Source organism: Brucella sp. RRSP16 (genome assembly GCF_052246815.1).
Lineage (GTDB): Bacteria > Pseudomonadota > Alphaproteobacteria > Rhizobiales > Rhizobiaceae > Brucella > Brucella intermedia.
This window is the reverse complement of the sequence record NZ_JBQQAM010000003.1, coordinates 172,627-287,969: the sequence shown is the minus strand read 5'-3', so window position 1 is coordinate 287,969 and position 115,343 is coordinate 172,627. Positions and strand designations below refer to the sequence as shown.

The window sequence follows — 115,343 nt, the reverse complement described above, 5'->3', positions numbered from 1 at the left end:
GATAAAGCGTATCCCGCCCATCCTTGTGAATATACATCGCTCGTGCGCCAAGCGGGTTCTTGATCCCCGGAGGCATTCCGCCATTGGCGATGCTGTAAGGCTCCAGGGCGGGTTGACGCGCGACCATCTCGTCCGGCGGCGTCCAGCGCGGCCATTGGCGCTTGTAAGCGATCTTTGCGCGTCCCGCCCAGGCAAAACCATCGCGCCCGACCCCAATACCATAGCGCATGGCCCGGCCATTACCGAGAACATGGTAGAGATACTTGTTCGGCGTATCGACGATAACAGTGCCTTTCACTTCATCGGTTGGATAATCAACCTCCTGCCGCCAGAATTTGGGATCGACCTTGCTCGTATCGACGGCCGGGATCGGAAATTGTTCGTCAGGCAACGCCTGGTACATCAGCGGTACCGGTCGCGACGGCGCAGGTTGAGGCAGTTTTTTAACCGGTTGAGACGGCTCTGGCACCGTCGAGACACAGCCCGACAATGCAACGGCGCTGGCGCCTATGAGAAAGCCGCGACGGCTGAAAGCAGCCTTCGCAAAGCCATTTGTAAGGTCGTCCTGGGATTTTTTACGCGGCATCCTGAATCTCTAGCAATGACAGATGCGCGAGAAAAAGATGCTCAAGCTTAAGTCAGCCTTAAGGCTGCACAAACCCGGCACAAAGCGAAAAATACAGCGAGCGACTGTTGCTAAAATAGCGATCCCTGATTGCCGGATTCGGGAGATTGAACTTTCTTTGTTTGAACAGGCTTTGCAGGCTCGCTACCGCCCCCCTCATCCGCAATGACAGCCACGTCACCATCGCGAAACCGTATCGACAAGGGGTCACCCGCCGATACGGTTGCAACCTGCTTTACCGGTTTCCCTTCTGCGTCGAAGACAACTGCAAAACCACGCTCCAGCACGCTTTCGTAAGAAAGCGTACGCATGAGGCGCTCCAGTTCCTGCCCGCGCCGTTTGGCTCTTTCGATGAGAAGTCGCACCGCCTGGTCACGACGGCGGTCCAGTTGTTCCATCGAATTGGTTGCGAGTTTCGTGCGCCGCAGTATCGGCTCCGCCGATAGACGATTTGCCCGATGTGTAAAGGTCGTTCGGCGCTCCCGCAGGAATGTCTCAAGGGCTCGAGGCAATCTTTGCCCGAGAACGGAAATACCGCGTTCCAGTTCCGTAAACCGACGTTGCAGAAGGCGCGGCGATAGCTGTCGCACATGCCCTTCAAAGTATACCCGCTTCTTCTGCGTATTGACGAAAAGAGCACGGGTGAGACGCGAAGCTGCTTCATCGAACCGCCGACGCGGCAAAGCCAGCAACTGGTCAGCCGATGGGAGGGCGCGCGCCGCCGAACGGTGGCTTTGCCGTTTCAGATCGATAAAACGGGAAATGGCCGAAGAAAGCCGTGCGGATTGCCCCGCCAGCGCCGCCAACAGGTCGGCCTTTACCGGCACGGCCATTTCCGCCGCACCTGTCGGCGTGGGGGCGCGAATGTCGGCTGCGAGATCGATCAAGGTCCAATCGGTTTCGTGGCCGACAGCCGAAATCACGGGTATGTGCGATGCGGCAACGGCACGAACGACGATTTCGTCGTTAAACCCCCACAGGTCTTCAAGACTGCCGCCACCACGCGCCACGATGAGCACATCGGGCCGCGGAATTGGCCCGCCTTCCGGCAAAGTATTGAAACCATGTACTGCGGCGGCCACTTCCGGGCCGCTTGTTTCGCCCTGCACACGCACGGGCCAGACGATGACGTGCAGCGGATAACGGTCTGCAATCCGGTGAATAATGTCGCGAATGACTGCCCCGGTTGGAGAAGTAACCACCCCGATCACACGAGGCATGAAAGGGAGGAGTTGCTTGACGGCGGGATCGAAAAGACCTTCCGAAGCCAGCCGCCGCTTGCGTTCCTCCAAAAGCGCCATCAGGGCGCGGCGCCGGCGGGTTCCATCTGTTCGATGACGATCTGATACTTTGAAGAACCCGGATAGGTCGTGAGCTTGCCCGTGGCGATGACCTCCATTCCTTCTTCAGGACGGAAGCGCAGCCGGCTCATCGAGCCGCGCCAGATCACGGCCTCAAGACGCGACCGATCATCTTTCAACGCGAAATAGGCATGGCCCGACGAATGCGGACCACGATAGCCGGAAATTTCGCCGCGCACGCGCACATGCCCGAACACATCCTCGACCGTGCGCTTCAACGCGCCGGAAATCTCGGACACGCTATACTCAGCGACATTGGACGATGCGCCGGTAAAACTCGAATCGGAACCCATGCTCATCCCATCATAGGCAACCAGGTGGCATGGCTGGTCAAGAAGCCATGCGGCGATTTACTGCTTCGTCACCAGCCTGGAAGCAATTCGTTGGCTCGCACCCTCCTCGTGCGGACCGCAGGAAACGGCGATATTTCAGCCGAAGCCATCGTGCCCGGTTGCGGTGACGATATATTGTCTAGACTTTCAATGATGTGCTGCGCAAGTGCATCTACGACAGCGTTTTGTTTTGTATGGCCGCGCATGATGCCGATGCCGAATTCCGGCAGCATTCCAAACCCGTCAGCTTCGCCGAGAACACGCATACCCGGACGAAGCGCGCACTCCGGAAGCACCGAAACCGCAAGCCCGGAAAGAACCGCCGCCGCCAGCACTGTCGCAGACCAGCTCGTGATTATGATGCGATAATCACGCCGGGCCGCTTCCAGCACATCGATAGCGGCATGACGCCAGATACAAGTTGGACGCCCGACAGCCAGCGGCAATACGGCTTCTTCGTGCACCGCGTGGTTGGCGGACGTAACCCAAAGCAAGGGTTCCGTGCGAACCACCTCGGACCGGCGTTTGTCATCGCACTGGGTGACAAGGGCAATATCCAGCGTTCCACGACGGATCATTTCGTCCAGATTGACGGTGGGTTCGCACACAACTGACAATTCGACGCGCGGGTTCGATCGTGCAAACCGCGCCATGATTTCCGGCAGAAAGCGATCGGCATAATCGTCCGGTGTGCCGATGCGAACATGGCCCTCCAGTTGAGTATCGTCGAAGGCCGCGATGGTTTCACCATTGAGCTGCATCATGCGGCGTGCATAGAGCAATAGCCGCTCCCCCTCTTCGGTAAGACGATTGGTCCGTCCGTCGCGTTCGAACAAAGGTTTACCGATGCGCTCTTCCAGACGGCGCATCTGCATCGAAACAGCCGATTGCGTCTTGAAAACAGCGTCCGCGGCACGCGTAAAACTGCCCATGTCCGCGATGGCTATGAAGGTCTGCAACTGATCGAGATCCAGAGGCGTGCTCATTAGCGTGATCCATCACTATTATTGAAGAATGACATTAAAAACATTCGTTGGAACAATCAATTCGATTGTTGGATAAAGCCGCCATCGTAAAGGAAAAGGAGCCGCGCAAGCGAATGACCCTGACGATAAGGATAACCTAGCCCCGCTAAATCAAAGGAGAGCGGACATGACAGCGACAAGCAAGATAACGACCACGCATTTACCGGCAACGAGCGCCTCGACCTCCACGCTCACGCAAATGGTGAAAGCCGTATTCACGTCGATCATGCGTCGCTGGGCGTTTTCCAATGGTCGACGGCAATTGCTGAACCTGAGCGACTTTGACGATCACATGCTGCGCGATATCGGGCTGCGCCGTGAGGATATCTACACGGCAGTGCATTATCGGGGCATCGAGGACCCCACCCAGGTTTTAAGCGAACTTGCAGACGCACGTCTGCGGATCAAGGCAACACGCCGGATATGCTGAACCGGTAGACTCTACATCTGGCAGGCGCCACCTTCACATGCCGGCCCCTCCCGGCCAGCCTGCCCATTGCCCGGCCGCTCCTCCGCTGGCCGGGCTTTTTTATGTGGCTGCTTGGGAAGGACACTTCTCTGCAAGTCATTTCGCAACGGTCCGAACACTCGAAATAAGCAATCGCTGGATAACTGAAATCGCTTTGATTTTTTTCAAAGAAAAGTGTTGCGTTCGGTGTTTGAGTTCGCTAGATGGGGGCCGTCGCGAACGAGTACACGCTTCTGTCGCGCTTGCGGGCCTCCAAGTTGAAGGCGTATGCAAATCCCTGCTGGGGGATAGTTTAAGGGTAGAACAGCGGACTCTGACTCCGTTAGTCTTGGTTCGAATCCAGGTCCCCCAGCCATTTGCTTTCCTTACATAATTTCGAAGCAAATCTGGAACAACCAAGGCCGTTTTGCCCTAGCCATCACGGGGCCAGTAACGGCCACAGCGGTCGAACGGCACTTGTTTTGTTTCCATCACCGACTTTCATCAGTTCCCGATCATACTCCATGAGCGTTGCAGCCCCCCGCCCACACCTGTGGATTAAACAGACAGATATTGGCGGCTCGTTGGGTATTTCGTGTTGATATTTGAATCGTCCGCAGCTACCTAACCTAGAGTTGTCGGGGGCATAATGGACGGATCAAACTTCGCCTCGGCGTTGCCTATTGTGATGGCAGCGGCCGACGAGCGCTATTTTCGTAAACATGCGGTTGGATTTGCAAAATCTGCGTTAGCGGCGGGCCATAACGTGCACCTAATCGTGTCACCCACGCCTGGCCCTGGACTTTCGCAGCGGGCCGGACAACTGGAAAGGGAACTCGTCCACCCTTTTCTTTCTAGGTTCAGCGGTGCGGAACGAGCTCGCATGTCTGTCGAAGTGATCGCGGACTCGCGCGCTATGGTAGAAATGACGGACCGTGAGTCCGTTGTGCTCTATCAGTCGCTACGTTTCTTCCGTCTCCCTTCATTGCTGCGATATTACTACCGCCCGATTGTTGTTCTCGACATAGATAGTCTCGTCATGCAACCGATCCCGGCCAGAGAGGATGCAGAAGTCGGCCTCTATCTCCGGCTTGGCAATCAAAATGGTCGGACGCCGTTTGAACGCGAAGGGATGCAGGTTCTAGGGGCGATGGTTTACGCCGACCCCAAGGGGATCGGCTTCTTTGAAGCCGTTGGGGATTATCTAGATAACCATTTGCGTGTCTACTATATCGACCAGCATGCCCTGTATCACACATTCCTAGAGAAAAAGGATGTGAGGGTCTTTGATATCGCGAAAACCGGTTATCTCGACTGGACGTTCCAACCGGGCGCGAAGGTGTGGACGGCGAAAGGCAAGAAGAAACGGCGGAACCTGACATATGTTCGTGAGAGATTACGGTTGGAAGGACGCAACCCGTTCGCTTCTGCCTTGATCCTGGCTGGCTATGCTTTCGGTATCATACGGACCTGATCAAAAGCCCTCGGGTGGCTTTAGGCTGGGTTTGTTATTCATTGAGTTAGATTGAAAAATCTTCCACTCGCACCGCGCTCTGGACGGTGAATAGCGACAGCACGGCGTCGGGCCCTCCGCGTGGCAGACTCAGCGCAGTTCGGCAAGTAACCACCATATCAGGAGTTGCTTTACGGCTTCACAACGGAACCCATACCCGTGGACCATCGAAAAATTTATGTTCCACTCTTGAACTTGGCCAAACCGTACACATTTGAAGAAATGCAGCGCCGGGCCCCTCTGGTCATGGCTACCGCTATGGCGATGTCGGGGCTGCTCCACTTGTTCAAATGGAGATGGTCCGGCGATGGATTCGCTTATGGTAGCCCTATCGGGCGATTTTCTTGGTACACCTGTATATTTTTGGGCGGCATTCATCGTTGTCGTCGTGGGCTTGCTTGTCTTCGACCTCGGCATTCTCCATCGTGACGAACACGAGATCGAAGCCAAGGAAAGCCTCCTGCTTTATGGCTTCTACGTTCTGATCGCACTGGCCTTCGGTGGCTGGGTGTGGTGGCAGCGCGGAGCGGAAGCCGGTCTGGAGTTTTATACCGGTTACTTGATCGAGCAGAGCCTCGCGATGGACAATATGTTTGTCATCGCCACGATCTTCGGCTTTCTCGGCATTCCGCGGCTTTATCAGCACCGCGTTTTGTTCTGGGGTATTCTCGGCGTCATCGCCTTCAGAGCAATCCTGATCGGGCTGGGCGCAGCCCTTGTGCACGAGTTCAACTGGATTCTTTTCCTCTTCGGCGCGTTCCTTGTTTTCACCGGCTTCAAGATGTTCGGTCACAAGGACGAGACGCCCGACATCGAACAGAACGCCGTTTTCAAATTTCTGCGCCGTCGGTTCAACATCACCAGCGAGTTGCATGGCCGCAATTTTACGGTCAAGCAACCGCATCCGAAGACCGGCAAGATGGTCACCTGGCTGACACCACTGGCAGTTGCTCTGATCATGGTGGAAACAGTCGACCTCATCTTCGCGGTCGACTCTGTCCCGGCTGTCTTCGCCGTTACCCAGGACACGTTCATTGTCTACACCTCGAACATCTTTGCCGTTCTGGGTTTGCGTGCGCTTTACTTCGCACTCGCCGCTGCGATGAACCGGTTCCGCTATCTGCAGGTCTCGCTTGCAATCATTCTGGTGCTTATCGGCATCAAGATTTTCCTCGTGCCGCTCGGCGTTCACATCAACACGCTGCTGTCACTTGTCGCGACGCTGGCCATCCTCGCAAGCGGAGTACTGTATTCGCTTTATAAAACCCGCAACGAACCGGACGTGAGCGTTGAGGACCTCGCCAAGCAGCACCATACCGAAAACTGATCGAAAGCAGTTTTTGACCACGGAGAGGCCGGCGCTAATCGCCGGCCTTTCTGTCGATAAAGTCCGGCCGCCATACTATCTGAGCATATGAGAATTTATGGGTAGCACCTGCGGGATTGTCCCGATATGAGTGCGCCATGACACGCAAAGGCCAAGGCTATCTATTCACACTTCTCGCGGTTACCATTTTCGCGACGCAGGATGGTATCTCGAAGTACCTTGGTACGCATTATTCGCCCATCCTGATAACGATGATCCGCTATTGGGTTTTTGCAGCTTTCGTTCTTCTGCTTGCCATTCGCTCCGGCGGCATCGCCAAAGCTGCCGCGACGAACCGCCCGTTCCTGCAGCTTTTTCGCGGTATTCTGCTTGCCGCCGAAATCGTGACCTTCATCTTCGCGCTCAGCCGTGCAGGCATGGCAACGGCGCAATCGATCTTTCAGGGCGCACCGCTGCTGGTGACCATGCTTTCCGTACCATTTTTGGGTGAAAAGGTGGGATGGAGGCGCTGGACGGCGATTATCGTTGGACTGATCGGTGTCCTGCTGATCATAAATCCCGTTAATGCCAAGTTCGACGCGTCCCTGCTTCTGCCTGTTGCAGCGATGGTCATGTTCGCCGTCTATGCTGTTGCGACGCGCGCCGTCAGCAAAAGCGACGACGCCATGACCAGCTTCTTCTATACCGGGATGGCTGGTGCTGCGGCCCTTACATTCGTAGGCAGCTTCTATCTGATGCCTATTGCACGGAGCGACTGGTTCTGGATGGCGGCTCTTTGCGCCTGCGGCATCGCGAGTCACTACTTCCTGATCCGTGCCTATGACATTCTGGAGGCTGGGGAAGTGCAGCCCCTCACCTACCTTCAACTTGTTATCGGCGCATGTATCGCAGTTACGGTATTCCATGAACAGCTGACATGGAACATTGTCGCCGGTGCACTCATCGTCGTAGGCGCCGGACTGTTTTCTGTCTTCCGGGAACGTCAGCTCGGTAAAAGCAAACCGCCCGCTCTCGGATAGCCAAAAAACATGCCGTTTTGAGTTCATAACATTACAGCATTCATTTTCTGCGGCTTCCGGTCGTTGGCTGATAACTTGACAAATAAAACATGATAAATTAATTCATATTTCGACCTCTTCTGGTCGCGTAGACTTCCAGCCGGCGCTTGACCTACGAGAGCGCCGGTCTTTTTATGTCTTTTGGACCGCACCAGCATGGTTGAGTGGATAAGTCATGACGCAGCCAGTCACATCGCATAGCAACTCCATAAAGACGGACTGCGTGATAGCGGGCGGTGGGCCAGCCGGCTTGATGTTAGGTCTTCTGCTTGCCCGTTCAGGCGTGAGCGTGACGGTTCTCGAGAAGCACCCGGATTTTCTGCGGGATTTCCGTGGCGACACAATTCATCCATCCACTCTTCAAATCATGCATGAGCTTGGCTTGCTGGACGGCCTGCTTACGTTACCCCATACCAAGGCGTACCGCTTACATGCGGAGATCGGCGGCCAGGACATAACGATAGCGGATTTTTCCAGGATTCCAGCACGGTGCAGATTCATCGCCTTCATGCCGCAATGGGAGTTTCTGAATTATATTGCACGCGAAGCTGCGAAATATCCCAACTTCAAACTCATAATGCCGGCCAACGTAGTGGATCTGATTGAGCGGGACGGAAACGTCACCGGTCTAGTTGCGGCAACGCCCGATGAAACCATCAATATCAGCGCTAAACTCGTGGTGGGTGCCGACGGCAGAAACTCCGTGGTGCGCGCAAAAGCCGGTATGGAGATCGAGAGCTTTGGTTCGCCAAGCCAGATACTCTGGATGAAACTGTCTCACCTTCCCGATGACCCGCCATATACGATGGGTCATGGCGGTCCCAGACAGGGGTTCGTCATGATCGATCGCGGCGACTACTGGCAATGCGGTTATGTGCTGCGCAAGCAGACTTTCGCCGAGGTAAAACAGAAAGGGCTCGATGCATTCAGGGAAGCGGTAGCGAAAGTATCCCCATTGCCCGCTGACCGGATGGACGAAATACATACATGGGACGACGTCCATCTGTTGAGTGTGCGCATCGATCGACTGAAGAAGTGGTGGAAACCGGGACTTTTATGCATCGGCGATGCCGCCCATGCCATGTCGCCTATCGGTGGTTTTGGAGTCAATCTCGCCATTCAGGACGCTGTTGCGGCCGCAAATATTCTGGCTGAGCCGCTCAAAGGTAACGACGCCTTGTCCCGCCATCTTGCAGCCGTCGAGGCGCGACGCCGCTTTCCCACAAAGGCGACGCAAAAGCTGCAACTCATGATGCGCAGCGATCGCCGCAAACGCGAAACGGAGAAAGGGAGACCGGATGGTCCGCCCGCTTTCATGCGGCATCTCGCCCGCTGGCCAATCCTTGCGCATCTCGCTGGCAGACTGATCGGCGTCGGCTTCCGCCCGGAGCACGTGCGCAGCAACTAAGGGGAGACTTCAGTCTATATCGTCAAGTTCGTCGTGTATCCCGGCAACGATCTCCAGCCGCTGTTGCGCCGATTTCCCTGCAAGCGAAGCATAGGTCAAAGCGAGAAGCCGGATGGCACTGCTGACAGCCGTATAGGATGCCCCCAATGCGAAACTGTCGACATGGCATGGAAGGACGACGCGGGCATATCGCTGCGCCTCTGAAACCGATCCACGATCCGTAATGGTCACGATATTCAGCCGGCTCGTAGCGGCATATCCCAGAATTTGCTTTAACAGAGCCCGATGCGGTGGCAGCGTGATCAGCAACAGCACATCTTTCGGGCCGGTCATGGCCAGATCTTCAGCCCATGAACCCTGATTGATGCCAAGGATCATCACGCTGTGCCGCAGCCTGGAAAACAGGAGCCGCGCATAGCGTGCGAACCCTTCCTCATCGCCCATTCCTATCACCCAGACACGCGGCGCGGCCGCGATCAATTCCGCAGCCTCGCGCATCTTGTCGGAACGCAGCGCCTCGAAGGTTCGCGTGATATTGGCGATCTCCAGATCAAGATGCGCGCTAATGGTACGCACCAGCGGCACTTCTTCATCAATTGTGGCCGAATATTCGTAGGGCTCGGTGCGATTGCGCTCCTCGCGCGCCTGGAGTTTTACTTCGTTGAAATCGGCATAGCCCAGATGTTGAAAGAAACGGGCCGTCGTTGCCTTGGATACACCGGCCATCTCCGCGATTTCAGTGGCGGAGTGAATCAGAATATCGTCCTCGCGCTCAAGTACTAGCTGCGCGATTTTCTGCTCGCCTGCCGTGAGCTTTGCGTAGCGCTCCTGTATGCGCAGTACCAGACGTGAAGCCATGTGCGTTTATTCCGAATCTCTAATGCACTAAAAAAGCTTATCATTGCCTCTTGCAATACTGAAACATTTGTTTCATTGATAGTGAAACGTTGAAATTCATGGAATCTCCATGGCGTATTCCCGCAATACCCGGCAGCGCATCTGGGAGCGACTGAAAGATGTCGCACGTCCTGATGCACGCTTCCACCTCAAATTTTCGGAATTCATTCCGGACTTTGAGGGTGTCGAGGCAGCTACCAATCGTTTGCTGGCGCTGGAAGGGTTTGCAAGGGCCAATCTGGTTTTTGTCACGCCGGATAATTCCATGATTGAGTTGCGCCGTCGCCTGATCATGTCGGGTACACCATTCATCATGCCGACTTACGGCATGCAGCGCGGCTTTCTCCTACTGCAACCGGGATCCGTTCCCCCGGGGTTGGAGAAAGCCGCAGCCTGGCTTGACGGGATGGAACATTTCGGTCGACCGGTCAGCCTCGAAGACCTGACCCATATCGGTCGTTTTGATGTCGTGGCGACTGGCGCATCCGCTGTTTCCATTGATGGAGTCCGCTTTGGCAAAGGCCATGCGTTCTTCGATCTGGAATGGGGCATGTTCACCGACCTGGGGCTTGCCGACGAGCAATCCCTCATTGTCGCAGCCGTCCACGACGTGCAGATCGTGGAAGAGCGCCTCAACGTTTCCGAAAGCGATATTGCTCTCGATTTCATTGCCACACCGAGCCGTCTGATTGAAATAACGCGCAATCGTCGCCGACCGCGCGGCGTCCGCTGGCACGAGGTTTCGGCAGAGGAAATACAATCGATTCCACCATTGCGTGAACTCGCCCGCATGCGCGGCATTGCGTGAAAATTCAGCACCAAAAGGAAGTTTCGATGAATATTGCCTTGGATCGTCGCCGTTTTCTCGGACTTATGGGAGCTGCTGCCACCCTGCCTGCGATGAGCCGTTTTGCCGCTGCCAATACGCCGTTCAACTTTCAAGCGTCCTGGATCAATGACGCGGAATTCTGCGGCTATTTTGTTGCGGCCGACAAGGGTTTTTATCGGGAAGAAGGCCTTGATCTCAATTACATTTCCGGCGGTCCGGATGTCATCCCCGAAAGCGCGATCATTGCGGGCAAGGCTGACCTGACACTCACCACTCCGGACACGACGATCAAGGCCATCGTCGAACAGGGCGCACCTTTCAAGATCGTCGGCGCCCAATATCAGAAGAATCCCATCGGCATTGTTTCGCTCGCCAAGAACCCGATCAGGGAACCAAAGCATCTCATCGGCAAGACCCTTGCAGTACCGCCGGTCAACGTCATCTCGGTCGAGGCAATGCTGAAGATTTCGGGGATCGATCCGTCCCAGGTCAACATCGTCCCTTACGCGTATGACCCAACGCCGCTCATCAAGGGTGAAATCGACGCGTCGCTTGATTTTACGACCAATGTTCCCTTCACCATCAAGCAGGCCGGTGAAGAGGCTGTATCCTTCCTGCTTTATGACTTCGGCTTCACCATCTTCAACGATACGGTGGTCGTTACGGAAGAAACGCTCAAGACGAAGCGGAAGGAAATTGTTGCTTTCCTTCGCGCAAGCCGCAAGGGCTGGGATGAAAACCTCAAGGACCCGGCAGCCTACCCGCCCAAGTTTATCGACAGCTGGTTTAAGGGTACGGGCCGGTCAGTGGAAAATGAAGTCTACTTCAACACTGCCCAGAAGCCGCTGATCGAGTCCCCCCATGGCATATTCTCCATGAGCGAGGAAGCCATCGAAAAAACGATCGCGGCGCTCGGTACGATCGGCATCGCCGCCAAGCGCGATCATTTCGACACCACGCTGCTTGAAGAGATTTGATGCCAGAAATGTCCGGGATCAAACTTGAAAACGTGACACGCTCCTTTTCAGGGCGTGGCACGAATGTAATTGCATTATCCGATGTCTCCCTTGAATGCCCGGCCGGTCGTTCACAGCACTCATCGGGCCATCGGGCTGCGGCAAGTCGACCATGTTGCGGCTGGCACTCGGTCTTGACCGGCCCGACAGCGGCGCGATTTCGGTTATGGATAAAAGCCCCGTCGAGGCCGCAAAAGCCGGACTTACGGGCGTGGCCTTTCAAGACGCGGCGCTCATGCCCTGGCGCAACGTCGAAGACAATATCGCTCTGCCGCTCGATGTCCTCGGTCTTTCGCGTTCTGCGAAGTCTGACAGAATTGCCGAGCTTATCGCTCTTGTCGGTCTCAAGGGCTTCGAAAAGGCGCTTCCGGGCGAGCTTTCCGGTGGCATGCGCCAGCGCGTCGCAATTGCCCGCTCACTGGTTACCGATCCGCGCGTTCTGTTTCTCGACGAGCCTTTCGGCGCACTCGACCAGATATTGCGCCGCCAGATGAATATTGAGCTTCAACGCATATGGCTGGAAAGCAAGGCGACCACCCTGCTTGTTACCCACGGCATAGACGAGGCGGTTTTCCTCGCCGACCGGATCGTGGTGATGCACAGTCGCCCCGGACGCATCGCGCAGATCATCGATATTCCATTGGAACGCCCACGCAGCCCTGAGGTTTTCAGCACATCGCAGTTCCACGCGCTGGAGGATGCCGTCGCGGAGGCCCTGCATGGCTGACGTGAAGCCGCCCACCCATCCCTCGACCTTGCGCAACTGGATTATCCTTCTTGCGATATGGGAGATATGCGGCCGCTTCTCACTGATCGCAGATGGCGCCCTTCCGGCACCGTCGGCTATACTGGCTCGTCTCTGGATAGATCGGGCCGACTATCCCGCCCATATACTGGCAACACTTGAAGGCGCAGGCGCTGGATTTATCATCGGCAATCTCATTGCCGTTGCGGCAGGCATCCTGTTCGCGCTGTTTCCTGCTGCTGCAAAGCTCGGACGTGGCGTCAATATCGCGATTTTCGCACTGCCTCCGATCGCCATATCGCCCATTCTGGTGCTGACTTTTTCAGGCATGACACCGCGTATTACGCTGGCAGCGCTTGGTTGTTATTTCATCACCATGGCCGCCACCGTAACAGGCATCAGCCAGACGGACCGCCGCATGGTCGATATCGTTCGTGCATATGGCGGCAGCCGCTGGAAAGTGCTGCGCCTGGCGCAATTGCGATCTGCACTTCCGTCGATTCTCGCGGGTCTGCGCATTGCAGCTCCGAATGCGGTTCTGGGCTCCATCCTCGCGGAATTCGGCGGCGGAGGTCGCTTCGGTCTTGGTGCCTATCTGATCGGTTCTCTCGGGAGAGCCGAACCGACCCGGTTATGGGGCATCGGCCTGTGCGCTACCCTGCTCGCGGGGCTGGCCTATGCGCTATTCTCCGTTGTTGCGAAGGTACTGACGGGCAGCACCAAGGCAATCACAGTCCCGGCCAGCGCTCCAGATGTTGTCCAACACCGCTCTCGCGGGCTGAACTATATTCTCACTGTCTGTTCAGTCGCGCTTCCGTTCCTTTTGTGGTGGCTGTTGCTTGTCGTCATGGGAACGCCAGCCATGATCGCGAAAACACCTGCCGGACTGTTCGATTATCTGTTCCTCGCTCCGTCCGCGACCGCCGCCCAGACCAAATTGCTGACAGCGCTTTCGCAGACTTTGCCGCTCACATTTCTCGGCATGGCCGCCGGCATCCTGTTTGCCTTTGCACTCGCCATCGCGTCCGTCGCCAAACCAGCCATCGTGCGCGGCTTCATGCCTGTCGCCCTCATTACCCAGACGATGCCTTTGGTTGCACTGACGCCTCTCCTCGTTCTGTTGCTGGGGCGCGGGCCATCCGTCATCCTCTGGATCACCATTTCGGTCACATTCTTTCCCGCCTTCGTCACCATGGCGCAGGGCATGGCGCTGGTTCCCCGGGCTGCGCTGGATGTACCCCGCGCATACGGCGCGAATGTCTGGAAACAGATACGCCTGGTGTCGGCGCCAGCCTCCCTGCCCTATCTCTTCGCGGCCATCCGCCTTGCCGTGCCGCGCGCTCTGCTCGGGGTCATGATCGCCGAATGGCTGGCCACCGGAACAGGCCTTGGAAACCTGCTCAACCAATCGCGCGGATATCTCGACTACGGCATGATCTGGGCCGTCGCCGTGGTCTCCGTCATGCTGTCCGTCTTTTTCTACCAGATCGTAGCCCTCTGCGAGCGCCGTGTGCTCGCCCGCCGGGGTATGAGCCCGGCAGACTAAAATGCAAGGAGTCCCCATGGAAATCACCGATCACAAAGCTTCCGTTCGCGAACGTGTGTGGAACGAGTTGCGCAAGGTCGCTGTTCCGGATAGCCGTTTCCATTTCGACTTTGGCGAATTCATCGCGGATTTTGAAGGCGGCGAGGAGGCAGTCGCCCGCCTGACCAGCCATCGCTATTATCAGAATGCCGATTTCATCTTCATCACGCCCGACAATTGTCTCGACCGCCTTCGCCTTCAGGCCCTCAAGGACGGCAAGACCGTTCTGATAACCACTTATTCCATCAGGCGCGGCTTCTGGGTTCTCGATCCGAAACTGATTTCGCCGGATCATTACCTCTATGCTTCAACGCTTGACGGCATGGAGCGTGTCGGGCAGCCGGTAACGCTGAAAGACATCTCGGCCCTGCCGGTCATCGACTACATGGTCACGGGCACCGGGGCCATCAATCTGGAAGGGGTCCGTTTCGGCAAGGGGCATGGTTTCTTCGATGCCGAATGGGGTATGCTCTACCGTCTGGGCCGCATCACCGCCGCTACGCCGGCAGCCGCTGTCGTGCATGATTGTCAGGTTCTGTCCGAAAAGCTGACGCCCGATGTTTACGACACGGTTGCGGACGTGATTTTTACGCCCACCCGTACCATAGAGGTTAAAGACCCGCATAAGCCGACCTGCGGGATCATCTGGGACCGCCTCGATCCTGTCATGTTCGAGACGATCCCTCCGCTTCAGGAACTCAAGGCGATGGGACTATAGACAACGTCCCACTGAAAACTCAAAAAAGCCGGATGCGTTTATCGCTTCCGGCTTTTTCCTTACATGCCGATCACGAGCTTCAGCGCAATTGACCACATCGTAAGTGCAATCACGCCTTCCAGAATACGCCAGGAAGATGGACGGGCGAAAATCGGGCGCAACCAGCGGGCACCGAAACCGAGCGAAAAGAAGAACACGAAAGACGCAGTGATCGCACCTGCGGCAAACGATGTTTCCAAACCCGGAAACTGCGTGGAGATCGTTCCGAGAAGAACGACCGTATCCAGATAAACATGCGGATTGAGCCATGTCAGCGCCAGACAGGTTGCCAGCGTCCTGGTCAGGCTTACGGACGCCCCGTTCGCCGTCGCCAGTACGGCAGAGGATGTGAAGGCCGAATGGAGGCTTCGGGCACCATACCAGATCAGAAAAGCCGCTCCGCCGTATCGCATGATGGGGTCGAGCGCCGGCATGATGGCAGCGATCTTCTGGAAGCTCGTCACGCCAATGAGAATCAATATGGCATCCGATATGGCGCAAACGAGACTGACCGCAAACACATGCTCGTCCCGCAATCCCTGCCGCAACACGAAGGCGTTTTGCGCGCCAATAGCAACAATCAGGCTGAGGCCCATGGTAAGGCCGGTTACGTAGACGGAAGGATTCATGAGTGGTCGCCATTTGGGAGTAAGTTAGCCCTTGGATAGCGGACGGAAGCTCATTAGAATAGTTAAATATGATAAACTCAGTTTAGGACACCTAATGATCGACTATTCTGCTCTGAGAGCAGTGGCAATGGTGGTGCAGACAGGCAGCTTTGAAAAAGCCGCACGTGCTTTGAGTGTCACGCCGTCTGCGATCTCCCAGCGCGTCAAACATCTGGAAGAGCGGCTGGGCGCGGTCCTGATTGAGCGGGGAACGCCCTGCACCGCCACTGAAAAGGGTGATTGGCTATGCCGTCACATTGAACAGGTCGGCATGCTCGAACGAGAGCTTCTTGCGGAATTGCCAGGACTGTCCGGCAGCGAGAATAGTGCTCAGCGCGTTACGCTTCATATAGCCACCAACGCCGATAGTCTTGGCACCTGGTTTCTGAAAGCGATTTCGCATTTCAGCACCGCATCGGATTATCTCTTCAACATTGCCGTCGATGATCAGGATCACACCGCCGAATGGCTGCAAAGGGGGCGCGTCGTCGCCGCTGTCACTTCCCTGTCCAAACCGGTGCAGGGCTGCCGTCTCACCCCGCTTGGTACTCTTCGCTATCGCGCCACAGCATCGCCGGATTTCATCGCCCGGTATTTTCCCGACGGAGTAACCCGCGATGCGATTGCCAAGGCTCCCGCGCTGACCTTCAATCAGAAGGACAGATTGCAGGATCGCTGGGTCCGTTCTGTTCTCGGAACCGATATGACTTGCCCGACGCATTGGCTTCCCTCAACGCAGGCCTTCGTCGATGCAAGCCTGTCAGGCATGGGATGGGGGATGAACCCGGTGCAATTGGTTGGCGAGCATCTGAAAGCCGGGCGGCTGGTTGAGCTGATCCCCGATACGGCTCTGGATATTCCCTTGTTCTGGCAAGTGAACCGCCTGGCGGCCGACAGACTTGCAGGATTGACGCAGACCGTCCTCACGACAGCGCGCCGGGAACTTGCGCCCTTTCCTCAAAAATGACTGCCATCCAACCGGGCGTGCCGTCCTAAAGCGAGAAAGCAGGCAAGGCTTTTCCTTACCCTTCGGTCAATCACCATCTGTTTTCTTGAACGTGAACAGCGATTGAGCGATGCATGAAGAATGAAGCTCCTGTTCCTCATCGCGGCGCTGATCGCCCTTGTTTTCCTCGGCTGCTATTTGCAGATGTTCTTTGCCGTGCCGTGAAGGCGCGAACATCCGGCGCGCTCCCGGCTGGCTTGCCGAAGAGCTGACTATCGCCCAAGCGAACAACAAGAAAAAGGCAGGATCAATGATCCTGCCCCGTTTGCGCGACACCTGCTGCTTCTTCACAGACCCTGACATGCTCTGCCAGTGCCTCGAGCTGCAAGAAAGCGCTTATGCTACAGATATCCCGCTTCTGAAACTTTGGAAGCTCCTGAAGCTCCTTCAATCTGGTGAGAAGTGCACCGCGGTTCATGGTTTTCCCTCCATCTTTCTGGCTATCCGCAAGTTCGGTGTTCGTCAGGCTGCCCGCACCTTCGCTTTCGTCTTCAGTGGAAGCTCGATATCGACTTCCAGCGTCGACATCTGATCGCCCCGATCCATTTTCACGCTGACCTTGTCACGATCGATCTGGATATGCTTGGCGATGACGGCAAGGATTTCCTCCCGCAATACCGCCACAAGATCGGAATGTTCGTGTGATGCCCTTTCATGGGCGAGCAGAACCTGCAACCGTTCGCGCGCTTGTGGCGCGGAAGCAGGTTTGCTGAAGAAACGAAACAGGCTCATGCCGCTCTCCTTCCGAAAAGTTTACCCAGAAGGCCGCGCTTTTCGGATGGAACAGTCATCGGCACTTCTTCACCGGCAAGGCGGCGGGCTGCGTCGAGATAAGCCAATGCAGGCGCACTGCGCTGATCGGCAAGCGTCACGGGGGAACCAATATTGGAGGCCCGCAGAACGTCCTGGCTTTCCGGAATGATGCCCAGAAGCGGGATGGACAGGATTTCCAGAACGTCTTCAACCTTCAGCATGTCGCCGCGTTCAGCGCGTACCGGGTCGTAACGGGTCAGGAGAAGATGTTTTTCCACACGTTCGCCACGCTCGGCCTTGAGCGTCTTGGCGTCCAGCAGGCCGATAATGCGATCGGAATCACGCACCGACGATACTTCGGGATTTGTGACGACCACCGCCATGTCTGCATGGCGCATTGCCAGCGTGGCACCGCGTTCAATTCCGGCAGGGCTATCGCAAATGATCCAGTCGAACTCCTTCTTGAGGTCTTCCATGACGCGGTCGACGCCCTCGATGGTCAGATTATCCTTGTCGCGCGTCTGCGAGGCCGGCAGCAGATAGAGCGTCTCAAGACGCTTGTCGCGGATCAAGGCCTGCGGAAGCTTTGCATCGCCCTGAATGACATTGACCAGATCGAACACGACGCGGCGTTCCGCTCCCATGACGAGGTCGAGGTTGCGCAGGCCGACATCGAAATCGATAACGACGGTCTTCTCGCCGCGTTGCGCCAGCGCGGCGCCGATTGCGGCGGTAGATGTCGTTTTGCCAACGCCACCTTTACCGGAAGTTACAACAATCACTTTTGCCATATTTGTCTCCTGTATCTCCCGCGCGCCTCCAGAGCATCCGTTACCCGGGATATGAGATGCTCTGCTTTCCTTTTGCGGCACTCAAACGTGCCTGAAATCAGTTCGGGACCTGCGCTCCCACAAGGCGTTTCGCCTGTTGGAAACGTGCTAGCCCAGCGTTTCGGCCATCATATAGTCGCCGTCGAGCCACAGCTGGACAGCCTGTCCGCGCAATCTGCTTTCCATGTCTTCCGCCGTCTTGTAGAGGCCGTCGATAGCGACTAGCTCGGCTTCCATCTTGCGGCAGAAAATGCGCGCATCGGCGTTTCCTGCTGTTCCCGCCATCGCGCGGCCGCGCAATGCGCCATAGACGTGGATCGATCCGCCAGCCACCACTTCCGCTCCGGATGCAACAGAACCGACAATCGTCACATCGCCATCTGGAAAATAGATCGACTGACCGGACCGGACCGGCTCGGTGACGACCATGGAAGGTACAGCCTTGACCAGTTGCACCGATGCTGGCGCAGCCGGTGCGCGTTCTTTCGGTTTCGATTCCGCGATCTCCGGATCGAAATCGGCTGCAGGCTGTCCGCCCCGCATCGCCGGCGGCATGCCGGGACCGAGGAGCGAAGGCCGTGCATTTTCGAAACCAGTGATCCAGACGCCGCGGCTAACCAGATCCTCAAGCAATTGCACCAGTTGCGGGCGCTCGATCGTTACATTTTCAAGATCGAGAACGATCGGACGATTGAGAAAGAACCCAACCGAACGCGCTGCAAGATCGTCCAGCTTGTCGAGCCAGCCGTCGAGCGGCAATTCAGGCGAAAGGACCAGCGCCAGAAAGGACCTTCCTTTCAGGCGGATTGGACGAGACTGTGTTAGCACTTGATTCATCTTGGTTAAAAAACGGTTTATCCGGTCTATATGCGCAATGGTTAACAGATGGTTAATTTCCGGGGCTTGAACGGTTCCTTGAGTTGGAGAATCCGTTCCTTTCCGACGATCAGAGAATAACTATCCGCAGGGAATCCGCATCAGGCACAGAACGCAACATCATGCCCGCTCGAACAGCCAGAGGCGTCTCAAGAACGAAAGCGACTCAGCCTTCTCCTGATTGTAAACGGATAATTGGGGCGATAATTGACGTTTCTTCGACCGTCCACAGAAGACAATGCAGAAAAATATAAACTTAAATTTCAATCAAAAGTGACGCTACGTAATGTATTATAAATTTATAATATGTTTTATTTAGCCAAATAAACAGAGAAACTTCTACACGGACTAAATTGTTGAAACTTCATCCGTCAGTTTTCGAAGTATATTTTAGTTATTTCACACCACAAAAAGTAAAGAGGGTGTTCCTCTCTCAGCAGACCAACTTCAGAATTTCGGAAGCAATACGCAACATACAGCACGTGCGTCCGTTTTTCCGAGCGATGGAATGCGTGCGGAAACGAGCATGAGCCGCCGGAAAAACGCAGACTTTCGGACGCGGTTTGTCTCGTCCGCATAGGTCACTTCAGCTGGGAACAACTTATTCCAGATGCGCTGGAATATACAGCTATGAGAAGGTTCCCGCTCAAAGGAACCGCCTCGCGTTTGGGCGGGGGGCTTAGGGGCGCGAGGCGGGCGAGCTCTCAGGAGTGCACGCACCATGAAAATGGAACGTTAGCTGCGATTCTGGAACTAACAATACATTCCAGCCTGAAAAATTACGTGACTAAGATACAGAAAAGCCCGCAAAGCTCGGGAGGAGGTGAGCGTTGCGGGCTTGATCAGTAAGCGCGATTGGGAGGAGGAGTATCGCGCTCGGCCCCGGCTTTTGGGAGGAGGAGCAAGCCAGGACGGATATTCAATAATCCCTTCGCCCCGCCCACTCAATCAACAAGCTTGCATTGCTGATATGCACTTTCCACACCCCAAACAAAAACCGCCCCGCGGCGACTGAACGCGCTGAGGCGGCGTATCTCCCTCGAAAGCCCCCCAATCGAAGAGAGATGGTGGAACTTAATCACAGCTTTGAAAAAAATAAATAGGCAATTTGCACCATTGTTAGAAAAGCGGTGAACAATATCGCCCGGAAGTTGAGGCCACTTGCCTTTCCGAACAATTCCCCGCCACCCGGCCATCCATGCACATCAACAAGATTCGCACAAAACGCACTGCAATGTCGTTGTGACTGCTTTCCAACCGCTCATTTTGAGTCCCGACCGATTTACTAACCGTACATAATTTTCAGTATTTTCTGAAAATCATGTAGTTATATTAAGGGGTTGCTTTCTCCATAAGCGGAGTTATTGTTCCTCTCACTTGGAGGAGGGAGTACCGCCCCAGCGCGCTAGACCGCTGCGGGGCGGTTTCTTTTTAGCTACCCAAAAATGCATATCTGCATTGCAAGCTTGCCCCTTGTAACCGTCACGCCGTATTCCTATTTTGGGCTTGTTCGGTTTTACTCCTCCTCCCAAAAACCGAACCCAAAGCGCGATACTCCTCCTCCCAATCGCGCTTTATAGATTCGCCCACTGCACACTCCTCCTCCCAGTGCAGTGGGCGTTCTCATTTCTGGAAGTCTTCTCCCCTTTTGAAATCGAGTCGAATCAAACGGCCTTCGGCTGTTTCTGTAGTTTTAAGGGTTTGCAGCTAATTTTTGCGCATGACGCATGGGGGTGGGGTTTCATGTTCTTCGGCAAGAGCTTCAAAATTGCACGAGCGCCATTGCTGAGCGCGCCGATGTTCTGGCTGGCTTTTACGCTCATACTGCTGGTCGTTCTCTTGTCATTCCGGCTCAATGTCCCTATCGGCCCCATGTACTGGGACAGCTACATCTATTTCGATGCGGCCCAGCGCATAAGGACAGGCCAGGTTCCCAATGTGGACTTCTCCACACCGGTCGGACCGCTTGGCTATTATCTTTTTGCATGGGGACAATCCCTGTTTCCGAAAGCGCAGCCGCTATTGCTCGTTCAGTGGTCCATATTGATCGTCGCAGCGCCGCTGATGATCGGAATGCTGGCTGAGTTTCCCCCTCGGAATCGAACAACCGGATTTCTTATCCTTGTCCCATTTCTGGTATTCGCGGTCTTTCCCGCCAATACACAGAGCTTTTATCCGTATCCCGGCCTGGACGGTTTCGGTATTTATAACCGCCACACGTCGCTTCTGCTTTACGTGCTCATGTGCGGGCTGATGTTCGTGCGGGATAGTGCGAAACTTGCGCTCTTTTGCGCAGCGACGATGTTCGCCCTGCTCCTGATGAAAATAACCGGTTTTCTAGCAGGCGGGCTGTTCGGACTCACAGCACTTCTGGCGGGTAGAATTTCGATCCGCCATGTCCTTCTCGCCGCGGCCGTTGCTTCTGCGGCGCTGTCCGTTCTTGAGCTGCATAACGGAATTATCGCCGCATATGTTCGCGACATCGCTACATTGGTGGCGCTGAATGAAGGGGCTCTGCTTCCGCGGTTCCTGACCGTCATATCGTTGAAGCTCGATGTCATTCTACCAGCTTCAATCCTTGTTCTGTTGCTTTTCTGGAACGAGCAGCGCCAGTCCGGTGCTCAGGCCTCCTGCGAACGACCCCGCTTCTTCGACCGGAGCTCCGTGTGGCTCGCTGTCGGGCTGCTCGGCGGCGTCTTCCTTGAAACCCAGAACACCGGCAGCCAGGAGTTTATTTTTCTTTGGCCCGTTCTGATCATGATCTTTCAGCGAGTGCAGCTTCGCAGTCAGAACTTCAAGATCGCTTTCCTGACACTGGCCGCCTTCTGTTCCATTCCGACTTTCACCAAGGTTGCGCACACGACCCTGCGGGCCGTCGCTGTAGCGCCAACTTATGTCCAGCCGTCTTTGCCGGAGTTGAAGAATCTGGGTCAGGTGCTGACACGGCCCGATTTCCTGCAGCGGGCAGAGCTTTTCCAATCCCATTATCCGCAGAACAACGCGGCGTATGAAGCACTGGCCAAACAGGGACAACTACCCAGTTGGCAGCTTTACTCGGAAATCGACTTCCAGGTTTTCTGGCTCCTGTCTGCAAACCAGATGGTGACGGACCTGAAATCCTTCGAAGCCCGCACCAACATTCGCCTGCAAAGCATCATGACGCTTGATTTCGTCAACCCGTTCGCCTGGATTTTGGACCGCGATGCTACGCGGCATATCCAGATCGGAGCCGATCCGTTCCGCACGGTCCCGGTTCTGTCCGAAGAAACGAAAGCCGCCGTGGAAGCAACCGACGGCGTATTGCGCCCGAAATGTCCGACAACGACCAATCGCCTTGCCCTGCAGAAAATATACCTCGATGCGGTACAGGACCGCACCGTTATCGCTTTGAATCCCTGTTGGGATTTGCTGCTTCGCCCCGGTCTTCTCCCGTAATCGGCCCCTACTTGATCTGAGCCTTGATGAAATCCCGCACAATCCGGACGATCCCGCGCGAAAGGACCTCATCCAGCGCCTGGATGAACGCATCCACATGCTCGCGCCCGCAGATCAGTGGCGGCTCAAGACGAATGACATTTCGATTGTATTCGGTAAAGGCGACCAGAACCCCATGATCGCGCAGCAGATGGCTGCCGATGAAGCCGGGGAGCGAGCCTTTCAGCTTCTCATCCAGCATCCCCAGAACCGGCCGCAACACAGCAGGCATGGTCTGGGAAAAATCATGGAACTCCAGTCCCACCATCATCCCCTGCCCGCGCACATCTTTCACAAGAGCTGGATAACGGCTCTGCAACTCGCGCAGCCTCTCTAGAAGATAATTCCCGACATCGGCAGCGTTATCGATCAGGTGTTCATCGTAGAGAACATTCAAGGCTTCAATTGACGTGATGCAGGCTTCGCCAATCCCGCCGAAGGTCGCCATTGCATGGATCATCGCAGTCTTCGGCGTGCCATAGGCTTTCATATAGATGTCACGGCGGGCGATCATCGCGGCCATAGCCGTCTTTCCCCCGCCCAGCGATTTCGCCAGCGCGGTGACGTCCGGTATGACGCCATAATGCTCGAAAGCATAGAATTTCCCGGTCCTGCCCAATCCGCACTGCACTTCATCGGCAACCCAGATCACACCATACTGGTCACAAAGGCGACGCAGCTTCTGCCAGAACTCTGCGTCCGCCTGAATGATACCGCCGCCGCCCTGCACCGTCTCCAGCACGATCACCCCGATTTCCGGGTCCGAACGAAACGCGTTTTCAACGACAGCAATGTCACCGAAGGAAACCCGAACGGTGTTGTCGACAAGCTTGAATTCGCCGCGATAAAGCCCGCCATCCGTGATGGACAGAACGCCCTTGGTCTTCCCGTGAAATGAGTTTTCCGCATAGACGATTTTCGGCTTTTCCGGACCGGCAGCGCGCTCGGCAACCTTGATCGCCGCTTCCATCGCCTCGGAACCGGAGGACCCCAGAAACACCATGTCCAGATCGCCCGGCGAGCACGCCGCAATGTCATAAGCAAGGGCAGTTGCATATTGCGACATGAAGGCGATCGCGATCTCGTGGCGCATCTCTTCCTGGAATTGGCGACGTGCTTCGAGAATACGCGGATGGTTGTGACCAAAAGCAAGTGACCCGAAACCGCCGAAGAAATCGAGAATCGGGCGCCCGTCCTGATCGTAATAATACATGCCTTCTGCTCGTTCGATCTTCACCTTGTGAAAGCCGAGCAGTTTCATGAAATGGAGCTGTCCCGGATTAAGGTGGGTTGTGAACAGCTCGGTCATGCGTGGCAGATCGAGCGCCTTCGCCTCGCTTACGGTCAGCAGTTTCGGCTTTGGCGTTGCGTTGGTCCTGGTCATTTCTGCCCCTATGCCGTTTCAGAAGCCTGTACACCCGAGGATGCCGCGCCGATTTTCCTGCGATATTCGCTATAGGCTGCGATCAACATGTCCTCGTCCCGATATTGCGGCACCCAGCCAAGCTCGCGCTCGCCCTTTGAAACATCCAGAACACACATTTCATCGGCGATCAGATATTGCTCCGGGTCCATGATCGGCATGTTCATCCAGTCGAGCAGATCCAGTGTCAGCTTTACCGCCCAGGCGGGCGTCGGCAACAGCATGGATTTCGATCCTGCATGACGGATGAGATCACCGAGCAGTTTGCGGACGGGAGGCGGGTTGAGTGATCCGAGATTGTAGGCCTCGTTGGGGATACCCGCATTGAAAGCGGCGCGTGCCGCCTCCGCACAATCGAACACCGAAACGAACTGGTACGGGTTTCTGCCCGAGCCGATCATCGGCACCGGCAGATTTTTATCTATCAGCTTGAACAGCTTTTGCAGAATGCCGAGACGGCCGGGACCGATGATAAGGCGAGGACGAAACAGGGATATATGCATTCCACGTTCGCGCCATTCAGCGGCGAGTTCTTCGGTTCTCAACTTGGAAAGCCCATACTCGCCGAGCGGCTTGCACGGATGGTCTTCCTTCTGCGGCCAGACATAAGTGTGGCCATACACCATGTCGGTGGTGAAGTGGATCAGCTTGCTCGCACCGGCAGCATCCATCGCCTTGATGATGTTCTCCGTCCCGTAATAATTGACGGGAAAGAAGAAATCATGCCGCTTCGCGCGAACCTGTATCGGCGAGAGCATCTTGGCCGAGAGATTGTAAACCACGTCGTCAGCGCGGATGCCCAGTCTGCGGATTGCTGCCGGGTCGGTTACATCGGTCGCGACAAAAGCGGCGTCAGCATAATGCGGCAGATCGCTTTTCACGATATCTGCGACAATGACCTCATGACCATCGGCGAGCAGTTTGGGCGCGAGATACCGACCGACAAATCCATCTCCACCGAAAATTACGTGTCTCATCATACCGCCCCTTCAGCCTTGCGTCTGCCGGCTCACACCCGTATCCTCCTGCGGTTCGGGCGATTTGCCGCTTTGCGCGATCAGCACCGTCCCGATGCAGATGAATGCGATACCCGCGATCTTGTATGCGCCTAGTTCCTCCTTGAACAAAAGCCAGGCGAACAGCGCGACCGCCACATATGCAAGACTGAGGAATGGATAGGCGAAGGAAAGGTCCACCTTCGACAGCACGTAAAGATGCGACGCCATCGAGATCACAAAAGTCAACAGACCCGCAAAGACCCAAGGGTTGAACACGATCTGGAATATGCGCTGGATCATTGTTTCAGCGGAAAAACTGATCGGGCCGAGCGACAGCATGCCATATTTCAATATCAACTGCGCGGCAGCGTTGGTCATGACTGTGAACAGGATGAAGGGAATATATTTCATCACGTTTCCTAAACTGCCGCACCCAGCGTCAATGCCGTGCGGCGCCAGAAATTGGAATTGAACGCCTTGTCGCGAAAAACCTCGAAGTCGCGCCAGCCTGGAAAGCTTGCAGCGAAAACCTCCGCGCTCATCCGCTGGTCCTTGTACGGATTGACCCGGCCCACGACGCCCACGACCATCTGGTCCAGACGATCCAACAATTCCAGCGTCTTGCCGCCCCGATTGGGGAAATCCATTGTCAGCGTATATCCAGGCATCGGAAAGGACATGAGACCGGGAGACTTCACCGACCCGAAACGTTTGAGCACCGTCAGGAACGAGACCTGCCCGGCGGCGCGGCTTGCTTCCAGCATTGCGGGAATGACCTTTCGCGCCGCATCGAACGGAACGACGCTTTGATGCTGATAAAGCCCCCTTGGGCCATAGAGCCGGTTCCAGTTTCTGATGCTGTCGAGCGGATAGAAAAAATTTCGATATGGCACCCTGTGTGCGGTTCCGATCCGTCCCTTGCGCCGAAAATAGGCCGCGTTGAACAATGACAGGCTTGTCCTGTTCAGTGCGGAGAACGGCAGTTCAAAAGGCACGCCAAACCGCCCCACTCTCGATGGCTGCGGGCCGCCTGCCTCCCCGACATGATTGCCGACCATCAGCAGGCCCCGCCCATCGGAAAGCTGATCGACCCAGGCAACGGCATATTCATTCTCCCGGTCCGCAACCTCTGCCATATCGAAATATGCATCGAGGCTACCGAATGGCAGGACCTTTTCCTCAATATCGAGGCCGCCGGCCCGCATGAGCCGGATCGTTGCACGCAGTATCACTCCGGTCAGCCCCATTCCGCCGATCGTGGCCCGGAACAGGTCGATGTTTTCGGCGTCGGAGCATTTGTAACGAACACCGTCAGAGCGAAGCAGATCCAGCCCTTCGATGTGACACCCGAAAGTTCCCCGCAGATGGTGGTTCTTGCCATGCACGTCATTGGCGATGGCCCCGCCCAATGTGACGAACTGGGTGCCGGGCGTGACGGGCAGGAAATAACCCTGCGGCGCGACATGCGCGATGATATCGCTCAGAAGCGTGCCGCTTTCAGCCGACAGCAATCCCGTATCGGGATCGAATTGCAGTATCCTCCTTCGGGCCCGCATGGGCGCGAGGAAGCCCGCATCGTTGTGACAGCTGTCACCATAGGAACGACCATTTCCAAACGGCAGCAGGCTCGCCCCTTCGGGCAAGGCACCGGCGAAATCGGCCTCCAGCAGATCCAGCGGTAGAAAGCGCCGCTGCCGCCGGTCAACACGCCCGAAACTGTCGAAAGACTGTTCCATCAGCGCAGCCCAGCCACAAGTAGCAGTGCAGCACCAAACGCGATGACGACCTGACTGCGCCAGTCCTTGGCCATGAAGAGAACCGGATCGTCATCCATGTCCCCCCGGTGCGCCAATATCCATATGCGGACGTTCATGTAGAGCACCATCGGGCCGAGCGGCCATATCAGCCAGGGATAGGTGTAGAGCGTCTTGACCGCATCGCTGTTGATATAAAGGGCCAGAACCAGTGCCGCGGTAAATGCGGCGGCGACCCCGCACTGACCGACGATATCACGGTCTTCAGGGCGGTAGCCTCGCCCGGCAATCTTGTCCTTCTCCGTCGCCATCGCGCCCTGTAATTCCACATAGCGCTTCGCCAATGCCAGCGAGAGGAAGAAAAACATGGCAAAAGCCATCAGCCAGAAAGACGGCGGAACATGGGAGGCAGCCGACCCACCCAAAAGACGCAAGCTGTAAAGCCCCGCGAGACAAATCACGTCGCCCAGCAACATGCGCTTCAGGGCAAATGTATAGGCGGTGGTGAAAACCAGATAGGTGACGATCGCAAGCGTGAAAGCGGATGGCAGGAAGAAACAGACGAAGGCCGTCAACAGCAGCAGCAGAGCCGCGACACCGAGGCCGACAGGAATGGATATCTGGCCGCTCGCGAAGGGCCGCTGATTTTTTCGCACGTGTCTCCGGTCAACCGGAAGGTCGATAATGTCATTGACGATATAGATTGCAGATGCCGTCGCGGAAAAAGCGACGAATGCCAGACAAACCGCAATGAACACGTCGGGCTTCACTATATCATGAGCCAGAGCAGCAGGAACAAAGACCAGCAGGTTCTTCAGCCATTGATGGACACGCAGCATCCGGGCGTATGTTCGAATGGTCGGCTTTTCGGCATGGAAAATCTGGCAGTCCGTTCGTTTCTGGAACTGCGCCGCCGCACGATCAGGCGCGACCAGGATCACCTGTCGGGCCGCATCGAAAACCGGCAGATCGTCGCGATCACTTCCGGCATAATCGAACCTGTGACGCCCATAGCGCTCCACCAGCAGATCGGCCTTGCTTGCTGCTGAGAGATTCTTCGCTGCAGTTGTCGAATAGACAGCGCTAAAAATACCCAGCTCCGTCGCCACAGCCCGGGCTATCGGTTCAATGGCTGTGGTGATCAGGACCAATATTCGGCCCGATGCATGTTCTCGACGCAGAAAATCCAGAAATTCGGCTCGATAAGGAAGCCGCGAGATATCGAGGGCTACGCGGTCCGCCACCTGTTGCTTGAGATATGCCTTGCCGGAGAACAGCCAGACCGGCAACATGAAGACGAAAAGAATGTTCTTCTTCAGAAGAAGAAAAATTCCCTCCCACAGCAGATCGGTCGAAACCAGAGTTCCATCCAGATCGACTGCAAGCGGCACATCCTTGTTGTTCTGCCCCCGCGTGTCCATTTTTAGCCCTTTACCGCCCAAGCCTCTCTTGTAACGGGACCGCGACAGAAGCCAAATAAAAAATGAACTTTTTCGATGCAGATTGCGCTAAACTCGCCTTTTGAGCGTGGAGCGCCGCGCACCCCGGAAGGGCGCACCACGCTCCCGCTGCAAACTCGCCCAAGGCCTCGTCAGAAACTCCAGTCCTCATCCTCGGTCGCCACCGCCTTGCCAATGACATAGGACGAGCCGGAACCGGAGAAAAAGTCGTGGTTCTCGTCCGCATTGGGCGAAAGCGCGGACAGGATCGCCGGATTGACCTTGCACGCATCAGCCGGGAACAGCGCCTCATAGCCGAGGTTCATCAGGGCCTTGTTGGCGTTGTAATGCAGGAATTTCTTGACATCTTCTGTCAGTCCCACGCCGTCATAGAGCGCTTCCGTGTAGCGAACTTCATTATCGTAAAGTTCAAGAAGAAGCTCGAAGGCAAAATCCTTGATTTCCTGCTTCTGTTCTTCGTTCAAACGTTCCAGCCCGCGCTGGAATTTGTAACCGATATAATAGCCATGCACCGCCTCATCGCGGATGATAAGCCGGATGAGGTCGGCCGTGTTGGTCAGTTTTGCGCGGCTCGACCAGTACATCGGCAGATAGAAGCCCGAATAGAACAGAAAACTTTCCAGAAAGACGCTGGCAATCTTCTTTTTCAGCGGGTCGTCTGCCCTATACTGATCGAGAATGAGGACGGACTTGCGCTGCAAAAACTCGTTTTCCTCGGACCAGCGATAAGCATCATCGACATCCGGCGTCAGGCATAGTGTGGAGAAGATCGACGAATAGGACCGCGCATGAACCGCTTCCATGAAGGAGATGTTGGATAGCACCGCTTCTTCATGCGGTGTCACAGCATCATCCATCAGCTTCACTGTACCGACTGCATTCTGGATCGTATCGAGAAGCGTCAGCCCGGTGAAGACGCGGATCGTCAGCTGCTTTTCCTGCGGCTTCAGCGTTTCCCATGACTGGATGTCATTGGAAAGCGGCACTTTTTCCGGGAGCCAGAAATTTCCGGTCAGACGGTTCCAGACCTCAAGGTCTTTTTCATCCTCAATCCGGTTCCAGTTGATCGCGCGCACTGCGGCGGGCTTCGGGGTCTTGGTTTTCACTTGGATATTCATTCGTCGTCACCAGGATCAAAGGGCGCAGGAAACACAGCCCTGCACTTCCGTGCCGGAAAGCGCCATCTGGCGCAGGCGGATGTAGTAGATGGTCTTGATGCCCTTCTTCCATGCGTAAATCTGCGCACGGTTGATGTCGCGGGTGGTTGCGGTATCACGGAAGAAGAGCGTCAAAGACAGGCCCTGATCGACGTGCTGCGTCGCCGCCGCATAGGTATCGATGATCTTCTCCGGCCCGATCTCATAGGCATCCTGATAATAATCGAGATTGCCGTTGGTCATGAAGGCTGCCGGATAATAGACGCGACCGATCTTGCCTTCTTTTCGGATTTCAATCTTCGATACGATCGGATGGATCGATGAGGTCGAATGGTTGATGTAGGAGATCGAGCCTGTCGGCGGCACAGCCTGAAGGTTCTGGTTATAAAGTCCGCCCTCCATCACCGCTTTCTTCAGGTCACGCCAGTCATCCTGTGTAGGGATGGCAATGCCCGCCTTGTCAAAGATTTCGCGCACCCTTTCCGTCGCCGGTTCCCAAAGCTCCTCGGTATATTTGTCGAAATATTCACCCGATGCATATTTGGATTTTTCAAACCCTTTGAACGACTTGCCCGCCTCAACTGCGATCAGGTTCGATGCGCGGATCGCGTGATATGTCACGGTATAGAAATAGATATTGGTGAAATCGACGCCTTCCTCCGAGCCGTAATAAATCCGCTCGCGGGCGAGATAACCGTGCAGGTTCATCTGGCCGAGGCCGATGGCATGGCTTTCATCATTGCCGCGGGCGACCGACGGCACGGAACCGATATGGCTCATATCGGAAACGGCAGTCAGGGCTCGGATGGAAGTCTCGATGGTCTTGCCGAAATCGGACGAGTCCATTGCTGCTGCAATGTTGAGCGAACCGAGATTACACGAAATATCCTTGCCGAGGTAATCATAGGACAGGTCTTCGCGGAAAACGCTCGCCTCGCTCACCTGAAGGATTTCCGAGCATAGATTGCTCATGGTGATACGCCCGTCGATCGGGTTGGCGCGGTTCACCGTGTCCTCGAACATGATATAGGGATAGCCGGATTCGAACTGGATTTCCGCCAGCACCTGAAAGAACTCGCGGGCATTGATCTTCTTCTTGGCAATGCGTGCATCATCGACCATTTCACGGTATTTTTCGCTGACCGAAATCTCAGTCAGCGGCATGCCGTAAACCCGCTCAACATCATAAGGCGAGAAGAGGTACATATCCTCGTTGTTCTTCGCCAGTTCGAAGGTGATGTCGGGAATGACGACGCCAAGCGACAGTGTTTTGATGCGGATTTTCTCGTCGGCATTTTCGCGCTTCGTATCGAGAAACCGCATGATGTCCGGGTGATGCGCATGCAGATAGACCGCGCCCGCGCCCTGCCGCGCGCCAAGCTGGTTGGCGTAGGAAAAGGAATCTTCGAGAAGCTTCATCACCGGAATGATGCCGGATGACTGGTTCTGGATCTGCTTGATGGGTGCGCCCGCCTCGCGAATATTGGTCAGGCTCAAGGCCACTCCCCCGCCCCGCTTCGACAGTTGCAGCGCCGAATTGATCGAGCGGCCGATGGACTCCATATTGTCCTCGACCCGCAGCAGAAAACAGGAAACCAGTTCGCCGCGCTGCTTCTTGCCCGCATTGAGAAAAGTCGGCGTCGCAGGCTGGTAGCGGCCCGAGATAATCTCCTCCATCAGATCGCGTGCGAGTTGCTCATTGCCGCGCGCCAGCGCCAGCGCCACCATGCAGACGCGGTCTTCATAACGCTCCAGATATCGCTTCCCGTCGAATGTTTTCAGCGTGTAGCTGGTGTAATATTTGAACGCGCCGAGAAATGTCGGGAAGCGAAATTTCTTCGCATAGGCTTCGTCGAAAAGATCGCGCACAAAGTTGAAGGAATACTGATCCAACACTTCCTGCTCATAATAGCCTTCGCTTACCAGATAATCGAGCTTTTCCCGAAGGTTATGGAAAAAGACCGTGTTCTGGTTCACGTGCTGGAGGAAATATTGCCGCGCCGCCTGCCGGTCGCGGTCAAGCTGGATTTTTCCCTCGTCGTCATAAAGATTCAGCATTGCATTGAGCGCATGATAATCCAGCCCGTCGGTGGATTTTGACGGTTTGCTGCTGGAGCCCGCCATTTGCGGTGCATCCTGCACTACTGGCCGTGCTTCTCGCTCCCGTATCAGGGTTGTGTCTGCCGTGTCCAAAATCGTTCCATCCCGTTTTTGACATTGCCAATGTCCTCGTCGGTTCCCAGAAGCTCGAAGCGGTACAGGTAGGGAACCTGACATTTGGCGGAGATAATGTTGCCAGCGATACAGAAAGCCTCGCCGAAATTGCTGTTTCCCGCGGCGATCACGCCGCGGATGAAAGAGCGATTGCTCTCGTCATTGAGAAAGCGGATCACAGGCTTGGGGACAGCGCCCTTGGAGCCGCCGCCGCCATATGTGGGCGTGACGAGCACAAAGGGCTCGCGCACCTGCAATCCGCCCGAACCGTCCATTGGAATGCGGCTCTTTCGCATTCCAAGCCGTTCAACGAACCGGTGCGTATTTTCCGACCGGCTGGAGAAATAGACGATCAGGCTCATGTGACCTCAGCCCTCAGGCTAGAGAGCTGATCATATCGGGCCGGAAGCCCGCCCAATGGGATGCGCCTGCCACAACCACCGGCACCTGGCGGTAGCCCATGCCCTTCACAAGATCGAAGGCGTCCGCATCGGCAGAAATATCGATGACTTCATATTCGATGCCCTGGCGATCCAGGGCGCGCGTGGTGGCGGTGCACTGGACGCAGGCGGGCTTGCTGTAAACGGTGACGTTCATTTTTTTCTCGCTGGTTAGAGCGCATCCCGAAAAGTGGGAACCCGTTTCGGATGAGATGCGCGACAAGACAAACAGACAGAGCATTTCCAACGGTTCATGAAAAAAGAGGGAATGCCCTGGAAAGACGCAAAAAGCCGTTCGCGCATCGCAAAATGCGCGTTGAAAGGCACATGACAGGGGAAAGGCCAGCCGCACCAACAAGCAGCCTGACCGCACAAACTATCCCTGGAAGGGAGGACCGGAACTGAAACTGAATAGACTGAACATGGACTTCACCCCGAAGCTAAATCCCAGCAAAAGTGCAAAGCGGTTTTGCCGGGGAATGCGTAAAAACAAAGCGGGAAGTTCGAGGCAGCAACCGGCAAGGCAAAGCTTGCCATACAAGATTGCGCGCCAACCGGACACCCCGCCCGTGGACGTACTCGTTCAAGGCAGGTCTCCTGGCTCACGGATCAACATTCTGCCCGCCTTCCCAGCCTGAGCCAGTGACGTGATGGACAGAACTCTCCGCTTACAGTTGCGGGGGCAGCTCCGGCATTGTCGCATCCATCATGGATGAAACGCACCGGATTCCCGTCTTAGCTTTCGATCCGACGAATCGAAAGAACCTAGAACACTATATATAGTAGTCGAAGTTAAAAACTCGTCAACAGATAGTTGGCGGCAAGGCATGAAAATTAGCGGCATCGTTCGAGCGCGCCCATCAATAGTGGGCATTGTCGCTGCCTATTTAGCGGGCGTGATCGGTTTCGGCCTGAATTCCGACTTGATAGCCCTGAGCGCCATGCGGTCCACCAGAGCGGGAGCTATAAGCTTCAACCAGCGCCCCAACCGCATCTGCCGGGTCATCAACACTTCGCGTTTGCGCGCCTGAACGCCTGCCAACATCAGCCGCACGGCTTCCTCGACCGGCATCATGTCATCCTCGCGCACGCCGCTCGTTCCAAGAGCGGCACCGCTTGCGCCATAGCCTACTTTGCGAATGTCGGTTTTGACGACACCCGGATAGACGATTGTCACGGAAATGCCGCTGGGGGTCAGTTCCGCGCGAAGCGCCTCGCAGAAGCCTGAGAGGGCGAACTTCGTTCCGCTATAGGCGGTACGCCCTGGCACGCCGATCAATCCGGCCACGGATGAGACAGCAACGATCCGCCCCCTGCTGGCAGCGAGATATGGAAGTGCGGCATGGATAGGCCAGACGCTGCCCCAATAGTTCAACTCCATCAGGTCATGCATCCAATCGAGATCATCCGGCTTGATTTCGGCGAAATTGGCATGGGCCGACATGCCCGCATTCACGATCAGCGTATCGATGCGGCCATATGCGGAAACCGCCTTGTCGATCAAGGCGATGCAGGCAGCGCGATCCTTAACGTCGGTGGGTATCACAAGGGCCGAGCTGCCCAGTTGCCGCAATTCGGCGGCAAGCCTCTCCAGCTTGTCCACATTGCGCGCAGCAAGCACCAGAGCAGCAGTGGCGCGGTCGCGCTGGGCGATCTGCCGCGCGGTTTCAGCGCCTATACCATCTGATGCTCCCGTTATGAGCGTCACGTCCATGCCAGGCCCTCCCCTGCCTATCGATCCGACGACAGGCAAGGTACAGGCAGGGCAATCAGTGCGTCCAGTGGTTTAGACCTTGCGCGATAGAATTGCAGCGAGAGCGAGACCGCCGATCAGCGATATGTGCTCCAGCGCCACCGTCATATCCCGGAAAGCTTCTTCTCCTTCCTTTGCCCAGAACGGGTGCGCAACGGGAATGGTCAGGATCGTAAAGACGGCAAGAGCACCACAAGCCAGCCAGGTTCCGCGATTGAAGATGATCATCAGCGATCCGCCAATCTGCAAAAGCAGGGTTGCGCTGTTGAACAGCCAGCCCGGATGAAGACCAAAGCTTTCCATTTCCGCAGCATTGGCGCCGAAGTCGAAGAGCTTGGCCAGCCCACTCGACCAGAAAACGAAGGTAAGGACCACCCGCGCCAGCAAAAGGCTGGCACGGGAATCGAGGATGTTGGCGATGAAACGCGGCATTGATCAGCCCTTTCCGCCCGTGATACGGATAACCTTGAATGCGACTGCCACGGCAATTGCTGGCGCGAGCGCGAATATCACCGACAGCCAGAGCGAGGCATTTGCCGCGCCCTCCACACCTCCCGGCACGGCAATACCGGCGAAATTGGCAACCATCCCCGCGCATGCCGTCCCGAAGGCTATGGCGAAGAGCTGTACGGTCGTCATTCCACCCGCTGCGAGATCCTGCTCGGTCGAGGGAGCGCTCTGATAGACGCGGGTAACGAGGCTGGGCCAGGCAAGGCCGATCCCGAAACCGATCAGGATGAGCCCAAGGCAGACGGGCGCGAGCAGCGACCAGTTGCCGTTGCCATGGATCGGGAGAAATATGGCGAGCAGGACAAGACCGGCAAGCGCGAGAACAGGTCCGGCAACGACAAGCCTGTCGCCACCTTTCTCCTGCCATCTGGAACTGAGGAAGGATGCCACCGTCCAGCCGATTGCCATAAGTGCCGCCAGATATCCCGCCCAGAGAGGAGACTGGCCATGCAGGTGCTGCAGCAGATAAGGCACGTATATTTCGGGCTGCATGCTGAGCATCAGAAGCGCGATCGTAAGGTAAAGAGCCCCGAGGGGCGTCGACAGGCTGAACGAGCGGCGCGGCAGGAGGCGTGCCTTGGCGTCGCGGTCCACGACTGCGATGATGGCGATCATGAATATCGCAGCCCCCAGACCAACGATCTTCCATAGCGTTTCCTGTGACAGGCTCCCCGCCGAAACCGCAAGAACAGCGCCGGTGAGGAGGATGAGTTGAAGAACCGGAATGGAAACGCGCTCGTTTCTATCCCAGCTCGAGCGCGGCAAAGTCGCGAATGCCACCACAGCGAAAAGACCCGATACCGGCAACAAGGACCAGAAAGCAGCACGCCATGCGCCATATTCGGCAAAGATGCCGCCAATCGCCGGGCCGATCAGCGTCGCCACGCCGAACATAGCGGAAATAAGACCGATGGCTCGGCCCCACAGGCGCTCCGGCAATACGACACGGGTGAGACCATAGGCGAGCGCATAAAGAAATCCGCCGCCGAGGCCTTGCACGCTTCGCCCCGCCAGCATGACCGGCATGTTGATGGCCAGAGATGAGATCAGTGTGCCGGCTGCGAAGAGCAGGGTCGCTACGACATAGGCGCCTCTTGGACCGGCACTTTTCAGCAGCCGCGCGGTGAGTGCAGCCCCCAGAATGGAGGCAACGACGAACAAGGTCGTCGCCCAGGCATAGAAATCCATGCCGCCAATGTCCTGCACCACGCTCGGCATGACTGTAGTCGCGATATACATATTGACCGCATGGAGAGTGACACCTCCGGCCAAAGCCAGGGCATAGAGGCCATTTTTACCGCTTAGAAGCTCCCCCCAGCCAGCAGGCGCATGTCCCGCAATCCCCGCTGGTGTTGTTTCTTCGATCGAACTTTGCACTGTCGGCCTCCGTGAACTGAATTGTTGCCGACAGGTTTATAGAACCTCAACTTTGGTTGAGGTCAATAGGCTATTTCCACTGGAAACGAAGGCATTTGACTGGTGCAAAATGTGGCGTCGAACACAGCAAGATCGCCGCCGCGAATGAGCGCAGCAGCGTCGGAAAGGTTCGTCCCAGATGCATGGAGGTCAGATGAGATTGCCCGGCTTGACCATCAATCTTCGGGGACCAGCGCCTTGCTGACCGAGGATGTCGTCCGGATTTCGCAACGGGCATTCGGACAGCGAGAGACAACCGCAGCCGATGCAACTCGTTATCTGGTCACGAAGCTGCATCAGACTGTCGATGCGTTCCTGAAGCATGTCTTTCCAGGCTTCCGAAAAACGTCTCCAGTCCTCTGCCGTCGGTACGTGGTCGTGGGGAAGGTCTTCCAGCGCTTCACGAATGATCGCAAGCGGAATGCCCGCGCGTTGCGCGATCTTGATAATGGCAATGCGGCGCAGCACAGCACGGTGATAGCGGCGCTGGTTGCCCTCTGTGCGCCAGCCCTCGATGAGCCCCTTGGTTTCATAGAAATGGACCGTAGATACCGCCACCCCGGCGCGCGGGAAACGTCACCAACCGTCAGGCTTTTCTTGGGACCTGAATGTTCCATATCGTCAAACTCGATCATGCCGAATGTGTAGGCCGCAGCCCCGCACAATTGCAAGACGCGTCATAAATCCGCGTCATGTCTCAACGCGCGATAATTGCGGCGTGCCCATAACAACGGGCGCGAATGCAGCGGCAGATCGGTATTCGTTACCAGCCCGGCAAAAAGCGTGTGATCCGCCATTGGAACGCTGCCCGCCAGTTCGCAGTCAATGGCGGCCGAAGCCCCGAAAAGACGCGGCCTGGCAGACGGCCATTCGCCCCACACACCAATGAGAAATCTCTGCGCGTGGGGAACCTTGCCCGCGAAGGCATCGCCGATCATCTCCTGGCCTTCCGCGAGCATGGCGAGCGAGAAGCCGCCATCAGAGAGGATCGCCGTTGCGAGCGCGCTGTCGCTTTTCACCGAAACCAAAACCATGGGCGGCTCGGCGGAAAGTGACAACACCGCTGTCACCGTGCGACCGTGGGCTTCACCGGCATCGCATGCGGTCACCACGGACACTGTTGCGGCCATCCGCGACATCGCATCCGCGAACTCTCGCTTCGAAACGGCGCCGATTGCGTCGCGGTCTATATGCAGCACGTTTCTGTTCATCATGTCAGGCAACCTTCGGCTTCTGTCCCTGTTGGCGCCGGTCGGAAAACGCCCCGCAGCGCTTCCGACCGGCCATGGCCTCACGTCGGGATGTCCGTTCGGCCATATCGGTGCCAAACAGCTATTCGGAATGCTGTTTCAGATAGGCGATCATGTTTTCGAGGTCTTTCTCTCTGGTCAGTCCGGCAAAAGCCATCCAGGTGCCCTTCACCACGGCCTGCGGCTTCCTGAGAAAAGCCTTCAACTCCTCGTCGTTCCAGACCACCCCCTCGGCAGCCGCCTTGCGCATCGCATCCGAATAGGGATAGCCCGGATAGGAGGCGGCCTTGCGGCCCACCACGCCTTTCAGTGATGGGCCGCGTTTGCTTTCGTCGGCATCCGCCGTGTGGCAGACGGAGCATCGCTTGAAGAGTTTTTCCCCGGCCGCAGCATCTGCCCCTTCACCAGAGGCAGCTGTCGAAACAAGAAGGACAGTGGAAAAAGCAAGGGGAACAAGAAGAAGCGACAAGCGCATGGACGATACTCCAGATGATCGGCCATGCTTCTCTAGTTCCTCAACCTTGGTTGAGGTCAAGAGCAAATCTCGTCTGCTTCCTCATTTTTTAGACACCGCTCGTGGAAAAATTCGCGGCAGCGCTCAACACAGCCCGTATCGACGCGGTTGCGATATCGTCGTCGATCCCGACGCCGAAAACTTTCCTTCCATTATGCGTACGGCATTCGATATAAGCCGCAGCCTTCGCGTAAGTGCCTTTTTTCAATGAATGTTCGTGATAGTCGACGATTTCCAGATCGATATCGCAACCGGCCTGCAATGCCGCGACCGCACTTGATATCAAACCATTGCCGCGCCCGGTTATGGCGATTTCCTGCCCGCGATGCCGAATGCGCCCGGCGAAGACGCGCGCCTCTCCGCTCCGTGCGGGCCTGCTTTCCTTGTAGTTCAGCAGCTCGAAATCGGCATTCTCTTCCAGATGATAGACATCGCGGAACAGCGACCAGATCATTTCGGCGGTGGTTTCCTTGCCGGTATCATCGGCGTATGCCTGCACGCGACGGCTGAAATCGATTTGCAGCGGGCGCGGCAGTTTCAGCCCCCGGTCCTGCTCCAGAACCCATGCCACGCCGCCCTTGCCCGACTGGCTGTTTACGCGGATGACGGCTTCATAGCTTTCACCGATATCCTTCGGATCAATGGGCAGATAGGGCATTTCCCATATGCCGTCATTGCGGCTTTGATGCGCGGCAAAACCCTTGCGGATCGCATCCTGATGCGAGCCGGAAAAAGCTGTATGGACCAGCTCGCCAGCATAGGGGTGGCGCGGATGAACCGGCAAGTCATTGCAATGTTCGACCGTTCGTACGACGGAGCGCATCTCCGGGAAATAAAGCTTCGGGTCGATGCCCTGCGTATAGAAATTGAGCGCCAGCGTAACGAGATCGACATTGCCGGTGCGCTCGCCATTGCCGAACAGGCAACCCTCGACACGATCAGCGCCTGCCAGCAAGGCCTGTTCCGTGGCGGCCACCGCCGTTCCCCGGTCATTGTGCGGATGCACGCTTATAATGACGCTGTCACGGCGCGACAGATTGCGGCAGAACCATTCGATCTGGTCTGCATAGACATTCGGCATTGCCACCTCGACCGTAGCAGGCAGGTTGAGGATCGCCTTGTTTTCTGGCGTTGGCTGCCAGACATCCAGAACACGTTCGCAGATTCCCAGCGCGAAATCAGGCTCGGTAAAACAGAAGGTTTCCGGCGAATATTCGAAAGTCCAGCGTGTCTCTGGTTGTTTCCGGCTTTCTTCCAGCATGGTGGTTACCCCACTGACCGCCAGATCGATGATCTCGTCCTTTTCCATTTTAAACACCACGCGACGAAACAGCGGCGCGGTTGCATTATAAAGATGAACGATGGCCTGACGTGCACCGCGCAGGGATTCGAAAGTGCGTGCGATAAGGTCAGCGCGCGACTGGGTGAGCACCTGAATGGTCACATCGTCAGGTATCAGTTCCTCTTCGATCAGCCGACGAACAAAGTTGAACTCCGTCTGCGAAGCGGAAGGAAACGCAACCTCGATTTCCTTGAAACCGATTTCCAGAAGCATGCGATAGAAACGCATCTTCTTTTCGCCGTCCATCGGGTCGGCGAGCGCCTGATTGCCGTCGCGCAGGTCCGTCGAGACCCAGCGCGGCGGCTGCGTCAGCCGCCGGTTCGGCCACTGGCGATCCGGCAATTCGATCGGAGATATGAAAGGACGATATTTGCTATCCGGGTTTTGCATCATGACAATAGTTCCTTCGGCTCCAAGAGCAGCGGCTTCGACAATTTGGAAATGGGATTGACGGCAGATTACGACCGCCGGGATGCCATCAAGCCCAACGGTCGCCGGTAAGTCGAAGGAGAAAAAGCGAAAAAGCCAGGCGTGCGCAGCCAGCCGGAGCGTTCAACTCCGTTGAAACAAATGTCTTGTGGCTGGCGCAAGCGGACACTGCGGGGCTTTCTTAAAAATGGCTTCTCCACTCCATCATATGTCAATGGATATTGGCATTCCTGCGCTTTAAGGCCATTATTGAGCGCAAAAGGGTCAATCCATGTCACTGAATTATCCACCACCCCTTGCACTCGCCATATCCGCCATCGCGCAGGACGATGCATCCTTTGCAGGGCCGCCGCACCGTCACCGCGATGCGCAATTGATCTATGCGCGGTCCGGCGTGGTAACCGTTGCAACCGAAAACGGGAGCTGGGTCGTTCCTCCCAATCGCGCCGTGTGGGTGCCGCCGATGGTGGAGCACGCAACCCGCAGCCACGGACCTGTTCAGTTTCGTACGATCTTTATCCATCCGGATGCCGCCCGACCCCTCCCCTCATCCTGCGGCGTGGTGGAAGTTTCTTCCTTGCTGCGCGAACTGATCCTGCGTCTTGTGGAATTGCAGGACCGGCCAGCTACACCCTTCGCTCAACGCGTCGGCGAATTGCTGTTGGAGGAACTCACTTTTCTGCCCGCCGAACCCCTCAGTCTGTCCATGCCATCGGATCAGCGGCTCCGCACCCTTTGCCAGACGCTGCAAGCGGAGCCGGATACGGAGTTATCGCTCGATGCTGCCGCCTCGCGGACTGGCATGAGCAGGCGCAGTTTCATGCGTCATTTCGAGCGTGAAACCGGCATGACCTACGGTCGCTGGCGCCAGCAGGCCCGCTTGCTAGCTGCATTGCCTGCGCTTGCCGCAGGCGTGCCGGTCGTGACGGTGGCGCTTGATTGCGGATACCAAAGCGCAAGCGCTTTCGCCGCAACGTTCAAGCGCAGCCTCGGACGAAGCCCCGCAAGTTATTTCGAGTGAAATATTCACAGAACGGCCTGATGGTACTCGCCAAGAACGAGAACATTTTCAATCGTTTTTTGCTCCGGCGTCATTCACCCATGAGCTTTCCGGCATGGATTTCAGCGTCTTGGGCGAAGGGAGAAATTGACAGTCCGGCTTCTTATCCTGTATCGATCATTCAGTTTTGAACATTGTTCAGTATATTGAACAAACGAAGAGTTTCTCCCAAGGCTTTTCTTTCAGAACTGCCGGTGCATCGGCTGCATCGGAGAATTACCGGACGCTTCCTTCCCAAGACAGGAGCGTTTCCGGGATAGCCCAGCGTTGTGCGCCGGTGAGGAAATGAGAGACCTCGGCGCTGGTGAAAGTGAAAAGGGTGGAATGATGACAACAGAGATCAAGCCATTTTCGTTCGATACCGTCGGCTCGATGCTCGTCGAATGGAGCGCTGCGAAGCGCCTCGGCGAAATCCTCGGCGAACGGTTTTCGGAACGCAGGATTCTGATCGTGACGGACAAGGGCCTGCACAAGGCCGGCGTCCTCAACCATGCGCTTGCCTCGCTCGAAAAGGCGGGATTCGGTATCAGCGTGTTCGACGACGTGGTAGCCGATCCGCCGGAATCCGTATTGTTTGCCTGCGTCGAGCAGGCAAAGGCTGCCGGTTGCGATATCGTGCTTGGTCTGGGCGGCGGTTCCTCCATGGATATCGCCAAGCTCGCCGCCGTGCTGATTGTTTCCGAACAGGAACTTTCCGAGCTTTACGGTATCGGCAAGGTACAGGGCGGACGTCTGCCGCTGATCCAGATTCCGACCACCGCCGGAACGGGCTCGGAGGTCACGAACATCACCATTCTGACGACGGGCGAAACCACGAAGATGGGCGTCGTCGCCCGCCAGCTTTACGCTGATTTCGTAATCCTCGATGCAGAACTGACCTGCGGTCTTCCCGCGCTTCATACGGCTGCGACCGGCATTGATGCCATGGTTCATGCGATCGAAGCCTATACGAGCCGGATCAAGAAGAACCCGCTCTCGGATGCGTTCGCCCGCGAGGCGCTGAAGCTTCTTTCAGCGAACCTGATTGCGGCCTGCGAAGATGGCAATGATCGTCATGCCCGCGAGGCTATGCTGCTCGGCGCCAACTATGCCGGTCAGGCCTTTTCCAACTCGCCTGTCGGCGCTGTTCACGCGCTGGCTTACCCGCTCGGCGGCCACTACCATGTGCCGCACGGCCTTTCCAATGCGCTGATGCTGGGGCCTGTCCTGCGCTACAATATGGCAGGCGCAGCCGCGCTTTACGCCGAACTTGCCGATCTGCTGCTGGAGAAATCCGAAGGCACGACCGAAGAGCGTTCAGCGGCTTTCGTCATCTATATGGAAGAGCTGATGAACAAGTCGGGTGCGCCGCGCCGCCTGCGTGATGTCGGCGTGACGGAAGACAGCCTCGAAACGCTGGCACGCGATGCGATGCTGCAGACACGGCTTCTGGGCAACAACCCGGTCGATGTGACCGAGGCCGACGCCCTGGCGCTTTACCGCGAAGCTTTCTGAGCGCGAGCATTTCCAGCAAAAATGCGAAGCGCTTTTTTCTGGAAATGCGACACAGCAAATCTTTAGTGCGGTTCCGACAGCTCTGCTTTAACCGGAACCGCTCTGCCACAACGACCTGAAGGTTGAGGACCGCAGAAGCGTGCTGATAGCCGCTTCCGCGCAGCCTTTTCTATGTCCCGGAGAATAAATTGAGCACTGAACGCATCGACGGTCAGGAGCAGCCCTATTGGCCTGCCGGACCGTTCAAAATTCGCTTGCCTTTTGTCCATTACAAATTCGAGTGGCCTGACTATTGCCAGGGGCTTCTCATGTGCGCCGTCGACCTGTCGGCGATCCCGCTCATGGCGGAGCTTCTTGGAATGCCCTTCGAAGTCGCGCTTGCCGTGGTGGTGCTGAACGGGCTTTTCTATCTCACCCACCATCTGCTCGGCGACCCGGTCGTTCCCGGCTGGATCACGCCTGCCGTCCCCCTCATCATGGCCTATTGCTCGACCTTTCCTGAAGGCCCGGAACGCATACACGCGCTTGTCTCCTTCCAGATGATGCTAGGGCTCTTATCCATCTTCATCGGCGCGACCGGCATCGCAAATCGGGTGATCGCCGCGATCCCGCAAGCGATCAAATCAGGCATCATCATCGGCGCCGGTTTTTCGGCTGTCATTTCGGTATTCAAGATCGGCGGAAATTTCGACACGTTTCCGTTCACGATCTCGATTGCCATCGGCCTTTGCTTTTACCTGATGTTCTCGCCGCAGTTTAACCGCCTTTCTCGCAATGGCGGCTTTTTCGGCCTTATCGGAAAGCTCGGCGTATTGCCTTGCATCCTGCTTGCCGTGGTGATTGCCCCGCTCTTCGGGGAGGCCAAGTGGCCGGAATTCCAGTGGACGATCTCGTCTCCGGATTTCGCGACACTGTGGCGCGAATATACGATCTTCGGCCTCGGCATGCCGCCGCTTTCCATGTTCCTCACGGCTCTGCCAACGGTGCTTGCGACCTATATTGTCCTGTTCGGCGATGTTCTGAAAACCAAGTCGATCATCGGGGAAGCCCAGCAGCACCGTCCTGACGAGAAGATCGACTACAATCCAAACCGCGCGCACCTCGTTTTCGGCATGCGCAATACGGGAATGTCGATCCTCGGCCCCGATGTGACCATGTGCGGCCCGGTATGGGCGGCAATGCAGGTGGTTATCTGCGAGCGCTTTTCTAAGGGCAAGAAGTCGATGCACTCGATCTTCGGCGGCGCGGGTTCGTTCCGCTGGGGCACCAATACCGGCCTGTTCCTGATGCCGATCGTGACACTGGTCCAGCCGATCCTCGGCGTGGCGCTGACGCTCACTCTGCTGATCCAGGGCTATGTCTCGGTGCGTATCGGTGTCATGGAAGCCCGCTCGCAGCGCGACCTCGGCATCGCAGGCATTACAGGCGCGGTACTGGCAACGCGCGGTGCCGGATGGGCTTTCGCCACCGGAGTCATTCTCTGCCTGCTGATCTATGGCCGCGAATTCTTCCGTGGCGAAGTGGACCAAACCTTCGTGAAGGACCAGCAGTACTGATGCATAAACCCTCCCGCATCTTGCGGGAGGGTTTCATTTTCTGGAGATGTTAACCGGCAACAACCTCCGGCAACGGCCTGTCCACGATCATCGCATGATCGAGCACACGTTGCAGATTGGCCGCATGGCGGAAACCCGGTTCCAGTTGCGCCCCGTCGGCCACCGCGCGGGCAAACCGCTGATAATTCGTCTCCACCGTTCCGGCATCGATGTCCCGCCATACCGGCGTTTCGATATCCTCGCCGATGGAACCACGCAGGCTCGAGCCAGTCGGTGTGTGAAGAATTTCCAGCGCGCCCTTGTCTCCGTGGATACGCAACCGCAACTCATTGAGGTGACCTGTAGCCCAGCGGCTGGCGTGAATGACACCCAGCGCGCCATTGGCATATTCGGCCATCATGACGAAGCTGTCATTGGCATCCAGCACATATTCGCCGATATGGTTGTTGTCCGCCTTCTCGAAAGTCTTGAGACGCGCCGAAGCCCGCTCCACATCGCTGCCGATCGCATAGGTCGCGAAGTCGAGAATATGAATGCCGACATCGCCTAGAACGCCGTTGGAACCGTGCCGGGTTGAAAGCCGCCAGAGCCACTTGCTCTCGGTTTTCCAGTCCCCCCAGGCCTTGGAGACCAGCCAGCTTTGCAGATAGGACGCCTCGAAGTGGCGCACCTGTCCGATCTCGCCCGCCAGCACCATTTCGCGCGCCTTCTGCAGCGGCGCTACATTGCGATAGGTGAGGTTGACCATGTTGACGACGCCCGCCTGCTCGGCGGCGTCGGCCATTTCGGCGGCTTTCTCGTAGCTTTCGGCCAGCGGCTTTTCGCAGAAGACATGCTTGCCTGCCCCGACCAGCGCAAGCGTGGTCGGGTGGTGAATGGCGTCCGGCGTCACATTGGCAACCGCGTCGAAGCGGTTCCATTCCAGCGCATCCTCAAGCCGCGTGAAGCGGTTGTGAATGCCATGGTTTTCCGAAAACGCATCGACACGCACCGCCGAAACATCGCAAGCCGCGACAACCTCCACACCATTGATGGCCTTGAAGGCTTCGACATGGTTCTTCGCCATGCCGCCCGTTCCAAGAATAAGAAGACGCATGATGCACCTCAGCGATAGCCGGCTTCGCCCGGCTTGTGCAATTTCGGACCACGCTCCACGATCGGCTCCGGCGCCTGATCCACCGGGACATTCGGCGCGGTATGGATGCCCGCCCATGCCGGTTGCGGATTATAGGCCCATTTCACCGAATTGCGCAGGACTGTCCGCACATTCGCATCGTGATAGGTAGGATAGGTCTCGTGACCGGGACGGAAATAGAACACATTGCCTGCACCGCGCCGCCAGGTCATCCCCGACCGGAAGACTTCACCGCCGGCGAACCAAGAGATGAAAACCGTTTCGAGCGGTTCCGGCACGGAGAACTGCTCCCCGTACATTTCCTCGTTCTCCAGCACGAAATTCTCGTCCAGCCCCTGCGTGATCGGATGGCCGCGATTGACTACCCAGAGCCGCTCGCGCTCCCCCGCCTCGCGCCATTTCAGCGCGCAGGGCGTTCCCATCAGCCGCTTGAATATCTTGGAGAAATGCCCTGAATGGAGCACGATCAGCCCCATGCCTTCAAAGACGCGCCTTGCCACGCGCTCCACAACCTCGTCGCTGACGCCGCCATGGTCCTTGTGTCCCCACCAGACCAGTACATCCGTTCCCGCAAGACGCTCTTCGGTCAGGCCATGCTCCGGCTCCTGCAAGGTGGCGGTCGTCGCTTCGATGGCACTGTCCTCATTCAGTGCCTTCGCGATCGTATTGTGCATGCCGTCCGGATAAACCGAACGCACGGTTTCATTGATCTGCTCGTGAATGTTTTCACCCCAGACGATTGTACGAATAGGCACGAATATTCTCCTTGCTGCGGGCATCACGGCCCATTTGTCTCATGTGTCGTTGAGCTTGGGAGGTCGGCGTCAGACGGCGCGGCCCTTTTCATCGAAGCGATGAATATTGTCCCCCATGGGGAAACCGAGAGCGTCTCGCCTGATCTACGCGCTGCCACGCCGCTTTCGCGGACCACCAGCGGCTCCTCCAGGCCGAGATCGATATAGACATAGGTATCGGAACCGAGGATTTCGCTGTGAATCACCCGACCGGTCCAGTGGCCTCCCTCGGCAACGATGGCGAGGTGTTCGGGGCGCAGACCCACCGTATGCGCGCCGAAAGGCTCACTATAGCTGCCGGTCAGGAAGTTCATCTTCGGCGATCCGATGAACCCGGCGACGAAAAGCGAATTCGGCTTTTCGTAAAGCTCAAGCGGCGTTCCGATCTGCTCCACGCGTCCATCGCGCAGCACGCAGATGCGGTCGGCCAGGGTCATCGCCTCCACCTGATCGTGTGTCACATAGATCATGGTGGTGTCTTCCATGCTCTCGTGGAGCTTAGCGATCTCAAGCCTTGTAGCCACACGTAGTGCCGCATCGAGGTTGGACAAGGGTTCGTCGAACAGGAAAACCTTCGGGTCGCGCACAATGGCGCGGCCAATCGCGACACGCTGGCGCTGCCCGCCCGAAAGCTGACGCGGCAGGCGCTCCAGATAAGGTATGAGTTGCAGCATCTCCGCGGCTGCATGAATGCGGGCCTTGCATTCCTGCTTGTCCTTGCCCGCAAGCTGCATTCCGAAGGCCATGTTCTCATAGACCGTCATATGCGGATAAAGCGCATAGGACTGGAACACCATGGCGATACCGCGCTTCGACGGCGCGAAGCTGTTGACCACCGTTCCGTCGATGGAAAGACTGCCCGACGAGATTTCCTCCAGCCCGGCAATGAGGCGCAGCAGTGTGGACTTGCCGCAGCCGGAAGGGCCGACGAAAACCATGAACTCGCCGGGCCGGATATCCATGTCCACGCCCCGGATGACCTCGAAATTGCCGAAAGATTTGCGCACATCGCGCAATTGAAGCTCTGCCATGGTTGTACCTAACCCTTTACGCCGCCTGCCGTCAGACCGGACACGATCCGCCGCTGGAAGATGAGCACGAGGATGACGAGGGGAACCGTCACGATGACGGAAGCCGCCATGATGTTTCCCCATGGGATTTCAAATTGACTGCCGCCGGACAGAAGCGCGATGGCCACCGGCACGGTGCGCTGGCTGCCCGAGGAGGTGAAGGTGAGCGCAAACAGGAACTCGTTCCACGCCGAGATGAAGGCGAGCAGCCCGGTCGTCACCAGCGCGGGCCACATGAGCGGCATGAAAACCCGCGTGATGATGACCCATGGGGAGGCGCCGTCCACGATGGCGGCTTCTTCGATCTCGACCGGCAGGTCGCGCATGAAGGTGGTGAGAACCCAGACCGTGAACGGCAGCGTGAAGATCATGTAGGAGAAGATCAGCGCCAGCGGCGTGTTGAAGATGCCGAGGAAGCGGATCAGCTCGAACAGCCCTGCCAGAACGGCGATCTGCGGGAACATGGACACCGAAAGAATGGTAAGAAGCAGGAGCCCGCGCCCGCGAAAACTCACACGCGCCAGTGCATAGGCCGCTGTCACCGCCAGCAGCAGCGAGATTGCCACCACCACGGTCGCCACCATAAGCGAGTTGCCGAGGCTGCGCAGAAAGCTGCCCTGGGTCAGCACGCTGGCATAGTTTTCAATCGAGAAACCGGTCGGCCAGTAGTCGACCTGAAACAGCGCCGTTCCGGATTTCACACTGGTGATGATCGCGTAGTAGAACGGGAACACTGCGATCAGGATGATGAGTGCCACCAGCAGATAAAAGCCGAGGGTTTTTATATAATGCATCCTGCTAGTCCCCCCTGCCGACATTGACGCGCCCGAAGAACATGTAGAGCACGGTGATGGTCGCGATGATGAGGAACAACATCGTCGATGCCGCCGCACCATAGGCGAACTTGTCGAAATCGAAGAGATTTTCGCGCGCGAAGACCGACATGGTTTTCGTCTGCGCATTGTTGGGCGTCAGCACATAGATGAGATCGAATATGCGCAGGGCATCCAGCATCCGGAAGATGATGGCCACCATCAGCGCCGGACGGATCAGCGGCAGCGTCACCCGCCAGAACACCTTCAGCGGGTGCACGCCATCTATCCTGGCTGCCTCGTAGATATCCGTTGGCACCATCTGTAAACCGGCCAGAATGAGCAGTGCCATGAAGGGCGTCGTCTTCCAGACATCGACGATCAGAACCGCAATCATCGCCGTGTCCGGATTTGCGGTCCATGCGATCTTCTGGCTTATAAGCCCAAGATTGAGCAGAATATGATTGAGAATGCCGAACTGGTCGTTGAGCATCCAGTGCCAGATCTTGGCCGAAACGATGGTCGGGATGGCCCAGGGGATCAGGATGGCGGCGCGCACAAGCCCGCGCCCCCGGAAATTCGCGTTGAGCACCAGTGCCACGATCAATCCGAAGACAGTTTCCAGACTGACCGACAGAACGGTGAACCGGATCGTATTCCAGACCGCGCCCCACCAGGCGGGGTCAGCCAGCAGACCACGATAGACGGTGCGCCCGCTCTTCAGCGTCACCCATGACAGATAATTGTTGAAGCCGACGAATTCCGCCGTGCCAAGGCTCGTCAGGGATGCATTGGTGAAACTGAAATAGACAGTCCGAAGCAGCGGCCAGCCTGCCACCAGCGCCAGCACCGCCAGCGTGGGCGCAAGAAACAGCCAGGCTGACCGGATACGCTGCGCGCGCAGATCGGAATGAACCCGGCTGTTCGTGGCCGAATTCCCCGAAATATCGAGAGAAGTCTCCGTCATGATCCCACTCTTGGTCGTGCTCAGGGAGATTGGAGCGTTCGGACTGCCCTAAAGGGGCTTGGGAGGCCGCCCGAACGCGGCTTGATGGGGCTACCAGCCGGAGCCTTCCAGCTCGGTCAGCTCGACCTCAAGCATTTCGAGATTCTCCGCGGCCGTGCCGTTGCCCGAAAGCGTCTTGTGCACCGCCGTCCAGAATTTCGATGAGACTTCATTGTATTTTACTTTTGTCGCAGCAGACGGGCGCGGCACGGCATTCTGGAAAATCGGCTTCCAGTGGGCCATGAAAGGCTGGGCTGCAATGACATCCTTGTCATCATAAAGCGCTTCGATGGTCGGCAGGCGCGAAATTTCTATCGCCTGCACCTTCTGCACTTCCGGCGAGGCCAGATATTTGACCAGCGCGATGGCTGCGTCCTGCTTGGTGGAATATTTTGAAACGGCAAGGTTCCAGCCGCCCAGCGTCGAGGAAGGTGCATCGCCCTCCGCCCCGGCAGGCAATGGCGCCACGTCGAACTTGCCCTTCACGCCGCTATCGGCACTGTTGCCGAGCGCATAGGCATAAGGCCAGTTGCGCATGAACACGGCATTGCCGGTCTGCCAGACACCGCGCGATTCCTCTTCCTGATAGGCAAGTGCGCCCTGCGGCGAAATGGAGCCGATCCAGCCCTTGGCGCGATCGATGGCTGAAACCGCCTTTTCATTGTTGATGGAAATGGTGCCATCGGCTTCGACAATCTGACCGCCGCCCGACGACTTGACCCACTCGAGCGCGTTGCAGGTCAGTCCTTCATAGGCATTGCCCTGAAATACAAAGCCCCAGAGGTCGGACTTTCCTTCCGCTCGCTCCTTGTCCATGATTTCCTTGGCGGTGGCCGTCATTTCGTCCCAGGTCTTTGGAACCTGTTTGTTGTATTTTTCGAGCAGATCCTTGCGATAGAAAAGCGCTGGCGCGTCGGTATAGAATGGCAGCGCAACCAGCTTGCCGTTCACCGTCTGCGAGGCGATGATGGAAGGAAAGTGAGCGCCCGTCACGTCCTTGGTCGCCTCTGTCAGATCGAGAAACTGGTCCGACAGTTGCGGCGCCCAGACCACGTCGGTCTGGTAAACGTCGATATCAGCGTTACCGGCGGCCAGCCAAAGGCGATACTGGCTGAACTGCTCGCTGCTCGACGGCGGCATCGAGACGATATTGACCTTGTTGCCGGTATCTTTCTCGAACTTGACGATCTGCTCCTGCAGAAACTTGATGTTGTTGCCCGTCGAATTGGCGGCGATGGAAATCTCCACCGCATGGGCGCTCACCGTCGCCAGACCAAACGCCACGCCCGCTGCGAGCACACCTTGAAAAACCTTCATAGTTCCCTCCTCCCATCCATTCTGTAAGCGGTTTGATAAAATCGAAAACGGTTTGGATGACGAAAAGGTTGCAGAGGACCGCATTTCTGTCAAGCAGCAGAATCCCGAGCGGACCCTATTTACGCATTTCCGAACGTATGAGTACCATAATTCAAGGGGTTATGGATTCATTTCGTTGTTGATCAGCATTTGGGGCTCGGTTTCGTTGCAGCATGCAAGAGTAAGAATTCAAACAAACTTGAAATCGGTTTGGTTTTCGTGCACCCTATATCTTGCAGCGTATCAAAGAACTCAGCCGACCAATTGTTAATCGCAGGGAAGCGGCTATAATCCGCCGCCTTGCCTGCCTGTATAATTCGAAAGCCAAATGAAGCTCCGTGAATTCGCCAAACATCTGGGCCTTTCGGCCACGACCGTCAGCCGGGCGTTGAGCGGCTATCCCGAAGTGGCGGAAAGCACGCGCAAGCGGGTGATGGACGAGGCTGTGCGCCTTGGTTACCGCCCCAACGTCAACGCGGTCAGGCTGGTGACCGGTCGCGCCGGTGCAATCGGTGTCGTGATGGGACGCAACAGCGAGTTTCATTTCGCCGAGTTCATGCGCGGCATGGCGGAACGGCTTTGCCAGGACGAAGTCGATATTCTTGTCAGCCCGATTGCCAACAACGGAACCGATGACGAAGTGCAACTGTGCAGGCGGCTCGCCACCAGTCATCGCGTCGATGCTATCATCGTGACCTCTCCAAAGCCAAACGACGAGCGCATCCGCATGCTGCATGAATTGGGCATGCCTTTTCTCGTGCACGGGCGTTCCGAAACCGGCATTCCGCACGCCTGGCTCGACATCGACAATGAAGGGGCGGTCTATCGCTCGACTGCCCATCTGCTCGATCTCGGCCATCGGCGCATCGCCATGATCAATGGCCGCTACGGCTTCACCTTCTCGCTCCACCGTGACGAAGGCTACCGCAAAGCCCTCGAAAGCAGAGGCATCGCTTTCGATCCCGATCTCGTCCAGCACGGCGATTTCACCGATGAAATCGGCTATCGCCTCGCCCGCAAGCTGTTGGAGCGCGAGCCACGCCCAACGGCATTCGTTGCCGGCTCCATGATGACCGCGCTTGGCATATACCGGGCGGCGCGCTCCTTCGGCCTGACCATCGGCAAGGATATTTCCGTCATCGCCCACGATGACGTCATCTCGTTTCTGAGCGCCGACAATATGGTCCCCTCGCTGACCGCGACACGCTCGTCCATGCGTGCAGCCGGCAAACGTTGCGCCGACCTCCTGATGGACATACTCGACGGACGCGCCGCATCCGATATCCATGAATTATGGCCGGTCGAGCTCATCCTGCGGGAATCCGCCACCCGCGTGCCGGAATGGGCCTGAAAATATCGAATAGCTGACATGATTTGCCAGTTTCACGCTGCCGGTGTAGATTTGCCGTGCAACGCGGAATTGGCTCGGCGCTTGAAGAAGCGCATTCCGAAGCCAAACCGCGTTGCATGTGGTTTAAATCGGAGTACAAATTGCGCAGTGAACAATCTATTCTTCAAATATCAATAGCGGTTACTATTCTGGTTGCTGGTTTCGGCGTCGTCTTCGGCCTGTTATCCGGCTCATTTTCTATAGTGTTCGACGGCGTTTACATGCTTGCCGACGCGGCCATGAGCGGACTTGCCCTTCTCGTCTCGCGTCTCATCGCACTCTCGGCCCTGCCGGAACAACCACGCGGAAAACTGCGCGATCGCTTCACGATGGGTTTCTGGCATCTGGAACCAATGGTGCTTGGCCTCAACGGCATGATGCTGACCGGCGTCGCAATCTACGCCCTCATAAACGCTGTCGGCAGCCTGATGGATGGCGGACGCGACCTCGAATTCAGCTATGCGATCTTCTATGCTGTCGTCGCGCTGATCGCCTGCCTCGGCATGGCCTTGCTGGAAACACGCGCAAACCGGACCCTGAAATCGGATTTCGTCGCGCTCGACGCCAAAGCCTGGATCATGTCGGGCGGCATTACGGCAGCGCTTTTGATCGCCTTTTCGGTCGGCTATGCCATCGAAGGAACAGAACTCGGCTGGCTGACGCCCTATATCGATCCCGCAGTTCTGGCGGTCGTCTGTCTTGTCATCATTCCGATGCCGATCGGGACGATCAGACAGGCATTGGCTGACATATTCCTCGTGACGCCTCTGGACCTCAAAAAGCACGTCGATGGAATTGCGGAACAGTTCGTCAGGCAGCACGGCTTTCTCTCATACCGCGCTTATGTCGCCAAGGTCGGCCGCGGCAAGCAGATCGAACTCTATTTCATCGTTCCGCCCAATCTTCCGCCGCGCAAACTCGAGGAATGGGATGCATTGCGTGATGAAATCGGCGATGCGCTAGGCGGCGAAGGGCCGGACCGGTGGCTGACCATCGCTTTCACCACCGATGTGGAATGGGCAGACTGACCGGGAACCTTATTCGTTCGTCAGCGACAATTGTCGGCGCAGCCGCATCGTGCGGCTGTCGCCCGGCTGGCGAGGCAACCGGCTAAAGGCATTCAGGTAATTGGTCTTGGTGCGCATGATATGCGCTTCCAGTATTTCCCTCAGTTCTCCGGGCTTGTCGGCCTCGGCGAGTTCGATAATGACGGCGTGGTCAGCAAAGGAGCGGGCGGGCTCGCCTTCGACCCCGATTGCCAGATGTGTCCGCAAGGCTGCGACACGTCCCAGAATGCTGTCATAGGCGCGCGCGAGATAACGATTGCCGCAGACCCGGAAGAACGCCAGATGGAACTCGGTGTCACAGCGCCCATAGGCGCGCAGATCGTCCTCGTCTATGGCCGCACGCATGAGATCGTACTGCTTCTTCAATTGTGAAACGAGTTTCTTGCGATTGCAGACCAGGGCCAGACGCATGGCCTGATCTTCGAGGCCGACGCGAAAATCACACAGTTCGGCGATGTCTTCCTGCGTGGGTGTGAAAACATAGGTGCCGGACTTGGGAACGATGTGGACCAGTTCCTGCATCTGCAAAATGTTGAGCGCCTCGCGCACCGGCGTGCGGCTGACATCGAAAGCCGCAGCGAGCATGTCTTCGGAAAGGTTTTCACCGAATAGAAACTCCGCATCGACGATCGCACCGCGAATCCGTTCCGCGATGCTGCTTGCCAGCGACTTCTTGCTCTTGCCTCGAATCTCTCTCATGTCCGAATCTTACAGACGCCTTCTTGCGACGTATAGAGCGGTTGAAACCGCACTCGAATTACACTCGTGACGATAACGGGCCTGATCGAAGAACAGGCCCGTCACCCGGATCAGTCCCGTTTGGCTTTCAGGCTCATGCAGAGGAAGAAGCCGATTATCGGGAATATGGACAGGGCCAGCAGCGACAGCGAAAAGCTGTCGGTCGTGGATTTGACCCAGCCGACGAGATAAGGCCCGGTGAAGCCTCCAAGCTGCGCGAAGCCATTGATGGCGGCAAGCCCGCCTGCGGCAGCCGCGCCCGACAGGAACTGGGTCGGCAGCGTCCAGAACACGCCCAGATAGGACCAGAGGAAGAAGGCGCAGACCGACAGAAGCACGAGGCTCAGGACCGGCGATGGAGACAGCGCGCTGGTGGCAAGGAACACGCCGCCGAACAGACCCGCAATCGCCGTGTGTATCTTGCGCTCACCGGTACGGTCCGAACTGCGCGAGATCACCACAAGCCCGATGGCTGCGAACACGAACGGAATGGCCGAAATAAGCCCCGTCTGGGCTGCGCTGTAATCGCCAAGGCTCTTGACGATCTGCGGCAGCCACATGATGACGCCATAAACAGCAATGCCGTTGAACATATAGACGAGCGTCAGAAGCCATACGCGATAGTCGCTGAAAACTTCCTTCAGCGAATGACGTGTATCGGGCTGCTTGCCCTGATTTTCCCTGGCAAGTTCAGCCATCAGCCAGGCGCGTTCGTCCGGGTTCAGCCAGTGCTTGTCCTTTTCCGGACTATCGACCAGATAGAAGAACGTCACGACGCCGAGGATCACGGCGGGAAGCCCTTCAAGGATGAACATTGCCTGCCAGCCATGCAGGCCGAAAAGCCCCTCGCCGGCATCCATCAGCCAGCCGGAGAATGGCGCGCCGACGACGATGGAAAGCACGGTTGCCGTCATGAACAGCGCCGTTGCACGGCCGCGTTCCTTGGCCGGGAACCAATAGGTGAGATAAAGCAGAACGCCCGGCGCGAAGCCGGCTTCCGCAACGCCCAGCAGGAAGCGCAGGATGTAGAACGAAACCGGCCCCTGCACGAAAGCCATGGCGCAGGACACGAGCCCCCACGTGACCATGATGCGCGCTATCCAGACGCGCGAGCCGAGCTTGTGGAGCATCATGTTGCTCGGCACTTCGAACAGCATGTAGCCGATGAAGAAGATGCCCGCGCCGACGCCGAACATATAGGGTGTCAGGCCGATATCGTTGTTCATGTGAAGCGCGGCATAGCCGATATTCACCCGATCGAGATAGTTGACGATGAAGCAGATGAAGCAGAACAGAACGATCCGCAGATTGAGCTTGCGAATGGTGCTGTCGCGCAGGTCGGGCGTTGCGCCGACCGCGCTCACAGTGGAATTGACCACGATATCCTCCCAGATCTCCGCCCATGTCCCAGCATGAACGGCATGCAATAATCGTTGCGGAAGCTGTCACGCGGTAGTGCGCGCCTCCCGTTTGGAGCTTCGGCGGCAACCAGCCAAGACCAGTTGACAGGGTTTCCCGAACGGACAACCCCGCACGGATGTCCATCGGCGCAATTCCGGTCATTGTCGCCTCGCTCCATTGCAATGATTAGCCCGGCAACAATCACTTTACAAGTAGCATACAAAATCTTGTACCTCAGATTGACAGATTGCCGCTCACATGGCTTTTAAAGTCACCGTCGCCATATGGTCGAGTCCCAGGGATTCTCATCGGCGATCCATGAGCGCGCTGCGGCGTTCGTTTTCGAGGAGGAGATAATTCATGACCGCAAACAACGCCCCGCCAGCGTTCCCGACCGATTTCTTCGTGGACCGCGTGGTGCTCGTCACCGGCGGCGCATCCGGCATCGGAAAGGCGATTGCCGAAAAGCTCATCGCGCTCAAGGCGCGGGTCGTGCTTTGGGACGTGAACGGCGCGCGCCTTGAGGAAATGGCGGAAAGGCATGGTGAGCAGGCTCTGACAGCCCTTGTGGATGTTTCGGACAAGGCCGCAGTTGACCGCGCAGCGCAAGACATCGCCACCAGATGGGGCGGCATCGACCATCTGGTCAATAATGCAGGCATCATCGGCCAGCGCATGACCGTGAAGAATTTCGATGCGGACGAGCTGGAAAGGGTTCTGGCCGTCAACCTGAAAAGCGTGTTCTACGTTTCCAGTGCTTTCCTCAACAATCCGGGAGCCAAGCCGAACAAATCCGTGGTGGGCCTTTCTTCCATCGCCGGGCGCACCGGCGGCATGGTCGGCAATATCGCCTACGCCACGACCAAGGGCGCTATCGCGTCCTATACCTATGCGCTTGCCAAGGAACTCGCGCCGGAAATCCGCGTCAACGCTCTCGCCCCCGGCGTGATCGACACGGAAATCCAGAAAGACGTATTCGCAGATCCGGCCAGCATCGCAAAGATGGCGGACCTCATTCCGCTGAAACGGCTTGGAACCGCCGATGAAGTTGCCGACGCGGCCATCTGGCTGCTGTCGCCGGGTGCGGCCTATATTACCGGCGTCGTGCTCGATGTTTCCGGCGGACGATAGAGCGGTTCCTGTTTTAACAGGATCGCCGGAGCCACTCTCACTATTTTTTTTGTCGCATTATCCAGCGCAAAACCGTTTCTCATTTTTTGCTGGAAATGTTCTAGGAGACGACGATGACACAGGCCAGGGCCCTGAAAAACCTCATCGAAACCGGCCGCATCGTTCAGGCGCCGGGAGCGCCTGATCCGCTGACCGCCCGCCTCGTGCAGCAGGCGGGATTTCCTGCCATCTACATGACCGGGTTCGGCGCGACGGCAAGCCGTCTCGGCACGCCCGATCTTGGCCTTCTCACCCAGACCGAGATGACGACCCATGCACGGGATATGACCCGCGTGGTGGATATTCCCGTCATCGCCGATGCGGATACGGGCTATGGAGGCCCGGCCAATATCGTTCGCACGGTGGAGGAATATATCCAGTCCGGTGTGGCAGCCATTCATCTTGAAGACCAGATGGCGCCGAAGCGCTGCGGCCAGCTTGCCGGTATCCGGCTGATCCCGGCGGAAGAAAATGTGCGTCGTCTCAAATGCGCCATCGCGGCGCGGGCCGACAAGGACCTTCTCCTCATCGCCCGCACCGACGCCATGCCTGCGGCCGGAGCGGAAGAAGCCATTCGCCGCGCGAAAATGTATCAGGATACGGGTGTCGATCTTGTTTTCGTCGATGGCATCAAGACCATCGCGGAAATCGAAACCGTGGCCCGGCACGTCGAAGGACCGAAGGTCGTCAGCATTGTCGATGGCAACGAAACCGTGGCCCTGACAGCCGCCGATCTCGAACAGATGGGTTTCAACGTTGTGTTCTATGCGCTGTCCACGCTGTTTTCGGCAGTGAAGGCGGTGAGCGACACGCTGTCGGTGCTGAAACGTGACGGGACGCCGAAGGCCGCGCGGCGACATGATCACCTATCAGCAATATTGCGATATCGTTGACCTGAAAAAGTTTCAGGAACTCGATGAGGAATATGGCTGGTCATAGCGCGACGAACGAGGCAGGCGACGCCTGCCTCCTCAGGCACTCAGTTTTTTCGCCAGAATGCGGTTGGATGCCCTTTCGACCGTGATTTCATAGTGATCGCTCTGCGTAACATCCGCGATCCTGCTCGGGCGAAAAGCAACAGCATTGATGCCGCCTTGGTGGCGCAGGCTGTCGAACAAAATCCCGAACTCGCCGCCCTTGCGCATTTCCTCGCCGAACTTCTGCGACGCGGCATAATCTGCCGGGTCGTAGACGGCAGGCAGCGCTGCCTGCTCACCACATATATCGACGAACTCCTCTTCCAGTTTGGCAGTATAGACCCGGAAGGTGCGGGCGAGACCGTCCTGCTGTGTCGCAACCGCTTCGCGACGCATGTGATGCGCAACCTCGATGACGGATGTGGTAAGCCGCGCTGCCGCATACCATGCGCCTAGCTCCGGCCCGTTGAAGCGCATGCCGCCCGGCGCGACATGGAGGAAAGTCGCCATGACGATGCTTGAATTGGGCCTGCCGAACACCCACTCCTCGCGGGGAAGGCGCTGCAATCGCTCAGCCAGAAGGCGATCATTCGTCCAACCCGCCAGTTCCATCACCGCTTCCAGATCGGCAGCCGTGGCAACCGTGTCGAAGAGGCCGATCGGCGGAAAGCGCGACGGGATCAGGCGATAGCTCGGCTGCGGTACGGGACTGCGCTTCACGAAAACACCACGTCTTCATCGCGATAGGGTTTGAACGCGCGATCCAGTTCATTCGGCTCCATATAAAGCCCGCCGCGCGCCGCATCCAGAAAGCGGCGGACCGTCAGCAACCCGTCCTGAAGCCCGCTCGTCACCAGTTGCAACGGTGGATGCCCGCCGAAGACGCCAGCCTGGTTGGGTGTGTGCAGCCAGCGAATACCGGCCCTTTCATCGGGATAAAGCACCCCCAGCGCCTGATGGATGCCGAGCACTGCGGACAGGCGCATCAGCACATCAACATCGAGCGTGATATCGCGGCGCTCGCGTACCGCCTTCACCCAATTGTAATAGGTCGACCGGGAAGGCAGGCCCAGCACCATCAGCCGCTGCTGTTCGTCCAGCCCCCACAAATCGGCGATGGTCAGGAAGGTGCGGAGGCCCGGCCCGCTCAACCGCTTGCGCGAGTGAGGAGCGAAGCGGGCCGCATCGAGAATATCCGGTCCCTTGCCTATTTTGGTTTCCAGCACTGCCTTGTTTCGCGCCATGATTGCCTCCGATCGTCCAGATCAGAATATAGTCCAAATTTGGACTAATGCAACCTTACGCTGTTTTGCCCGGAACGAAAGGCTCTATTCGGCGGCGATGAGGGCGGTTTCGGCAGCGATTTCCGGCAGCGTATCGAAATGAACGGGACGCAGCGAGACATAGCCGTTGCGGATATCCAGTACGTGTGAATAGACATTCTGGCCGTTTTCCAGCAGCGGCAGCTTGTACTCATGCATGATGCTGATGACGATGGCCTGCGGGCAGCGCGTCTTCAGCGCCTCATGGAACCGCGTCTTCGCAGCCGGATCGAGCGCCCCGGTCGCTTCATCGAGGAAGATGATCGACGGCTTGTGCAGGAGAATGCGCGCCAGCACGATTTTTTGCTTCTGGCCGCCAGAGAGGATCATGTCCCACGGCGCGCCATCGGCGTCCGCATCGTTCATGCGTTCGATGAATTCGCCCAGTCCCGCCTCGTGCAGGACGGCCGCGACAGCAAGGTCGCTGAACCGGTCTTCATCGGCAGGCAGGGCGACAAGCTGTTTCAGCGTTACGGAAGGAAACTTGGCCTCCTGCGTCGCATAAAGCGAGGTCGCGTTCTGCGGATAGATGATATCGCCGGTCCCATAGGGCCAAAGGCCGTTGAGCGCCTTCATGAATGAAGTTTTGCCGGAACCGGATTCGCCGCGCATGTAAACCCAGTCGCCCGCGCGAATATTGATCACGCCGGAGCGCAGGAACGGTGCTTCACTGTCCGGCCCCTGCATAAGCGTGAGATTGCGCACGGACAGGCCGAAGCGCGGATGCTGCTGCGCGAAGGCGAAACGGTTGATGCCCGACCGGCTGTAGAATTCCGCAGGCTCCTGAACATTCTCGATGGCCTGCGCCAGACCGGTCACACGGCCCGCATTGGCGCGCAGATTGGCAATGGCAGGCATGACCTGAATGAACCATGAGCAGTCATTGATCATCGCCGCGACAAGTTCAGCGCCGGTTACATAATTACGGAAACTGACGGAGCCGCTCATATAGGGCAAAAGGCCCGGAATATAGGCAACGATGCGGTTCGAGAGAAAGCCATAGGCCTGCGAGAAGGCGAGATAGGCGGCATCGAAGCGGTTGAGCCGGTTCCAGGTGCCGTCGACATCCTTGTAGAGACGGTCGTTGACAGAGCGCTGCACTGCCTCACCGCCGGATGCAGAAATCTGGAAACTGCGGCGCAGCAGCGTCGTCCACTCACCACGATAGGAGCCTTCGGCTTTCTGGATGCCGAGATTGAGACGCTCCAGTCGCTTGCCGATCCTGATCGCGACCAGCGTGCCGAGCGGGACATAGACGACGATTGCCGCAAAGGCCAGAACGGCGCTGCCGTAGCTGCCGAGGAAATCCAGTCCCTCTACATGAGTGGACATCTCGATCAGCTTCTGGCCGATGAAGAAAGCCGACAGGAACACGCCGACAATACCCATGACGAGGCCAATGGCGCCGCCGGTCATGCCCTTGATCGATTCCTGCAGGCGCTGATCGATATTATCGGGCTGGTCCTTGCCCCTGCCCTGCTGCAAATGGAAATGCGTGTGCCTGCCGTTCAACAGCGCGGTGGAGAACTGATCGTTCAGCCATTTGCGCCATTTGCGATGCAGCGTGGTGGACAGGAAATGGCGGGAGCCGACCAGCATCACGTCCTTTGCCAGCATCAGCAGAACAAGAATGCCCGCATTGGCGGCTATCGTCATGAGAGGATGCTGCACAGGCGCAGTGTTGACATTGACGATGGAATTCATGAGCAGGCCCGAAGCCTCGGCCACCCACACGGTGGTCTTGCTCACGAAAGCCGTCATCAGAAAGATCGCGAGAGTAAGAGCCCAGGCTTCCTTCCAGCGATCGGAGACCCAGTAGGCGCGCATCAGCCCCCAGAACGACGTCATGTCGGCTACGGCAGACCTCTCCCTTGCCTGCAAGGTTAGCTGTCTGGTCTGCCGCATTTTGTCCAATCCACACCTCGTTCTGACAACAGGATGATAACGCTTTGTAACATATTGCAACAAACTGTGGTTAACGGAATGTTAATAGTCAACACAAAAGCGGAGCACCTCGTCGTGAACACGCGGGCGCGCCATAGCAACAAGCTGAAATCGTTAAGCTATCGGAAACCAAAATAATTTCGGAAAAGCGCCCATCTCGCCCCGGAAATCCGGCGTTTCCCGAGGATCACCGCTGGTGATTCGACAGACGCGCCTATTGCGCCGCGAGATAGGCCTGCAGGCGCGGCACGACATAATCAAGGAAAACGCGGACCCGTTGCGGCAGCCGGGCGCCGCCCAGAAACACCGCGTGAACTTCCTCCGTGTCGTTTTCCACAGCCTCCGAGAGAACTTCCACCAATGCGCCGGAAGCAAGGTCGTTTCGCGCGTGATAGTCGCCGATCCGGGCGAGCCCCAAACCTGCGACCGCCATGCGCCGGACCGTTTCCCCGTTATTGGCCAGCAGAGAACCATAGACCGCACGATCCACGATGCGTCCGCTTTCCTTCAGCGGCCACACGGGCGCGGCGCGGCGAAAATTGAAACCGATGCAATTGTGCTCGGCAAGGTCATCGACGGTCATGGGCGTGCCGCGGCGCTCGAGATAGGCGGGAGCCGCCACGATCTTGCGCCGGGCCGTGCCGAGCTTGCGCGCCATCATGCTGGAATTGGGCAGGGTGCCGATGCGGAAAGCCACATCGGTACGGTCGAGATAAAGGTCGACCAGTTCGTCCGACAGGGAGAGGTCGATGACGATATTCGGATAAGCAGAGAGAAATTCCGGCAATAGCGGCTCCAGCGCCAGCGTTCCCAGCGCCACCGAAGCATTGACGCGCACCGTTCCGCCGGTGCTTGCCGAACCCTGCGAAAGCTCGCGTTCGACCTCCTCGAAATCGCGCAGCAATCCCTGGCTGCGTTCGTAGTAAATCTGACCCTCGCTCGTCAGCGACAGGCGTCGGGACGAACGTTCCAGAAGCCGCACGCTGAGCCGCGCCTCGATACGGGATATGAGCTTGCTGATGGTCGAAGGGTTCATGCGCAGGAGCCGGGCAGCCTCGGAGAAACTGCCTGCTTCCACGACCCGCATAAAAACCTGCATTTCGCCGATGCGATTGTCCATCGCCCGCTCCATCTGTGAAATCGTTTCACAGATAATGTGGATTCCGAGCGGATTTTCAACCCCGCGCGATTGTCCTATCTGTGCAGCCGAGATCAGGACCTGACCGAAAGCTGACCGGTACAAGGCTCTGAAAATTCATGGCCCGAAGCATGAGCCTCCCAAGCTCGCGCAACCGGCGCGATATGCCGAAGGCCAATCGACAGGAGATGACATGAAAATCGTGAACGCACATGGCGCGGCCATACCCGCGCTCGGCTTCGGCGTTTTCCGCATGACGGATGCCGAAGTGGAAAGCGTTGTCCCGGCGGCGCTGGAAGCCGGCTTCCGCCATTTCGATACGGCGCAGATCTACCAGAACGAAGCGGCCCTCGGTCGTGCGCTGGAAAAGGCGGGCGCACGGCGCGAGGACCTGTTCCTAACCACGAAAGTCTGGGTAGACAATTACAGCCCGGAAAAATTCGGCGCGTCCGTCGACGAGAGCCTCGACAAGCTGAAGGTCGACCAGGTGGACCTCCTGCTTCTGCACTGGCCCGCCGAGAAGGTTGCTATCGCCGATCAGATCGACATGCTGAACGCGGTGCAGGCGGCAGGTCGGACACGCTTCATCGGCGTGAGCAACCAGAATGTCGCCCAGATGCGCCAATCCATCGAACGGAGTGTCGCACCCATCGTCACCAACCAGATCGAGGTGCATCCCTATCTCGACCAGAATGCCGTGGCCGATGCCGCAAAAGCCGCAGGCGTTGCCATCACCGCCTATTACGGCATGGCAGACGGCGCAGTGCCGCGCGATCCCGCCCTGCAGGCCATCGGCGCCCGATACGGCAAGACAGCCGCTCAGGTAGGCCTGCGCTGGCTGATCGAACGCGGCTTCATCGCGCTTTCCAAGACGGCCAAGCCTGAACGTGTCGCTGAAAATTTCGACATATTCGACTTTGAACTCAGCGCTGAAGACATGACGGCGATTTCCAAACTCGCCCGTCCCGATGGACGACTGGTCAGCCCTGCCGGACTGGCGCCCGTCTGGGACAATTGAAGAAATAACGGAGAATTTCAGATGAGTGCTGCAAATGCACAGGAGAGCGCAACGAGCACGGCCGGTTTCAACTGGCCGCTTCTGGCGCTTGCAATCGGTGCCTTCGGTATTGGCACCACGGAATTTGCGCCGATGGGCCTGCTGCCGGTCATTGCCGATGGCGTCGACGTTTCCATTCCGACGGCGGGCCTTCTGGTCAGCGCCTATGCCATCGGCGTTATGGTCGGAGCGCCGATCATGACGCTTGCCTTCGGGCGCTTTGGAAAGCGCACGGCGCTGATGCTGCTGATGGGCATCTTCACGGTTGGCAATATCCTTTCCGCCCTTGCGCCGGATTACTGGACGCTGCTTGCAGCGCGTCTGGTAACAAGCCTCAATCACGGCGCATTCTTCGGCCTCGGCTCCATTGTTGCAGCCAGCGTCGTGCCGCCTGAAAAGCGGGCGAGCGCCGTTGCCACCATGTTCATGGGCCTGACGATAGCCAATATCGGCGGCGTCCCGGCTGCAACCTGGATCGGCCAGCAGATCGGCTGGCGCATGTCGTTCGCCGGCACTGCCGTTCTGGGCCTGCTGGCGATCTCGGCACTCTGGCTTTCGCTGCCGCGTGGTGAAGCAGGCAAGATGCCCGACATTCGCCGCGAGCTTGGCGTGCTGATGCGCCCGACCGTGCTGATGTCGCTCGCGACCACCGTCATGGGTGCTGGCGCCATGTTCACGCTCTACACCTATGTAGCGCCTGTACTGGCCGACCGCACCGGCGCTTCGGAAGGTTTCGTGACGCTGGCGCTCATCCTCATCGGTGTGGGCTTCACGATTGGCAACGCGCTCGGCGGACGTCTTGCCGACTGGTCGCTCAATGGTGCGACGCGGATTTTCCTCGCAGCACTTGCCATCATAAGCCTGGCATTGCCGCTGCTGCTGGGCAGCCATATCGGCGCTGCAATCGGCCTGCTCGCCTGGGGTGCTGCGGCCTTCGCCATCGTTCCCCCGGTTCAGACCCGCGTGATGCAGGCCGCATCGGAAGCGCCGGGGCTGGCATCGTCGATCAACATCGGCGCGTTCAACCTCGGCAATGCGGTGGGCGCGGCCCTTGGCGGCGGCGTCATCAGCGCAGGCTATGGCTATGCGGCCATTCCGGTCGCAGGTGGCCTGCTGGCGGCAGCCGGATTGCTGTTCACACTCTCGCGCCGTCCGAAAGCGGCGCTGGCTCCATCGGCCTGCTAATCCAGCGTCCGCCGGAACCGTAACAGCGCCAGCGACGCAAACAGCACCACGAAGAACAAGAGGGCGTTCACCTCTCCGGCAATGTCGGAAAGGTGGGCGCCCTTCAGCATGACGGCGCGGACGGTACGCAGGAAGTGCGTGAGGGGAAAAATCTCCCCCAACGCCTGCGCCCAATCAGGCATCCCCCGAAACGGGAACATGAAGCCGGACAGCATCAGCGACGGCAGGAAGAAGAAGAAGGTAAGCTGCATGGCCTGCATCTGCGTGCGCGATGCTGTGGAAATCGTATAGCCGAGCAGGACGAGCGACAGGACGAAGATCAGGACACAGGTCAGCAGAAGCGCCAGCGATCCCACGAAGGGCACCCCGAACAGAAGCTTGGCTGCGGCCAGAACCACCACGACCTGAACACCGCCGACGGCCAGAAACGGCAGCACCTTGCCCAGCATGATTTCGGCAGGCGTGGCGGGCATCGCAAGCAGGTTTTCCATCGTGCCGCGCTCGGTTTCGCGGGTCAGCGCCATGGCGGTCATCATCACCATGGTCATTTGCAGGATCACACCCAGCAGGCCGGGAACGATATTGTATTGCGAAACGCCTTCCGGGTTATAGCGGCGGTGCACGACGACCTGTAGCTGCCCCCGCGCTGCATCGGCGGCTTCGGCTTGCTTGCCCTGTTCACGCAGAAGCGCCTGGCTCGCGACGGTTCCAAGCGTTGAAATCGCGCCGCTTGCCACTGACGGATCGGTCGCGTCCGCCTCGATCAGGATCTGCGGCTGCTCGCCCGCATCGACCCGCCTTGCGAAATCCGACGGGATCGTCACCACGAAGGAAACCGCGCCGCTGGCTATCAGCGCTTCCGCTTCGGCCGCACTCTGCACAACATGGTCGAAGCGATAATAGCCCGTTGTTTCCAGAGCGGAAATCATGGCCCGCGTGTAATGGTCCTGGCTTGTCACAACCAGAGCGCTCGGCAGGCTCTTCGGATCGTTGTTGATGGCAAAGCCGAAAAGCAGCAGTTGCATCAGCGGAACGACCAGCATCATGGCGAAGGTGATGCGGTCGCGCCGCATCTGGATGAATTCCTTCACCAGCATCGCGCCAAGCCGCTCGAAGGAGAACCAGCCGTTCATTGCTCACCGCTCCCGGACGCCCTGTCTTTCGACATATTGTCCTGCGCATTGGCCATGAACTGGATGAACACATCTTCAAGGCTGGTTTCGCCCGCCTCGACGCTAATGCCCTCACGGTGCCTGATCTTTTCCAGAGCCGCCTCGAGCTTCGCCCTGTCGGACCCAACGACATGCAGCGTCGCACCAAAAGGCGCAACCTGCTCGACACCTGGTTCGCCAGCCAGTTCGCGTGCCACGTCTCCAAGCCGGGGACCGTTGACGATGAAGGTCGTCAGCCCCGCCTTATCGATGACATCGCGGACCGTTCCCGTCGCCAACAGCTTGCCATAGGAAATATAGCTGATGCGGTGGCAGCGCTCGGCTTCGTCCATATAGTGGGTTGAAACAAGCACGGTCAGCCCGCCATCGGCCAGACGATGTATCTCATCCCAGAAATCGCGTCGCGCCTTCGGATCGACACCGGCGGTCGGTTCATCCAGCAGCAGAAGCTTCGGCTTGTGCATGATGCAGGCGGCCAGCGCCAGCCGTTGTTTCCAGCCGCCGGAAAGCGTGCCCGCAAGCTGGTTTCCGCGTGATGTCAGGCCCAGTTCCTCAAGTGTCCGCGCCACATGGTCCTTTACCGGCTTCAACCGGTAGAGACGCGCGACAAATTCGAGATTTTCGGCGATGGTCAGGTCTTCGTAGAAGGAAAAGCGCTGCGTCATGTAGCCGACTTCACGCTTGATCTTCAGCCCGTCCGTCCGAAGATCGAAGCCAAGCACCTGCCCCTCCCCCTCGTCGGGCGTCAGCAACCCGCACATCATGCGGATGGTTGTGGTCTTTCCAGAACCGTTTGGCCCGAGAAAGCCGACAATCTCACCTTCAGCCACCGACATGCTCACATGATCGACGACAGTAGCGTCGCCGAAACGCTTGACGAGACCTTTGACATCGATGGCGTTCGACATTGCCGCCTCCGCTTACCGGGGGGCCAGATCGACGTCCACGATCTGGCCGGGCTGGAGAGGCGACGCGGGATCGACGGGATGCGCCTCGACCAGATAAACAAGCTTCTGGCGCGTTTCGAGCGAGTAGATCACCGGCGGCGTGAATTCCGGGTCGGGCGAAACATAGCTGACGCGGGCCTGCAAACCCGGAGCGCAGCCATCGCAGCGCACCGACAGCATATCGCCAACCCGTATCGCGGAAAACCTGTCCTCCGGTATGTATACCTTCAGCTTGACCGCACCGTCGGGCAGCATGGTCAAAACCGGTGCGGACGGGCCGGCAATATCGCCCGGATTGCGAATGACGTCGGTGATCCGCCCAGCCGCCGGGGCCTCGATCGTCCGCTTGGCCAGATGCCAGCGGGCGGAATCAAGCTGCGCTTCGGCACTTTTGACGGCATTTTCCGCCGCCTTGATCGTTTCCGGACGGGCGGGCAAGCGACCCACTGCAAGATTGGCCGTCGCCTGATTGATCGACGCTTCGGCCACCTCGACCTTGGTGGCGGCATCATCGAGCTGCGCCTGCGTCATCACCCCGCGCTTCGCCAGGTCCTGCGTGCGCAACAGCGTCCGCCGGGCATCGTCGGCCTGCGCTTTGGCGGTCCTGACCGCCGCTTCGAGAACGGCGATTTCGTCGGGGCGCTTGCCGACCTGCAAATCCGCCAGTTGGGCGCGTGCCTGAGCCAGTGCCGCCTCGGCCTGCGCGACAGCGATCTTTGCGTCCGCGTCCTCCGTCTGTGCCATCGGCTTGCCCCGTTCGACACGATCACCACGCCTGACGGCCACGGACTGAACCTGCGCCACTTCCAGCGGGGCAAGCTGCACGAACTCGCCCTCGACATAGCCGACAGCCAGAGGCTGTGCGCTGCATGCGGCGAAAAGATAGGAGGTAAAAGGGAGAACACAAAGAAGGCTCATGACGACACCTCGCCGTTTTTCGCAGCGTCCTTCGCCGCAAGGATGGCCATCAGGTTCTGCCGCACAACTGCCGCCACCGCCCCGGCCTCTTCCGCACCCATCGCGGACCAACCCATGCGCCGTTTCACCGCCTCGCGGCCAATACGGAAATAGATGACCTGACCGAGCAAGGTGAAGATGAGAAGCCGCGTGTCTTCGCTTTCGGCGGGCTCGCCCGTTGCGACTTCCCAGATGGCACAGAGCCTTTTATGGGTCGGCTCGAATACGCCGGAATAGATGCGATCAAGCGCCGCCGTCGGATGCGCAAGCTCACGAAGAAGAAACTGGACGATCTCGCCGGATTCAGGCTGTGCCACGATGAACTGCGCCATGCGCTCCACCGCCAGGGCAAGCATTTGCCGCGCTTCTTCCCTGGTCCCGACGGAGGCGCCAATCACCCCATAATGACCGAGAGCCTGACCGGCCACACCCTGTATCGTCTCCACGATATAGTCCGCCGCCGCCAGACGAAGCCCTTCCTTGCCGCCGAAATGATAGGCGATGGAACCGATATTCGCCTTGGCAAGCGCAGCAATCTCCCGCGTCGATGTGGCATCGAAGCCCTTCGACCCGAAAAGCTGCAAGGCCGCATGGATAAGCGCGGCGCGCGTCTGTTCAACCGACGGCTGCGGTTGCTCCTGCCCGATATTCTTCGATCTGCTCATGTAGTAATTCAATCAATCGATTGATTAAATGTCAAGCAATGCGAACAACGAAAGCCTGTTCGGGGGCCTAAGCTTCCGTTGTTCGCGGCGGCAAGCGGCGGAATAAAATCCGCCCCCCGCCAGCCGGTGGTGGGACTAGGAGCAGTTCCGTTTCACAAGGAATCGTGGCACCGCTACGCACTTTTGCCGGAAATGCTGTCAAACGACGCCGCGTCAGCCGCGTATCCCGACATGCCGACCAACGGCAATCGGTGTCGGCATCTCCTGATGGGAATGGAACAACCGCTCAAGGGCTTCCCGAATGCCGGGCTTTGCCGCCACCGCTTTGCCCGCCTTGCTGTCGACGTGCAGCAGCATCTGTTCAGCACTGGCAATTTCCGCATCGCCACGCCGGAGGCTGTGAAAGACATGGGCGCGCTTCTCGTCGAAGGAGAGCAATTGCGTTTCGACATGCAGTTCGTCGCCTGCCTTCGCCTCGCCGCGATGCATGATATGGGTTTCGACCGTATAGTAGCTGTGACCGGATTTCAGATAGGCGTCATCTACGCCGATATGTGCCAGAAACCTGTCCGTCGCCTGCCCGAACACGTCCAGATAACGATGCTCGGTCATGTGTCCGTTATAGTCGATCCATTCGGGGATCACACGTGCATCGAGAAGCCGAAGCGGGCCGGGACCCGCATCGGGGCGGTCCGCCGCCGTTTCAAGCCGCGCGGTATAGTTGTTGAGAAGCGCGCCCGCCCCCCAGCCCTTGCCCTGCTGCTGTTGGGACAGGGCCCGGATGATCGCAACAAGGTTTTCGTCGCGAATCCGCTCCAGATCGCGAATGGAAAGCCCTTCATTCTGCGCGTCCGACTGATCGGCGATGCGGTCGATCAGGCTGTCATCAAGGTCAGGCACATCCGTCAGTTTCGTCCATGGCCATTGCAGCGCAGGACCGAATTGCGCGAGGAAGTGCCGCATGCCTGCCGGGCCGCCGGCAATGCGATAGGTCTGGAACAGCCCCATCTGCGCCCAGCGAAGCCCGAAGGAATAGCGGATGATGTCGTCAATCTGCTCCACCGTGGCGATGCCGTCGCGCACGAGCCACAGGGCCTCGCGCCACAGCGCTTCCAGAAGCCGGTCTCCGACGAAAGCGTCGATTTCCTTTTCGAGCACGACCGGCTCCATGCCGGTCTGGCGATAGAGTGCGGAAGCGCTTTCAATCGTTGCGGCAGCGGTCTTTTCGCCGGAAACGAGTTCCACCAGCGGCAGCAGGTAAACGGGGTTGTAAGGATGCGCAATCAACAGGCGCCCGGGATGCCGCAACCCGGCCTGCAACTTGCTCGGCAGGAAGCCGGACGTGGAGGATGCGATCAACGCATCGTCTGAACAGGAAGCCTCGATCTCTGCCATTACGGCAAGCTTCAGGTCGAGGCGCTCGGGCACGCTTTCCTGAATGAGCACGGCCCCTTCAACCGCCTCCGCCAGCGAAGCGGAAAAGGACAGCCGCCCCTCCTGCGGAAGGTGCACGGTTGTCAGCGCCGCCAGCGCCATGCGCGCATTGTCGAGAATATGTTCGGTCGTCGCCTTCGCATCCGGCGACGGATCGTAGACGGCAACATCGAAACCGTTGAGCAGAAAGCGCGCGGCCCAGCCGCTGCCGATGACACCACTGCCGATACAGGCGATCTTGGGAGGATGGCTGTTCATGGATATCACCAGCGCTTCGTAAGCTTGAGTTTTTCGCGGACTTCGGCAGGCGTCAGGACCCTGGTTCCCATATTGACGGCAATCGTCTTGGCCCGTTCGACCAGATCGCCATTGGACGCCAGAACGCCCTTGTCGAGCCAGATATTGTCTTCCAGTCCGACCCGGATATTGCCGCCTGCCAGCACGGCGAGCGCTGCATAGGGCAACTGATTGCGGCCAATGGAGAATGCCGAGAAAATCCAGTTGTCCGGCAGGTTGTGGAGGATCGAAACCAGCGTCGCCAGATCGTCGGGCGCGCCCACGGGATGCCCATGCACAATTGTACCAGAACCGGATCGTCAAGCAGTCCCTGCTGCTGCAGCCATTGGGCAAGCGGCAGATGGCCGGTATCGAAGATCTCGATCTCCGGGCGCACGCCGAGCCGCTGTATCTGCGCGGCCATTTCCTTGAGCATGGCGGGCGTGTTGGTCATCACATAATCGCCCTCGCCGAAATTCATCGTGCCGCAGTCGAGCGTGCAGATTTCCGGCAGGAGTTCAGCGACATGGGCGAGCCGCTCCGTCGCGCCCGCCATGTCGGTCTTGGCGGCATCCGGCGGCAATGGCGCTTCGGCGGAGCCCAGAACCAGATCGCCGCCAACGCCTGCGGTCAGGTTCAGCACGATATCGACACCGGATGCCCGGATGTGATCCACCACCTCGCGGAACAGTTCCAGCTTGCGCGACGGTTCGCCCGTCTCGGGGTCGCGAACATGGATATGCGCGACGGCGGCGCCCGCCTCGGCACTTTCGATGGCCGCGTCCGCGATCTGGCGCGGCGTGACCGGCACCTTGTTCGAGCGATGCGTGGTGGCTCCGGCGCCGGTGACGGCAGCGGTGATGAATATTTCCCGGGCAGGCTTTAAAGGCATGTTCGTTTCCCTCAATTTTCACCGAGCTTGACAGGTCCCGAAATGCCGGGATTATCATTTTACGAAATCTATTTGGCGAAGAGCGAAAAGCATGATCTTTGAACCGTCGGACGAAGAACTGACCGTTACGCTGCTGGTCCTGCCAGATTGTTCGCTGATGTCGCTGGCCGCGACGCTGGACCCGATGCGCGGCGCCAACCGCGTGACGGGACGCTCGCTCTATCGCTGGCGCGTGGTCTCGCCAGACGGCAGCGATCCGGTCACGTCGAGCGGCCTCAAGGTTTCGGCGGACGGGAAATTCGAGGCCGGCGCGCAGGACATTCTCATCATCGTCAGCGCCTTTCACGCATTGGAACATGCGACACCGAAGCTTCTCGCCATGCTGCGGCAGGCTGCCAAGCAATCGAAGCTCATCGTGGGCGTGGAAGCCGGATCATGGGTGCTGGCAAAAGCCGGATTGCTCAACGGCCGCAAGGCAACCACGCATTGGGAAGACCTGGAAGCATTTTCGCAGCGCTTTCCCGAAGTCGAAATGCAATCGGATCGCTGGGTGCGGGATGGGGCACTTCTGACGACCGGGGGGGCGGCCCCGGCCCTCGACATGATGCTGGCGCTCATTCGCGCACGCCACGGTTACTCCATCGCGCTCGATGTCGCGAGCCTCTACGTCTATGACGAGGTGAAACAGGCTTCGGATGCGCAGCCGCTGGTCTCCCTCGGTAGATTGCTCAATCGCGAGCCGCGACTGGCCGACGCCATAAAGATCATGGAAACCCACATAGACCGCCCGATCCCTGTGTCGAGCGTGGCGCGCAGGCTGGGCCTTTCGACGCGCAGTCTCGAATTGCTGTTTGCCAATGTGATCGGCCAGTCACCGGGCAACTACTATCTGTCGCTCCGGCTGAAAGCTGCCCGGCGGCTGATCCTCGACACCCGTCTTTCCATGGCCGACACAGCAGAACAGACCGGCTTTTCATCGATCAGTTCGCTGTCCCGCGCCTTCAAGCGGCATTTCGGTCAGTCGCCGAGCAAATTGAGGCAGTAAACGACTTACAGACCGAGACCCGACTTCACCGCAGCAAGCGCCGGCTTGCCGTCGGTAGTGGTCACGCCGTCGAGCCATGCGTCGAGCTGCGCCGGGTTGTCCTTGATCCATTTCGTGACGGCATCCTTGGCTTCCATGCCGTCGTTCAGGATCATGTTCATCATCGTGCTTTCCATCTCCGTGCTGAATTTCAGGTTCGACAGGAAGCGCGAGACATTGGGGCAGTCGGTTGCATACCCCTTGCGGGTCAGGGTCTCGACGGTGGCCGCGCCATCTTCCGGCCCAAACAGGTTTTCGCCATTTTGCAGATAGGTCAGCTTGTAGCGAATGTTCATCGGATGCGGCGTCCAGGCAAAGAAGACGACAGGCTCATCCTTGCGCACCGCATTTTGGACCTGCGAAAGCATGGCCTGCTCGCTCGATTCCGCCAGCTGGAAATCCTTCAGGCCGAACTTGTCCTTCTCGATCATCGACTGGATCGTGGCATTGGCGCTGCTGCCAGCCTCGATGCCATAGATCTTGCCGCCAAGCTGATCCTTGAATTTGGCTATGTCGGCGTAGTTCTTGATGCCGAGATCCTTGCCCGTGGCGGCAAGACCGATCTTCGCGCCCTGAAGGTTCACACCGGCCTGCTCGACCTTTTTGCCCTCGATATAGGGTTTGCGCGCTTCCTCCTGAAGCGGCATCCAGTTGCCGAGGAAAATATCGATCTGACCGTTTTCCAGCGACTGGAAGGTGACAGGCACGGAAAGAATAGTCGTCTGCGGCTGATACCCGGCTTTTTCCAGCAGCAGGGAGGCAAGCGCCGTCGTTGCGGTAATGTCGGTCCAGCCGACATCGGAGAATTTGGGTGACTTGCAGGCTTCGCTTTCGGCAGCCTGCGCCTGCACGCTGGCAAGGCTGGCGACGCTGGCTGCAAGCAAAAGAAGTATGCGTTTCATTATCTTCTCCCCTTTGTTTTTATTGAGAACAACATGATAGGGGAAACAGGAAATACCTCTTCGCAATATACGCAATCATCTTTGCGTTTTGCGCAGCCTTTGACCCTCAACCGTCCGGGCAGGTTTGGGAAAGCTGCGCAAAACCGGGACGAAATTTACCTGCCCGCACCATATTGCGCGTCGCTGACATGCTCCATCCAGTCCACGACCTTGCCGTCGAGCTGCTCCTGAATGGCGATATGGGTCATGGCGATGTTGGCCGATGCGCCGTGCCAGTGTTTCTCGCCGGGCTCGAACCAGACGACGTCGCCGGGCCGGATTTCCTCGATCGGCCCGCCTTCACGCTGCACGAGGCCAAGCCCGGCGGTGACGATCAGGGTCTGGCCAAGCGGATGCGTATGCCATGCCGTGCGAGCGCCGGGCTCGAAAGTCACGGTCGCCGCCGCCGCGCGCCTGGCATTGTTTGGAGAGAACAGCGGATCGATACGGACATTGCCCGTAAACCAGTCGGCTGGGCCTTTGCCGGAAGGATCGGTTCCGTTTCGTTTGATATCCATGGCGCGTTTCCTTTCGAATAAGAGAGACGCACCATAAATCAAGTCCGCGGGGAGATCAGCGCCTTTTGGCGGGGTGCGCCTGCAAAATCACGTTATGCCGTTTTTCAAGCTCGACATTGACCGCCTCGATTTCCTGCGCCTTGCGCGCATCGTCCCAGCCGAGTTCCCGCGCTACAATGCTGGCGATCGCAGCGAGATTGCTGGTCGTCAGCGCCCCGTCGATGGCAAGGGTCGTGCGCCGCAGTACGATATCCGCCAGGTGCACGACGAGTTCGTTGCGCGCGATCCATGCGATTTCCGTCGCGCTGATCGTTTCAGTTTCCGGCAACATCGTTACCGAGGCCCCGGCTTCCTCGCGGAGGATGGGCAGGGCCGTCGTGCCATAGCGCTTCAACAGGGTCTCGACCCGTGCGGCGGGCAACCGTGTTTCGGTGGCATATTTCGTCACCCAGGCCTTGCGGGCGCGATCATCGGCAGGATATTCCCTGCCGCCACCAATGGCGAGATTGCGCGTGGACACCTGCCGGGTCTTGCCGAACCGGGTCAGAACCTTGTCGGCCACTTCCTCGGCAAAGCCCCGGAACGTTGTCCATTTGCCGCCGACCAGCGCAATGATCGGGAACGGACGTTCGCTGTCCGGCTCGATCACCGGCGCGGAATGATCGCGGCTGATCAGGCCCGGTTCGGAAGCGTTGGACGCCGGAAGCGGGCGGATGCCGCTATAGGTATAGACGATCTGGCTGCGGTCGAATTTGAGCTTCGGCAGCAGCGAACGCAGGCTGTCGATGAAATAATCGGTCTCGTGATCGTCGCAACGTACATTGTCGGGATCATCGGACGGAATGTCGGTGGAACCCACCAGCGCCAGACCATGATAGTCGTAGACAAGGCAGATGCGCCCGTCATCCGCCTCGAAATAGATCATCCGCCCGTTAAGGCTCTTCACCAGTTCCGGGTGGTCGACAAGAATATGTGAACCCTTGGTACCGCCGATCATCTTGGTCGGTTTGCCGAGCGCGGCATTGACCCGGTCTATCCATGGCCCGGCCGCATTGATGACCAGCTTTGGCCTCACGGCGAATTTCGCACCGTCCGGACCCTCGAAGCCGATCACGCCGTTTTCAGCGGAAATAAGCGTCGTGAAATTGGCGGCAGCGCTTTTCGGACTGGCGCGCAGGCCGTCGCTCACAAGTTCATAGACCAGACGTTCCGGCTGGCTGACCTTCGCGTCGTGATAGATGCCGCCTGCCACGATTGCAGGCGTGATATAGGGCATTTCCTTCGTCGCCGTTTCCTTCAGCAGAAAACGGTGACGCGGCATGACGCGTTCGCGCGCGCCGAAATAGTCGTAGAGCGCGAGACCGATCTTGATCAGCACGGCGCCACGGCTGCGCGGGGCGGTCGTGGAACCGAACAGGGTGCGCAGCGCCGCCGTGATGCCCTTGGTCCATGAAAAGACGGGAATGAAGGTCGGCAGCGGCTCCACATTGTGCGGCGCGTTCTTCAGCAGCAGATTGCGCTCCAGCGTGGACTGCGCCACGAGACCGAACTCTCCGGTTTCCAGATATTTCAATCCGCCATGGATCAGCCGCGACGGAGCGGCGCTCGTGCCGGAACCGAAATCCGCCTTGTCGACGATCAGGCAGTTCACACCCTGCTCGCAAAGATCGCGAAAGAGCCCTGCCCCGTTGACGCCCGCACCGAGAATGAGCACATCCACGCCTTCGGCCTCAAGCTGTCCGATGCGGTTCTTCATCTGGGCCAGACTTACGAAATCATTCATGTCACTGTCTCTCTGGGCGAAGAACGCCCTTCATTTCAATCCGTGAGGGCTTCGATCTTCGGCCAGATCGGCCCGAGTGCCGACGCGATTTCCTTGAACAGCTGATAGCGCGTCTCATAGAGCGCGCTTCGCTCCGCATCCGGCTGATAGGTGCGACCGATGGCATCGAGATCGCGCGGGTCGCTGTAGACATCGGCAAAGACACCGGCACCCTTGCCAGCGCACAGCGCCGCACCCCATGCTGCCGCTTCATCCGTATCCGTCACCGTAACGGGCATGCCGAGCACATTGGCGAACATCTGCGCGAAAGCGGGACTGCGCGACACGCCACCCGTAAGCCGCGCGGCGGAAATCGCAAATCCGTCCTTCAGATGATCGACATGGATGCGGTGGTTGAAAGCAATGCCTTCCCACACGGCGCGCAGCATGTCGCCCCGATCCTGCCAGCCGCGCAGACCGAAAAACGCGCCGCTCGCCATCGCCCCATAGGGCGAGCCGAAAAGATAAGGGTGGAACATCGCCGTCGAAGGCTTCGCCAGTGCCGCATCGATTTCCGGGCGCAGCATGTCGTGGATTGATCGCCCTGTTTCCTCCGCCGCGCGCCGTTCCGCCGGGCAGAGCTTGTCGAGGAACCAGTCGTAATTGGCCGTCGATGCGGGCGAGATCGACATGTTGTTCCATTCGCCCGGCGCAATGCCGTTGCGGCAGAACCAGCTCCTGTCGACGCGCGGTTCGGACGACAGCGTTTCGTTGATGGAATAGGTTCCGGCAACCACGGCAACGGTTCCAATGCCAAGCCCGCCCACGCCGAGCGCGGAGGCCGTCACGTCATGAAGCCCGCCGACAACCGGGGTACCGGCAACAAGCCCTGTGCGCTTCGCGCATTCAGCCGAGACCTTGCCGACAATCTCATCGGAGCGCGACATGGGCGGCAGCGCGTCCCAAAGCGCATCGAGCCCGAACAGAGCGAGCGCTTCCTTCGAGTATTCCTGCGTGTTCACATCGGTAAAGGAGGTGGAGGCTTCGGTGCGATCCGTGCCCACGTCACCGGTGAGACAGAAGCGCAGCCAGTCCTTGCAGGCGATCACATGGGCGATGCGGTGATAGCGTTCCGGCTCGTTTTCCTTCACCCATGCCAGAATGGCCGAGGGCGCCGAGGCATGGGGCAACTGCCCGGTAACCGCGATGGCGCGGTCCGCGACAGGGCTGTTCACCCAGCGCTCCGCCACATCCACGGCGCGGCTGTCGAGCGAGAGGATACCCGCGCCAAGCGGCCGGCGATCCTTGTCGAGCATATAGATGCCGTCGCCATGCGCAGTGGTGGCGATTGCCAGAATGTCGGAGGCTGGCCGTCCGCTTTTGGCGATGGCTTCGGCAATCGCATCGGCGGTCGCATTCCAGAATTCATCCATGTCGCGTTCGACGTGGCGCGGGCGCGGGAACGATTGCGCAACGCGGCGGCGCGCAACGGCAAGGGTGGTTCCGTCAACGTCGAACAATACGGCTTTGGTGACGGTGAGGCCGCTATCGATTCCGAGCAGAGAAGGCATGTATCGTATTCCTGATAAATATGCTGAGGCTAGTCCGGCCTGCCGCCTGTCCGGGCGCGCGCAACGACGACATTGATGCCTTGCGCCTCCATGCGCTCGATATGCGCAAAAGGCGTGTTCTCATCGACGATGACGACATCGAAATCGGTCAGCGCCCCGAAATTGTGCAGGGCGCGGCGCTCGAACTTTGTATGATCGGCCAGCAGGATGCGTTTGGCGGCGCAATCCAGCATGGCGCGCTTGGTCTCCACCATTTCCGGTGACTGGTGAAAAAGAAGATCATCCGTGATCGCGGCAATCGATATGAAGGCCACATCGGCGCGAAGACGGCGAATTTCGTGGATGGTCATGCCGCCGACGAAGGCGTTGCACCAATTGTAGAGCTGGCCGCCGAGACCAAGCAGCGTCACGTCCTTCATGTCGCGCAGTTCGTTCATCAGGATGAGCGAATTGGTGATGGCGGTCAGCGGCCCCTTTTCGGCCAGGTGCGGCACCATTTGCAGGACGGTGGTGGAATCGTCGAAGAAAATCGCCTGGCCGGGTTCGACGAACTGCATTGCCGCTTCGGCGATCAGTTTCTTTTCTTCCGACTGGCGGGTGACGCGATAAAGATCGCTTGCCTCGATCAGGCTTGTCGGCGCTGCCGACACGATGCCGCGCGACTTGCGAAACAGGCCGCGGCTCACCAGTTCATCGACGTCGCGATGGGCCGTCATCAGGCTGATGCCGAACCTTTCGGTCAGGTCCTCGATCCGCATCGAGCCTTCAGCCATTACAGTTTCCGCAATCTGCTGGCGGCGGACGAGCTGACGCGCATGCCGGCTGTCATTCGGCACCTGCTCCGCCATAAGCTTGTCAATGCTTGCTTTGTTGCTCACTGCCATGCCCGTCACTTGTCCCCTTGCTTGCGCGTTCCGAAAGCTTCGGAATCGCCTGATAGGCTTCATATTGCGCGGTCTTCAGCCCCAAAATCCAGCGAGTGATTGCATGGGACTTTCTTGAGGAGAGGGACTTCTGGAAATACGCATCCCGGAAGCGGCTGGCTGCCGGGATGCGCCTTGTTCAAACATTACTGTTCGAGAACGAACGGCGAGGTGTACTTGTCGACATTGTCCTTGGTGATCAGGATGCAGTCGAAGAGCTGCTTTTCCTGATCGACGCCGGTCTTGCCGGTCTTGATGAAGTTGTCGGCCTGCTTGACGGCAGCTTCCGAGAACACGGCAACCGGCTGCAGAACGGTGTACTGCAATTCACCGGCCTTGATGGCTGCGACCGCATCCGGCGAACCGTCGAAACCGCCAACCTTGACCTGATCCAGCTTGCCGGCCTTCTTCAGAGCGGCAATCGCGCCCAGAGCCATTTCGTCGTTACCGGAGATGACGCCGATAATGTCCGGGTTGGCCTGAAGCAGGGCCTGCATCTTGTCGTGGCCCTGGGTACGGTCCCAGTTGGCGACGTCCTTGCCGGCCTTCACCAGATCGGGATACTGGGACAGAACGGTTTCATAGCCATTCGAGCGCGTTGCGGCGTTGTTGTCCGATGGCGAACCGAACAGTTCGACATACTTGCCCTTGTCGCCAACGCTTTCGACCCACTGGGTCGCGCCGAGGGCTGCGCCCTGTGCGTTGTTGGAAACGAGCTGCGCCTTGGCCAGACCTTCCTGGTTGATTTCCGCATTGACGAGGAAAACCGGGATATTGGCGGCGATTGCGCGCTTGACCGCACCGACCGAACCGTCCGCATTGGCCGGATCGAGAATGATGGCCACCGACTTGTTGGTGATGGCGGTGTCGATCAGGTTGCTCTCGGTGTTGGTGTCGCCCTTATGGCCACCGACAACAGCCTTGTAGCCGAGACCTTCGGCGGTCTTCTTGGCGATTTCACCTTCGGTGAACCAGTACGGGTTGGACGGATCGTTGACGATGATCGTCATCAGTCCTTCGGCCCAGGCCGTGCTGGCGATGAGAGGCAACGCTGCCGCAGCGGCGAACAGAACGCGCATTCCCTTCTTGAACATGGTCTCACTCCCTTAACATTTTTCGTTTGCGTTATGCCGGTTCCCCGGCGGTACTTATTTCCATCAGGCCGTTTTCGAGATCATGCGCCTTTCCGGAAACCCTTCGATACGCCCGAATTTCAGCGGCCCCACCCGGAACGGTGGGCAGAGCCGCTTTCCATTATCGCCGGGAGTATTGAATGCTGTTGAGCAGAACCGCGAGCACGATCACCGCGCCGGTAAAGACGGTCTGCCAGTAGGAGGACACGCCGATGATCACGAGGCCGTCGGAAAGGAAACCGATCACGAAGGCGCCGAGAAGCGTACCCTGTATAGTACCGCGCCCCCCAGTGAGCGCAGCGCCACCGATAACCACGGCGGCGATTGCCGTGAGTTCGTAGGTGGTGCCTGCCGTCGGGCCTGCCGACGTCAGCTGCGAAGCAAGGATCAGACCGGCGATCGCAGCGCAGATGCCGGAAATGACATAGACCGACACCTTGACGCGCTTGACCGGCACGCCGGACAGTTCAGCCGCGCGTTCATTGCCGCCCGATGCGTAGAGCCAGCGGCCGAATGCGGTGCGGTTGAGAACGATGGCGCAGACGATGGCGAGAACCACCAGAACCAGAACACCGATCTGCACGCCGAACAGCTTGTTGAAGCCGAGCCAGTCGAAGCCGGTATTGCCAAGCTCCGGCCGTCCGCCGAGATTGTTGTAAGTCAGGCCATTGGTCATCAGAAGCGCCACGCCGCGCGCGCAATAGAGAACGCCAAGCGTCGCAACGAAGGCTGGAACCCGCAGATAGGCAATCAGCACGCCATTGATCACGCCAACGAACGCGCCAAGCGCACAGGTGATGATGACGACCGCCCATACCGGGAAATACAGAATGACGCCGAAATGCTGCAAGGTGACGCCCTGCATCAGGAAACCGGCAACCACGCCCGCCAGCCCCAAAGTAGAGCCGACCGAAAGATCGATGCCGCCATTGAGGATGACGAGCAGCATGCCGATGGCAAGCAGGCCGAATATCGCCACATGCGACGACATGGTGAGGAAATTGTTGACCGTGAAATAATTCGGCGAAAGGAACGAGAAAACTGCAATGATCGCAATCAGCGAAAAGAACGCGCGGCCTTCGAGCAGCAGGTGCACGAGGCTGGTCTTTCGCTTCGCGCCGTTCGGAGCGGCTGTTTCCTTGTTGGTGCTTGTGACTGACATTCTATCAGTGCTCCATAACTATTCTTGAGCGCTTCCAGTAACAGGGGGACTCTGAACCGCTCTATCTATTTGTTTTTACGCATTATCCTACGCAAAACCGCTTCGCACTTTTGCTGGAAATGCTCTAATGACCGACCATGGCTTCGCCCGAGGCGGCCATGATCTTCTCCTTGGACACGTCCGATCCGAATTCGGCGGAGATGCGTCCACGGTGCATGACGATGATACGATGAGCGATGCTGAGGCATTCGCCGACTTCCGAGGTCGTATAGACGACGGCCAGGCCCTGCTTCGCCTTTTCGGCCAGAAGCTTGAACACTTCCGCCTTCGCGCCGATGTCGATGCCGCGGCTCGGCTCATCGAGCAGGATGACTTCCGGCTCGGTCGCCAGCATCTTGCCGATCACGACCTTCTGCTGGTTGCCGCCGGAAAGCGAACCGATTGCCGCCTCGCCGCCATCGGTCTTGATGTGCACATTCCGGATCGACTGATCGACAATCTGCTTCTCGCGTTTGCGCGATGTGAAAAGGCCCTTCGTCATCTCGGCGATGCTGGCGAGCGACAGGTTCTTGCCGACCGTCATCGTCTGCACGAGACCGTCGCGCTGGCGATCTTCCGGCACCAGCACAAGGCCCCGCTCGATGCGCTGCGCGATGGTGAGGCCGGAAACGTCCTGCCCTTTCAGGAGCACACGTCCGCCGCTTGCCTTGAGACGACCGGCAACGGTTTCCAGCAATTCCGTGCGACCAGCCCCCATGAGACCGTAGATGCAGACGATTTCACCGGCGCGCACATTGAGCGACATGCGGTCGACCAGCGAAAAGCCTGCGCCGCCCGGATCGGGAACCGTCAGGTTTTCGACCGAAAGCGCCACATCGCCCCATTCATATCCGGTAGGCGGCGAGCCAAGATCGAAGTTCTCGCCGACCATGTTGCGCACGATCCATTCGAGATCGATTTCCTCACGCGGCGCATAGGCAGTCATGGTTCCGTCGCGCAGCACAACCGCATGATTGGTGATCTGCAGCGCTTCTTCCAGATGGTGCGAAATATAGACGATGGCGACGCCACGGGCCGTCAGGTCGCGGATGACCTTGAACAGGACTTCCACTTCCGAGGCGCTCAACGCCGAAGTCGGCTCGTCCATGATGAGAATGCGCGAATTGACCGAAAGCGCGCGGGCGATTTCCACCACCTGCTGCTGGCCGAGACGCAGTTCCTCGACCGGCGTCAGCGGGTCGATATCTTCTTCCAGTTCCTTCAGAAGCTCTCGCGTCAGCCGTTCTTCCTCGGCGAAATCGACGCCGGTGGCGGTGCGGATCTCGCGTCCCATGAAGATGTTGTCGCGCACATTCATGTTGGGCGCGAGGCTCAGCTCCTGATGGATGATCGAGATGCCGTGGTCGCGCGCTTCGGTGGACGAGTTGAACGTTACCGGTTCGCCGTCGAGAATGATCGTGCCGGAAGTCGGCTGGATGACGCCGGACAGCACTTTCATCAAGGTGGATTTGCCGGCGCCGTTCTCGCCGAAAAGCGTCGTGACCTGGCCACGGCGGATTTCAAAATTCACGCCTTTCAGGGCATGAATGCGACCGTAGGATTTGGCGACGTTATGCGCGGCAAGAACGACATCGCCGTTTTTGCCTTCGATTTTGGGAGCGGTGCTCATTTCACTTCGAGCCCCACAGGCGTGACGAGCCAGTTCTTGGGATTGACCAGCTTGAACACGCCGACAACCGAAACGGTCTTGCCCGTCAGGTTTTCTACATCGACGCCCGAAAGCACCTGCTTCTTCATCTCGTTGTTCAGCGCCGAACCGGCGTTCTGATATTCGATCTGGTTCTTGAACTGGCCGAACTGGATTTCGCCGGTGGCATCGCGCAGGTCCGTGCCGTTGACGGCGGGGCCGGTCTGGATGCGGATCGCCATGCCTTCCGGCAGGCCTTCAACCTTCACAACATTGTAGTTGGACTTGCGCTCTTCCACCACGCCGGTGAACTTGACCGGGATAACCGGATTGACGTCGCCCACGCCGTATTTCTTTCCGGCTGCGGCCTTATCGGCAGCGAGAGCCGTTCCCACTTCCACGGCATCGACGGCGCGCTGCTCGACACTGGCCTTGACCTTGGGAAATTCGGTTGCGCCATAGGCATCGGGAGAGAAAGCCTGCTGGCGCACATCGGAATCAGACCCGATCTTCACGACCTTCGTGTCGAAAGCAATCGCGCCGACAACCACAACCGCAGCGATCACGCTCCAGACGATGGCGCGGCTCAGCTTGGCGGGTTTTTGTGAAACTTGACTGGTTTGTGCACTCATTATCAAACGCCTTCAGCAATTCTGCCGGATTGTCGTTATAGAAACAGAAGATGCGGCTGAATTCAGACCGCCCGGAGATCATCCTCGACCATTACGCCTGCCGGGTAGGCGAAAGCCTCCGCCAGAGCGGTGCAAGATGCGGCAGACGAGATCATGATATCCTCCACGTGAATTCCAGGGCCCCGCTCCTCCGTGCATCCTGGAACAGATGCGCCGCCCATCAGAGCTTGTGATAGCGGCGTGTTATTAACTCCAATAATGATGTTATAAAGCTCCAAAGCTGTCAATCGGATGTTTTCCAAACGCCGGTGAATTAGCACAATTTCGCGCCGAATCCCCATCACGATCCAGCGAAATCCACTACATAATCCGTTACCGGACGCGTTATTCGCAGCTTTGACATTCATCGCCAGCCCGGATGGATCAGCAATCCGCATTACTTAAATTGTCATTGATATTCAGCTATTTAGCTTGAAGCCACCATATAAGGCGCCTCAACATATCGCGGAAGAACCGGGACAAAACCGCAAGCCGCCGCATAGCGATTTTCTCCACATTCACTCTTTGGTGAAAAAAAATGCGCACTCTCGAAAATTTTACAGACAAGGTGATAGCGTTATGTTATCTCCAGCTTACGCCATTGCCCGATTTCATTATAAACGGGGCCGCGAGCGACGTATTTTCAGTCGCGGGAGGAATCCAAATGTCAATGAAGGCAGATATCCGCCATGCGTAAGACAGGTGACATCATCATCGGGATCGACGCGGGCACGTCCGTGCTCAAGGCAGTCGCTTTCGACCTCAGCGGACGCCAGATCGAATCCGCGGCGGTTCGCAACAAATACGATACCGGCGACCATGGCGCGGTTACCCAGTCGCTTTCCCAGACATGGCAGGATTGCGCGCGCGCCTTGCGCGATCTCGGCGCCAAGCTGCCGGGCCTTGCCGAACGCACGGCGGCGATTGCCGTCACCGGACAGGGCGACGGAACCTGGCTTGTCGGCCATGGCAACCAGCCGATTGGCGATGCCTGGCTGTGGCTCGATGCCCGCGCCGCCTCGACCGTCACGCGGCTTGCCGCCGGGCCCATGAACCGCGCGCGCTTTGAAGCGACCGGCACGGGACTCAATACCTGCCAGCAAGGCTCGCAGATGGCGCATATGGATGCCACCGCGCCGGAGCTTCTGGACAATGCGGAAGCAGCCCTTCACTGCAAGGACTGGCTCTATCTCAATCTCACCGGCGTTCGCGCCACCGATCCGTCGGAAGCAAGCTTCACCTTCGGCAATTTCCGCAATCGTCAGTATGATGACGTGGTGATCGAGGCCCTCGGCCTGACGAAGCGCCGCGGATTGCTACCGGAGATCATCGACGGCACCGAAGTCCAGCATCCGCTATCCCCCGAAGCGGCGGCTGCAACGGGTCTGCGGGCGGGGACGCCGGTGAGCCTTGCCTATGTGGATATGGCGATGACTGCGCTTGGTGCGGGCGTGCGCGGCGGTACGGCTGACGCCGGATGCTCGACCATCGGCTCCACCGGCGTGCATATGCGCGCAAAGCCGGTCGCCGATATTCATCTGAACAAGGAAGGCACCGGCTACGTCATCGCGCTGCCGATCCCCGGCATCGTCACGCAGGTGCAGACCAACATGGGCGCGACCATCAATATCGACTGGATATTGCAGGTCGCAGCCGATCTCATGTCGACGCCGGAGAAGCCGGTTTCGCTTGGCGATCTCATTCCTCGCCTCGATGACTGGTTCAATGCCAGCCGTCCCGGCGCCATCCTCTATCACCCGTATATTTCGGAAGCTGGCGAGCGCGGCCCCTTCGTGAACGCCGATGCGCGGGCCGGTTTCATCGGCCTTTCCAGCCGCGACCGTTTTCCGGAACTGGTGCGCTCGGTCGTGGAAGGCCTCGGCATGGCGACGCGCGACTGCTACGCGGCAATGGGCGAAATGCCTGCCGAACTGCGCATCACCGGCGGCGCGGCACGCTCGAAGGCGCTGCGCGGCACGCTGTCGGCTGCGGTCAACGCGCCGGTGCGCGTTTCGGCCCGCGAGGAAGCCGGCGCTGCGGGTGCTGCCATGATGGCCGCCGTGGCCATCGGCGCCTATCCGACCATGGACGACTGCATCGCCGAATGGGTGGAGCCGCTGTTGGGCGCGGGGGAAGCCCCGGATGCGACACGCGCGCAGCATTATGAAGAACTTTTCGTTGCCTATCGGGAAGCGCGACTGGCTCTGACGCCGGTCTGGGACAAGCTCGCTTCCGGCAAATAAGGAAACATTGAAATGGCTGAACCGGAAACCTGCGACCTGTTTGTAATCGGCGGCGGCATCAACGGCGCGGGCGTGGCCCGCGACGCTGCCGGGCGCGGCCTCAAGGTCGTGCTGGCGGAAAAGGACGATCTGGCGCAGGGAACGTCGTCGCGCTCCGGCAAGCTGGTGCATGGCGGGCTGCGCTATCTCGAATATTATGAATTCCGCCTCGTGCGTGAGGCGCTGATCGAGCGCGAAGTGCTTTTGAACGCCGCTCCCCACATCATCTGGCCGATGCGTTTCGTGCTGCCGCACAGCCCGCAGGACCGTCCGGCCTGGCTGGTGCGGCTCGGCCTGTTCCTCTACGACCATCTCGGAGGTCGCAAGAAGCTGCCCGGCACGCGCACGCTCGATCTGCGCCGCGACCCGGAAGGCACGCCGATCCTCGACCAGTACACCAAGGGTTTTGAATATTCCGACTGCTGGGTGGACGATGCCCGCCTCGTGGCCCTCAATGCGGTGGGCGCTGCCGAAAAGGGCGCGACCATCCTCACCCGCACGCCTGTCGTCTCCGCACGTCGCGAAAAAGGCGGCTGGATCGTGGAAACGAAGAACCGCGACACGGGCGAGACCCGCACATTCCGCGCGCGCTGCATCGTCAACTGCGCCGGTCCATGGGTCACGGATGTCATCCACAATGTCGCCGGTTCCAACTCGTCGCGCAATGTGCGCCTCGTCAAGGGCAGCCACATCATCGTTCCGAAATTCTGGTCAGGCGCGAATGCCTATCTCGTCCAGAACCACGACAAGCGCGTGATCTTCATCAACCCCTATGAGGGCGACAAGGCGCTGATCGGCACCACCGACATCGCCTATGAAGGGCGCGCCGAAGATGTTGCGGCGGATGAGAAGGAAATCGAGTATCTGCTGACCGCCGTGAACCGCTATTTCAAGGAAAAACTGCGGCGTGAAGACGTGCTGCATTCCTTCTCCGGCGTGCGCCCGCTGTTTGACGATGGCAAGGGCAACCCTTCCGCCGTCACTCGCGATTACGTCTTCGACCTCGATGAAACCAACGATGCCCCGCTGCTCAACGTCTTCGGCGGCAAGATCACCACGTTCCGCGAGCTGGCGGAGCGCGGCATGCATCGCCTCAAGCATATCTTCCCCAGGATGGGCGGCGACTGGACGCATGACGCGCCGCTTCCCGGCGGCGAAATCGCCAATGCCGATTATGAAACCTTCGCCAATTCCCTGCGCGACACCTATCCGTGGATGCCGCGCGCGCTTGTCCATCATTACGGGCGTCTCTATGGCGCACGCACGAAGGACGTGGTTGCAGGCGCACAGAACCTCGAAGAGCTTGGCCGTCATTTCGGCGGCAACTTCCATGAGGCGGAAGTGCGCTATCTGGTGGCCAAAGAATGGGCGAAGACGGCTGAAGACATTCTCTATCGCCGCACCAAGCATTACCTGCATCTGACAGAAGCCGAACGCGCCGCATTCGTGGAATGGTTCGACAACGCTAAAATCGTCGCTTGAGGACACATCATGGCGCTGACGCTTTCGCTGAATACCAATCCGCTTGTGAACCGCTTTGCCGAGCCGGGCGACCTGATCGAAACGGTTGCCCGCGACCTGCGCCTGCGCGACCTCCAGCTGACCCATGAATTCATCAATCCGAGCTGGCAGGCTTCGACCATCCGTCGCCTGACGCGCGACATGGACAAGGCCTTGCAGCGCACCGGCGTCCGTGTCACTTCGGGCATGACCGGCCCCTATGGCCGCCTCAATCATTTCGGCCATCCGGATGCGGAAGTGCGCCGCTACTATGTCGACTGGTTCAAGATCTTTGCCGATATTATCGGCGATCTCGGCGGCAAGTCGGTCGGTACGCAGTTCGCGATCTTCACCTACAAGGATTTCGATGATCCGGCGCGCCGCGAAGACCTGATCAAGATCGCCATCGACTGCTGGGCGGAAGTGGCCGAACATGCGGCTGGCGCCGGTCTCGACTATGTGTTCTGGGAACCGATGAGCATCGGGCGCGAGTTCGGCGAGACGATTGCCGAATGCATGAAGCTTCAGGATCGCCTCACCGCCGCCGACATGGCGATCCCCATGTGGATGATGGCCGACATCGACCATGGCGACGTCACCTCGTCCAACCCGGACGATTATGACCCTTACGCCTGGGCGCGGGCCGTGCCGAAGGTCTCGCCGATCATCCATATCAAGCAGAGCCTGATGGACAAGGGCGGGCATCGCCCGTTCACCGCCGCGTTCAACGCTAGGGGCCGCATCCAGCCGGAACCGCTCCTCAAAGCCTTTACCGAAGGCGGCGCGATTGATAATGAAATCTGCCTTGAGCTTTCCTTCAAGGAGCGCGAGCCGAACGACCGCGAAGTCATCCCGCAGATTGCGGAAAGTGTGGCTTTCTGGGCTCCCCACATTGACACCGGCGCCAAGGACTTGAAAATATAGGTAATTTCGGGAACCGGACCGTTTTCAATGGCAGATGCTGACGATTCACTGGCGCTGCGCGCCGCCTGGCTTCACTTTGTGGGCGGCATGACCCAGTCAGCCGTTGCCAAGCGCCTCGGCCTGCCTTCGGTGAAGGCGCATCGGCTGATTGCCAAGGCTGTCGCCGATGGTGCGGTGAAGGTGAGTATCGACGGTGACATTACCGAATGCATCGACCTCGAAAACCGCCTCGCCGACATGTACGGCCTCGACTATTGCGAGGTTGCGCCGGACATTGGCGAGGAAGGCCTGCCGCTGATGGTCCTCGGCCATGCCGGGGCGGATTTTCTGCGCCGCGAGATCGAGCACGGCGATCACGAAGTCATCGGCATCGGCCATGGTCGCACGCTTTCTGCCGCCGTCAGCTATATGCCGCGTGTCGCGGCCAGCAATGTGCGTTTCGTTTCCCTGCTGGGCGGCCTGACGCGCAATTTCGCCGCCAACCCGCATGATGTGATGCACCGCATCGCGGAAAAGACGGGGATGCCCGCTTATGTGATGCCGGTTCCCTTTTTCGCTAACACGGCGGAAGACCGTGAAGTGCTGCTCGCCCAGCGCGGCGTCACCACGGTTTTCGATATGGGTTGCCGCGCCGAACTGAAGATCGTCGGCATCGGCACGGTGGATGCGCAGGCGCAGCTCGTCACATCCGGCATGATAGAATTGAGCGAAGTCGAGGAGATTGCGAACCTCGGCGGCGTCGGCGAAATGCTCGGCCATTTCTTCGATGCAAACGGCCAGCGCCTCGAAACCGCGCTCACCGCCCGCACCATCGCCGCCTCGGTGGAAAACGCCGATATGAGCCGAATCATCGGGCTGGCCGGCGGAATTTCCAAGGCTGACGCCATTCGCGCCGTGCTGAAAAGCGGCCGGCTTTATGGCCTCATCACCGATGAGCGCACCGCAAGGGCCCTTATCCGACAGCCCGATGGAAAATAACAAAATCACATTTTTCTCGTGGATTTTTTTGTGATTTTGTGATCTAACTTCATGCGATAAATGTTCCGCCAATGAGATCGGAAACAGCGTGAAGCGCGACGACAGACGACAGGCGATCATAAACCTTCTCATCGAAAATCAGGCCGTCGACCTCGACGATCTGGCGGACCGGTTTGCCGTTTCCAAGATGACGATCCACCGCGATCTGGATTCGCTGGAACATTCCGGCGTGCTGCGCAAGGTGCGCGGCGGCGCGACCATCGATACCGGCACCCAGTTCGAGAGCGATTTCCGCTTCCGCGAGCGGCAGGACGGCGAAGCCAAGCAGAAGATGGCCCGCGCCGCGCTGGAACTGGTGGAACCGGGCATGACCGTGATGGTCAATGACGGCTCCATGGCGGCGGTGCTCGGCGGCATGCTGCTGGAAAAGCGCCCGTTGACCGTCATCACCAACAATGCCGTCATCGTCGATGAGCTGAAGGGCGAGAACGGGATCAATCTGATTGCGCTCGGCGGAACCTATTCAGCCAAGTTCAACGCCTTTTTCGGCATACTGACGGAAGAAGCGCTGTCGCATTTGAGTGCCGACATCGCCTTCGTTTCGTCCCCCGCCGTCAACGGGCAGCTTGTCTATCACATGGATGAAAACGTGGTGCGCACCAAGCGCGCCATGACGGCGTCCGCGGCCCGCACCTGCCTTCTGGTCAATCACCAGCGGTTCGGGCGCCCTGCCCTCCACGTCATGGCAAATCTTTCCGATTTTGACGCGATCATCACCGATTCATCACCCGGCGCCGCCATACTGGACGAGCTAGAGCAGGCCGGGATCAGACTGACAATAGCAGCAGACTAGGAACAGTTACGCATGAGCAGATTCTGGGTTGGAACGAGTTGGAAAATGAACAAGACGCTGGCCGAGGCCCGCGCCTTTGCCGAAGCGCTGGAGGCTGCCGATGGCGGACGTTCCGCCGATATCCAGCGCTTTGTCATTCCACCGTTCACCGCCGTTCGCGAAGTGAAGGAAATCCTGTCGGGGACCTCCGTCAAGGTCGGCGCGCAGAACATGCACTGGGCCGATCAGGGCGCATGGACCGGCGAGATTTCACCGCTGATGCTGAAAGATTGCAATCTCGACATTGTTGAGCTTGGCCATTCGGAGCGCCGCGAGCATTTCGGCGAGACCAACGAAACGGTTGGCCTCAAGGTCGAAGCTGCCGTGCGCCACGGCCTGATCCCGCTCATCTGCATCGGCGAAACGCTGGAAGACCGCGAGAGCGGACGCGCGGCTGAAGTGCTGGAAGAAGAAGTGCGCGGCGCTCTTTCCAGGCTTTCCGACGACCAGAAACAGGCTGAAATCCTGTTCGCCTATGAGCCGGTATGGGCCATCGGCGAGAACGGCATCCCCGCCTCCGCCGATTACGCCGACGCGCGGCAGGCGGAAATCATCGCGGTTGCCGAAAGCGTGCTCGGACGCCGCGTGCCTTGCCTCTATGGCGGCTCGGTCAATCCCGGCAATTGCGAAGAACTCATCGCCTGCCCGCATATCGACGGCCTGTTCATCGGCCGCTCGGCCTGGAACGTGGAAGGCTATCTCGACATTCTGGACAAGTGCGCCAGAAAGATTCAATCCAATTAAAGGAGCAATCCCATGAAAGTAGCAGTAGCAGGCGACAGCGCCGGCGAAGGTCTGGCCAAGGTTCTCGCCGACTATCTCAAGGACCGTTTCGAGGTTTCGGAAATCTCGCGCACGGATGCTGGCGCGGATGCATTCTACGCCAACCTTTCCGACCGCGTGGCTTCCGCAGTTCTCGACGGCACCTATGACCGCGCCATCCTCGTTTGCGGCACCGGCATCGGCGTGTGCATTGCAGCCAACAAGGTTCCGGGCATTCGCGCCGCGCTCACGCACGACACCTATTCGGCAGAACGCGCAGCGCTTTCCAACAACGCCCAGATCATCACCATGGGCGCCCGCGTCATCGGCTCGGAAGTGGCCAAGACGATTGCCGACGCCTTCCTCGCACAGACCTTCGACGAAAATGGCCGTTCGGCTGGCAACGTCAACGCGATCAACGAAGTCGACGCGAAATACAACAAGGGCTGATCGCCATATTTGACGTCCCGGCCCGAAAAGCGGAGGCGTTTCGGGCCGGTGGCGAAACCGGTTCAGCTTTCCGGAATGACGGCAGCATAGTCCATTGCACCGTGAAGGACGTGGACGACAATCACCTGCTCACCATCCAGGCGATAAAAGATCAGATAATTGCCGTGAACCTTTCGGCGTATGCCCTGCTTTTCATATCGGGGCACCTTGGGAAAAGCCTTTGGAGAGGCGGCAAGCGCCAGGCATTCCCGTTCCATTTCATCGATAAAGGATAAAGCTCTGAGCGGATTGTCCCTCGCGATATAATCGCCTATCCGCAGGAGGTCGTTCGTCGCTTCGTCCGTGAAATGGACCTTCATTCGGTCGTGTCCGGCACCATTGCCTGATAGCGTTTACGCAAGGCCCCGAAAACGTCCTCCGCTCCGGCTGTCCGGCTCGCATCAGCGTCGGCGACCCCGCGCATGATGGTGGCGTCGAGCGCAGCAAGACGGGTTTCCCGCTCCTGAACGAGGCGCACGCCCTCACGCAGAACCTCACTTTTCGAGCCGTATCGCCCCGTATCGACAAGGTCCTGTACGTAGCTTTCAAGCTGCTTGCCAAGTTCTGCACTGATCATCTGTCCTGCCTCCATCGCTCTGCGATAGTGACAAGATAGATTTCTTATCAATTATTATCAAGACCCGCGACCGCGCAAACAAAAAGCGGAGGGTTTCCCCTCCGCTTTTCATTTAGCTTATAGCAAGGCGCTAAGATGCTAACGCATCACGCCCTGAAGATGCTCAATCGCCGCACGGGCTTAACCAAGTCTCAGCAAGACTTGGTTTAACAGCAGAATTTAGCTGAACTTCGGGTCCAGCGAACCATCGCGATAACGCTTTGCCATGTCGGAAAGCGGGATCGGACGGATCGAGGCGGCATGACCGGCAGTGCCGAACTGCTCGAAACGCTCCTTGCAGAGCTTGGTCATGGCAGCCATTGCCGGCTTGAGGTACTTGCGCGGATCGAACTCGCTCGGGTCTTCCTGCAGGACGCGGCGGATCTGGCCGGTCAGCGCCATGCGGTTGTCCGTGTCGATGTTGATCTTGCGCACGCCATGCTTGATGCCGCGCTGGATTTCCTCGACCGGAACACCCCAGGTCGGCTTCATCTGGCCGCCATATTTGTTGATGATTTCCTGCAATTCTTCCGGCACCGAAGACGAGCCGTGCATCACGAGGTGCGTGTTCGGCAGCTTGCGGTGGATTTCCTCGATCACATGCATGGCGAGCACGGAACCGTCCGGCTTGCGGCTGAACTTGTAGGCGCCATGCGAGGTGCCCATGGCGATCGCCAGTGCATCGACCTTGGTTTCGCGCACAAACTTCACGGCTTCGTCCGGATCGGTCAGAAGCTGGTCGTGCGACAGAACGCCTTCCGCGCCGTGGCCGTCTTCGGCATCGCCCATGCCGGTTTCGAGCGAACCGAGAACGCCGAGTTCACCTTCCACCGAAATGCCGCCCAGATGCGACATCTCGCTGACCTGACGCGTGACCGAAACGTTATAGTCCCAGTCGGCCGGGGTCTTGCCGTCGGCTTTCAGCGAACCGTCCATCATGACGGAGGTGAAGCCTGCCTGAATGGCGGTCATGCAGGTTGCAGCTTCATTGCCATGGTCGAGGTGAACGCAGACCGGGATATGCGGATAGATTTCGGTCACCGCGTCCATCATGTGGCGAAGCATGATGTCGTTGGCATAGGCACGCGCGCCGCGCGAAGCCTGCAGGATCACCGGCGCATCGACGGCATCCGCCGCTTCCATGATGGCCAGAGCCTGTTCCATGTTGTTGATGTTGAATGCCGGGACGCCGTAACCCTTTTCAGCGGCGTGATCGAGCAATTGCCGCAGCGTAATGCGCGCCATTTCTAGCCTCCTAGAGCGCATCCCGAAAAGTGTGAAACGGTTTTCGGAACAGGATGCGCGTTGCAAAACAATTGGATGGAGCATTTGCAATGCTCCAGGCGATGTCAGGTCAGGTTATTTCGCGAAGTACTCGCCGAGGATGTCCACCTCTTCGGCAACGCCGAACACCAGCGCACTGCGCTCGTGATAGGTTTGCGGGACGATATCGAGAATGGATCTCGAACCGTCGGTCGCCTTGCCTCCCGCCTCACGGGCGAGGAAAGCAATCGGATTGGCTTCGTAGACGAGCCGCAGGCGGCCCTTCTCGTAGCCGGGGCGGCTGTCGTTCACGTAGAAGAACAGCCCGCCGCGCTGCAGGATGCGGTGCATGTCGCCCACCGCAGCACCAAGCCAGCGCATGTTGAAGTTACGCCCGCGCGGACCGTCCTTGCCGTTATAGGCATCGTCCACATAGGCTTTCATGCCAGCCGAAAGGTGGCGATAAACGGATGCGTTGAACGCCAGATCGGAGGTGCGTTCGGGCAGCGTCACATTGCGGCGCGTGATATGGAAAATCCCGCTTGCCGGATCGAAGGTCGCGAAGATCACGCCTTCGCCGACCGAAAAGCCCAGATCGACCGAATTGCCGTAGGACACATAACCGGCGGCGAGCTGGCGGTTGCCGGGCTGCAAAAATGGCTCAGCCGTATCAGCCGGGAAAATTGAGAAGATCGTGCCAAGCGGCGCGCCGAGGCCCACATTGCCGGAACCGTCGAGCGGGTCGATGGCGACGGCGATCAGCCCATCGGCCTTGCCAGCCACCGGCAGGTCCGCTTCTTCGGAAAGAATGGAGGCCGCGCCCGCAGCAATCAGCAGCTCGACGAACAGGTTGTGCGAGCCGACATCGATGCACTTCTGCTGGTCCTGATCGCTGTTGACGCCGACCAGCTTGCCCGGATCGCCGGGAAGCGAACCGCGTGCAATGCGACCGGCAAGCCGTGTCGCGCCCGCCAGAATGGCCTTGATCGCATCGGCGGTCGCAAGACGCAGACCATCCTTGCCAGCCCAGTTGTCCAGATAGGCGCCGACCGCTTCAGCTTCCACGCGATCGCTATCGCCCACCAGAACCAGCGGAGAAAAATTGCCAGCCATCGTCATTCGCCCTGCTCCAGCAAGAACTTGGCGCGGGTGACAATCGCCTCGGCCGTGATGCCGAATTTTTCATAAAGCACCTCGGCAGGGGCCGAAGCGCCGAAGCCGTCCATGCCGATCACATCGTCTTCGCTGTCGACGTAACGTGTCCAGCCGAACTTGCCCGCAGCCTCGACGGCAATGCGCGGCGCATCGCCCAGAACACCCTTGCGGTATTCCTTGCTCTGCTTTTCAAACAGGTCCCAGCTCGGCATGGAGACGACCGCAGTTGCGATGCCTTCTTCGGCAAGCTTTTCGGCAGCCTTCACGGCGAGCGAGACTTCGGTGCCCGTGGCAAGCAATGTGATCTGGCGCTCGCCCTTCGCCTCACGCAGCACATAGGCGCCGCGTGCCGAAAGGTTCTCGCCATTGTCGGTGCGCAGCTGCGGCACGTTCTGGCGCGACAGGGCCAGAACCGAAGGCGTGTGCGGATCGGAAACCGCAACAGCCCAGCATTCCAGAGTTTCAATCGTATCCGCCGGGCGGAAGACATGCAGGTTCGGCATGGCGCGCAGGCTGGCCAGATGTTCGACCGGCTGGTGGGTCGGGCCGTCTTCGCCAAGCCCGATGGAGTCATGCGTCAGCACATGGATGACGCGCACGCCCATCAGAGCCGAAAGGCGGATGGCGTTGCGGGCGTAATCGGAGAACACCATGAAGGTGCCGCCGTAAGGAATGAAGCCGCCATGGACCGCGATACCGTTCATGGCCGCGCCCATTGCGAACTCGCGCACGCCGTAGCTCACATAGCGGCCGCTCTTTTCCGGCGTGAAGTCGCTGTCGACAGCCGGAACGCGGGTGAGGTTGGAATGGGTAAGGTCAGCCGAGCCGCCGATCATTTCCGGGAGAGCCGCCGTCAGGCTTTCAAGCGCAAGCTGGCTTGCCTTGCGGGTCGCGACATTCTGCGGCTTGTCGAGAAGGCGCTGCTTTGCGTCCGCGACAACCGCAGCGAAGCCTTCCGGCAGGCTACCGGCGATCCGGCGGTCGAATTCGGCGCGTTCGGCTGCGGGCAGCGCATCGACGCGCTTCTGCCATGCATCGCGTTCCGACGCGCCACGGGCACCGGCTTCGCGCCAGGCATTGAGCAGGGGAGCAGGAATTTCAAAGGCTTCCGCCGTCCAGCCGAGTGCTGCCTTGGTGGCGGCATTTTCGGCGGCGCCCAGCGGAGCGCCGTGAACGCCGCTCGTACCGGCGCGGTTCGGCGAACCATAGCCGATGACGGTCTTGAGCGCGATCAGCGTCGGGCGGTCGGCCTGAGCCTTGGCGCGCGTCAGCGCCGCATCGATGGCGTCGTGATCGTGACCGTCGACCTTTTCGACATTCCAGCCGCACGCCTTGAACTTGGCCGGAATATCGTCGGTGAAGGCGATTTCCGTGCTACCGTCGATGGTGATGCCGTTGTCGTCATAAAGCAGGATCAGCTTGCCGAGGCGAAGATGCCCGGCGAGCGAGATCGCCTCCTGGCCCACGCCTTCCATGAGGCAGCCGTCGCCGCAGAAAACATAGGTGCGGTGATCGACGATATCCTTGCCGAACTGGTCGGCGAGCGCGCGTTCGGCGATTGCCATGCCGACGGAGCTTGCAAGGCCCTGACCGAGCGGGCCGGTGGTCAGCTCGACGCCTTCGGTATGGCCATATTCGGGGTGACCGGCGGTCTTGGAACCCCATTGGCGGAAGTTCTTCAGCTCATCGAGCGACACGTCCTTGTAGCCCGCCAGATAGAGCGCGCTGTAAAGCAGCATCGAGCCGTGGCCGTTGGAAAGCACGAAGCGGTCGCGATCGGCCCAGTTGGGAGCCGATGCGTCGAATTTCAGGTGCTTCGAGAACAGAACGGCTGCGGCGTCGGCCATGCCGAGCGGCATTCCCGGATGGCCGGAATTGGCGGCATCGACGGCATCGATCGAGAGAGCGCGAATGCAGTTGGCGAGTTGCAGCATATCTGATACGGGCGGGGCGAAATTCATCGGCGGCAACCTCCTTGCCAAATGCAAAGTCTCAGGCATTTCCGGCAAGGCGAAACCCGGGTTCCGGCACCGGCATGCGTATAAACAACAAAGCCACGGCGCATTGTGCAACGGAGGCGTAACGCCGACTGGATGCAATGCGCTCGTGCTGCCCGGGTTTGCGCGGTCCCTTCAGGACCAGCCTCCCGGGCACCAATTCCGGTAACACCGTTTCAAAAGCATAACAATATGGTCATAACATTATAACGATTTAAATGTGATCTTGAGTGTGATTTTTCTTTCCACACCCCCGTTTCAGGCCCTTCGGAGGGGCAGAATCGCAGAATCTGCGTCGCGACTCACCCCCGCAAAAACAAAAAGACAGCCCGCGGGCGACCGCGGACTGTCATTTGAATGATCCTTGCAATGGGTGGATTACGCGCCCGCCATGCGCTGGCGTCTCTCGCGTAACAGCATCGGACCATATTCCAGAACGTAAAGCCCGAAAGCGCCCATCCAGAGCAAGGCCGATGCGGCAAGGATGGTGTGGAAGAAATTCGGCATGACTTCCGCCAGTGGCCGGATCAGCGCCGCCGCGACAAGACAGAGATAAGCGGCCTGCGTGACGGGCGATGCCGTCAGTTCGCGTCCGGTATGGCCGCGTGACGCCCGCGTCATGACCGCGAGCATCATGCAGCCCATCGCGCCCACGGTCACCACATGCAGGGCCGAATAAGGATTGAGGCGATCGATGGCCGAGAGACCGATCGCGATGAAACCGAGCGGGATGAAGGCATAGGCGACATGAAGCACGAGCAGCAGCTTTTCCCGCGCCACCGACCATCCCCGCCAGCGATAAAGCCGCACGATATGAAACAGCGCCGCAATCCACGCCAGAACCGCCGTTACAGACTGATCGGGCGCGGCGATCCAGCCGATGCAGGCCACCACCCCGGCGAGAATGCTGAAACCGTCATAACGGTTGAACGGCACCGGAAAGCGTGTCTTTCCCATCTTGTTGAGCCAGTTGCGGGTGAAGCTCGGCACGATGCGCCCGCCGATCACCATCACCAGCAGGACATAGGCGCTGACCCCGATGCGATTGGCCAGGGCCACATCGCCATCGGTCAGGATCAGATAATGGAAGACGAGATTGGCGACCATCACCGTCGCCACGCCGATCAGCACCTTCAGGTTTTTCCATTGGCGACCGGCGACGATTTCCCGCCCGCAGATGAAAAGCAGCATGGGCAGGAACAGGCTTTCGACCGCGACGGCGAACCGCACATCGATCAGGTCCGGCTCCAGAAAGATAAGCCGCCCGGCGAGCCATACGCCACAAAGGATCGCCAGCGGTGCTCCCGACACCGGAAGCCCGCCCGTCCAGTTCGGGATGGCGGTCAGCAGAAAGCCTGCGAGAACGGCGGAAGAAAAACCGAACACCATTTCATGGGCGTGCCAGTTCAACCCGCCATAGGAACCGCCCAATGGCATTCCAAGCGTGAGCGACAATATCCAGAAGAGCATGGCCAGAACAGCCCATATGGCTCCGCCCAGAAAGAACGGGCGGAAGCCATAGCTGAGGAGGACGGGACCGGTCATCTTCAGTCCGCGCGGCATACCTTTTTGATCGGATGGCATCGCAGCAGGTACTGCCTGCAGGCCTGGCTGTCTGGTCATGATGTCCTCGCCATAAAGCCGGTCAAGTCCGGCTCATCGAGTTTCGGTATTACTGGCCCCTATTACTGGCCCGCATTATTTGGCGCTGGCGATGACCTTTTCCAGCCGCTCCTGAACGACCTTCGGCTTCTTGGCCGAAACGATCTGTTCGAGATTGGCCGGGCTGTCGCCCACGGCGATCAGCGCGATCATGCCCATTGCATAATGCGGAGTGCACTTTACCAGATATGCGCCGGGTTCCGTAACCGTCAGCACATAATTCTCGTTGATCTTGCTTTTGAACTTCTCCGCGCCTTCCGGGATCATGTCCTTGATGGATTCGACATTGTGCCCCTTGTCCACCGGCACGAAGGTGATCGTGTCGCCGGGATTGGCCTTGATATAGGCGGGCTCGAAAACCATGGCGCCCTCGGCACCCTTGTTGAGCATGTGAACTTCGATATTTTCGGCAAGGGCTGGGGCCGCCAGCACGGCAAGAATGCCTGCTGCAGCAAATTTGATTGCGAGTTTACGCATTTTCGTCCTGATCTCCATCGGATGGGCGCAGCTGCCGTCTCGGCTTTACACGCCACGCAACGGGATTTAGACCCGCCGCAGGCCATTCTCTTTGATCTGGATCAAACAGATTGCTTTATTCATGATAATGACGCTCAGAATAAAAAGTGTTGATTTTCCGCGTCGGCCCACCGCACCATTTCCGGTGAAGCCCTTTTGCCGCAGGCCCCGGCCCGCCTCCCCGGCATGACAACCCTGCATGCATCTTGTATGCATTTCAGCGAACTTTATTCGCCCCTATCCGCACTGCCTCAAGAACCGGCAAGGAATGACAGAATGAGCGACACCATTTCGATTTCGACAGAAGAACTCGCCGGGCTTGTGCGGGAAATCCTGAACAAGGCGGGTTTCAGCGCCGACCATGCCGCAGCCATCGCCAAGACGATTGTGGCGGGCGAGCGCGACGGCTGCAAATCCCATGGTGTCTACCGCATCGAAGGTTGCCTGCGCACGCTGAAAAGCGGCAAGGTGGTCGCCGATGCCGACCCTGTCGTCACGACCGATGACAGCGCCGTTGTTCGCGTCGACGCCAAGGGCGGCTTTGCCAATCTGGCATTCGAGCGCGGTGCGCCTGCCCTGGTCGAGAAGGCGCGCAAGCTCGGCGTTGCGGCGCTGGCGATCAACGACTGCACCCATTTTGCCGCCCTGTGGCCGGAAGTCGAGGCGCTTGCCGAACAGGGGCTTGCGGCAATCGCCATGTGCCCGAGCTATGCAACCGTTGCGCCCGCAGGCGGAACGAAGCCGCTTCTGGGCACCAACCCCTTCGCCTTCGGCTGGCCTCGCCCCGGCGACTATCCTTATGTGTTCGACTTTGCCACCAGCGTGGCCGCGCGCGGCGAACTGGAGCTTTATCGCCGCGCCGGAAAGCAGCTGCCCGAAGGCTGGGCCGTCGATGCGGACGGCAAGCCCACGACCGACCCGGAAGCAGCCCTTGCAGGCGCGATGCTGCCATTCGGCGAGCACAAGGGCTCGGCCATTTCCACGATGATCGAACTTCTGGCTGGTGTGATGATCGGTGACTTCACCAGCCCCGAAGCGCTCGACTTCCTTGGCACGACAACGCTTGCGCCGCGCCATGGCGAACTCATCATCGCCTTCGACCCTGCCCGCATGGCGGGCGGTCGCGGCAATCCGCAGGAGCGCGGCGAAATCCTGATCGAAGCGATTGCCGGACAGGGCGCGCGCCTGCCGTCGCAGCGCCGCTTTGCCGCTCGCCGCGATTCCCTCAGCAAGGGCATTACGCTCACCGCCGCCGAAATGGCGCTGCTGGAAAAGCTCAAGGAAAAGGGTCTCGACGCAGTGTCGTGATCCCAAACAAAAAGGCGCCGGAAACCGGCGCCTTTTTCTTTTTCCGACCTGATTTCAGGCAGCGTATTTCGTTGCTGCGCTGCCCTGCTTGTTCCAGTCGGCATACCAGGTCTGGAACAGCTTCAACTGGGTTTCGCAATAGCCGCGCTGGCTGTCGGACAGCTTGTCCGTCTCGTTGAAATGCAGTTCATATTCCGGATTGCCGGTCAGAACCATCATGTGCTTGTAGAAGAGAACGAGGTCCGGGCCTTCATCGAAGGACGACAGAACGTCGAGTGCGGCTTCCAGTTCCAGCGCCAGCTTGCGCGCTTCGCCGTCGCCGGTGGCCGCGGCCTTCGACAGGGCAACCAGATGCTGCACTTCCTTCGGCAGCACATTGCCGATGCCGGTGATTGCGCCGGTTGCGCCGCAATTGACGAAACCATGGAAGACGCCGGTATCGACGCCGACCATCAGGGTCACATTGTCATCGGCGCTGGTGATGTTTTCAGCGGCGTAGCGCATGGCTTCCGCGCCGCCGAATTCCTTGAAGCCGATCAGGTTCGGATGTTCCGCACGCAGCGCGAAGAACAGGTCGGCGCGGGTGGCGAAACCGTAATAAGGGCTGTTGTAGATCACGGCAGGCAGATCGGGAGCAGCCGACAGGATCGCCTTGAAATGCGCCTTCTGCGCCGAGATGGACGAGCCGCGTGACAGGACACGCGGAATGACCATCAGGCCCTTCGCGCCAACCTTCTGCGCATGGGCGGCATGGGCGGCGGCAATCTTGGTGTTGACCGCGCCGGTGCCGACGACGACCGGCACGCCAGCCTTGGCAAGCGCTTCGACGCCCGCCATGCGTTCCTCGTCCGAAAGAAGCGGCCAGTCACCCATGGAGCCGCAATAGACAACCGCAGACATGCCCTTCGCGATCAGTTCCTTGCCTTTGCGGACCAGCGCATCGAAATCCGGCGTGCGGTCGGGCTTGCAGGGGGTCATGAGGGCCGGAATGCAGCCGGAGAAAATGTTAGAAGTCATAGCGTCTTTCCTTGGCGTTTTCCTTGGGCGCTTTCGCGCGAGCTGAACCTACAATCGCTCTGTCGAACCTTGTATTGAAATCAAATATACACTTTGTATTTTTCTTGTCGACCAAAATTTTAAATGAGGATAGGATTGCTTGACCGTTGGAATTTAAACTGCTGTTAGAATGCGGTTGTGCCGCGCCAAATACACCGTAAGAAGGCAGAAAGATCATGGACAAAGACGACGCCAACCAGACAGCCGACCGGAAGAAGGGTTCAGGCGTCAAGCTGGTTTACGACGTGCTGCGCGACGAGATCATCGATCTTTCGCTCGCTCCGGGCAGTCCCATCGATGAAAACCAGCTGGCGGAACGCTTTTCCATGTCGCGCACGCCCATCCGCGAAGCCCTGGTGCGGCTTGCAAGCGACGGCTTCGTGACCACGCTTCCCAACCGCTCTACTGTCGTGTCCAATATCGACTTCCTGAGCCTGCCCGCCTTTTTCGACGCGGTGACGCTGATGTACCGCGTCACCACGCGGCTTGCCGCGCGCAACCGGACCGACAAGGACCTTGAGAATATCCGCGCGCATCAGGAAGCCTTTGCCCGCGCCGTCCGCTCGCAGAACGCACTGGAAATGATCGCGACGAACCGCGATTTTCATGCGGCCATTGCCGAAGCCGGACGCAATCCCTTCTACACCACGTTCTTTTCGCGGCTCCTCGACGAAGGGCGCAGGCTCTTGCGCCTTTATTACCAGTCCTTTGCGGACCGCCTGCCGGAGCGCTACGTCACCGAGCATGAGGACATGATCCGCGCCATCGAAGAGCGCGATGTCGATACCGCCGATCTGCTCGGCAAGGCGCATGGCGACCAGATCGTCTATCAGATCCGCAAGCTGATTGCGGAAGATCGCCGCGACCAGCTGGATCTATAGAGCATCCATCATACGGCTTCGGGCAATCGCCGGGCTTCCATCACGCGGTCGCACCATCCGAGCACGGTCTTGCTGTCGGGCGCCAGAAGAACGCCGCAATCCCCGGCGAAGTCGTTCCAGCCCTCGACATAGGTTTCGCGCACCACGGTGAGCACCGGAATCTGGCGCGCATAGGCCGTTTCGATGATCGAGCGGAAACCATGCCCTTCCGTCTCGCCCTTGCCGAAACGGTTGAGGATCAGCATATCCGCGCCGTCATCGATTTCCGCCAGAAGCGCGCCTGCCACGTCGGCAAGGGCCGCCGGATCAAGGCGGCACCCCTTCGACCCGGAACCGAGCGACTGCGAAATGATCTGCGTGACGCCGGTGCCGATATGCTCGATCTCGATATCGCGACAGCATTCCTCCCCGCCGGTTTCACGGTGCTGCAGAAAGCCGGCCACGCGCAGGCCCGCCTGTCTCGCCCGATGCGCCGCACCTGCCAGAAGCTGGTCCACCGGCACATCCTTGGCGGCGAGGATGGCCGCAAGCGTCGGTTCGTTCCTCATGCCTCGGCTCCCTCGTTCGACAACAGATCGATGCCGGTAATGTCGGCATCGGCTGCGAGGATCGCGATATATTGCGACACGGCCTTCGACCATGTGGAAGCTTCCAGCCAGCCCGCAATCCGGTCGGCCACATAATCGAACGGCAGTTCCTCGCCTTCGATGCGGCGGTCAAGCCGCACGATATGAAAACCGAAGCGGCTTTCAATCGGATTGGCCGTGATCTCGCCTGCCGCCATGCGCTCCAGCGCCTTTTCAAATTCAGGCACCGTGCTGCCGCGCGTGAGCTGGCCCAGATTGCCGCCTTGCGCGCCCGAAGGGCAGGACGAATATTCATGCGCGACCGAGGCGAAAGTGGCAGGCTCGGCAATCACCGCCGACGCCAGGCGGGCAGCGGTCGCGCGGGCCTTTTCGCGGGCCTGGCTGTCGGCGGGATCGGCGGCGATCAGGATATGGCTCGCCTCCAGAATGGGCGCGCTGGTGAAGCGGTGGCGGTTGTTTTCGTAGAAGCGCAAGGCTTCCTCCCGCGTGGCGGAAGGCACTTCGACCTCCCGTTCGATCACCATGCGCACCAGCGCATCCTCATCGGTTTCGCTGCGTCCCTCGGCGTCCTTCTCGCGCTCCGGCACGATGCCCGCTTCCCTCGCCCGCTGCAACAGCAATTCGCGGACCGCCAGCGCCCGGGCAGCGGCAAGCAGCGCCGCGCCGGGATTGTCCGACGGATGGTTCTGCGCCTCCGTCAGAATGTCGGTTTCGTTGATCGCCACGCCATTGACGGACACCGCGTCGAAAACCGGGCGCGGCTTCGGCGGCACCCGCGTATCCGGCTCCTGATAGGTGGTATAGCCGGTCGGGTGATTGTGCTGCCTGGCAGCGGGTTGTTTCCGGTCGAAAAGCGTTACCATGAGCCTTACTCCGCAGGAACGCGCATATGCGAGGGCTGAGCCGTATGGTTGCGCTCACGCACGACCTGATAGCCCGGACGCCAGATATAGCGCACCGGTGCGCTCAGCATATGCACAAGGCGCGTGAACGGGAACAGCAGGAAGATCGTCAGCCCCAGGAAGATATGCATCTTGAAGACAAACGACGCATCGGTGATGTAGCTCGATGCAGCCGGGTTGAAGGTGAAGATGCCCTGCGCCCAGTTCATGAATGTCACCATTTCGCCGCCGTCGATATGTTGCAGCGAAACCGGAATGGTGCCGAGGCCCAGCAGAAGCTGCACCCACAACAGCATGATGATAAGCGTGTCGGTCGGCCTTGAAGATGCGCGCACGCGCGGATCGAACAGGCGGCGATGCACCAGCATGCTGGCCCCGATGATTGCCATAACCCCGGCAATGCCGCCCGCCACGACGGCGAGAATCTGCTTTGCCTCATGGCTGACGCCAAGCATGTCGAACACCCAGATGGGTGTCAGCAGGCCCACGAAATGACCGGCGAAGATGAACAGCACGCCGACATGAAACAGGACCGAACCCCACATGAGCTGCCTGCGCCGCAAAAGCTGGCTTGAGCCAGAACGCCAGGTATAGGGCTCGCGGTCGTAGCGGAAGATCGAGCCCAGCACGAGCACGCTCAGCGCGATATAGGGATAGATGCCGAAAAGAAACGTATGGAGGTAAGCCATTTTCCGTCTCCTATAGATGTGAAGGGTTGGACGGGGAGCCGGGCTTGCGCTGTGCCGCACGCATCTGCATGCGCAACCGGTCCGGGCCGCAGGCGTTTTCACCCGCATTGCCGCCGAACGTCACCGCTTCTTCTTCCCAGATGCGGTCGAGCGCGGCGAGGTCGTTCGGGTCGTCTTCTTCCTGCCGAAGCAATTCTCCGACGAGGCTCTGGTCCGGCTTGGCATTGGCGACATGCAGGAGTGCCGCAAAGGCGTTGGCATAGGGCGACTGCCGCTTGCGCAGCCGCTCGCCGATGGCCGCCGTGATGTGGCCGGTCTGGGTGAGAAGATCGTGGATTTCCTCCGGCGAGCGCGTCGACAGGAACTCGAGAAACAGCGGCAGATAGTCCGGCAGTTCCCTGGCATCCACCACAAAGCCGTTGTCGTCATACATCTTCATCAGGTCGACCATGGCCTGGCCGCGATCGCGGCTTTCACCATGCACATGCTCGAAAAGATGCAGCGACAGCGACCGCGTGCGGTCGAAAAGATGCACATAGCGTTCCTGCGCCTCGTAGAGGTCGCAGTCGCAGACATAATCGACAAGGCTGTCGAGAAGCCTGCGGATGCCGGGCGAAAGCCTTTCCCCGGCAAGCGCCTCTTTCAGCTCCTCTCCGCCCAGTTGCAGCTCGGGCGTCGGATAGGAAAGCAGCAGCGAAATGATCTTCAGAGTCCTGTTCATTACACCTGCTCCCTGAAAATATCGGTCGGCGTCTGGACCACCTTCTGGCGCTTGGCACCGAACAGATCTTCCGTCGACGTGCCGCCCGAGCAGCCATTGCCGAAGGTGAAGCCGCAGGAGCCGCGCACGTCATAGGCGTCCTCGGTGATTTCACGATGCGTCGTGGGGATGACGAAGCGGTCCTCGTAATTGGCAATCGCCATGATGTGGTACATTTCCTCGATCATCGCGCCGCTCATGCCGACACGGTCGGCAATCGCCTCGTCGATGACGCCATCGACGGTCTTGGCGCGCATATAGGCGCGCATGGCGAGCATGCGTTCCAGCGCCGAGATGACCGGCTCTTCCTTGCCTGCGGTCAGGAGATTGGCGAGGTAGCGGACCGGGATGCGCATGGAGCGGACATCCGGCAGCGGACCATCCATGCCAAGCTTGCCCGCAGCCGCAGCCGATTGCAGCGGCGAAAGCGGCGGCACATACCAGACCATTGGCAAGGTGCGGTATTCGGGATGGAGCGGGAAGGCGATCTTCCAGTCCATCGCCATCTTGTAGACCGGCGAATGCCTGGCGGATTCCAGCCAGGCTTCCGGCACACCGTCCTTGCGCGCCTGTTCGATCACGGCAGGATCGTTCGGATCGAGGAAGATGTTGAGCTGTTCCTGATAGAGATCCTGCTCATTGGCCGTGGAAGCGGCTTCCGAAATACGGTCTGCATCATAGAGCATCACGCCCAGATAGCGGATGCGGCCGACACAGGTTTCCGAACATACGGTCGGCTGACCGGCTTCGATGCGCGGATAGCAGAAGATGCACTTTTCGGACTTGCCCGAGCTCCAGTTGTAATAAATCTTCTTGTAGGGGCAGCCGGAGACGCACATGCGCCAGCCGCGGCACTTTTCCTGATCGATCAGGACGATGCCGTCATCCTCGCGCTTGTAGATCGCGCCGGACGGGCAGGCCGCAACGCAGGTCGGGTTGAGGCAATGCTCGCACAGGCGCGGCAGATACATCATGAAGGTGTTTTCGAACTGGCCGTAGATTTCCTTCTCGACGCCTTCGAAATTGTAGTCCTTCGAGCGCTTGGCGAACTCGCCGCCGAGAATTTCCTCCCAGTTCGGCCCCCATTCGATCTTTTCCATCCGCTCGCCGGAAATCAGCGAGCGAGGGCGGGCGGTCGGCATGGTCCTGCTTTCGCCTGCCGTCTGCAGATGGCCGTAATCGAAATCGAACGGCTCGTAATAGTCATCGATTTCCGGCAGGTCGGGATTGGCGAAAATCTTGGCGAGGATGCGCCATTTTGCGCCCATCTTCGGCTCGATCTTGCCGTTCTTCTTGCGGACCCAGCCGCCGTTCCACTTCTTCTGGTTTTCCCATTCCTTGGGAAAACCGATGCCGGGCTTGGTCTCGACATTGTTGAACCAGGCATATTCCACGCCTTCGCGGTTGGTCCAGACGTTCTTGCACGTCACCGAGCAGGTGTGGCAGCCGATGCACTTGTCGAGATTGAGCACCATTCCAATTTGCGCACGGATTTTCATTCTGCTGCCTCCTTCACGGCGGAGTTGCGGTTGCCTTCTTCAAGCGGCCCTTCCATCCAGTCCACATGGTCGAGCTTGCGCACGACCACGAACTCGTCGCGGTTGGCGCCGACGGTGCCGTAATAGTTGAAGCCATAGGACTGGTGGGCGTAGCCGCCGATCATATGCGTCGGCTTGGTGATGATGCGGGTGACGGAGTTGTGAATGCCGCCGCGCTGGCCGGTGAGCGGCGAGCCGGGCGTATTCACGATCTTCTCCTGCGCGTGATACATGAAGATGGTTCCATCCTTCATGCGCTGGGAGACGACCGCACGGGCCACGATGGCGCCGTTGGCGTTGTAGACTTCCACCCAGTCATTATCGACGATGCCGGCCTTTGCCGCATCCGGCTCCGAAATCCAGACAACCGGCCCGCCGCGATTGAGCGTCAGCATCAGGAGATTGTCCGTATAGGTGGAGTGGATGCCCCATTTCTGGTGCGGCGTGATGAAGTTCAGCACCAGATGCGGCTGGCCGTCCGCCTTTTCGCGGATTGCCGGATTGACCGTCTTGGTGTCGATCGGCGGACGATAGACGCAGAAGCCCTCGCCGAAGGCGCGCATCCACAGGTGATCCTGATAGAGCTGCTGACGGCCGGTCAGCGTGCGCCACGGGATCAGCTCATGCACATTGGTATAGCCCGCATTATAGCAGACATGCTCGGATTCGAGCCCCGACCATGTCGGCGAGGAGATGATCTTGCGCGGTTGCGCGACGATATCGCGATAGCGGATCTTCTCGTCTTCCTTGGGAAGAGCCAGATGGGTATGGTCGCGGCCTGTGAACTTCGACAGCGCTTCCCATGCCTTGACCGCCACTTCGCCGTTAGTTTCCGGCGCAAGCGACAGAATAACCTCGGTTGCGTCGACATCGGTATAGATACGCGGACGCCCTTCGGTTGCGCCCGGCTCATGAACCCTGCCGTTCAGCTTGCCGAGAAGCTCGACCTCATGCTCGGTGTTCCACGAGATGCCCTTGCCGCCATTGCCAAGCTTGTCCAGAAGCGGCCCGACGGAGGTATAGCGCTTGTAGAGGTTCGGATAATCGCGCTCCACGACCACGACCGATGGCATGGTCTTGCCGGGGATCGGCTCGACCTCGCCCTTCTTCCAGTCGAGAACATCCTTGGGCTGCGCCAGTTCGCCCGCCGTGTCATGCAGGGTCGGCACCAGAACGATGTCCTTCTCGACGCCCAGCACTTCCGGCGCCACTTCCGAGAACTTCTTCGCGATGCCCTTGAAGATGTCCCAGTCGCTGCGTGCTTCCCATGCCGGATCGGCTGCACTCGACAGCGGATGGATGAAGGGATGCATGTCGGAAGTATTGAGGTCGTTCTTTTCGTACCAGGTGGCAGTCGGCAGAACGATATCGGAATAGACGCAGGTCGTGGACATGCGGAAATCGAGCGTGACCAGAAGGTCGAGCTTTCCTTCCGGCGCATTTTCATGCCACACGGCCTCGCGGCTTTCCTGCGCGCCTTCCTGTCCCAGATCCTTGCCAAGCAGGCCGTTGGACGTGCCGAGCAGGTGCTTCAGGAAATATTCATGCCCCTTGCCCGACGAACCGAGCAGGTTCGAGCGCCAGACGAACATGTTGCGCGGCCAGTTGGCCTCGTGGTCCGGGTCCTCGCAGGACATGGTGACCGTGCCGTTCTTCAAGGCATTGGCGATGAAGTCCTTCGGCTCCTTGCCGGATGCGGCTGCCTCTCTGGCAAGCTCCAGCGGGTTGGTCTGCAACTGTGGCGCGGAAGGCAGCCAGCCCATCCGTTCGGCGCGGATGTTGTAGTCGATCATCGTGCCTTCCCACGCACCCTCGGGCGCGGTGGGCGAAAGGATGTCCTGCACCTTCACGGTCTCGTAGCGCCACTGGTCGGTATGCGCATAGAAGAACGAGGTGGAGTTCATGTGGCGCGGCGGACGGTTCCAGTCCAGCGCGAAGGCAAGCGCGGTCCAGCCGGTCTGCGGGCGCAGCTTTTCCTGCCCCACATAATGGCTCCAGCCACCGCCCGACTGGCCGATGCAGCCGCACATCACCAGCATGTTGATGATGCCGCGATAGTTCATGTCCATGTGGTACCAGTGGTTGAGACCGGCACCGAGAATGACCATGGAACGGCCATTGGTCTTTTCGGCATTGGTTGCGAATTCGCGGGCGACGGCAATGATCTGGTCGCGCGGGACGCCCGTGATCTTCTCCGCCCAGGCCGGGGTATAGGGCAGGCCCTCGTCATAGGACCTGGCGGAGTTGTCGTCGCCAAGCCCGCGATCGAGGCCGTAATTGGCGGCGAACAGGTCGAACACGGTCGCGACCAGCACTTCGCCCTTCTTCAGCTTGAGCTTGCGGGCCGGGACCTTGCGCACCAGCACGCTGTCATGGTCGGTGCCTTCGAAATAATCGTGCTCGCGATTGCCGAAATAGGGGAACGCCACATCGGCGACGGCATCGTGCGCGCCCGCCGCAATGAAGCTCTTGGCGAGTTCCACGTCCTTGCCCCGGCCATCCTTTTCTTCAAGGTTCCATTGGCCGTCATCGCCCCAGCGGAAGCCGATGGAGCCCTGCGGGGCAACATAGGTGCCGGATTTCGTATCAAAGGCGACCGTCTTCCAGTCGGGATTGTTGGCCTCGCCCAGATCGTCCTTCAGGTCGGAAGCGCGCAGGAAGCGGTCCGGCACGTAGCGTCCGTCCTTCTTCGTGAGCATGACCAGCATCGGGAAGTCGGAATATTTGCGGCAATAATCCTCGAAATAAGGAACCTGCCGGTCGAGATGGTATTCGCGCAGGATCACATGGCCGAGCGCCATGGCAAGGGCGGCGTCGGTGCCCTGCTTCGGATGCAGCCAGAGGTCGGCAAACTTCGCGGCTTCCGAATAATCGGGCGAGACCACGACCGACTTGGTGCCCTTGTAGCGCACTTCCGTGTAGAAATGCGCATCCGGCGTGCGGGTCTGCGGCACGTTGGAACCCCAGAGCATCAGGAAGCCCGCATTGTACCAGTCTGCCGATTCCGGCACGTCGGTCTGTTCGCCCCATGTCATGGGTGACGCGGGCGGCAGGTCGCAATACCAGTCATAGAACGACATGCAGACGCCGCCGAGCAGCGACAGGTAACGCGAACCCGCCGCATAGGACACCATCGACATGGCCGGGATCGGCGAGAAGCCGATCACGCGGTCCGGGCCGTATGTCTTGGCCGTATAGGCATTGGCGGCTGCGATGATCTCGTTGACTTCTTCCCAGGTGGCGCGAACGAAGCCGCCGAGACCGCGCACCTTCATATAGTCGGCGCGCTTGGCCGGGTCCTGCTGGATCGCAGCCCAGGCTGCGACCGGCGTTTTCAGCGCACGTTCCTTGCGCCAAAGCTTCAGGAGACGAGAGCGGATCAGCGGATATTTCACGCGGTTGGCCGAATAGACATACCAGCTATAGCTTGCTCCGCGCGAACAGCCGCGCGGTTCGTGGTTCGGAAGATCGGCGCGGGTGCGCGGATAGTCCGTCTGCTGGGTTTCCCAGGTGATGATGCCGCCCTTGACGTAGACCTTCCACGAGCAGGAGCCGGTGCAGTTCACGCCATGGGTGGAGCGCACGATCTTGTCGTGCTGCCAGCGCTTGCGATAGGCGTCTTCCCAGTCACGGTTTTCGTTGGTGGTGACGCCATGGCCCTCCGAGAAGGTGCCGACATTCTTGCGCGCAAGAAAGTTCAGGCGATCGAGGAGTAGACTCATGATTTTATCCTCACTTTGGTTCGTTAGGCGGCAGCAGCGGCTGGCTTGCTGCGGTGCTCCACGTCGTAGAGCAGCCCGCCTTTTCGGGTGTAGACGCCCCAGGTGATGACGAGGCATGTCACGTAGAAGATCAGGAAGGCCCAGAGTGCGGCTTCCGGCCCGCCGGTCATGCTGATCGAGGTGCCGTAGCCCTTCGGAATGAAGAAGGCGCCGAAGGCAGCGATGGCCGAGGTGAAGCCGGTGATGGCCGCGGATTCCTTGTCCGCTTCGTGGCGGCGTTCTTCCGCGGTGGCCTTGGGCATGAGCCTGTCCATTTCCTTCGACATGATCGCCGGGATCATCTGGAAGGTGGAGGCGTTGCCGATGCCGGTCGCGAAGAACAGCAGGATGAAGGAAGCGAAGAAGCCCCAGAACGCGTTCGGCTGATCCTTGATGCCGACGAAGTAGAGCACGCCCGCCACGCCGATCATCATCAGCACGAATGCCCAGATGGTGACACGTCCGCCGCCGTATTTATCGGCAAGCCAGCCCGAACCCGACCGCGACAGCGCGCCGACGAGAGGCCCGAGGAAGGCGAACTGAAGCGCATTGACTTCCGTGAACAGGATGTTGGTCAAAAGCGGGAAGCCTGCCGAATAGCCGATGAACGAGCCGAAGGTTCCCGTATAGAGCCAGCACATGATCCAGTTGTGCCTGCGGCGGAAGATGACGGCCTGATCGGCAAACGAAGCCTTGGCCGACGCGATATCGTTCATGCCGAACCAGTTGGCGAAGGCCGTGACGATGATGAACGGCACGAAGAAGAACCCGGCATTTTGCAGCCACAGCGGCGCGCTGCCCGCTTCGGTCGCGACCATTGCCGGATCGCCGCCGAGCTTGCCGAAGATACCGGCGGTGATGACCAGCGGCACCACGAACTGCACGACGCTGACGCCGAGATTGCCGAGGCCCGCATTGAGCGCTGCCGCATTGCCCTTCTCGTGCTTGGGGAAGAAGAACGAGATGTTGGACATGGAGGAGGCGAAGTTGCCGCCACCGAAGCCGCAGCAGAGCGCCAGCAACAGGAAGATGAAATAAGGCGTATTCGGGTTCTGCACCGCATAGCCGATACCGATGGCCGGAATGACCAGCGACCAGGTGGTCAGTGTGGTCCACAGGCGACCGCCGAAGATCGGCACCATGAAGGAATAGAAGATGCGGAAGGTCGCGCCCGAAATGCCGGGGAGCGCCGCCAGCCAGAAGAGCTGGTCAGTCGTGAACTGGTAGCCCACCAGCGGCAGCTTCGCCACCACCACGGACCAGACCTGCCAGATGGCGAAGGACAGGAGAAGCGCGGGAATCGAAAGCCACAGGTTGCGCCTGGCGATCTTCCTTCCCTTCTGCTCCCAGAAGGCCGGATCGTCCGGACGCCAGTCGGTGAGGACCGAATCGCCCTTTGCCGGCTTGATTTCGGCCTTCTTCAGGCCCTGCAATTCGGCGAAGGCCGGAAGTTCTTCCGTGGCCGCGCCTTGCGAGGCGCGTTCCATCTGGCGGATCGAGACATGCATCCATGTGAACGACACGGCGACGATGACGAAGAGCAGCATGAAGCAGCTTGTCCAGAGGCCGGTCTGGTCGAGGAGCACGCCGAACAGGATCGGCAGGATGAAGCCGCCAAGACCGCCGATCATGCCCACGAGGCCGCCGACAGAGCCGACATTGCCCGGATAATAGACCGGAATGTGCTTGAAGACCGCAGCCTTGCCGAGCGCCATGAAGAAGCCGAGGATGAAGACGGTGATGGTGAAGCCGATCACGCCCATTTCGGCATGGAAGGCCAGCGGGCCGTTATCGCTCTGGATGACATAATCCGTCGGCGGATAGGACAGCACGAAGGTTGCGACCAGCGAGACGGCAAAGGTCCAGTACATGACCCGGCGCGCGCCATAGACATCCGAAAGATGCCCGCCATAGGCGCGGAACAGGCTGGCCGGGACGGAGAAGAACGCCGCGATGATGCCTGCCAGGCGAATATCGACGCCATAGACATGGATCAGATATTGCGGCAGCCACAGCGCGAGTGCCACGAAGGCGCCGAAGACGAAGAAATAGTAGAGCGAGAAACGCCAGACCTGCACATTCTTCAGCGGTTCCAGCTCCATCAGCGTGCTGGTGGGCTTTATGCCCTTGAGCCGGCGCTCGACCAGAACCGGATCGTCGCTCGTGGTGAAATAGAAGATGAGCGCCATGACGACCATCGCAGCCGCCCAGACTTCCGCGACCGCGTGCCAGCCAAACGCAACCATGACCATCGGCGCGAAGAACTTCGTCACCGCCGAGCCGACATTGCCCGCGCCGAAAATGCCAAGCGCGACGCCCTGCTTTTCCGGCGGATACCAGCGCGACACATAGGCGACGCCGACCGAGAACGACCCGCCCGCCACGCCGACGCCAAGCGCTGCAACCAGCATCTGCGGATAGGTGGTGGCGTAGGTCAGAAGCCAGGTGGCGACTGCCGAGACCAGCATTGTGAGCGTGAAGATGGCGCGGCCGCCATAGCGGTCCGCCCAGATGCCGAGGATGACGCGGATCAGCGATCCGGTCAGGATGGGCGTGCCGACCAGCAGGCCGAACTGCGTTTCGCTCAGTCCAAGCTCGGACCGGATTTCAATGCCGATGATTGCGAAGATGGTCCAGACCGCGAAACAGACTGTAAAAGCGGTCGTACTCATCGCTAGCGCCGTTGTCTGCGCCCTGGGATTTTCCCCTGCGACATGTTGCATAGGCGTACTCCGAATTGAATACCATTGGGAGGTTTCGTATGCACTTATGCGTCGACTGCGAGATGAATACATTGATTAAGATCAATATCTTTAGACTATTCAAGTTGAATTTTAGTTCTTGGTGACTTAAGGCCAATAATAGACCGAGTTTGGCGCAAGTATTGATTAATGCATATTGCACGATTGATATTTATCAATTATATTAGCGGGCAATAACTTGCCCTGAAGTGAGGATCGATGCGGAGAGAAGAAATCGACGCGCTGAGAAATCTGCCGCTTTTCGCGGACATGGCCGACGCCACGTTCGAGCGGCTGGTGCGCCCGAGTTTCGTGCAGTCGTTTCCGCCCCGCACGACCCTGATCAGGGAGGACGAGCCTGCGGATTTCCTGTTCGTGATCCTGGACGGGCTTGTGCTGATGTCGGCGAAATCGGACGATGGCGAGACTGCGCTGGAGATACTGCGCGCCGACGACATCTTCATTCTCGCAGCCGTGCTGAACGATGATGTGTGCCTGCAAACCGCGCAGACGCTCACCCCCACGCGCGTGCTGATGGTGCCTTCCAGCCTGGTGCGCGACCTGATGAGCGAGGATGTCGGCTTCATGCGCGCCATCGTTTTTGAAACCGCGCGCGCCTATCGCCGTCTGGTGAAGGAACTGAAGGCGCAGAAGCTGCGCAGCAGCGTGCAGCGCCTCGCCAACTGGATCGTCAAGGAATCGCTTTTGAACGACGGCGCCGACGTGGTGATGATTCCTTACGAAAAACGCACGCTCGCCGCCTATCTCGGCATGACGCCGGAGAACCTGTCGCGCAATTTCGCGACACTCGGTTCACATGGCGTCACGGTGCAGGCCTCGGCGATCAAGATCACCAACAAGAACAAGCTGCTGCAATTTGCGGCCCCCTCCCACCTGATCGACAGGCAGGAACCGGCGCGCGCGTTCGACAGAATCTGAGATCGGCGGCCTTCATCTTCCTGTCAAAGAGAACGACTATCCGGTAACTTTCTCGATCGAACGGGTCGCCGTCATGAAAGCACCTCTTGCTGCACTGTTTCTCGCCCTTGCAACCAGAGCCGTTGCGCAGGAATTGCCCAAGCCCGAACTGATCGGCGCTTTCACCCTGCCCACCGGCCTGAAGATCGGCGGCGTTGAATTCGGCGGAATTTCCGGCCTCGACTACGACCCGCGAGAGGATGTCTATTACGCCATATCCGACGACCGTTCGGAAAATGCGCCCGCGCGCTTTTACAAGCTCAAGCTCGTCATCGACGGTTCCGGCGTGCAAAGCCTCGATATTCTGGAAACGGTCACGCTTCTGGACAAGGCGGGCAAACCATTTGCGCTGAAGGACGTGGACCCGGAAAGCATCCGCTTCAATGCCGCCACCGGCACCATCTACTGGTCGAGCGAAGGCGACAGGAACGGCAGACCGTTTGTCGGCGAAGCAAAGACCGATGGCAGCTTTATCCGCGAATTTGCCTTGCCCGAGGCCTATATTCCCGACGAGGGCAGGACACGCGGCATCCGCAACAATCTTTCCTTTGAAAGCCTGACGATCACGCCGGACGGCAAGACGCTTCTGGCCGGTACTGAAAACGCGCTGGTACAGGACGGGGACAAGGCGACGCTCGACCATGGCAGCCGCTCGCGCATCATCGCCTTCGATATCGCATCAGGCAATGTGACGGCGGAATATGCCTATGACACCGGCCCGATCTTCACCAAGGCGACTGAGCCGCCCTTCTGGAACGATAACGGCATGTCGGAATTCGTTGCCGATGGAAACGATCTCCTCACCGTCGAGCGCTCCTTCGCCATGGGCGTGGGCAACCGGATCACGCTCTATCGCGGATCCTTCGATGGCGCCAGCAATGTGAAAGACGTTCCGTCGCTCGCCAGCGAGCCCGTAACGCCGCTGTCAAAGCAGCTCCTCCTCCAGCTCGACGAAGGCGATTTCGGCCTCGACATCGACAATATCGAGGCCATCACCTTCGGCCCGATGGTGGACGGGAAGAGGACACTCGTCCTCGCTTCCGACAACAATTTCAGCCACGGACAGGTTTCGCAGTTCATCGCCCTGAAGCAGCCCTGAAGCGACATGACCGGCCAGAGCATTTCCAGCTGAAGTGTGGCGCGGTTTTGCGCAGGATGTTCAGGTCCAGAAATAGCGCACGGTGTGGAAGAAGACCGGGGCTGAAAAGACGAGGCTGTCGGCCCGGTCGAGCATACCGCCATGTCCTTCGATCATGTGGCCCCAGTCCTTCACGCCGCGATCGCGCTTGATGGCGGAGGCGACAAGCCCGCCGAAGAAGCCCATGATGCAGGATGCGGCCGCAAGGGCGCCCGCCTGGAGCGGCGAAAACGGCGTCAGCCAGGCAAGCCCCGCACCCAGAAGCGATGCCGCCGCCACCCCGCCGACAAAGCCCTCCCAGGTCTTTGACGGCGATATGCTGGGCGCGATGCGATGCTTGCCGAACAGCTTGCCGAAAATATATTGCAGCACATCGCTGCCCTGCACGGTGGCCACCAGAAACGCGATCAGCAGCAGCTTCTTGCCGTCGAAGCCGGGAATATCCAGCGTCATCAAGGCCGGTACATGGCTGATGCAATAGACCGACAGCATGATGCCCCATTGCTGCTCGCTGATGCGTTCCAGAAAGCGCGACGTGTCGCCGGAAAGCGCCGTCAGCACCGGCATTGCGAGGAAGCAATAGACCGGGATGAAGATGGAATAAAGCCCGTACCAGTCGATCCAGATCAGGTAATACTGCACCGGAATGACCAGCAGGAACATGCCGAGCAGCACGCGATGGTCGGCGCGCCTTGTCTGGGTCAGCGTCGCATATTCGCGGAGGGCCGCGAACGAGATCATCGCGAACAGCACGATCACGCCACCCTTGCCGAACAGGAAAGCGACGCACATGGCGCCAACCATGATCCACCATGCCTTGATGCGGGCATTGAGATTGACCAGCGTGGATGAAAGCGGCTTTGGCGCGCGCCATGAAAGAACACCGGCAACGGCGCTTGCCGTTGTCAGAACGCCCATGAGGCCAAGGAATAATCGGGTTGTTTCGCTCATGGCTGTTTACCGTTACGGGGCTGTATATCGAGAAGGCTCTGGCGGGCGCGGGCGAGAAATTCCTTGCGGTCCTCGCCCTCGCGAAGCTGGACCGGCGCGCCGAAAACGACACGGCACAGAAGCGGCACCGGCAGCATCGCGCCCTTGGGCAGCACGCGCGACATGTTTTCGATCCAGCACGGCACCAGTTCGACATCGGGGCGCGCCAGCGCCAGATTGTAGATGCCGGAGCGAAAGCGCAGCAGCGCCTCCTCTGTCATGTTGCGCGTGCCTTCGGGAAAGATGATGAGGGAATGGCCGTCGGCCAGCGCCTTCAGCATCACTTCCATCGGGTCCTGCGTGCGTTCCACCCAGTTGCGTTCCACAAGCACAGTGCGCAGCAGAACTTCCGCCATGAACTGGCGCACGCGGTTGCCCCGCCAGTAATCGGCACCGGCGACGGCACGGGTGCGCGCGCGTTCTTCCTGATCGAGACAGGAGGAAAGCAGGATGAAATCGCCGTGGCTCGTGTGATTGGCAAAATAGATGCGCTGATTGCGCGACGGACCAGTGCCGCTCCAGATTGGCCGCACGCCGGTAATCCCCCGCGACAGGATTGCCAGAAACGAACCGAAAATCGATTGCACCTGATGGCGGATCAGTTCCCGCATGTCACAGCCCCTGACCCGATGGCACCACGGCCAGCAGAATGAAAAGCACGATCCCAACCCCCATGAAGAACCGCAGGCGCCCCACGATGCGCCGCGAACCCTCGATCCTCGCCGCAAGCGGACGAACAGGACCGGCATTGGTGCGCAGGCCCATGCGTTCCAGAATTCGGTCCACCTCGTTCAGGCCCGTTTCACCGGAAGCCGCAATCAGGCGGAAAAGCGCTGCGTCGAACAGAAGATGCGCCGCGATACCCAGCACGATCAGCGCGCTTGCAAGCAGCAGCGGCCAGATCAGCCAGAAAGCCAGATCGTGCACCGGGCGCAGGAAGGGCGCGACCGCAAGAAGAACGACCGCGACGGCAATGCCGGAAAAGGCGTTGCGGCGCAGCCAGACCGCCGTGGAGGATGCAGGCGCGTTCATGCCGCCTCCCCCGCCAGATGCAGATGAACCGGCCAGCCTTTGGCGCGGATCAGCGTTTCTGCTTCTCGCGCATTGGCCAAGCGGCCAGTCGAGACGAGCCAGGCCACCGCAACCGTGGCGCTGCGCTGGAAACCGAGCGCGCAGCAGATGAGAACCGGACCGTGATGGCGAGCCGCTTCAACGGCATCGGCGGCCAGTTGCACTTTTTCCGATGGCGGCGCGACCAGATCGATCGCGGCAAAGCTCTTCCATTCCGCGTCATGCGGCGGCGGCACCATTTCAGCGGCCAGATCGATGGCGGTCGCAAAGGATGAAAGTTCTGCGGCTTTAGGAAAACGCCCCAGAAACACCCCGTCGGCAAGCTCCACATGCGGCGGCAGCTTGCGGGTCCAGAACCGCACATTCAGCCCGGCAAAAAGACGATAGGGCCAGAGGAGCCAGCGGCTTGCAAGGCTGACCGATCCATCCGTCTGCTTCTGGAAAATGCCAGCACCTGCCCCGAAATAGCCAAGCGCCACGATGGCCAGCGCGGTTGCGGGCCAGAGCCAGAAGATCGCATAGCCGGTCATGCTGAGGCCATGAATGCCGAGCGCGAGAAAAAGCACAGCGCCCGCCAGATAATATAGACCCAGCCGACGCGCTTTCGGGTTCGTGGTCAACTGAAAACCGGCGAATGGTGACGACCCATTGCGCGGAAAAAGCCACAGGGCAAACAGGCCGAGCAAAGCGCCCGCCGGAATATCGACCGCGTGGTGCTGATAGGTGGTCAGCACCGACAGGCCGATCAGCAGGCACCAGACATGCCAGACCACGCGCACGGCATCACCCATCTCGCGGCGCATCTGGTCCCAGATGATGATCAGCAGCGCGATATGCAGCGAAGGAGCCTGGTTGAAGGGTTTGTCGAAACCGCCGAGCACATCGAACATGAAGCCCGGAATGCCCGCCGTTGCCGGTTTCACGAAGGTTGCCGTCAGCGGAAAGGCGACGAAGCAGAGAACGGCGATAATCTGTGCCGTCAGATAACGCTTTGCCAGCCCGTCCACCTGTTCCGGACTGTCATTGACGAACAGCGCGACCGCGTAAAACAGATTGACCGACCAATAGGGCACGATGCTCCACGCGATGAACGGAACCCGGTTTTCCCACGCGAAGGCAAGGTTCGGCACATGGCTTTGCTGCGATGCGAGCCAGTTGGCCGTACCGTAGGTCAGGTAGAAGAAGGGAGCGAGAAACAGAAGCCAAAGAATGGCGCGACGAAACACGGGCCGCCGCGAATATCCCTCGCGTTCCGTCAGATGCACCGTCACGCCTTGCCGTCTCCGACCCGCTCCGCAATCGAGACG

Annotated in this window: 101 protein-coding genes, 1 tRNA gene, 6 pseudogenes and 1 riboswitch (2 of these 109 only partly in view); of the genes and pseudogenes, 35 read left to right on the top strand and 73 right to left on the bottom strand. The window is 58.8% G+C overall.

Annotated elements, in window-relative coordinates; genetic code table 11:
- The 3 genes and pseudogenes from ACS5UA_RS06855 to ACS5UA_RS06845 all read right to left on the bottom strand — a co-directional run.
- Positions 1-586 carry the 5' portion of a L,D-transpeptidase gene (locus tag ACS5UA_RS06855; RefSeq protein WP_021588179.1) on the bottom strand. It extends 164 nt beyond the left edge of the window, so 586 of the gene's 750 nt are visible here — the first part of the coding sequence; it begins with the start codon at positions 584-586; its stop codon lies beyond the left edge, outside the window.
- Positions 587-696: 110 nt separating this feature from the next.
- A pseudogene (gene xseA, locus ACS5UA_RS06850) lies at positions 697-2,279 on the bottom strand (exodeoxyribonuclease VII large subunit).
- A gap of 68 nt (positions 2,280-2,347) precedes the next feature.
- On the bottom strand, positions 2,348-3,304 hold the full coding sequence (locus tag ACS5UA_RS06845; protein ID WP_021588181.1) for a LysR substrate-binding domain-containing protein: 957 nt from the start codon (positions 3,302-3,304) through the stop codon (positions 2,348-2,350).
- Positions 3,305-3,470: 166 nt separating this feature from the next.
- Between ACS5UA_RS06845 and ACS5UA_RS06840 the strand changes: the two genes are divergently transcribed.
- From ACS5UA_RS06840 to ACS5UA_RS06815, 6 genes are all read left to right on the top strand, one after another.
- Positions 3,471-3,773: a DUF1127 domain-containing protein gene (locus tag ACS5UA_RS06840; RefSeq protein WP_031347317.1), complete on the top strand. Its 303-nt coding sequence runs from the start codon at positions 3,471-3,473 to the stop codon at positions 3,771-3,773.
- Positions 3,774-4,093: 320 nt separating this feature from the next.
- Positions 4,094-4,167: transfer RNA gene (locus ACS5UA_RS06835), tRNA-Gln, on the top strand.
- Between the two features lie 273 nt (positions 4,168-4,440).
- On the top strand, positions 4,441-5,265 hold the full coding sequence (locus tag ACS5UA_RS06830; RefSeq protein WP_176073081.1) for a hypothetical protein: 825 nt from the start codon (positions 4,441-4,443) through the stop codon (positions 5,263-5,265).
- 346 nt (positions 5,266-5,611) lie between these two features.
- Positions 5,612-6,631, top strand: a complete 1,020-nt coding sequence (locus tag ACS5UA_RS06825) for a TerC family protein (RefSeq protein ID WP_021588185.1) — start codon at positions 5,612-5,614, stop codon at positions 6,629-6,631.
- Between the two features lie 137 nt (positions 6,632-6,768).
- The gene (locus tag ACS5UA_RS06820; protein ID WP_021588186.1) at positions 6,769-7,650 is read left to right on the top strand and encodes a DMT family transporter; all 882 of its coding nucleotides are present in this window, start codon (positions 6,769-6,771) and stop codon (positions 7,648-7,650) included.
- A gap of 214 nt (positions 7,651-7,864) precedes the next feature.
- On the top strand, positions 7,865-9,097 hold the full coding sequence (locus ACS5UA_RS06815; RefSeq protein WP_021588187.1) for an FAD-dependent oxidoreductase: 1,233 nt from the start codon (positions 7,865-7,867) through the stop codon (positions 9,095-9,097).
- 9 nt (positions 9,098-9,106) lie between these two features.
- On the opposite strand, the gene ACS5UA_RS06810 is transcribed toward ACS5UA_RS06815, so the two are convergent.
- Entirely contained in the window at positions 9,107-9,955 is an 849-nt protein-coding gene (locus ACS5UA_RS06810) for a MurR/RpiR family transcriptional regulator (RefSeq protein WP_006468458.1), read from the bottom strand.
- Between the two features lie 109 nt (positions 9,956-10,064).
- Between ACS5UA_RS06810 and ACS5UA_RS06805 the strand changes: the two genes are divergently transcribed.
- The 5 genes and pseudogenes from ACS5UA_RS06805 to ACS5UA_RS06785 all read left to right on the top strand — a co-directional run bounded on the left by ACS5UA_RS06805 (position 10,065) and on the right by ACS5UA_RS06785 (position 14,887).
- Complete coding sequence (locus ACS5UA_RS06805; protein WP_021588188.1) at positions 10,065-10,802, top strand: 5-formyltetrahydrofolate cyclo-ligase; 738 nt, start codon at positions 10,065-10,067, stop codon at positions 10,800-10,802.
- 26 nt (positions 10,803-10,828) lie between these two features.
- Positions 10,829-11,800, top strand: coding sequence for an ABC transporter substrate-binding protein (locus ACS5UA_RS06800; RefSeq protein ID WP_241084070.1), 972 nt, complete (start codon positions 10,829-10,831; stop codon positions 11,798-11,800).
- A pseudogene (locus ACS5UA_RS06795) lies at positions 11,800-12,566 on the top strand (ABC transporter ATP-binding protein). The gene ACS5UA_RS06800 and the pseudogene ACS5UA_RS06795 overlap by 1 nt, the downstream one beginning before the upstream one ends.
- Positions 12,559-14,130 carry an ABC transporter permease gene (locus ACS5UA_RS06790; RefSeq protein WP_241084071.1) on the top strand — a complete coding sequence of 524 codons (1,572 nt, stop codon included), beginning with the start codon at positions 12,559-12,561 and terminating at the stop codon, positions 14,128-14,130. Before ACS5UA_RS06795 ends, ACS5UA_RS06790 begins: the two are co-directional and overlap by 8 nt.
- Positions 14,131-14,146: 16 nt before the next feature.
- A complete protein-coding gene (locus tag ACS5UA_RS06785) occupies positions 14,147-14,887 on the top strand; it encodes a 5-formyltetrahydrofolate cyclo-ligase (protein ID WP_021588192.1) in 741 nt (246 codons plus the stop codon).
- A gap of 59 nt (positions 14,888-14,946) precedes the next feature.
- Here the strand turns inward: ACS5UA_RS06785 and ACS5UA_RS06780 are convergent, their stop codons facing one another.
- Positions 14,947-15,555 carry a LysE/ArgO family amino acid transporter gene (locus ACS5UA_RS06780; protein ID WP_006472482.1) on the bottom strand — a complete coding sequence of 203 codons (609 nt, stop codon included), beginning with the start codon at positions 15,553-15,555 and terminating at the stop codon, positions 14,947-14,949.
- Positions 15,556-15,649: 94 nt separating this feature from the next.
- On the opposite strand from ACS5UA_RS06780, the gene ACS5UA_RS06775 reads away from it, so the two are divergent.
- Entirely contained in the window at positions 15,650-16,561 is a 912-nt protein-coding gene (locus ACS5UA_RS06775; RefSeq protein WP_241084072.1) for a LysR family transcriptional regulator ArgP, read from the top strand.
- A 66-nt stretch (positions 16,562-16,627) separates the two neighbouring features.
- Here ACS5UA_RS06775 and ACS5UA_RS06770 read toward each other — a convergent pair whose 3' ends face one another.
- From ACS5UA_RS06770 to minC, 4 genes are all read right to left on the bottom strand, one after another.
- Entirely contained in the window at positions 16,628-16,891 is a 264-nt protein-coding gene (locus tag ACS5UA_RS06770; RefSeq protein WP_230349980.1) for a hypothetical protein, read from the bottom strand.
- Positions 16,892-17,062: 171 nt separating this feature from the next.
- Positions 17,063-17,332, bottom strand: a complete 270-nt coding sequence (gene minE, locus ACS5UA_RS06765; protein WP_006468449.1) for a cell division topological specificity factor MinE — start codon at positions 17,330-17,332, stop codon at positions 17,063-17,065.
- A complete protein-coding gene (gene minD / locus ACS5UA_RS06760) occupies positions 17,329-18,144 on the bottom strand; it encodes a septum site-determining protein MinD (protein ID WP_006472480.1) in 816 nt (271 codons plus the stop codon). Before minD ends, minE begins: the two co-directional genes overlap by 4 nt.
- Before the next feature lie 147 nt (positions 18,145-18,291).
- Entirely contained in the window at positions 18,292-19,020 is a 729-nt protein-coding gene (minC, locus tag ACS5UA_RS06755) for a septum site-determining protein MinC (RefSeq protein ID WP_006468447.1), read from the bottom strand.
- 1,782 nt (positions 19,021-20,802) lie between these two features.
- Between minC and ACS5UA_RS06750 the strand changes: the two genes are divergently transcribed.
- Entirely contained in the window at positions 20,803-22,494 is a 1,692-nt protein-coding gene (locus tag ACS5UA_RS06750) for a hypothetical protein (protein ID WP_241084073.1), read from the top strand.
- Between the two features lie 7 nt (positions 22,495-22,501).
- On the opposite strand, the gene ACS5UA_RS06745 is transcribed toward ACS5UA_RS06750, so the two are convergent.
- The 16 genes and pseudogenes from ACS5UA_RS06745 to leuA form a co-directional block, all read right to left on the bottom strand.
- Positions 22,502-23,917, bottom strand: a complete 1,416-nt coding sequence (locus ACS5UA_RS06745) for an aspartate aminotransferase family protein (protein WP_241084074.1) — start codon at positions 23,915-23,917, stop codon at positions 22,502-22,504.
- Between the two features lie 8 nt (positions 23,918-23,925).
- Positions 23,926-24,933, bottom strand: coding sequence for an NAD-dependent epimerase/dehydratase family protein (locus tag ACS5UA_RS06740; RefSeq protein WP_443101236.1), 1,008 nt, complete (start codon positions 24,931-24,933; stop codon positions 23,926-23,928).
- Between the two features lie 12 nt (positions 24,934-24,945).
- Positions 24,946-25,365 carry an EamA family transporter gene (locus ACS5UA_RS06735; protein ID WP_241084075.1) on the bottom strand — a complete coding sequence of 140 codons (420 nt, stop codon included), beginning with the start codon at positions 25,363-25,365 and terminating at the stop codon, positions 24,946-24,948.
- An 8-nt stretch (positions 25,366-25,373) separates the two neighbouring features.
- Positions 25,374-26,690 carry an FAD-binding oxidoreductase gene (locus ACS5UA_RS06730; RefSeq protein ID WP_241084076.1) on the bottom strand — a complete coding sequence of 439 codons (1,317 nt, stop codon included), beginning with the start codon at positions 26,688-26,690 and terminating at the stop codon, positions 25,374-25,376.
- Entirely contained in the window at positions 26,690-28,129 is a 1,440-nt protein-coding gene (locus ACS5UA_RS06725; RefSeq protein WP_241084077.1) for a UbiA family prenyltransferase, read from the bottom strand. The genes ACS5UA_RS06730 and ACS5UA_RS06725 overlap by 1 nt, the downstream gene beginning before the upstream one ends.
- Positions 28,130-28,299: 170 nt before the next feature.
- Positions 28,300-29,286 (bottom strand): class 1b ribonucleoside-diphosphate reductase subunit beta, encoded by a 987-nt coding sequence (gene nrdF, locus ACS5UA_RS06720; RefSeq protein WP_241084078.1) that lies wholly within the window; start codon positions 29,284-29,286, stop codon positions 28,300-28,302.
- 15 nt (positions 29,287-29,301) lie between these two features.
- Positions 29,302-31,518: a class 1b ribonucleoside-diphosphate reductase subunit alpha gene (nrdE, locus tag ACS5UA_RS06715; protein WP_241084079.1), complete on the bottom strand. Its 2,217-nt coding sequence runs from the start codon at positions 31,516-31,518 to the stop codon at positions 29,302-29,304.
- On the bottom strand, positions 31,494-31,901 hold the full coding sequence (nrdI, locus tag ACS5UA_RS06710) for a class Ib ribonucleoside-diphosphate reductase assembly flavoprotein NrdI (RefSeq protein WP_100650484.1): 408 nt from the start codon (positions 31,899-31,901) through the stop codon (positions 31,494-31,496). The genes nrdE and nrdI overlap by 25 nt, the downstream gene beginning before the upstream one ends.
- A 13-nt stretch (positions 31,902-31,914) precedes the next feature.
- A complete protein-coding gene (gene nrdH / locus ACS5UA_RS06705) occupies positions 31,915-32,136 on the bottom strand; it encodes a glutaredoxin-like protein NrdH (protein ID WP_025092090.1) in 222 nt (73 codons plus the stop codon).
- A 413-nt stretch (positions 32,137-32,549) separates the two neighbouring features.
- A riboswitch (cobalamin riboswitch) is annotated at positions 32,550-32,763 on the bottom strand.
- Positions 32,764-32,862: 99 nt separating this feature from the next.
- Positions 32,863-33,693: an SDR family oxidoreductase gene (locus ACS5UA_RS06700; RefSeq protein ID WP_241084081.1), complete on the bottom strand. Its 831-nt coding sequence runs from the start codon at positions 33,691-33,693 to the stop codon at positions 32,863-32,865.
- A 72-nt stretch (positions 33,694-33,765) separates the two neighbouring features.
- On the bottom strand, positions 33,766-34,164 hold the full coding sequence (locus ACS5UA_RS06695) for a DoxX family protein (RefSeq protein ID WP_006468433.1): 399 nt from the start codon (positions 34,162-34,164) through the stop codon (positions 33,766-33,768).
- A gap of 3 nt (positions 34,165-34,167) precedes the next feature.
- Positions 34,168-35,619: an MFS transporter gene (locus ACS5UA_RS06690; protein ID WP_266017453.1), complete on the bottom strand. Its 1,452-nt coding sequence runs from the start codon at positions 35,617-35,619 to the stop codon at positions 34,168-34,170.
- 189 nt (positions 35,620-35,808) lie between these two features.
- Positions 35,809-36,275: pseudogene (gene soxR, locus ACS5UA_RS06685) on the bottom strand (redox-sensitive transcriptional activator SoxR).
- Between the two features lie 60 nt (positions 36,276-36,335).
- Positions 36,336-36,872, bottom strand: coding sequence for a flavin reductase family protein (locus ACS5UA_RS06680; protein WP_241084083.1), 537 nt, complete (start codon positions 36,870-36,872; stop codon positions 36,336-36,338).
- A 118-nt stretch (positions 36,873-36,990) separates the two neighbouring features.
- Positions 36,991-37,383, bottom strand: coding sequence for a c-type cytochrome (locus tag ACS5UA_RS06675; protein WP_241084084.1), 393 nt, complete (start codon positions 37,381-37,383; stop codon positions 36,991-36,993).
- Positions 37,384-37,471: 88 nt separating this feature from the next.
- Entirely contained in the window at positions 37,472-39,157 is a 1,686-nt protein-coding gene (gene leuA, locus ACS5UA_RS06670) for a 2-isopropylmalate synthase (RefSeq protein WP_241084085.1), read from the bottom strand.
- Between the two features lie 307 nt (positions 39,158-39,464).
- On the opposite strand from leuA, the gene ACS5UA_RS06665 reads away from it, so the two are divergent.
- The 3 genes from ACS5UA_RS06665 to ACS5UA_RS06655 all read left to right on the top strand — a co-directional run bounded on the left by ACS5UA_RS06665 (position 39,465) and on the right by ACS5UA_RS06655 (position 43,303).
- Complete coding sequence (locus ACS5UA_RS06665; RefSeq protein WP_273771157.1) at positions 39,465-40,214, top strand: AraC family transcriptional regulator; 750 nt, start codon at positions 39,465-39,467, stop codon at positions 40,212-40,214.
- A gap of 363 nt (positions 40,215-40,577) precedes the next feature.
- Positions 40,578-41,747, top strand: a complete 1,170-nt coding sequence (locus tag ACS5UA_RS06660; RefSeq protein ID WP_021588210.1) for an iron-containing alcohol dehydrogenase — start codon at positions 40,578-40,580, stop codon at positions 41,745-41,747.
- A gap of 188 nt (positions 41,748-41,935) precedes the next feature.
- On the top strand, positions 41,936-43,303 hold the full coding sequence (locus ACS5UA_RS06655; RefSeq protein WP_021588211.1) for a hypothetical protein: 1,368 nt from the start codon (positions 41,936-41,938) through the stop codon (positions 43,301-43,303).
- Between the two features lie 49 nt (positions 43,304-43,352).
- Here ACS5UA_RS06655 and ACS5UA_RS06650 read toward each other — a convergent pair whose 3' ends face one another.
- From ACS5UA_RS06650 to ACS5UA_RS06625, 6 genes and pseudogenes are all read right to left on the bottom strand, one after another.
- A complete protein-coding gene (locus tag ACS5UA_RS06650; protein WP_006468421.1) occupies positions 43,353-44,399 on the bottom strand; it encodes a Gfo/Idh/MocA family protein in 1,047 nt (348 codons plus the stop codon).
- 8 nt (positions 44,400-44,407) lie between these two features.
- Entirely contained in the window at positions 44,408-45,193 is a 786-nt protein-coding gene (locus ACS5UA_RS06645; protein WP_241084087.1) for a ThuA domain-containing protein, read from the bottom strand.
- A 69-nt stretch (positions 45,194-45,262) separates the two neighbouring features.
- A pseudogene (locus tag ACS5UA_RS06640) lies at positions 45,263-46,263 on the bottom strand (ABC transporter ATP-binding protein).
- An 8-nt stretch (positions 46,264-46,271) separates the two neighbouring features.
- Entirely contained in the window at positions 46,272-47,096 is an 825-nt protein-coding gene (locus ACS5UA_RS06635) for a carbohydrate ABC transporter permease (RefSeq protein WP_151686463.1), read from the bottom strand.
- Between the two features lie 4 nt (positions 47,097-47,100).
- Positions 47,101-48,081 carry a carbohydrate ABC transporter permease gene (locus ACS5UA_RS06630; protein ID WP_113463765.1) on the bottom strand — a complete coding sequence of 327 codons (981 nt, stop codon included), beginning with the start codon at positions 48,079-48,081 and terminating at the stop codon, positions 47,101-47,103.
- A 90-nt stretch (positions 48,082-48,171) separates the two neighbouring features.
- Positions 48,172-49,437, bottom strand: coding sequence for an ABC transporter substrate-binding protein (locus ACS5UA_RS06625; protein ID WP_241084089.1), 1,266 nt, complete (start codon positions 49,435-49,437; stop codon positions 48,172-48,174).
- A 367-nt stretch (positions 49,438-49,804) separates the two neighbouring features.
- On the opposite strand from ACS5UA_RS06625, the gene ACS5UA_RS06620 reads away from it, so the two are divergent.
- Positions 49,805-50,827: a substrate-binding domain-containing protein gene (locus ACS5UA_RS06620; protein ID WP_021588217.1), complete on the top strand. Its 1,023-nt coding sequence runs from the start codon at positions 49,805-49,807 to the stop codon at positions 50,825-50,827.
- A 140-nt stretch (positions 50,828-50,967) separates the two neighbouring features.
- Entirely contained in the window at positions 50,968-51,894 is a 927-nt protein-coding gene (locus tag ACS5UA_RS06615) for a cation diffusion facilitator family transporter (protein ID WP_241084090.1), read from the top strand.
- 9 nt (positions 51,895-51,903) lie between these two features.
- Here the strand turns inward: ACS5UA_RS06615 and ACS5UA_RS06610 are convergent, their stop codons facing one another.
- Positions 51,904-52,632 (bottom strand): GntR family transcriptional regulator, encoded by a 729-nt coding sequence (locus tag ACS5UA_RS06610; RefSeq protein ID WP_241084091.1) that lies wholly within the window; start codon positions 52,630-52,632, stop codon positions 51,904-51,906.
- A 110-nt stretch (positions 52,633-52,742) separates the two neighbouring features.
- A complete protein-coding gene (locus tag ACS5UA_RS06605; RefSeq protein ID WP_241084092.1) occupies positions 52,743-54,050 on the bottom strand; it encodes an MFS transporter in 1,308 nt (435 codons plus the stop codon).
- Between the two features lie 382 nt (positions 54,051-54,432).
- Between ACS5UA_RS06605 and ACS5UA_RS06600 the strand changes: the two genes are divergently transcribed.
- Both ACS5UA_RS06600 and ACS5UA_RS06595 read left to right on the top strand, forming a co-directional pair.
- Positions 54,433-55,203 (top strand): SDR family NAD(P)-dependent oxidoreductase, encoded by a 771-nt coding sequence (locus ACS5UA_RS06600; RefSeq protein ID WP_241084093.1) that lies wholly within the window; start codon positions 54,433-54,435, stop codon positions 55,201-55,203.
- 113 nt (positions 55,204-55,316) lie between these two features.
- Positions 55,317-56,135 carry an isocitrate lyase/PEP mutase family protein gene (locus ACS5UA_RS06595; protein WP_443101235.1) on the top strand — a complete coding sequence of 273 codons (819 nt, stop codon included), beginning with the start codon at positions 55,317-55,319 and terminating at the stop codon, positions 56,133-56,135.
- 78 nt (positions 56,136-56,213) lie between these two features.
- On the opposite strand, the gene ACS5UA_RS06590 is transcribed toward ACS5UA_RS06595, so the two are convergent.
- The 4 genes from ACS5UA_RS06590 to ACS5UA_RS06575 all read right to left on the bottom strand — a co-directional run bounded on the left by ACS5UA_RS06590 (position 56,214) and on the right by ACS5UA_RS06575 (position 60,545).
- Positions 56,214-56,879: an RES family NAD+ phosphorylase gene (locus ACS5UA_RS06590; protein WP_241084095.1), complete on the bottom strand. Its 666-nt coding sequence runs from the start codon at positions 56,877-56,879 to the stop codon at positions 56,214-56,216.
- Entirely contained in the window at positions 56,876-57,403 is a 528-nt protein-coding gene (locus tag ACS5UA_RS06585; RefSeq protein ID WP_100650463.1) for an MbcA/ParS/Xre antitoxin family protein, read from the bottom strand. The genes ACS5UA_RS06590 and ACS5UA_RS06585 overlap by 4 nt, the downstream gene beginning before the upstream one ends.
- Positions 57,404-57,487: 84 nt before the next feature.
- The gene (locus tag ACS5UA_RS06580; RefSeq protein WP_241084096.1) at positions 57,488-59,386 is read right to left on the bottom strand and encodes an ABC transporter ATP-binding protein/permease; all 1,899 of its coding nucleotides are present in this window, start codon (positions 59,384-59,386) and stop codon (positions 57,488-57,490) included.
- A 253-nt stretch (positions 59,387-59,639) separates the two neighbouring features.
- Entirely contained in the window at positions 59,640-60,545 is a 906-nt protein-coding gene (locus ACS5UA_RS06575) for a LysR family transcriptional regulator (RefSeq protein ID WP_021588225.1), read from the bottom strand.
- A gap of 211 nt (positions 60,546-60,756) precedes the next feature.
- On the opposite strand from ACS5UA_RS06575, the gene ACS5UA_RS06570 reads away from it, so the two are divergent.
- Entirely contained in the window at positions 60,757-61,581 is an 825-nt protein-coding gene (locus ACS5UA_RS06570) for an aldo/keto reductase (protein ID WP_241084097.1), read from the top strand.
- A gap of 21 nt (positions 61,582-61,602) precedes the next feature.
- Positions 61,603-62,805: an MFS transporter gene (locus tag ACS5UA_RS06565; protein WP_241084098.1), complete on the top strand. Its 1,203-nt coding sequence runs from the start codon at positions 61,603-61,605 to the stop codon at positions 62,803-62,805.
- Here ACS5UA_RS06565 and ACS5UA_RS06560 read toward each other — a convergent pair.
- From ACS5UA_RS06560 to ACS5UA_RS06535, 6 genes and pseudogenes are all read right to left on the bottom strand, one after another.
- Positions 62,802-63,938: an ABC transporter permease gene (locus ACS5UA_RS06560; RefSeq protein ID WP_241084099.1), complete on the bottom strand. Its 1,137-nt coding sequence runs from the start codon at positions 63,936-63,938 to the stop codon at positions 62,802-62,804. The two genes, ACS5UA_RS06565 and ACS5UA_RS06560, sit on opposite strands and share 4 nt — an antisense overlap.
- Positions 63,935-64,885 (bottom strand): ABC transporter ATP-binding protein, encoded by a 951-nt coding sequence (locus ACS5UA_RS06555; protein ID WP_241084100.1) that lies wholly within the window; start codon positions 64,883-64,885, stop codon positions 63,935-63,937. Before ACS5UA_RS06555 ends, ACS5UA_RS06560 begins: the two co-directional genes overlap by 4 nt.
- Before the next feature lie 12 nt (positions 64,886-64,897).
- Positions 64,898-65,842 carry an HlyD family secretion protein gene (locus ACS5UA_RS06550; protein WP_241084101.1) on the bottom strand — a complete coding sequence of 315 codons (945 nt, stop codon included), beginning with the start codon at positions 65,840-65,842 and terminating at the stop codon, positions 64,898-64,900.
- The gene (locus ACS5UA_RS06545) at positions 65,839-66,546 is read right to left on the bottom strand and encodes a CerR family C-terminal domain-containing protein (protein WP_241084102.1); all 708 of its coding nucleotides are present in this window, start codon (positions 66,544-66,546) and stop codon (positions 65,839-65,841) included. Before ACS5UA_RS06545 ends, ACS5UA_RS06550 begins: the two co-directional genes overlap by 4 nt.
- A gap of 213 nt (positions 66,547-66,759) precedes the next feature.
- The gene (locus ACS5UA_RS06540; RefSeq protein ID WP_241084103.1) at positions 66,760-68,238 is read right to left on the bottom strand and encodes a carnitine 3-dehydrogenase; all 1,479 of its coding nucleotides are present in this window, start codon (positions 68,236-68,238) and stop codon (positions 66,760-66,762) included.
- Positions 68,239-68,243: 5 nt separating this feature from the next.
- A pseudogene (locus tag ACS5UA_RS06535) lies at positions 68,244-69,148 on the bottom strand (3-keto-5-aminohexanoate cleavage protein).
- A gap of 91 nt (positions 69,149-69,239) precedes the next feature.
- Here ACS5UA_RS06535 and ACS5UA_RS06530 point away from each other — a divergent pair.
- Positions 69,240-70,193, top strand: coding sequence for a GlxA family transcriptional regulator (locus tag ACS5UA_RS06530; RefSeq protein ID WP_006468395.1), 954 nt, complete (start codon positions 69,240-69,242; stop codon positions 70,191-70,193).
- Between the two features lie 5 nt (positions 70,194-70,198).
- Here the strand turns inward: ACS5UA_RS06530 and choX are convergent, their stop codons facing one another.
- The 9 genes from choX to ACS5UA_RS06485 all read right to left on the bottom strand — a co-directional run bounded on the left by choX (position 70,199) and on the right by ACS5UA_RS06485 (position 80,561).
- On the bottom strand, positions 70,199-71,134 hold the full coding sequence (choX, locus tag ACS5UA_RS06525) for a choline ABC transporter substrate-binding protein (RefSeq protein ID WP_021588234.1): 936 nt from the start codon (positions 71,132-71,134) through the stop codon (positions 70,199-70,201).
- A gap of 155 nt (positions 71,135-71,289) precedes the next feature.
- A complete protein-coding gene (locus ACS5UA_RS06520; RefSeq protein ID WP_006472455.1) occupies positions 71,290-71,691 on the bottom strand; it encodes a (R)-mandelonitrile lyase in 402 nt (133 codons plus the stop codon).
- A 55-nt stretch (positions 71,692-71,746) separates the two neighbouring features.
- The gene (locus ACS5UA_RS06515) at positions 71,747-73,474 is read right to left on the bottom strand and encodes a glycerol-3-phosphate dehydrogenase/oxidase (protein ID WP_420703405.1); all 1,728 of its coding nucleotides are present in this window, start codon (positions 73,472-73,474) and stop codon (positions 71,747-71,749) included.
- A gap of 35 nt (positions 73,475-73,509) precedes the next feature.
- On the bottom strand, positions 73,510-75,024 hold the full coding sequence (locus tag ACS5UA_RS06510; RefSeq protein ID WP_241084104.1) for an FGGY-family carbohydrate kinase: 1,515 nt from the start codon (positions 75,022-75,024) through the stop codon (positions 73,510-73,512).
- Between the two features lie 29 nt (positions 75,025-75,053).
- Positions 75,054-75,908 (bottom strand): DeoR/GlpR family DNA-binding transcription regulator, encoded by an 855-nt coding sequence (locus ACS5UA_RS06505; protein WP_006468390.1) that lies wholly within the window; start codon positions 75,906-75,908, stop codon positions 75,054-75,056.
- Positions 75,909-76,093: 185 nt separating this feature from the next.
- Positions 76,094-77,041 carry a D-ribose ABC transporter substrate-binding protein gene (locus ACS5UA_RS06500; protein ID WP_112701316.1) on the bottom strand — a complete coding sequence of 316 codons (948 nt, stop codon included), beginning with the start codon at positions 77,039-77,041 and terminating at the stop codon, positions 76,094-76,096.
- A 160-nt stretch (positions 77,042-77,201) separates the two neighbouring features.
- Positions 77,202-78,242 carry an ABC transporter permease gene (locus tag ACS5UA_RS06495; protein WP_241084105.1) on the bottom strand — a complete coding sequence of 347 codons (1,041 nt, stop codon included), beginning with the start codon at positions 78,240-78,242 and terminating at the stop codon, positions 77,202-77,204.
- A 124-nt stretch (positions 78,243-78,366) separates the two neighbouring features.
- Complete coding sequence (locus ACS5UA_RS06490; protein ID WP_113475204.1) at positions 78,367-79,911, bottom strand: sugar ABC transporter ATP-binding protein; 1,545 nt, start codon at positions 79,909-79,911, stop codon at positions 78,367-78,369.
- Positions 79,908-80,561 (bottom strand): DUF2291 family protein, encoded by a 654-nt coding sequence (locus tag ACS5UA_RS06485; RefSeq protein WP_006472454.1) that lies wholly within the window; start codon positions 80,559-80,561, stop codon positions 79,908-79,910. The genes ACS5UA_RS06490 and ACS5UA_RS06485 overlap by 4 nt, the downstream gene beginning before the upstream one ends.
- On the opposite strand from ACS5UA_RS06485, the pseudogene ACS5UA_RS06480 reads away from it, so the two are divergent.
- Positions 80,541-80,658, top strand: a pseudogene (locus ACS5UA_RS06480) (ATP-binding protein); the annotation flags it as partial. The gene ACS5UA_RS06485 and the pseudogene ACS5UA_RS06480 overlap by 21 nt on opposite strands.
- On the opposite strand, the gene ACS5UA_RS06475 reads toward ACS5UA_RS06480, so the two are convergent.
- On the bottom strand, positions 80,624-80,998 hold the full coding sequence (locus ACS5UA_RS06475; protein ID WP_241084154.1) for a hypothetical protein: 375 nt from the start codon (positions 80,996-80,998) through the stop codon (positions 80,624-80,626). The pseudogene ACS5UA_RS06480 and the gene ACS5UA_RS06475 overlap by 35 nt on opposite strands.
- Before the next feature lie 291 nt (positions 80,999-81,289).
- On the opposite strand from ACS5UA_RS06475, the gene ACS5UA_RS06470 reads away from it, so the two are divergent.
- The 7 genes from ACS5UA_RS06470 to derI all read left to right on the top strand — a co-directional run bounded on the left by ACS5UA_RS06470 (position 81,290) and on the right by derI (position 88,388).
- Entirely contained in the window at positions 81,290-82,843 is a 1,554-nt protein-coding gene (locus tag ACS5UA_RS06470; RefSeq protein WP_241084106.1) for an FGGY-family carbohydrate kinase, read from the top strand.
- A gap of 12 nt (positions 82,844-82,855) precedes the next feature.
- A complete protein-coding gene (locus ACS5UA_RS06465; protein WP_241084107.1) occupies positions 82,856-84,364 on the top strand; it encodes a glycerol-3-phosphate dehydrogenase in 1,509 nt (502 codons plus the stop codon).
- Between the two features lie 9 nt (positions 84,365-84,373).
- Positions 84,374-85,306, top strand: coding sequence for a TIM barrel protein (locus ACS5UA_RS06460; RefSeq protein WP_241084108.1), 933 nt, complete (start codon positions 84,374-84,376; stop codon positions 85,304-85,306).
- A gap of 27 nt (positions 85,307-85,333) precedes the next feature.
- Positions 85,334-86,284 (top strand): sugar-binding transcriptional regulator, encoded by a 951-nt coding sequence (locus ACS5UA_RS06455; RefSeq protein ID WP_006468377.1) that lies wholly within the window; start codon positions 85,334-85,336, stop codon positions 86,282-86,284.
- 88 nt (positions 86,285-86,372) lie between these two features.
- Complete coding sequence (locus ACS5UA_RS06450) at positions 86,373-87,137, top strand: DeoR/GlpR family DNA-binding transcription regulator (RefSeq protein ID WP_006468376.1); 765 nt, start codon at positions 86,373-86,375, stop codon at positions 87,135-87,137.
- A gap of 12 nt (positions 87,138-87,149) precedes the next feature.
- Positions 87,150-87,920 carry a triose-phosphate isomerase gene (locus tag ACS5UA_RS06445; protein ID WP_241084109.1) on the top strand — a complete coding sequence of 257 codons (771 nt, stop codon included), beginning with the start codon at positions 87,150-87,152 and terminating at the stop codon, positions 87,918-87,920.
- 12 nt (positions 87,921-87,932) lie between these two features.
- Positions 87,933-88,388: a D-erythrulose-4-phosphate isomerase gene (gene derI / locus ACS5UA_RS06440; protein ID WP_006468374.1), complete on the top strand. Its 456-nt coding sequence runs from the start codon at positions 87,933-87,935 to the stop codon at positions 88,386-88,388.
- A gap of 62 nt (positions 88,389-88,450) precedes the next feature.
- On the opposite strand, the gene ACS5UA_RS06435 is transcribed toward derI, so the two are convergent.
- From ACS5UA_RS06435 to ACS5UA_RS06405, 7 genes are all read right to left on the bottom strand, one after another.
- A complete protein-coding gene (locus ACS5UA_RS06435; RefSeq protein ID WP_241084110.1) occupies positions 88,451-88,747 on the bottom strand; it encodes a type II toxin-antitoxin system RelE/ParE family toxin in 297 nt (98 codons plus the stop codon).
- Positions 88,744-89,004 (bottom strand): type II toxin-antitoxin system ParD family antitoxin, encoded by a 261-nt coding sequence (locus ACS5UA_RS06430; protein WP_241084111.1) that lies wholly within the window; start codon positions 89,002-89,004, stop codon positions 88,744-88,746. Before ACS5UA_RS06430 ends, ACS5UA_RS06435 begins: the two co-directional genes overlap by 4 nt.
- 219 nt (positions 89,005-89,223) lie before the next feature.
- On the bottom strand, positions 89,224-90,288 hold the full coding sequence (gene fba, locus ACS5UA_RS06425) for a class II fructose-bisphosphate aldolase (protein ID WP_006472452.1): 1,065 nt from the start codon (positions 90,286-90,288) through the stop codon (positions 89,224-89,226).
- A gap of 114 nt (positions 90,289-90,402) precedes the next feature.
- Positions 90,403-91,425, bottom strand: coding sequence for a class 1 fructose-bisphosphatase (locus ACS5UA_RS06420; protein ID WP_241084112.1), 1,023 nt, complete (start codon positions 91,423-91,425; stop codon positions 90,403-90,405).
- Positions 91,422-93,422, bottom strand: a complete 2,001-nt coding sequence (tkt, locus tag ACS5UA_RS06415) for a transketolase (RefSeq protein WP_241084113.1) — start codon at positions 93,420-93,422, stop codon at positions 91,422-91,424. The genes ACS5UA_RS06420 and tkt overlap by 4 nt, the downstream gene beginning before the upstream one ends.
- A 414-nt stretch (positions 93,423-93,836) precedes the next feature.
- Positions 93,837-95,081: an NnrS family protein gene (locus ACS5UA_RS06410; RefSeq protein ID WP_112701326.1), complete on the bottom strand. Its 1,245-nt coding sequence runs from the start codon at positions 95,079-95,081 to the stop codon at positions 93,837-93,839.
- Between the two features lie 75 nt (positions 95,082-95,156).
- Positions 95,157-95,597, bottom strand: a complete 441-nt coding sequence (locus tag ACS5UA_RS06405; protein WP_006473392.1) for a pseudoazurin — start codon at positions 95,595-95,597, stop codon at positions 95,157-95,159.
- A gap of 315 nt (positions 95,598-95,912) precedes the next feature.
- On the opposite strand from ACS5UA_RS06405, the gene ACS5UA_RS06400 reads away from it, so the two are divergent.
- Positions 95,913-96,944: an Ldh family oxidoreductase gene (locus ACS5UA_RS06400; RefSeq protein WP_112701327.1), complete on the top strand. Its 1,032-nt coding sequence runs from the start codon at positions 95,913-95,915 to the stop codon at positions 96,942-96,944.
- A 54-nt stretch (positions 96,945-96,998) separates the two neighbouring features.
- Here ACS5UA_RS06400 and ACS5UA_RS06395 read toward each other — a convergent pair whose 3' ends face one another.
- Positions 96,999-97,961 (bottom strand): dihydrodipicolinate synthase family protein, encoded by a 963-nt coding sequence (locus ACS5UA_RS06395; RefSeq protein ID WP_112701328.1) that lies wholly within the window; start codon positions 97,959-97,961, stop codon positions 96,999-97,001.
- A 215-nt stretch (positions 97,962-98,176) separates the two neighbouring features.
- On the opposite strand from ACS5UA_RS06395, the gene ACS5UA_RS06390 reads away from it, so the two are divergent.
- Positions 98,177-98,881, top strand: a complete 705-nt coding sequence (locus ACS5UA_RS06390) for a GntR family transcriptional regulator (RefSeq protein WP_006468363.1) — start codon at positions 98,177-98,179, stop codon at positions 98,879-98,881.
- A gap of 8 nt (positions 98,882-98,889) precedes the next feature.
- On the opposite strand, the gene ACS5UA_RS06385 is transcribed toward ACS5UA_RS06390, so the two are convergent.
- The 7 genes from ACS5UA_RS06385 to ACS5UA_RS06355 are packed head-to-tail and all read right to left on the bottom strand — an operon-like array spanning position 98,890 to position 109,841.
- A complete protein-coding gene (locus tag ACS5UA_RS06385) occupies positions 98,890-99,429 on the bottom strand; it encodes a DUF2478 domain-containing protein (RefSeq protein ID WP_112701329.1) in 540 nt (179 codons plus the stop codon).
- On the bottom strand, positions 99,426-100,331 hold the full coding sequence (locus ACS5UA_RS06380; RefSeq protein ID WP_112701330.1) for a peptidylprolyl isomerase: 906 nt from the start codon (positions 100,329-100,331) through the stop codon (positions 99,426-99,428). Before ACS5UA_RS06380 ends, ACS5UA_RS06385 begins: the two co-directional genes overlap by 4 nt.
- Positions 100,332-100,336: 5 nt before the next feature.
- Positions 100,337-101,059 (bottom strand): respiratory nitrate reductase subunit gamma, encoded by a 723-nt coding sequence (gene narI, locus ACS5UA_RS06375; RefSeq protein ID WP_006472081.1) that lies wholly within the window; start codon positions 101,057-101,059, stop codon positions 100,337-100,339.
- A gap of 10 nt (positions 101,060-101,069) precedes the next feature.
- Positions 101,070-101,780: a nitrate reductase molybdenum cofactor assembly chaperone gene (gene narJ, locus ACS5UA_RS06370; RefSeq protein WP_006468359.1), complete on the bottom strand. Its 711-nt coding sequence runs from the start codon at positions 101,778-101,780 to the stop codon at positions 101,070-101,072.
- A complete protein-coding gene (narH, locus tag ACS5UA_RS06365) occupies positions 101,780-103,318 on the bottom strand; it encodes a nitrate reductase subunit beta (RefSeq protein ID WP_006468358.1) in 1,539 nt (512 codons plus the stop codon). The genes narJ and narH overlap by 1 nt, the downstream gene beginning before the upstream one ends.
- Positions 103,315-107,079 carry a nitrate reductase subunit alpha gene (locus tag ACS5UA_RS06360; protein ID WP_112701331.1) on the bottom strand — a complete coding sequence of 1,255 codons (3,765 nt, stop codon included), beginning with the start codon at positions 107,077-107,079 and terminating at the stop codon, positions 103,315-103,317. Before ACS5UA_RS06360 ends, narH begins: the two co-directional genes overlap by 4 nt.
- Before the next feature lie 23 nt (positions 107,080-107,102).
- Complete coding sequence (locus ACS5UA_RS06355; RefSeq protein WP_112701332.1) at positions 107,103-109,841, bottom strand: nitrate/nitrite transporter; 2,739 nt, start codon at positions 109,839-109,841, stop codon at positions 107,103-107,105.
- A gap of 237 nt (positions 109,842-110,078) precedes the next feature.
- On the opposite strand from ACS5UA_RS06355, the gene ACS5UA_RS06350 reads away from it, so the two are divergent.
- Positions 110,079-110,798, top strand: coding sequence for a cyclic nucleotide-binding domain-containing protein (locus tag ACS5UA_RS06350; RefSeq protein ID WP_100650432.1), 720 nt, complete (start codon positions 110,079-110,081; stop codon positions 110,796-110,798).
- 73 nt (positions 110,799-110,871) lie between these two features.
- Positions 110,872-111,936 carry an esterase-like activity of phytase family protein gene (locus tag ACS5UA_RS06345; protein WP_112701333.1) on the top strand — a complete coding sequence of 355 codons (1,065 nt, stop codon included), beginning with the start codon at positions 110,872-110,874 and terminating at the stop codon, positions 111,934-111,936.
- Between the two features lie 60 nt (positions 111,937-111,996).
- On the opposite strand, the gene ACS5UA_RS06340 is transcribed toward ACS5UA_RS06345, so the two are convergent.
- The 5 genes in view from ACS5UA_RS06340 to ACS5UA_RS06320 are tightly spaced (at most 1 nt apart) and all read right to left on the bottom strand, a layout consistent with a single transcriptional unit that may run on beyond the window.
- A complete protein-coding gene (locus tag ACS5UA_RS06340; protein ID WP_031346190.1) occupies positions 111,997-112,926 on the bottom strand; it encodes a phosphatidate cytidylyltransferase in 930 nt (309 codons plus the stop codon).
- On the bottom strand, positions 112,923-113,576 hold the full coding sequence (locus ACS5UA_RS06335) for a lysophospholipid acyltransferase family protein (RefSeq protein ID WP_112586357.1): 654 nt from the start codon (positions 113,574-113,576) through the stop codon (positions 112,923-112,925). Before ACS5UA_RS06335 ends, ACS5UA_RS06340 begins: the two co-directional genes overlap by 4 nt.
- A 1-nt stretch (position 113,577) precedes the next feature.
- Positions 113,578-113,997 (bottom strand): hypothetical protein, encoded by a 420-nt coding sequence (locus ACS5UA_RS06330; protein WP_112701334.1) that lies wholly within the window; start codon positions 113,995-113,997, stop codon positions 113,578-113,580.
- Positions 113,994-115,307, bottom strand: coding sequence for a phosphatase PAP2/dual specificity phosphatase family protein (locus ACS5UA_RS06325; RefSeq protein ID WP_112701335.1), 1,314 nt, complete (start codon positions 115,305-115,307; stop codon positions 113,994-113,996). The genes ACS5UA_RS06330 and ACS5UA_RS06325 overlap by 4 nt, the downstream gene beginning before the upstream one ends.
- A protein-coding gene (locus ACS5UA_RS06320; RefSeq protein WP_112701336.1) for a bifunctional alpha/beta hydrolase/class I SAM-dependent methyltransferase crosses the window boundary here: on the bottom strand, positions 115,304-115,343 show its final stretch. The gene runs 1,745 nt beyond the window's last position; 40 of the gene's 1,785 nt are visible here — the last part of the coding sequence; its start codon lies beyond the right edge, outside the window — the gene reads right to left on this strand; it ends in the stop codon at positions 115,304-115,306. Before ACS5UA_RS06320 ends, ACS5UA_RS06325 begins: the two co-directional genes overlap by 4 nt.

Coding starts and splice junctions, on each gene's coding strand:
- ACS5UA_RS06845 (WP_021588181.1), bottom strand. CDS start 3,304: ATGAGCACGCCTCTGGATCTCGATCAGTTGCAGACCTTCATAGCCATC.
- ACS5UA_RS06840 (WP_031347317.1), top strand. CDS start 3,471: ATGACAGCGACAAGCAAGATAACGACCACGCATTTACCGGCAACGAGC.
- ACS5UA_RS06830 (WP_176073081.1), top strand. CDS start 4,441: ATGGACGGATCAAACTTCGCCTCGGCGTTGCCTATTGTGATGGCAGCG.
- ACS5UA_RS06825 (WP_021588185.1), top strand. CDS start 5,612: ATGGATTCGCTTATGGTAGCCCTATCGGGCGATTTTCTTGGTACACCT.
- ACS5UA_RS06820 (WP_021588186.1), top strand. CDS start 6,769: ATGACACGCAAAGGCCAAGGCTATCTATTCACACTTCTCGCGGTTACC.
- ACS5UA_RS06815 (WP_021588187.1), top strand. CDS start 7,865: ATGACGCAGCCAGTCACATCGCATAGCAACTCCATAAAGACGGACTGC.
- ACS5UA_RS06810 (WP_006468458.1), bottom strand. CDS start 9,955: ATGGCTTCACGTCTGGTACTGCGCATACAGGAGCGCTACGCAAAGCTC.
- ACS5UA_RS06805 (WP_021588188.1), top strand. CDS start 10,065: ATGGCGTATTCCCGCAATACCCGGCAGCGCATCTGGGAGCGACTGAAA.
- ACS5UA_RS06800 (WP_241084070.1), top strand. CDS start 10,829: ATGAATATTGCCTTGGATCGTCGCCGTTTTCTCGGACTTATGGGAGCT.
- ACS5UA_RS06790 (WP_241084071.1), top strand. CDS start 12,559: ATGGCTGACGTGAAGCCGCCCACCCATCCCTCGACCTTGCGCAACTGG.
- ACS5UA_RS06785 (WP_021588192.1), top strand. CDS start 14,147: ATGGAAATCACCGATCACAAAGCTTCCGTTCGCGAACGTGTGTGGAAC.
- ACS5UA_RS06780 (WP_006472482.1), bottom strand. CDS start 15,555: ATGAATCCTTCCGTCTACGTAACCGGCCTTACCATGGGCCTCAGCCTG.
- ACS5UA_RS06775 (WP_241084072.1), top strand. CDS start 15,650: ATGATCGACTATTCTGCTCTGAGAGCAGTGGCAATGGTGGTGCAGACA.
- minE (WP_006468449.1), bottom strand. CDS start 17,332: ATGAGCCTGTTTCGTTTCTTCAGCAAACCTGCTTCCGCGCCACAAGCG.
- minD (WP_006472480.1), bottom strand. CDS start 18,144: ATGGCAAAAGTGATTGTTGTAACTTCCGGTAAAGGTGGCGTTGGCAAA.
- minC (WP_006468447.1), bottom strand. CDS start 19,020: ATGAATCAAGTGCTAACACAGTCTCGTCCAATCCGCCTGAAAGGAAGG.
- ACS5UA_RS06750 (WP_241084073.1), top strand. CDS start 20,803: ATGTTCTTCGGCAAGAGCTTCAAAATTGCACGAGCGCCATTGCTGAGC.
- ACS5UA_RS06745 (WP_241084074.1), bottom strand. CDS start 23,917: ATGACCAGGACCAACGCAACGCCAAAGCCGAAACTGCTGACCGTAAGC.
- ACS5UA_RS06740 (WP_443101236.1), bottom strand. CDS start 24,933: ATGAGACACGTAATTTTCGGTGGAGATGGATTTGTCGGTCGGTATCTC.
- ACS5UA_RS06735 (WP_241084075.1), bottom strand. CDS start 25,365: ATGAAATATATTCCCTTCATCCTGTTCACAGTCATGACCAACGCTGCC.
- ACS5UA_RS06730 (WP_241084076.1), bottom strand. CDS start 26,690: ATGGAACAGTCTTTCGACAGTTTCGGGCGTGTTGACCGGCGGCAGCGG.
- ACS5UA_RS06725 (WP_241084077.1), bottom strand. CDS start 28,129: ATGGACACGCGGGGGCAGAACAACAAGGATGTGCCGCTTGCAGTCGAT.
- nrdF (WP_241084078.1), bottom strand. CDS start 29,286: ATGAATATCCAAGTGAAAACCAAGACCCCGAAGCCCGCCGCAGTGCGC.
- nrdI (WP_100650484.1), bottom strand. CDS start 31,901: ATGAGCCTGATCGTCTATTTCTCCAGCCGGTCGGAAAATACGCACCGG.
- nrdH (WP_025092090.1), bottom strand. CDS start 32,136: ATGAACGTCACCGTTTACAGCAAGCCCGCCTGCGTCCAGTGCACCGCC.
- ACS5UA_RS06700 (WP_241084081.1), bottom strand. CDS start 33,693: ATGGACGTGACGCTCATAACGGGAGCATCAGATGGTATAGGCGCTGAA.
- ACS5UA_RS06695 (WP_006468433.1), bottom strand. CDS start 34,164: ATGCCGCGTTTCATCGCCAACATCCTCGATTCCCGTGCCAGCCTTTTG.
- ACS5UA_RS06680 (WP_241084083.1), bottom strand. CDS start 36,872: ATGATGAACAGAAACGTGCTGCATATAGACCGCGACGCAATCGGCGCC.
- ACS5UA_RS06675 (WP_241084084.1), bottom strand. CDS start 37,383: ATGCGCTTGTCGCTTCTTCTTGTTCCCCTTGCTTTTTCCACTGTCCTT.
- leuA (WP_241084085.1), bottom strand. CDS start 39,157: ATGATGCAAAACCCGGATAGCAAATATCGTCCTTTCATATCTCCGATC.
- ACS5UA_RS06665 (WP_273771157.1), top strand. CDS start 39,465: ATGTCACTGAATTATCCACCACCCCTTGCACTCGCCATATCCGCCATC.
- ACS5UA_RS06660 (WP_021588210.1), top strand. CDS start 40,578: ATGATGACAACAGAGATCAAGCCATTTTCGTTCGATACCGTCGGCTCG.
- ACS5UA_RS06650 (WP_006468421.1), bottom strand. CDS start 44,399: ATGCGTCTTCTTATTCTTGGAACGGGCGGCATGGCGAAGAACCATGTC.
- ACS5UA_RS06635 (WP_151686463.1), bottom strand. CDS start 47,096: ATGCATTATATAAAAACCCTCGGCTTTTATCTGCTGGTGGCACTCATC.
- ACS5UA_RS06630 (WP_113463765.1), bottom strand. CDS start 48,081: ATGACGGAGACTTCTCTCGATATTTCGGGGAATTCGGCCACGAACAGC.
- ACS5UA_RS06625 (WP_241084089.1), bottom strand. CDS start 49,437: ATGAAGGTTTTTCAAGGTGTGCTCGCAGCGGGCGTGGCGTTTGGTCTG.
- ACS5UA_RS06620 (WP_021588217.1), top strand. CDS start 49,805: ATGAAGCTCCGTGAATTCGCCAAACATCTGGGCCTTTCGGCCACGACC.
- ACS5UA_RS06610 (WP_241084091.1), bottom strand. CDS start 52,632: ATGAGAGAGATTCGAGGCAAGAGCAAGAAGTCGCTGGCAAGCAGCATC.
- ACS5UA_RS06600 (WP_241084093.1), top strand. CDS start 54,433: ATGACCGCAAACAACGCCCCGCCAGCGTTCCCGACCGATTTCTTCGTG.
- ACS5UA_RS06595 (WP_443101235.1), top strand. CDS start 55,317: ATGACACAGGCCAGGGCCCTGAAAAACCTCATCGAAACCGGCCGCATC.
- ACS5UA_RS06585 (WP_100650463.1), bottom strand. CDS start 57,403: ATGGCGCGAAACAAGGCAGTGCTGGAAACCAAAATAGGCAAGGGACCG.
- ACS5UA_RS06580 (WP_241084096.1), bottom strand. CDS start 59,386: ATGCGGCAGACCAGACAGCTAACCTTGCAGGCAAGGGAGAGGTCTGCC.
- ACS5UA_RS06575 (WP_021588225.1), bottom strand. CDS start 60,545: ATGGACAATCGCATCGGCGAAATGCAGGTTTTTATGCGGGTCGTGGAA.
- ACS5UA_RS06570 (WP_241084097.1), top strand. CDS start 60,757: ATGAAAATCGTGAACGCACATGGCGCGGCCATACCCGCGCTCGGCTTC.
- ACS5UA_RS06565 (WP_241084098.1), top strand. CDS start 61,603: ATGAGTGCTGCAAATGCACAGGAGAGCGCAACGAGCACGGCCGGTTTC.
- ACS5UA_RS06560 (WP_241084099.1), bottom strand. CDS start 63,938: ATGAACGGCTGGTTCTCCTTCGAGCGGCTTGGCGCGATGCTGGTGAAG.
- ACS5UA_RS06555 (WP_241084100.1), bottom strand. CDS start 64,885: ATGTCGAACGCCATCGATGTCAAAGGTCTCGTCAAGCGTTTCGGCGAC.
- ACS5UA_RS06550 (WP_241084101.1), bottom strand. CDS start 65,842: ATGAGCCTTCTTTGTGTTCTCCCTTTTACCTCCTATCTTTTCGCCGCA.
- ACS5UA_RS06545 (WP_241084102.1), bottom strand. CDS start 66,546: ATGAGCAGATCGAAGAATATCGGGCAGGAGCAACCGCAGCCGTCGGTT.
- ACS5UA_RS06540 (WP_241084103.1), bottom strand. CDS start 68,238: ATGAACAGCCATCCTCCCAAGATCGCCTGTATCGGCAGTGGTGTCATC.
- ACS5UA_RS06530 (WP_006468395.1), top strand. CDS start 69,240: ATGATCTTTGAACCGTCGGACGAAGAACTGACCGTTACGCTGCTGGTC.
- choX (WP_021588234.1), bottom strand. CDS start 71,134: ATGAAACGCATACTTCTTTTGCTTGCAGCCAGCGTCGCCAGCCTTGCC.
- ACS5UA_RS06520 (WP_006472455.1), bottom strand. CDS start 71,691: ATGGATATCAAACGAAACGGAACCGATCCTTCCGGCAAAGGCCCAGCC.
- ACS5UA_RS06515 (WP_420703405.1), bottom strand. CDS start 73,474: ATGAATGATTTCGTAAGTCTGGCCCAGATGAAGAACCGCATCGGACAG.
- ACS5UA_RS06510 (WP_241084104.1), bottom strand. CDS start 75,024: ATGCCTTCTCTGCTCGGAATCGATAGCGGCCTCACCGTCACCAAAGCC.
- ACS5UA_RS06505 (WP_006468390.1), bottom strand. CDS start 75,908: ATGGCAGTGAGCAACAAAGCAAGCATTGACAAGCTTATGGCGGAGCAG.
- ACS5UA_RS06500 (WP_112701316.1), bottom strand. CDS start 77,041: ATGTTCAAGAAGGGAATGCGCGTTCTGTTCGCCGCTGCGGCAGCGTTG.
- ACS5UA_RS06495 (WP_241084105.1), bottom strand. CDS start 78,242: ATGTCAGTCACAAGCACCAACAAGGAAACAGCCGCTCCGAACGGCGCG.
- ACS5UA_RS06490 (WP_113475204.1), bottom strand. CDS start 79,911: ATGAGCACCGCTCCCAAAATCGAAGGCAAAAACGGCGATGTCGTTCTT.
- ACS5UA_RS06485 (WP_006472454.1), bottom strand. CDS start 80,561: ATGAGTGCACAAACCAGTCAAGTTTCACAAAAACCCGCCAAGCTGAGC.
- ACS5UA_RS06475 (WP_241084154.1), bottom strand. CDS start 80,998: ATGCGGATTGCTGATCCATCCGGGCTGGCGATGAATGTCAAAGCTGCG.
- ACS5UA_RS06470 (WP_241084106.1), top strand. CDS start 81,290: ATGCGTAAGACAGGTGACATCATCATCGGGATCGACGCGGGCACGTCC.
- ACS5UA_RS06465 (WP_241084107.1), top strand. CDS start 82,856: ATGGCTGAACCGGAAACCTGCGACCTGTTTGTAATCGGCGGCGGCATC.
- ACS5UA_RS06460 (WP_241084108.1), top strand. CDS start 84,374: ATGGCGCTGACGCTTTCGCTGAATACCAATCCGCTTGTGAACCGCTTT.
- ACS5UA_RS06455 (WP_006468377.1), top strand. CDS start 85,334: ATGGCAGATGCTGACGATTCACTGGCGCTGCGCGCCGCCTGGCTTCAC.
- ACS5UA_RS06445 (WP_241084109.1), top strand. CDS start 87,150: ATGAGCAGATTCTGGGTTGGAACGAGTTGGAAAATGAACAAGACGCTG.
- derI (WP_006468374.1), top strand. CDS start 87,933: ATGAAAGTAGCAGTAGCAGGCGACAGCGCCGGCGAAGGTCTGGCCAAG.
- ACS5UA_RS06435 (WP_241084110.1), bottom strand. CDS start 88,747: ATGAAGGTCCATTTCACGGACGAAGCGACGAACGACCTCCTGCGGATA.
- ACS5UA_RS06430 (WP_241084111.1), bottom strand. CDS start 89,004: ATGATCAGTGCAGAACTTGGCAAGCAGCTTGAAAGCTACGTACAGGAC.
- fba (WP_006472452.1), bottom strand. CDS start 90,288: ATGGCGCGCATTACGCTGCGGCAATTGCTCGATCACGCCGCTGAAAAG.
- ACS5UA_RS06420 (WP_241084112.1), bottom strand. CDS start 91,425: ATGACGATGGCTGGCAATTTTTCTCCGCTGGTTCTGGTGGGCGATAGC.
- tkt (WP_241084113.1), bottom strand. CDS start 93,422: ATGAATTTCGCCCCGCCCGTATCAGATATGCTGCAACTCGCCAACTGC.
- ACS5UA_RS06410 (WP_112701326.1), bottom strand. CDS start 95,081: ATGACCAGACAGCCAGGCCTGCAGGCAGTACCTGCTGCGATGCCATCC.
- ACS5UA_RS06405 (WP_006473392.1), bottom strand. CDS start 95,597: ATGCGTAAACTCGCAATCAAATTTGCTGCAGCAGGCATTCTTGCCGTG.
- ACS5UA_RS06400 (WP_112701327.1), top strand. CDS start 95,913: ATGAGCGACACCATTTCGATTTCGACAGAAGAACTCGCCGGGCTTGTG.
- ACS5UA_RS06395 (WP_112701328.1), bottom strand. CDS start 97,961: ATGACTTCTAACATTTTCTCCGGCTGCATTCCGGCCCTCATGACCCCC.
- ACS5UA_RS06390 (WP_006468363.1), top strand. CDS start 98,177: ATGGACAAAGACGACGCCAACCAGACAGCCGACCGGAAGAAGGGTTCA.
- ACS5UA_RS06385 (WP_112701329.1), bottom strand. CDS start 99,429: ATGAGGAACGAACCGACGCTTGCGGCCATCCTCGCCGCCAAGGATGTG.
- ACS5UA_RS06380 (WP_112701330.1), bottom strand. CDS start 100,331: ATGGTAACGCTTTTCGACCGGAAACAACCCGCTGCCAGGCAGCACAAT.
- narI (WP_006472081.1), bottom strand. CDS start 101,059: ATGGCTTACCTCCATACGTTTCTTTTCGGCATCTATCCCTATATCGCG.
- narJ (WP_006468359.1), bottom strand. CDS start 101,780: ATGAACAGGACTCTGAAGATCATTTCGCTGCTGCTTTCCTATCCGACG.
- narH (WP_006468358.1), bottom strand. CDS start 103,318: ATGAAAATCCGTGCGCAAATTGGAATGGTGCTCAATCTCGACAAGTGC.
- ACS5UA_RS06360 (WP_112701331.1), bottom strand. CDS start 107,079: ATGAGTCTACTCCTCGATCGCCTGAACTTTCTTGCGCGCAAGAATGTC.
- ACS5UA_RS06355 (WP_112701332.1), bottom strand. CDS start 109,841: ATGCAACATGTCGCAGGGGAAAATCCCAGGGCGCAGACAACGGCGCTA.
- ACS5UA_RS06350 (WP_100650432.1), top strand. CDS start 110,079: ATGCGGAGAGAAGAAATCGACGCGCTGAGAAATCTGCCGCTTTTCGCG.
- ACS5UA_RS06345 (WP_112701333.1), top strand. CDS start 110,872: ATGAAAGCACCTCTTGCTGCACTGTTTCTCGCCCTTGCAACCAGAGCC.
- ACS5UA_RS06340 (WP_031346190.1), bottom strand. CDS start 112,926: ATGAGCGAAACAACCCGATTATTCCTTGGCCTCATGGGCGTTCTGACA.
- ACS5UA_RS06335 (WP_112586357.1), bottom strand. CDS start 113,576: ATGCGGGAACTGATCCGCCATCAGGTGCAATCGATTTTCGGTTCGTTT.
- ACS5UA_RS06330 (WP_112701334.1), bottom strand. CDS start 113,997: ATGAACGCGCCTGCATCCTCCACGGCGGTCTGGCTGCGCCGCAACGCC.